Annotated in this window: 99 protein-coding genes and 2 tRNA genes (2 of these 101 only partly in view); 49 read left to right on the top strand and 52 right to left on the bottom strand. The window is 65.5% G+C overall.

The genetic code is table 11. The annotated features are described in order from the left end of the window. Positions 1-509, bottom strand: the 5' portion of a protein-coding gene (locus C8C96_RS09225; RefSeq protein WP_121942116.1) for a LysR family transcriptional regulator. Its footprint begins 385 nt before the window's first position; only the first 509 of its 894 coding nucleotides appear in the window; the start codon lies at positions 507-509; the stop codon falls past the left edge of the window. Between the two features lie 134 nt (positions 510-643). On the opposite strand from C8C96_RS09225, the gene C8C96_RS09220 reads away from it, so the two are divergent. Then, positions 644-1246 carry a short chain dehydrogenase gene (locus tag C8C96_RS09220; protein WP_121943946.1) on the top strand — a complete coding sequence of 201 codons (603 nt, stop codon included), beginning with the start codon at positions 644-646 and terminating at the stop codon, positions 1244-1246. Between the two features lie 98 nt (positions 1247-1344). Here the strand turns inward: C8C96_RS09220 and C8C96_RS09215 are convergent, their stop codons facing one another. From C8C96_RS09215 to C8C96_RS09195, 5 genes are all read right to left on the bottom strand, one after another. After that, positions 1345-2349 (bottom strand): tripartite tricarboxylate transporter substrate binding protein, encoded by a 1005-nt coding sequence (locus tag C8C96_RS09215; protein ID WP_121942115.1) that lies wholly within the window; start codon positions 2347-2349, stop codon positions 1345-1347. Positions 2350-2511: 162 nt separating this feature from the next. Next, complete coding sequence (locus tag C8C96_RS09210; protein WP_121942114.1) at positions 2512-3255, bottom strand: SDR family NAD(P)-dependent oxidoreductase; 744 nt, start codon at positions 3253-3255, stop codon at positions 2512-2514. After that, a complete protein-coding gene (pcaF, locus tag C8C96_RS09205) occupies positions 3252-4463 on the bottom strand; it encodes a 3-oxoadipyl-CoA thiolase (protein WP_121942113.1) in 1212 nt (403 codons plus the stop codon). The genes C8C96_RS09210 and pcaF overlap by 4 nt, the downstream gene beginning before the upstream one ends. A 36-nt stretch (positions 4464-4499) precedes the next feature. Next, complete coding sequence (locus C8C96_RS09200) at positions 4500-5150, bottom strand: 3-oxoacid CoA-transferase subunit B (RefSeq protein ID WP_056066067.1); 651 nt, start codon at positions 5148-5150, stop codon at positions 4500-4502. Between the two features lie 29 nt (positions 5151-5179). Beyond that, on the bottom strand, positions 5180-5881 hold the full coding sequence (locus C8C96_RS09195; protein WP_099729378.1) for a 3-oxoacid CoA-transferase subunit A: 702 nt from the start codon (positions 5879-5881) through the stop codon (positions 5180-5182). Positions 5882-5972: 91 nt separating this feature from the next. On the opposite strand from C8C96_RS09195, the gene C8C96_RS09190 reads away from it, so the two are divergent. Then, the gene (locus C8C96_RS09190) at positions 5973-6773 is read left to right on the top strand and encodes an IclR family transcriptional regulator (RefSeq protein ID WP_121942112.1); all 801 of its coding nucleotides are present in this window, start codon (positions 5973-5975) and stop codon (positions 6771-6773) included. A 139-nt stretch (positions 6774-6912) separates the two neighbouring features. Here C8C96_RS09190 and C8C96_RS09185 read toward each other — a convergent pair whose 3' ends face one another. Further along, on the bottom strand, positions 6913-7134 hold the full coding sequence (locus C8C96_RS09185; RefSeq protein ID WP_199170782.1) for a hypothetical protein: 222 nt from the start codon (positions 7132-7134) through the stop codon (positions 6913-6915). 207 nt (positions 7135-7341) lie between these two features. On the opposite strand from C8C96_RS09185, the gene C8C96_RS09180 reads away from it, so the two are divergent. Next, complete coding sequence (locus C8C96_RS09180; RefSeq protein WP_121942111.1) at positions 7342-7776, top strand: DUF1841 family protein; 435 nt, start codon at positions 7342-7344, stop codon at positions 7774-7776. Between the two features lie 61 nt (positions 7777-7837). Beyond that, positions 7838-8299 (top strand): hypothetical protein, encoded by a 462-nt coding sequence (locus C8C96_RS09175; protein ID WP_121942110.1) that lies wholly within the window; start codon positions 7838-7840, stop codon positions 8297-8299. Positions 8300-8450: 151 nt separating this feature from the next. Here the strand turns inward: C8C96_RS09175 and C8C96_RS09170 are convergent, their stop codons facing one another. Further along, positions 8451-9713 carry a putative Na+/H+ antiporter gene (locus C8C96_RS09170; RefSeq protein WP_233584201.1) on the bottom strand — a complete coding sequence of 421 codons (1263 nt, stop codon included), beginning with the start codon at positions 9711-9713 and terminating at the stop codon, positions 8451-8453. A 211-nt stretch (positions 9714-9924) separates the two neighbouring features. On the opposite strand from C8C96_RS09170, the gene C8C96_RS09165 reads away from it, so the two are divergent. Then, entirely contained in the window at positions 9925-10407 is a 483-nt protein-coding gene (locus tag C8C96_RS09165) for a DUF3429 domain-containing protein (RefSeq protein ID WP_121942108.1), read from the top strand. Between the two features lie 68 nt (positions 10408-10475). Here C8C96_RS09165 and C8C96_RS09160 read toward each other — a convergent pair whose 3' ends face one another. Then, positions 10476-11138 carry a cytochrome c gene (locus C8C96_RS09160; RefSeq protein WP_056746840.1) on the bottom strand — a complete coding sequence of 221 codons (663 nt, stop codon included), beginning with the start codon at positions 11136-11138 and terminating at the stop codon, positions 10476-10478. 106 nt (positions 11139-11244) lie between these two features. Between C8C96_RS09160 and C8C96_RS09155 the strand changes: the two genes are divergently transcribed. From C8C96_RS09155 to C8C96_RS09125, 7 genes are all read left to right on the top strand, one after another. Beyond that, positions 11245-12099 carry a MoxR family ATPase gene (locus C8C96_RS09155; RefSeq protein WP_055401588.1) on the top strand — a complete coding sequence of 285 codons (855 nt, stop codon included), beginning with the start codon at positions 11245-11247 and terminating at the stop codon, positions 12097-12099. Then, positions 12100-12351 (top strand): hypothetical protein, encoded by a 252-nt coding sequence (locus C8C96_RS09150; RefSeq protein ID WP_121942107.1) that lies wholly within the window; start codon positions 12100-12102, stop codon positions 12349-12351. It abuts the gene before it with no gap. Between the two features lie 20 nt (positions 12352-12371). After that, the gene (locus C8C96_RS09145) at positions 12372-12968 is read left to right on the top strand and encodes a GNAT family N-acetyltransferase (RefSeq protein WP_121942106.1); all 597 of its coding nucleotides are present in this window, start codon (positions 12372-12374) and stop codon (positions 12966-12968) included. 24 nt (positions 12969-12992) lie between these two features. Next, positions 12993-14180 carry a VWA domain-containing protein gene (locus C8C96_RS09140; RefSeq protein WP_108499868.1) on the top strand — a complete coding sequence of 396 codons (1188 nt, stop codon included), beginning with the start codon at positions 12993-12995 and terminating at the stop codon, positions 14178-14180. Positions 14181-14324: 144 nt separating this feature from the next. Next, positions 14325-16262 (top strand): autotransporter assembly complex family protein, encoded by a 1938-nt coding sequence (locus C8C96_RS09135; RefSeq protein WP_233584200.1) that lies wholly within the window; start codon positions 14325-14327, stop codon positions 16260-16262. Beyond that, positions 16262-20686: a translocation/assembly module TamB domain-containing protein gene (locus C8C96_RS09130; protein WP_121942104.1), complete on the top strand. Its 4425-nt coding sequence runs from the start codon at positions 16262-16264 to the stop codon at positions 20684-20686. The genes C8C96_RS09135 and C8C96_RS09130 overlap by 1 nt, the downstream gene beginning before the upstream one ends. Before the next feature lie 55 nt (positions 20687-20741). Next, positions 20742-20816: transfer RNA gene (locus C8C96_RS09125), tRNA-Arg, on the top strand. Between the two features lie 151 nt (positions 20817-20967). Here C8C96_RS09125 and C8C96_RS24610 read toward each other — a convergent pair. After that, positions 20968-21216, bottom strand: coding sequence for a hypothetical protein (locus tag C8C96_RS24610; RefSeq protein WP_147455658.1), 249 nt, complete (start codon positions 21214-21216; stop codon positions 20968-20970). A 273-nt stretch (positions 21217-21489) separates the two neighbouring features. Here C8C96_RS24610 and C8C96_RS24605 point away from each other — a divergent pair, with 273 nt between their 5' ends. The 3 genes from C8C96_RS24605 to C8C96_RS09115 all read left to right on the top strand — a co-directional run bounded on the left by C8C96_RS24605 (position 21490) and on the right by C8C96_RS09115 (position 24028). Then, positions 21490-22095 (top strand): hypothetical protein, encoded by a 606-nt coding sequence (locus C8C96_RS24605; protein WP_147455657.1) that lies wholly within the window; start codon positions 21490-21492, stop codon positions 22093-22095. Position 22096: 1 nt separating this feature from the next. Then, the gene (locus C8C96_RS24600) at positions 22097-23086 is read left to right on the top strand and encodes a hypothetical protein (RefSeq protein ID WP_147455656.1); all 990 of its coding nucleotides are present in this window, start codon (positions 22097-22099) and stop codon (positions 23084-23086) included. Positions 23087-23287: 201 nt separating this feature from the next. Continuing rightward, positions 23288-24028 (top strand): hypothetical protein, encoded by a 741-nt coding sequence (locus tag C8C96_RS09115; RefSeq protein WP_121942102.1) that lies wholly within the window; start codon positions 23288-23290, stop codon positions 24026-24028. Positions 24029-24293: 265 nt separating this feature from the next. Here C8C96_RS09115 and C8C96_RS09110 read toward each other — a convergent pair whose 3' ends face one another. Further along, positions 24294-24689 carry a hypothetical protein gene (locus tag C8C96_RS09110; RefSeq protein ID WP_121943945.1) on the bottom strand — a complete coding sequence of 132 codons (396 nt, stop codon included), beginning with the start codon at positions 24687-24689 and terminating at the stop codon, positions 24294-24296. 451 nt (positions 24690-25140) lie between these two features. On the opposite strand from C8C96_RS09110, the gene C8C96_RS09105 reads away from it, so the two are divergent. Next, the gene (locus C8C96_RS09105; protein ID WP_233584199.1) at positions 25141-25695 is read left to right on the top strand and encodes a hypothetical protein; all 555 of its coding nucleotides are present in this window, start codon (positions 25141-25143) and stop codon (positions 25693-25695) included. A 24-nt stretch (positions 25696-25719) separates the two neighbouring features. Here C8C96_RS09105 and C8C96_RS09100 read toward each other — a convergent pair whose 3' ends face one another. Continuing rightward, positions 25720-26622 (bottom strand): EamA family transporter, encoded by a 903-nt coding sequence (locus C8C96_RS09100; RefSeq protein ID WP_121942100.1) that lies wholly within the window; start codon positions 26620-26622, stop codon positions 25720-25722. Positions 26623-26722: 100 nt separating this feature from the next. Between C8C96_RS09100 and C8C96_RS09095 the strand changes: the two genes are divergently transcribed. Continuing rightward, the gene (locus C8C96_RS09095; protein WP_121942099.1) at positions 26723-27214 is read left to right on the top strand and encodes an Lrp/AsnC family transcriptional regulator; all 492 of its coding nucleotides are present in this window, start codon (positions 26723-26725) and stop codon (positions 27212-27214) included. A gap of 40 nt (positions 27215-27254) precedes the next feature. Here C8C96_RS09095 and C8C96_RS09090 read toward each other — a convergent pair whose 3' ends face one another. The 3 genes from C8C96_RS09090 to C8C96_RS09080 form a co-directional block, all read right to left on the bottom strand. Then, positions 27255-28247, bottom strand: coding sequence for a 2-dehydropantoate 2-reductase (locus tag C8C96_RS09090; RefSeq protein ID WP_121942098.1), 993 nt, complete (start codon positions 28245-28247; stop codon positions 27255-27257). A 238-nt stretch (positions 28248-28485) separates the two neighbouring features. After that, a complete protein-coding gene (locus C8C96_RS09085) occupies positions 28486-29850 on the bottom strand; it encodes an ATP-binding protein (RefSeq protein WP_121942097.1) in 1365 nt (454 codons plus the stop codon). Positions 29851-29974: 124 nt separating this feature from the next. Further along, positions 29975-30634 carry a response regulator transcription factor gene (locus C8C96_RS09080; RefSeq protein WP_056066148.1) on the bottom strand — a complete coding sequence of 220 codons (660 nt, stop codon included), beginning with the start codon at positions 30632-30634 and terminating at the stop codon, positions 29975-29977. A gap of 215 nt (positions 30635-30849) precedes the next feature. Between C8C96_RS09080 and C8C96_RS09075 the strand changes: the two genes are divergently transcribed. Beyond that, on the top strand, positions 30850-31881 hold the full coding sequence (locus C8C96_RS09075; RefSeq protein WP_167514365.1) for an ABC transporter substrate-binding protein: 1032 nt from the start codon (positions 30850-30852) through the stop codon (positions 31879-31881). 51 nt (positions 31882-31932) lie between these two features. On the opposite strand, the gene C8C96_RS09070 is transcribed toward C8C96_RS09075, so the two are convergent. From C8C96_RS09070 to C8C96_RS09025, 10 genes are all read right to left on the bottom strand, one after another. Further along, the gene (locus C8C96_RS09070; RefSeq protein WP_108496971.1) at positions 31933-33456 is read right to left on the bottom strand and encodes a DegQ family serine endoprotease; all 1524 of its coding nucleotides are present in this window, start codon (positions 33454-33456) and stop codon (positions 31933-31935) included. A gap of 266 nt (positions 33457-33722) precedes the next feature. Beyond that, complete coding sequence (locus tag C8C96_RS09065) at positions 33723-34706, bottom strand: catalase (protein WP_233584198.1); 984 nt, start codon at positions 34704-34706, stop codon at positions 33723-33725. Between the two features lie 76 nt (positions 34707-34782). Then, on the bottom strand, positions 34783-35895 hold the full coding sequence (locus C8C96_RS09060; RefSeq protein WP_121942094.1) for an aldose epimerase family protein: 1113 nt from the start codon (positions 35893-35895) through the stop codon (positions 34783-34785). Positions 35896-35904: 9 nt separating this feature from the next. Beyond that, the gene (locus C8C96_RS09055; RefSeq protein WP_121942093.1) at positions 35905-36834 is read right to left on the bottom strand and encodes a DMT family transporter; all 930 of its coding nucleotides are present in this window, start codon (positions 36832-36834) and stop codon (positions 35905-35907) included. Positions 36835-36917: 83 nt separating this feature from the next. Then, complete coding sequence (gene garD / locus C8C96_RS09050) at positions 36918-38492, bottom strand: galactarate dehydratase (RefSeq protein ID WP_233584197.1); 1575 nt, start codon at positions 38490-38492, stop codon at positions 36918-36920. Between the two features lie 69 nt (positions 38493-38561). After that, positions 38562-39854, bottom strand: a complete 1293-nt coding sequence (locus C8C96_RS09045) for a TRAP transporter large permease (protein ID WP_056066169.1) — start codon at positions 39852-39854, stop codon at positions 38562-38564. A 52-nt stretch (positions 39855-39906) separates the two neighbouring features. Next, complete coding sequence (locus C8C96_RS09040) at positions 39907-40395, bottom strand: TRAP transporter small permease (RefSeq protein ID WP_099729349.1); 489 nt, start codon at positions 40393-40395, stop codon at positions 39907-39909. Positions 40396-40487: 92 nt separating this feature from the next. Beyond that, positions 40488-41465 carry a TRAP transporter substrate-binding protein gene (locus C8C96_RS09035; protein WP_056066174.1) on the bottom strand — a complete coding sequence of 326 codons (978 nt, stop codon included), beginning with the start codon at positions 41463-41465 and terminating at the stop codon, positions 40488-40490. Between the two features lie 41 nt (positions 41466-41506). Next, positions 41507-42388: an SMP-30/gluconolactonase/LRE family protein gene (locus C8C96_RS09030; RefSeq protein WP_099729348.1), complete on the bottom strand. Its 882-nt coding sequence runs from the start codon at positions 42386-42388 to the stop codon at positions 41507-41509. 8 nt (positions 42389-42396) lie between these two features. After that, positions 42397-43215 carry an NAD(P)-dependent oxidoreductase gene (locus tag C8C96_RS09025; RefSeq protein WP_099729347.1) on the bottom strand — a complete coding sequence of 273 codons (819 nt, stop codon included), beginning with the start codon at positions 43213-43215 and terminating at the stop codon, positions 42397-42399. Between the two features lie 122 nt (positions 43216-43337). Here C8C96_RS09025 and C8C96_RS09020 point away from each other — a divergent pair, with 122 nt between their 5' ends. The 6 genes from C8C96_RS09020 (at position 43338) to C8C96_RS08995 (ending at position 52180) form a co-directional block, all read left to right on the top strand. Continuing rightward, entirely contained in the window at positions 43338-44066 is a 729-nt protein-coding gene (locus C8C96_RS09020; protein WP_056746871.1) for a FadR/GntR family transcriptional regulator, read from the top strand. 300 nt (positions 44067-44366) lie between these two features. Further along, a complete protein-coding gene (locus tag C8C96_RS09015) occupies positions 44367-45806 on the top strand; it encodes an aldehyde dehydrogenase family protein (RefSeq protein WP_121942091.1) in 1440 nt (479 codons plus the stop codon). 243 nt (positions 45807-46049) lie between these two features. Continuing rightward, positions 46050-46406: a DUF2946 family protein gene (locus C8C96_RS09010; protein ID WP_121942090.1), complete on the top strand. Its 357-nt coding sequence runs from the start codon at positions 46050-46052 to the stop codon at positions 46404-46406. A gap of 135 nt (positions 46407-46541) precedes the next feature. Then, complete coding sequence (locus C8C96_RS09005) at positions 46542-48755, top strand: TonB-dependent siderophore receptor (RefSeq protein WP_199737456.1); 2214 nt, start codon at positions 46542-46544, stop codon at positions 48753-48755. A gap of 18 nt (positions 48756-48773) precedes the next feature. Further along, on the top strand, positions 48774-50330 hold the full coding sequence (locus C8C96_RS09000; protein WP_121942088.1) for a PepSY domain-containing protein: 1557 nt from the start codon (positions 48774-48776) through the stop codon (positions 50328-50330). A 59-nt stretch (positions 50331-50389) separates the two neighbouring features. Then, on the top strand, positions 50390-52180 hold the full coding sequence (locus C8C96_RS08995) for an ATP-binding protein (RefSeq protein WP_233584196.1): 1791 nt from the start codon (positions 50390-50392) through the stop codon (positions 52178-52180). A gap of 37 nt (positions 52181-52217) precedes the next feature. Here the strand turns inward: C8C96_RS08995 and C8C96_RS08990 are convergent, their stop codons facing one another. Further along, the gene (locus C8C96_RS08990; protein WP_121943943.1) at positions 52218-53855 is read right to left on the bottom strand and encodes an iron ABC transporter permease; all 1638 of its coding nucleotides are present in this window, start codon (positions 53853-53855) and stop codon (positions 52218-52220) included. 121 nt (positions 53856-53976) lie between these two features. Here C8C96_RS08990 and C8C96_RS08985 point away from each other — a divergent pair, with 121 nt between their 5' ends. Further along, complete coding sequence (locus C8C96_RS08985; RefSeq protein ID WP_121942087.1) at positions 53977-55041, top strand: ABC transporter ATP-binding protein; 1065 nt, start codon at positions 53977-53979, stop codon at positions 55039-55041. An 84-nt stretch (positions 55042-55125) separates the two neighbouring features. Here C8C96_RS08985 and C8C96_RS08980 read toward each other — a convergent pair whose 3' ends face one another. From C8C96_RS08980 to C8C96_RS08950, 7 genes are all read right to left on the bottom strand, one after another. Further along, entirely contained in the window at positions 55126-56358 is a 1233-nt protein-coding gene (locus C8C96_RS08980; protein WP_121942086.1) for a Yip1 family protein, read from the bottom strand. Between the two features lie 186 nt (positions 56359-56544). After that, the gene (locus C8C96_RS08975) at positions 56545-57282 is read right to left on the bottom strand and encodes a 1-acyl-sn-glycerol-3-phosphate acyltransferase (RefSeq protein ID WP_121942085.1); all 738 of its coding nucleotides are present in this window, start codon (positions 57280-57282) and stop codon (positions 56545-56547) included. Positions 57283-57315: 33 nt separating this feature from the next. Further along, positions 57316-58611 carry a dihydroorotase gene (locus C8C96_RS08970; protein ID WP_121942084.1) on the bottom strand — a complete coding sequence of 432 codons (1296 nt, stop codon included), beginning with the start codon at positions 58609-58611 and terminating at the stop codon, positions 57316-57318. 79 nt (positions 58612-58690) lie between these two features. Continuing rightward, entirely contained in the window at positions 58691-59653 is a 963-nt protein-coding gene (locus tag C8C96_RS08965; protein ID WP_056066217.1) for an aspartate carbamoyltransferase catalytic subunit, read from the bottom strand. A gap of 12 nt (positions 59654-59665) precedes the next feature. Further along, a complete protein-coding gene (gene pyrR, locus C8C96_RS08960; RefSeq protein WP_108497563.1) occupies positions 59666-60190 on the bottom strand; it encodes a bifunctional pyr operon transcriptional regulator/uracil phosphoribosyltransferase PyrR in 525 nt (174 codons plus the stop codon). Continuing rightward, the gene (gene ruvX / locus C8C96_RS08955; protein ID WP_015015582.1) at positions 60187-60618 is read right to left on the bottom strand and encodes a Holliday junction resolvase RuvX; all 432 of its coding nucleotides are present in this window, start codon (positions 60616-60618) and stop codon (positions 60187-60189) included. The genes pyrR and ruvX overlap by 4 nt, the downstream gene beginning before the upstream one ends. Further along, a complete protein-coding gene (locus tag C8C96_RS08950; protein ID WP_015015583.1) occupies positions 60615-61214 on the bottom strand; it encodes a YqgE/AlgH family protein in 600 nt (199 codons plus the stop codon). Before C8C96_RS08950 ends, ruvX begins: the two co-directional genes overlap by 4 nt. 21 nt (positions 61215-61235) lie before the next feature. On the opposite strand from C8C96_RS08950, the gene C8C96_RS08945 reads away from it, so the two are divergent. Continuing rightward, positions 61236-62720 carry a deoxyribodipyrimidine photo-lyase gene (locus C8C96_RS08945; RefSeq protein WP_199737529.1) on the top strand — a complete coding sequence of 495 codons (1485 nt, stop codon included), beginning with the start codon at positions 61236-61238 and terminating at the stop codon, positions 62718-62720. A 39-nt stretch (positions 62721-62759) separates the two neighbouring features. On the opposite strand, the gene C8C96_RS08940 is transcribed toward C8C96_RS08945, so the two are convergent. From C8C96_RS08940 to C8C96_RS08910, 7 genes are all read right to left on the bottom strand, one after another. Then, entirely contained in the window at positions 62760-63932 is a 1173-nt protein-coding gene (locus tag C8C96_RS08940; protein WP_121942082.1) for a PilT/PilU family type 4a pilus ATPase, read from the bottom strand. A 111-nt stretch (positions 63933-64043) separates the two neighbouring features. After that, on the bottom strand, positions 64044-70280 hold the full coding sequence (locus C8C96_RS08935; protein ID WP_121942081.1) for an Hpt domain-containing protein: 6237 nt from the start codon (positions 70278-70280) through the stop codon (positions 64044-64046). Between the two features lie 51 nt (positions 70281-70331). Further along, a complete protein-coding gene (locus tag C8C96_RS08930) occupies positions 70332-72620 on the bottom strand; it encodes a methyl-accepting chemotaxis protein (protein WP_056746880.1) in 2289 nt (762 codons plus the stop codon). Between the two features lie 21 nt (positions 72621-72641). Continuing rightward, a complete protein-coding gene (locus C8C96_RS08925; RefSeq protein ID WP_056066233.1) occupies positions 72642-73169 on the bottom strand; it encodes a chemotaxis protein CheW in 528 nt (175 codons plus the stop codon). Between the two features lie 15 nt (positions 73170-73184). Beyond that, a complete protein-coding gene (locus tag C8C96_RS08920; protein ID WP_005796104.1) occupies positions 73185-73550 on the bottom strand; it encodes a PleD family two-component system response regulator in 366 nt (121 codons plus the stop codon). Next, a complete protein-coding gene (locus C8C96_RS08915) occupies positions 73550-73948 on the bottom strand; it encodes a PleD family two-component system response regulator (protein WP_005796099.1) in 399 nt (132 codons plus the stop codon). The genes C8C96_RS08920 and C8C96_RS08915 overlap by 1 nt, the downstream gene beginning before the upstream one ends. A 59-nt stretch (positions 73949-74007) precedes the next feature. Then, positions 74008-74160 (bottom strand): rubredoxin, encoded by a 153-nt coding sequence (locus C8C96_RS08910; protein WP_165836572.1) that lies wholly within the window; start codon positions 74158-74160, stop codon positions 74008-74010. Between the two features lie 115 nt (positions 74161-74275). On the opposite strand from C8C96_RS08910, the gene C8C96_RS08905 reads away from it, so the two are divergent. Further along, positions 74276-75235, top strand: coding sequence for a bifunctional hydroxymethylpyrimidine kinase/phosphomethylpyrimidine kinase (locus C8C96_RS08905; RefSeq protein ID WP_121942080.1), 960 nt, complete (start codon positions 74276-74278; stop codon positions 75233-75235). Continuing rightward, positions 75219-76529 (top strand): glutamate-1-semialdehyde 2,1-aminomutase, encoded by a 1311-nt coding sequence (gene hemL / locus C8C96_RS08900; RefSeq protein WP_121942079.1) that lies wholly within the window; start codon positions 75219-75221, stop codon positions 76527-76529. The genes C8C96_RS08905 and hemL overlap by 17 nt, the downstream gene beginning before the upstream one ends. 100 nt (positions 76530-76629) lie before the next feature. Here hemL and C8C96_RS08895 read toward each other — a convergent pair whose 3' ends face one another. Further along, positions 76630-77409, bottom strand: a complete 780-nt coding sequence (locus C8C96_RS08895) for an IclR family transcriptional regulator C-terminal domain-containing protein (RefSeq protein WP_056066242.1) — start codon at positions 77407-77409, stop codon at positions 76630-76632. Between the two features lie 258 nt (positions 77410-77667). On the opposite strand from C8C96_RS08895, the gene pobA reads away from it, so the two are divergent. After that, on the top strand, positions 77668-78852 hold the full coding sequence (gene pobA / locus C8C96_RS08890; RefSeq protein ID WP_121942078.1) for a 4-hydroxybenzoate 3-monooxygenase: 1185 nt from the start codon (positions 77668-77670) through the stop codon (positions 78850-78852). Between the two features lie 43 nt (positions 78853-78895). On the opposite strand, the gene C8C96_RS08885 is transcribed toward pobA, so the two are convergent. From C8C96_RS08885 to C8C96_RS08865, 5 genes are all read right to left on the bottom strand, one after another. Then, the gene (locus C8C96_RS08885) at positions 78896-79405 is read right to left on the bottom strand and encodes a c-type cytochrome (protein WP_121942077.1); all 510 of its coding nucleotides are present in this window, start codon (positions 79403-79405) and stop codon (positions 78896-78898) included. 41 nt (positions 79406-79446) lie between these two features. Beyond that, the gene (purH, locus tag C8C96_RS08880) at positions 79447-81048 is read right to left on the bottom strand and encodes a bifunctional phosphoribosylaminoimidazolecarboxamide formyltransferase/IMP cyclohydrolase (RefSeq protein ID WP_121942076.1); all 1602 of its coding nucleotides are present in this window, start codon (positions 81046-81048) and stop codon (positions 79447-79449) included. Positions 81049-81143: 95 nt separating this feature from the next. Next, entirely contained in the window at positions 81144-81377 is a 234-nt protein-coding gene (locus C8C96_RS08875; protein WP_015015597.1) for a Fis family transcriptional regulator, read from the bottom strand. Continuing rightward, complete coding sequence (gene dusB / locus C8C96_RS08870) at positions 81374-82420, bottom strand: tRNA dihydrouridine synthase DusB (RefSeq protein WP_121942075.1); 1047 nt, start codon at positions 82418-82420, stop codon at positions 81374-81376. The genes C8C96_RS08875 and dusB overlap by 4 nt, the downstream gene beginning before the upstream one ends. A gap of 211 nt (positions 82421-82631) precedes the next feature. Beyond that, entirely contained in the window at positions 82632-83216 is a 585-nt protein-coding gene (locus C8C96_RS08865; RefSeq protein ID WP_121942074.1) for a M15 family metallopeptidase, read from the bottom strand. A 151-nt stretch (positions 83217-83367) separates the two neighbouring features. Here C8C96_RS08865 and C8C96_RS08860 point away from each other — a divergent pair, with 151 nt between their 5' ends. After that, positions 83368-83850: a YqaA family protein gene (locus tag C8C96_RS08860; protein WP_121942073.1), complete on the top strand. Its 483-nt coding sequence runs from the start codon at positions 83368-83370 to the stop codon at positions 83848-83850. Positions 83851-83872: 22 nt separating this feature from the next. Here the strand turns inward: C8C96_RS08860 and C8C96_RS08855 are convergent, their stop codons facing one another. From C8C96_RS08855 to C8C96_RS08835, 5 genes are all read right to left on the bottom strand, one after another. Next, positions 83873-85513: a bifunctional aminoglycoside phosphotransferase/ATP-binding protein gene (locus tag C8C96_RS08855; protein WP_121943942.1), complete on the bottom strand. Its 1641-nt coding sequence runs from the start codon at positions 85511-85513 to the stop codon at positions 83873-83875. A gap of 167 nt (positions 85514-85680) precedes the next feature. After that, positions 85681-86922 (bottom strand): diguanylate cyclase, encoded by a 1242-nt coding sequence (locus C8C96_RS08850; protein WP_099729333.1) that lies wholly within the window; start codon positions 86920-86922, stop codon positions 85681-85683. Positions 86923-87073: 151 nt separating this feature from the next. After that, positions 87074-87952, bottom strand: a complete 879-nt coding sequence (rarD, locus tag C8C96_RS08845) for an EamA family transporter RarD (RefSeq protein ID WP_121942072.1) — start codon at positions 87950-87952, stop codon at positions 87074-87076. A gap of 153 nt (positions 87953-88105) precedes the next feature. Further along, positions 88106-89200 carry a redox-regulated ATPase YchF gene (gene ychF / locus C8C96_RS08840; RefSeq protein ID WP_116747898.1) on the bottom strand — a complete coding sequence of 365 codons (1095 nt, stop codon included), beginning with the start codon at positions 89198-89200 and terminating at the stop codon, positions 88106-88108. A gap of 85 nt (positions 89201-89285) precedes the next feature. Continuing rightward, positions 89286-90158 (bottom strand): MOSC domain-containing protein, encoded by an 873-nt coding sequence (locus tag C8C96_RS08835; RefSeq protein ID WP_121942071.1) that lies wholly within the window; start codon positions 90156-90158, stop codon positions 89286-89288. A gap of 92 nt (positions 90159-90250) precedes the next feature. Here C8C96_RS08835 and C8C96_RS08830 point away from each other — a divergent pair, with 92 nt between their 5' ends. The 12 genes from C8C96_RS08830 (at position 90251) to mdoH (ending at position 104461) form a co-directional block, all read left to right on the top strand. Next, a complete protein-coding gene (locus C8C96_RS08830) occupies positions 90251-91393 on the top strand; it encodes an FAD-dependent monooxygenase (RefSeq protein WP_121942070.1) in 1143 nt (380 codons plus the stop codon). 29 nt (positions 91394-91422) lie between these two features. Then, positions 91423-92151 carry a DsbC family protein gene (locus tag C8C96_RS08825; protein ID WP_121943941.1) on the top strand — a complete coding sequence of 243 codons (729 nt, stop codon included), beginning with the start codon at positions 91423-91425 and terminating at the stop codon, positions 92149-92151. A gap of 56 nt (positions 92152-92207) precedes the next feature. Then, positions 92208-94019: a M61 family metallopeptidase gene (locus tag C8C96_RS08820; protein WP_121942069.1), complete on the top strand. Its 1812-nt coding sequence runs from the start codon at positions 92208-92210 to the stop codon at positions 94017-94019. A gap of 73 nt (positions 94020-94092) precedes the next feature. Next, entirely contained in the window at positions 94093-94872 is a 780-nt protein-coding gene (locus C8C96_RS08815) for an enoyl-CoA hydratase (protein ID WP_121942068.1), read from the top strand. A gap of 25 nt (positions 94873-94897) precedes the next feature. Continuing rightward, positions 94898-94974: transfer RNA gene (locus C8C96_RS08810), tRNA-Met, on the top strand. 168 nt (positions 94975-95142) lie between these two features. Then, positions 95143-95598: a hypothetical protein gene (locus C8C96_RS08805; protein ID WP_056066296.1), complete on the top strand. Its 456-nt coding sequence runs from the start codon at positions 95143-95145 to the stop codon at positions 95596-95598. A gap of 101 nt (positions 95599-95699) precedes the next feature. Further along, positions 95700-97046 carry a tRNA (N6-isopentenyl adenosine(37)-C2)-methylthiotransferase MiaB gene (miaB, locus tag C8C96_RS08800; RefSeq protein ID WP_056066299.1) on the top strand — a complete coding sequence of 449 codons (1347 nt, stop codon included), beginning with the start codon at positions 95700-95702 and terminating at the stop codon, positions 97044-97046. A gap of 43 nt (positions 97047-97089) precedes the next feature. Continuing rightward, positions 97090-98553, top strand: coding sequence for an ATP-binding protein (locus tag C8C96_RS08795; protein WP_121942067.1), 1464 nt, complete (start codon positions 97090-97092; stop codon positions 98551-98553). After that, positions 98543-99214, top strand: a complete 672-nt coding sequence (locus C8C96_RS08790; protein ID WP_233584195.1) for a hypothetical protein — start codon at positions 98543-98545, stop codon at positions 99212-99214. Before C8C96_RS08795 ends, C8C96_RS08790 begins: the two co-directional genes overlap by 11 nt. Before the next feature lie 14 nt (positions 99215-99228). Beyond that, positions 99229-100641: a sigma 54-interacting transcriptional regulator gene (locus tag C8C96_RS08785; protein WP_121942066.1), complete on the top strand. Its 1413-nt coding sequence runs from the start codon at positions 99229-99231 to the stop codon at positions 100639-100641. 239 nt (positions 100642-100880) lie between these two features. After that, a complete protein-coding gene (locus C8C96_RS08780; protein ID WP_121943939.1) occupies positions 100881-102401 on the top strand; it encodes a glucan biosynthesis protein G in 1521 nt (506 codons plus the stop codon). Further along, positions 102374-104461, top strand: a complete 2088-nt coding sequence (gene mdoH, locus C8C96_RS08775; protein ID WP_233584194.1) for a glucans biosynthesis glucosyltransferase MdoH — start codon at positions 102374-102376, stop codon at positions 104459-104461. Before C8C96_RS08780 ends, mdoH begins: the two co-directional genes overlap by 28 nt. A 134-nt stretch (positions 104462-104595) precedes the next feature. Here the strand turns inward: mdoH and ffh are convergent, their stop codons facing one another. Next, complete coding sequence (gene ffh / locus C8C96_RS08770) at positions 104596-105975, bottom strand: signal recognition particle protein (protein WP_121942064.1); 1380 nt, start codon at positions 105973-105975, stop codon at positions 104596-104598. 98 nt (positions 105976-106073) lie between these two features. On the opposite strand from ffh, the gene C8C96_RS08765 reads away from it, so the two are divergent. From C8C96_RS08765 to C8C96_RS08735, 7 genes are all read left to right on the top strand, one after another. After that, a complete protein-coding gene (locus C8C96_RS08765) occupies positions 106074-106871 on the top strand; it encodes an inner membrane protein YpjD (RefSeq protein ID WP_121942063.1) in 798 nt (265 codons plus the stop codon). Continuing rightward, the gene (locus tag C8C96_RS08760) at positions 106868-107095 is read left to right on the top strand and encodes a PP0621 family protein (RefSeq protein WP_121942062.1); all 228 of its coding nucleotides are present in this window, start codon (positions 106868-106870) and stop codon (positions 107093-107095) included. The genes C8C96_RS08765 and C8C96_RS08760 overlap by 4 nt, the downstream gene beginning before the upstream one ends. Positions 107096-107117: 22 nt before the next feature. Next, positions 107118-108821, top strand: a complete 1704-nt coding sequence (locus tag C8C96_RS08755; RefSeq protein ID WP_121942061.1) for a nitrogen regulation protein NR(II) — start codon at positions 107118-107120, stop codon at positions 108819-108821. Positions 108822-108832: 11 nt separating this feature from the next. Further along, complete coding sequence (locus C8C96_RS08750) at positions 108833-110395, top strand: sigma-54 dependent transcriptional regulator (RefSeq protein WP_099729316.1); 1563 nt, start codon at positions 108833-108835, stop codon at positions 110393-110395. Beyond that, positions 110379-111008, top strand: coding sequence for a 1,6-anhydro-N-acetylmuramyl-L-alanine amidase AmpD (ampD, locus tag C8C96_RS08745; protein WP_056746905.1), 630 nt, complete (start codon positions 110379-110381; stop codon positions 111006-111008). The genes C8C96_RS08750 and ampD overlap by 17 nt, the downstream gene beginning before the upstream one ends. 376 nt (positions 111009-111384) lie before the next feature. After that, positions 111385-114324 (top strand): ribonucleoside-diphosphate reductase subunit alpha, encoded by a 2940-nt coding sequence (locus tag C8C96_RS08740; RefSeq protein ID WP_121942060.1) that lies wholly within the window; start codon positions 111385-111387, stop codon positions 114322-114324. 135 nt (positions 114325-114459) lie between these two features. Next, a protein-coding gene (locus tag C8C96_RS08735; protein ID WP_056066330.1) for a ribonucleotide-diphosphate reductase subunit beta crosses the window boundary here: on the top strand, positions 114460-114985 show its beginning. Its footprint extends 671 nt past the window's final position; 526 of the gene's 1197 nt are visible here — the first part of the coding sequence; it begins with the start codon at positions 114460-114462; its stop codon lies off the right edge, out of view.

Below are 114985 nucleotides of genomic sequence, written 5' to 3'. Positions count from 1 at the left end.
GCGGGTGCTGCGGCAATCACCATGCGGTAGGGGCGCAGCGGGCGCGCCACCAGGCCCTCGTTCACCACCTGGCCAATGCGCACGGCCACGTCAAAGCCCTCGCCTGCCAGGTCCACCACGCTGTCGGTGAGCTGCAGGTCCACACGCACCTGGTCGTGGCGCTGCAGAAAGTCGGCCACCAGCGGCGCGATCACGTGGTTGCCCAGCGTGAAGGGCGCGCTCACCCGCAGCAGGCCCTGCGGCACAGCGCGGCTGCGCTCCACGGCGGACTCGGCCCAACGCACCTGCTCCAGCACACGTTTGCTGTCGTCGTAGAACGCGGCGCCCACCTCGGTCAGGCTGTTCTGGCGCGTGCTGCGCTGGAACAGGCGCACGCCCAGGTGCGTCTCCAGCTGCTGGATGTGCTTGCCCACCATCACGGCGGAGATCTGCAGCTGGCGCGCGGCAGCGGCAAAGCTGCCAGCCTCCACCACGGCCACCATGACTTCCATATTGCGCAGCTTATCCATGGCAACTCCCTCAATTCCTAATCAATGGTTAGCACAAGCATAACTTGCAGGTACTTTATGTTCCGATTGATTAGCAAAAGAATCGGGTTGTCAGTTCCTCATCAACCCTTTTTTTGACACCCAAGGAAAACATCATGTCCAAGATTCTTCTCATCGGCGCGAGCGGCACCATCGGCCAGGCCGTGCTGGCCAACCTGGGCGCACGCCACGACGTGATCACCGTAGGCCGCAGCAGCGGCACGCATCGTGCGGACTTCTCGCAGCCAGGGGCGGTTGCCCGACTGTTCGAGGCGGTGGGCAAAGTCGATGCCATCGTGAGCACCGCAGGCAACCTGCACTTTGGCCCGCTGGCGGAAATGACGGCCGAGCAGTTCAACCTGGGCCTGCAGGACAAATTGCTGGGCCAGGTGCAACTGGCGCTGGTCGGCCAGAAATACTTGAACGATGGCGGCTCCATCACGCTGACGGCGGGCATCCTGTCGATCGAGCCCATCCGCAACGGCGCCAGCGCCACGGCCGTGAACGCGGCCATCGAAGGTTTTGTGGCTGCAGCCGCCATCGAGCTGCCGCGCGGCCTGCGCATCAACGCCATCAGCCCCACGGTGCTGGCCGAATCCATGGGCAGCTACGGGCCGTTCTTCCCGGGGTTCGAGCCGGTGCCTGCCGAGCGCGTGGCGCTGGCCTACCAGCGCAGCGTGGAAGGTGCGCAGACGGGGCGTGTGTACCGGGTGCAGTGAGCGCGTCGACTCACATATGAAGCAAAAATAGCTGCTACCGCCCCATGTATCAGCGGCAGCAGCTATCAATTTGGTAGCTGCAAAAATCTCGACTGCGCTTAATCCAGGCTTGCCCCAGACTCCTTCACGACCTTGCCCCACTTGACGGACTCTGCCTGGATGAAGGCAGCAAACTGCTCGGGCGTTTCGCTGTACGTCTCGGCGCCCTGCTCGTTGATCTTCTTCTTCACCTCGGCCTGGTTCAGCACCTTCACCAGTGCGGTGTTGAGCTTGGCCAGCACAGGCGCAGGCGTACCGGCGGGAGCAAACATGCCAAACCACGAGGTGGCTTCATAGCCGGGCACGCCGGCTTCGGCGATGGTCGGCACATTGGGCAGCTCCGGCGAGCGCTTGGCCGTGGTCACGGCAATGGGCACCAGCTTGCCACTGCGCACATGCTGGATGGCCGAGGGCATGTTGTCGAACATGATGCCGATCTGGTTGCCCAGCAGGTCGGTCACAGCGGGTGCGCTGCCCTTGTAGGGCACATGCACCATGTCCACCTTGGCCAGGCTCTTGAACAGCTCGCCCGACAGGTGGATGGAGCTGCCGTTGCCCGACGAACCGAAGTTGACCTTGCCCGGGTTGGCCTTGGCGTAGGCGATCAGCTCCTTCACGCTCTTGTAGGGCTGTGCCGGGTTGGCCACCAGCAGGTTCGGCACGTTGGCCACGCGGGTCAGCGGTGCAAAGTCCTTGATGGGGTCGAACGGCATCTTCTTGTACAGGCTGGCGTTGATGGCGTGCGTGCCCACCGTGCCCATGAAGAGTGTGTAGCCATCTGCCGGGGCCTTGGCCGCCATGGCGCCGCCGATGTTGCCGCCCGCGCCTGCGCGGTTGTCCACGATGACGGACTGGCCCAGCTCGGTGGTCAGCGCCTGGCCAATGATGCGGGCCAGGATGTCGGTGGTGCCACCTGCTGCAAAGGGCACGACGATGGTGACGGGCTTGCTCGGATAAGCCTGGGCGAGCGCAGCACTGCTGCCCAGCAGGCCGATACCAGCGAGGGCGGTGACTGCAGCGGCCGACAGCGCGAAGCGGCGGGTGGCGTGGATGGAACGGGTCATGGTTTGTCTCCTTCAAGAAGGTGGATGAATGAATGGATCGGTGCCACCAGCGCCGCGTGAGCCCGCGTCTGGCCGCGCCGTGGCCTCAACCGGGCGCCGAGGCCTCCGGACGAGAACGGGGGGTGCCCCTTGCGGGGCGGCAAGGAAGATCAGTTCAGGTTGCTAAACAGGCGCCACTCCCAGCGTGGTGCCTCCGCACACGTACAACACCTGCCCGGTCACGAAACCGTTGTCGGGCGAGAGGAAAAACAGCGCGGCACGGGCCACGTCTTCGGCGGTGCCCATGCGGCCTACCGCGATGCTTTTGAGGATGCGCTCGGTCTGCGGTGCGCCTTCGGGGTTGCTCTGGCGGAAAAGCTCAGTGGCGATGGGCCCTGGGCCGATGGCGTTGACGGTGATGCCGTCACGCCCTAGCTCCATGGCCAGCGTGCGTGTCATGCCGATCATTCCGGCCTTGGTGGCGGAGTAGACGATGCGCTCGCCCTTGCCCAAAGCGGCGCGCGACGACATGTTGACGATGCGGCCCTGCCCGCTGCCGCGCAGCGTGGGCAGAAAGGCTTGCACCAGCAGCATGGGCGCGCGCAGGTGCAGCCCTACCACGTCATCCAGTTGGGCTGTGGTCGCCGTGTCGATGGTGCCGGGGCGCGTGGCGCCCGCGTTGTTAACCAGTGCGGTGACGTTGTGCTTGGCCGCGATCTCGGCCGCGCGTTCGCGGGTCGAGGCTTCGTCGGTCAGGTCGCCCTGGTACGAGGTGAGTTGCGGGTGGCTCCAGGTGGGTAGCACGTAGTCCAGGTTGACCACGGCGTGGCCCTGGGACAGCACGGCTTCGGCAATCGCGCGGCCGATGCCGTTGCTGGCACCCGTGATGACAGTGACCGGTGTCGGGTTGCGCTCAATCACGGTCACACGCGCTCCAGGATCACGGCAATGCCCTGGCCCACGCCGATGCACATGGTGCACAGCGCGTACTTCCCGGCGTGCTCGTGCAGGCGGTTGACGGCAGTGGTGACCAGGCGCGCGCCGCTGGCGCCCAGCGGGTGGCCCAGCGCGATGGCGCCGCCCCAGGCGTTCACGCGGGCATCGTCGTCCTTGAGGCCCAGCGCGCGCAGCACGGCCAGGCCTTGCGCGGCAAAGGCTTCGTTCAGTTCGATCACGTCCACGTGGTCGATGGTCAGGCCCGTCTGCGCCAGCACCTTCAGGGTGGCAGGCGTGGGGCCAAAGCCCATGATGCGCGGCGCCACACCGGCCACGGCCATGCCCACCACGCGGGCGCGGGGCTTGAGGCCATATTTGGCAGCATTGGCTTCATCGGCCAGCAGCAGCGCGCAGGCGCCGTCATTCACGCCGCTGGCGTTGCCCGCCGTCACCGTGCCATCGGGCCGCACCACGCCCTTGAGCTTGGCCAGCGCTTCCAGGCTGGTCTCACGCGGGTGCTCGTCCTGGCTCACGATGATCGCGTCGCCCTTCTTTTGCGGGATGTGCACCGGCACGATCTCGCGCGCCAGATGGCCGGCCTTGATGGCGGCCACGGCGTTGAGCTGGCTGCGCAGGGCCATCTGGTCCTGGGCTTCGCGCTCAATCTTGAAGTCGGTGGCCACGTTCTCGGCGGTTTCGGGCATGGAGTCCACACCGTACTTTTCCTTCATCAGCTTGTTGACAAAGCGCCAGCCGATGGTCGTGTCATACACCGCGTTGTTGCGGCTGAAGGCCGACTCTGCCTTGGGCATGACGAAGGGGGCGCGGCTCATGCTCTCCACACCGCCCGCGATCATCAGACCTGCCTCGCCCGCTTTGATGGCGCGCGCTGCGGTGCCCACGGCATCGAGCCCCGAACCGCACAGGCGGTTGATGGTGGCGCCGGCCACGTCGATGGGCAGGCCCGCCAGCAGGCTGCTCATGTGGGCCACGTTGCGGTTGTCTTCACCGGCCTGGTTGGCGCAGCCATACAGCACGTCGGTCACGGCCGCCCAGTCCACGCCGGGGTTGCGCTCCATCAGCGCCTTGATGGGGATGGCACCCAGGTCGTCGGTGCGCACGCTGGAGAGCGCGCCGCCGTAGCGGCCAAAGGGGGTGCGGATGGCGTCGCAGATGAAGGCTTGGCGTTGTGTGCTCATGGTTTTGTCTCCTCGTTGCTTGGGGGGTGGATTCGTTCAGGCGGCAGGGCGGATGGGCAGGCCCACCAGTTGCTCCAGCTCAGCGTGCGACAGGCCGGGCACGGTGTCGATAAGCTGCAGCCCGGTGGGCGTGCAGGCCAGTGTGCACAGATCGGTGTAGATGCGCTTCACGCACGCGACACCGGTGAGCGGGTAGGTGCACTGCGTCACGATCTTGCTGGCGCCCTGCTTGGTCAGCAGATCCATCATCACCCAGGTCTGCTTGGCGCCGATGGCCAGGTCCATCGCGCCGCCCACGGCGGGGATGGCGCCGGGCTCGCCCGTGCTCCAGTTGGCCAGGTCGCCCGTGGCACTGACCTGGAAGGCACCCAGCACGCAGATGTCGAGGTGCCCGCCGCGCATCATCGCGAAGCTGTCGGCGTGGTGGAAGTACGCACCGCCGGGCAGCAGCGTGACGGGCTGCTTGCCCGCGTTGATCAGGTCATAGTCCTCCAGCCCCGCAGCGGGCGCAGGGCCCATGCCCAGGATGCCGTTTTCGCTTTGCAGGATGACTTCGCGGCCTGCCGGGATGTGGTTGGCCACCAGGGTCGGCTGGCCGATGCCCAGGTTGACGTAGGCGCCGTCGTGGATGTCTTGCGCCACGCGTTTCGCCAGCTCGTCTTTACTACGCTTTTGATAGCTACTCATGCTTATTCTTTCTGCGCTTGCGGGCGATATCACGCTGATTTCTTGAATCCGCCCGCCTGCGTGGCCGTGCGGTCGATCTTCACCACGTGCGTCACATAGATGCCCGGGGTGACGATGGCTTCCGGGTCCAGCGCGCCCAGCTCCACCACCTCGTGCACGGTGGCAATCGTGGTCTTGGCAGCCGTGGCCATCACGGGGCCAAAGTTGCGCGCCGACATGCGGTAGGTGAGGTTGCCCCAGCGGTCGCCCTTCTCGGCCTTGACCAGGGCCACATCGCCATGGATGGGGTATTCGAGCACGTAGTGTTTGCCATTGATCTCGCGTGTTTCCTTGCCCGCAGCCAGTTCGGTGCCATAGGCCGTGGGGCAGAAAAAGGCGCCGATGCCCGCGCCCGCAGCGCGCAGGCGCTCGGCCAGATTGCCCTGGGGCACCAGTTCCAGCTCCAGCTTGCCACTGCGATACAGGTCATCGAACACATAACTGTCCACCTGGCGCGGAAAGCTGCAGATGATCTTGCGCACCTGCCCGGCCTTGAGCAGGGCGGCCAGGCCCTGGTCCGCATTGCCTGCGTTGTTGTTGACCACCGTGAGGTCCCGCGCACCCTGGGCGATGAGGCCATCGATCAGCTCGCCCGGAATGCCGGCCGTGCCGAACCCACCTATCAACACCGTGGCACCATCCTTTACCCCCGCAAGGGCCTGGGCCACCGAGTCCGCCAGTTTGTTGATCATTGCAACGCTTTCTTGGTTTCTCTGTTGTCTCTTTGAAATTTGTTCGTATATAGAACAAATGTTCGCTTAAAGAATTATAGTTGGCATACGTATGAATTCCCAAACCCCTGAAGCCAAAGACCCCAAACCGAGCGACAGCTATGTGCAGTCGTTCGCGCGCGGGCTGGAGGTGATCCGCTCGTTCAGCGCTGCCACACCGCAGCAGACCTTGAGTGAAGTCGCCGCGCAGACAGGTCTCACGCGCGCCGGTGCGCGCCGCATCCTGCTCACGCTGCAGACGCTGGGTTATGTGGAGACGGACGGCAAGCTGTTTCGCCTGAGCCCGCGCATTCTGGATTTGGGGTTTGCGTACCTGTCCTCGCTGCCCATCTGGAACCTGGCCGAGCCTGTGATGGAGGACCTGGTGGAAGAGGTGCGCGAGTCGTCATCGGCCGCCGTGCTCGACGGCCTGGACATCGTCTATGTGCTGCGCGTGCCCACGCACAAGATCATGCGCACCACGCTGGGCGTGGGCTCGCGCCTGCCCGCGTGCTGGACGTCCATGGGCCGCATGCTACTGGCCGGGTTGCCGGACGACGAACTGCAGGCCCGGCTGCAAGGCCACCCCATGCAGCGTTTTACCGAACACACCACCACCGATGAGGATGCACTGCTGGCCCATATACGCCAGGCGCGGCAGCAGGGCTGGTGCCTGGTGAACCAGGAACTGGAAGAGGGTTTGATATCGATTGCTGCGCCGCTGACCAACCGCACGGGGCAGACGGTGGCGGCGCTCAACATCAGCGGTCAGGCCAATCGCACGAGTGCGGCGGTGATGCAGGAGAGCCTGCTGCCCGCACTGCTGAGCGCGGCCCGGACCATCTCGCGCATGATGGGGGCGCCGAGGGGGTGACAGATAACGGCTGTCGGCAACCGGCACCAGAGATCACCCACCGCAACGAGCGGCCGGTGCTAAAGCTCCGATTACCGTCTTACGTGGATAGGGCGAGAACCGGAGCCGCAACACCCGTCACTCGCCACGGTGGATGAAATCAGTTCTTGCGAAAGCCGAGCACCAGCACCACGCCGCCGAGAACCATCGCGCCCAGGCTCAACCATTGGGGGATATTCACGGATTCCTTTTCTTTCACGGTCAACTCCAACGGACCGATCTTGGCCTGGGTGGTGTCCTTGGTAAAGCTGAACCCTCCGGTCAGAAACCCGGCAAGGCCCACCACCAACAACAGCACACCAACGATTCGCATTGCATTCATGACACTTCTCCCGATGCCGGGTTTGGAGGAATGCAGCAAAGTGGACCCGGCTCCCGACCCTTGCGCCAGCCCAATGTAGGTGCGCCGGCGCGCAGCCCGCGTAGGACGCGGCCCCGGCGCGATGTAGCGGCCGGACGCAATCCGCATCACCTCCCCCGCCTCCCCTCTGACGCCAGGCCCTTGCCCTGCGTGCTACCCTCACGCCCCATGTTCAGCCCCTCCCAAGCCGATGTGCGCCGCTTTCTGTGTGGTGTGCACGCCAAGACCCAGAGCGGCGCCCCCATGGAAGCCATCGAGACGCTGGCCAGCCTGTGGATCGCCGAGCACCCCGAGTACCACGCCGACCTGTCCGACGCCGATGCGGCCGTGGCCCACAACTACGACGAAACACCGGGGCAGACCAATCCCTTCCTGCACCTGTCGATGCACCTGTCCATCAGCGAGCAATGCAGCATCGACCAGCCCCGTGGCATCCGCCAGGCGGTGGAGCTGCTGACGGCGCGGCTCGATTCGCTGCACGACGCCCACCACGCCGCCATGGACTGCCTGGGCGAAATGCTGTGGGAAAGCCAGCGCGCAGGCCGTCCGCCCGATGGCGATGCCTACATCGCCTGCGTGCAGCGGCGCGCGACGCGCGACTGAACTGCCGCAGTCCAAGCGCTAGAGGCAACCGACGCCCACGGGTCGCACCGACCGACTGTCCATGCTCCACTACCTGCTCCATGCATCCACGGTCCCATGGCAAGACCAATTGCTGTACGCAGGCCTCGTCCTTCTGGCCATAGCCTTGGTTTTTGCGGGCTTTTGGTGGCGCAGACGCGCGGCACGGCCCCGGCAAGGCGACTTTGCTGCCTTGGTGGCACAGCACAACATCGCGCAAGCGCTGGCCGCTCAGGCCGAGAGCCCACTCAAAGATGCCGCAGACGCCTGGCAGCAAACCCAACACACCATGGAGCACGTCAAGTCCGGCGTGGAACGGGCCCTTGCTTTGATCTTGGCGCTGCTTTCCGGCCTTCTGTGCGCGATCAGCGTGTCTGCGGTGATCAGCGATGTCTGGAACTTCCCAGCGGTGGATTGGAGCCTGTTTGCCTTCTACGCTGGGCTCGGTGGGTTGTGCGCGTGGTTCACCCGCGTGCAATGGCGGATTTTTCGCGGGCGGAGATAGATTGACACGCACCTGGGGCATCTGGCCATGCATTCCCGCCAGGAAGCGATGAACCCTGGAAACCCTGGCGCTGTCGGCCGCACGGCTGGATTCATTGCTCCACGCACTCCCTGCAGCACTGAGCCGCCCCGCACGGCGTTGTTCCTGCCGCCTACAGCACCTGGAATGCGATCACCGCCACCAGCGTGGGCGGCAAGGCACCCAGCAGCAGGCCCAGCGGGTTGATGACGCCGTCCGAGAATTTCTCCTTCAGGATGGAGGCCCCCGCCGGGTTGGGCGCATTGGCAATCACCGTCAGACCACCCCCTGTCACGGCACCCGCCACCAGAGCCACCTTGAACTCGTCGCTCAGGCCTTCAACCAGCGAGCCCAGGTAAGTCAGCGCTGCGTTGTCCGTGAAGGCCGTGAGCGCCGCAGCACCAAAGAACACGGCGTTGGCATCCATCTTCATGAGCACCGGCTGTAACCACCACTGCTGCACGCCACCCAGCACCACCAGACCGGCCAGGAAGAAAGCCACGAGCAAGGCCTCGCGCAAGATCAGCGGGTTTTGATGGCGCTGGTAGGCCGTGGTGAACCCCATGAAAAACAGGAACAGGCCCAGGAACACAGCTGGATGGTGCGCAAAAAGCACTACCAGCGCCAGGAACACCAAGTGCACCAGCATGACGGACACAGGCACGGGCGCCTCATCCGTCGCGACCTTGCGCCCCATGTGCCCCACCTGGCGGCGAAACAGCAGCGTGGCGATGCCAGCGTTGACTACCACCGCCACGGCCGCCTTCCAGCCAAAGTGGGACACCATGAACCACAGATCCCAGTTCCACTGCGCCACCACCATGAGCACCGGCGGCGCGGCGAACGGCGTGAGGGTGCCGCCAATGGAGATGTTGACGAACAGCACGCCAAGGGTCGAATACTTGAGTCGGTTCGACAAAGGCTGCGAAAACAGGATGTCACGCAGCATCAGTGCCGCCAGCGTCATCGCAGCAGGCTCGGTGATGAAGGAGCCCAGCAGCGGAACGGCCGACAACACTACAAAGTACATGGCCACACCGCGCTGAAAAGGCATGCACCGGGCCAACACCCGCACCGCAGAGCCTGACAGCTGGAGGATTGGCCGGGTGGCGGCAATCACCATGATCGCAAACACGAACAGTGGCTCGGTGAAATTGCGCGAGTCCAGGTAGGCGGTGGCCTCCTGCTTGCCGCCGAGGGAGAACATGAACAGCATGAGCACCAGGGCCCAGAAGCCGAAGACGACCTCTACCTCACCCAGCAGATGCCAGATGCCCGCATGCTTGGGCTGCACGTGCGCCAGACGTTCGAAATACTTGGTGGAGAAGGTATGGAGAATGGCCAGGCCGAACAGAACGGCACCAATCCCCTGGATCAGGGTGGGAGAGGAGTTCATGGGTCGCAGACAAACCGCGCGGCGGCCCGACCAGCGCATGAACCTGCCGGGCCACGATGGCGCCGACACCCATCTCCAATTTTACCGTGGCACTACGGCGACCCTGTGTAGGCGCAGCGCGCTTTGCACGCAGCGCACGGCGCACACAACCATGCAGCCCACTCGGGAGTCTCGCTTTCCAGACAATGCAGGCACCCCACCTGGAGGTCCCATGCACCATCATCCCACCGCACCACCCTTGTCTTCACCGCCCCCTGCGTCGATCCCATCGACCGTGGCCTGGCTGGGCTATGGGGGCCTGCTGCCGTTCCTGGCGCTGGCAGCCGTGGGCCTGTGGGCGCCCAGTACACCGTGGTGGAGCGAGGCGCTGCTGGCCTACGGCGCAGTGATTCTGAGTTTTGTGGGTGCGCTGCACTGGGGCTTTGCCATGGCACAAATCGGGCTGAGCGCCCCAGAGCGCACGCGCTGCTTTGTATGGAGCGTGGTGCCATCGTTGATGGCCTGGCCTGCCACGCTATTGCCTGCCGCCGCGGGGGCCGTGCTGCTGGTCGCGGGCTTTGCAGCCCACCTGGTGCAAGACCACCGACTGGCTGCGCGCACCTTGCTTCCCACGTGGTACTTGCCGCTGCGATGGCGCCTGACGGTCACGGCTTGTACATGTCTGGCGTTGGGGGCATGGGCCGCCAGCCGTTGACGATTCAACCATCCAGCAAAAAGCCCGCCGAAGCGGGCTTTTTTTGTTGTCGTCAGCCAGCCTGCTAATCAACGGAAGCGCGACTGGGGCACCGTGTGCAGGTCGCCGTCCAGGCCGCTCACGTAATTGGCCAAGGCCTTCAGTTCAGCGTTGGTGAACTGCTTGGCCACACCGCCCATGATGGCGTTGCCACGACCCACGTTGGCATTCTTCTCAACCTTATAGGCCTTGAGCGCCACAAACAGGTAGTCGGCATGCTGGCCGGCGATCTTGGGGTAAGAGGGGTCGATGGGCTTGGCGAAGTTGTCGCCGTGGCAGGAAACGCAAGCGCCCTTCTTCAGCAGCTCGGCCACTTGCACGCTGGGTTCACGCGAGGGCTTGGCGGGCAGTTCGGCACCGGTCTTGCCGTGTTGTTCGTAGTAGGCTGACACGTCAGCGATGTCCTTCTCGGACAACGACTCGGCGATGCCGCGCATGGTGGGGTGCTTGCGCTCGCCCTTTTGGTAGGCGACCAGCGCTGCCGCAATGTACTTGGCGCTCTGGCCCGAGATCATGGGCACCTTGTGGATCTCAGGAAAGCTGGCCTGGTAGCCAACGATGCCGTGGCAACCAATGCACATGGCAATCTTTTGCTTGCCGGCTTCCACGTCGCCCTTGGCTTCCTGGGCGTGGGACAAGGCGGTCACGGAAGCGACAGCCAGGGCAAATAGCGTGGTCAACGTTTTGTTCATTTTGCGCGCACAATCTCGTGGAAGTTCAGCTCTGGGCTCTGATCAGCCGTCGATTATAGCCAGCGCCCTGTCAAGCCCATTCATCAACGATCCGGTGTTTTCCCCCATGAAATTCCAAGGCTCCCAGAACTACGTCGCCACCCAAGACCTGATGCTCGCCGTGAATGCGGCCATCACGCTGCAACGGCCGCTGCTGATCAAGGGCGAGCCCGGCACGGGCAAGACGATGCTGGCCGAGGAAGTGGCGCAGGCGCTGGACATGCCCCTGCTGCAGTGGCACATCAAGTCCACCACCAAGGCCCAACAGGGCCTGTATGAATATGACGCGGTGAGTCGCTTGCGCGACAGCCAGCTCAACGACGGCGACAGCGCCGAGCGCGTGAAGAACATCCGCAACTACATCATCCAGGGCGTGCTGTGGCAGGCCTTCACGGCCGACCGCCCCGTGGCGCTGCTGATCGACGAGATCGACAAGGCCGACATCGAATTCCCGAACGACCTGCTGCGCGAAATCGACCGCATGGAGTTCTACTGCTACGAAACGCGCGAACTCATCAAGGCCAAGCACCGCCCGCTGGTGTTCATCACGTCGAACAACGAAAAGGAGCTGCCCGATGCGTTCCTGCGCCGCTGCTTCTTCCACTTCATCAAGTTCCCCGAGGCCGACACGATGCGGCAGATCATCAACGTGCACTTCCCCACGCTCAAGAGCGAGCTGCTCAGCGTGGCGATGAAGACGTTTTATGACGTGCGCAACCTGCCGGGCCTGAAAAAGAAGCCCTCGACCAGCGAACTGATCGACTGGCTCAAGCTGCTGGTGGCCGAAGACATTCCACTCACCGCCCTGCAAAGCGCCGACAACAAGGTGGCCGTGCCCCCGTTGGTGGGGGCACTGCTCAAGAACGAACAGGACGTGAGCCTGTTTGAAAAGCTGGTGTTCATGAATCAGAGGAACCGCTGAGTGAACAACGGCAACAGCAACGACGACACCCGCCAGCTGCTGGCCCACGGCGTCGCCGATGCCGTGGGCTTTGTGGGGGGCGCCCTGCTGGGCTTCTGGCTGGGCCAGCTGCTGGGGCTCGATATCTTCGCGCCCGGCTACGGCACCGACAGCCTGGTGGGCATCGCCCTGGTGGGCATCGGTGGCGGCCTGGGCCTGCATGCGGCGCGGCGCTGGCAGAACAGCCGCCGCAGCCAACCGTCCAAGGATTGATGATTAAGGGGTAGAGACCCATGGCTTTTGTAGAACCTGTCACGCTGCGCGATCGCGGAGTCCGCCTGGAACCGCTGGCGCTGGCCCATGAAGAAGGCCTGCGGGCCGCAGCCGCCGATGGCCAGCTGTGGAAGCTGCGCATCACCTCGGTGCCCGAGCCGCAGGACACCCGCGCGTACATCGAAGCCGCGCTCAAGATGCGCGAGGACGGCAACCGCTTTGCCTTTGCCGTGGTGGAAGACGCCACCGGCAAAGTGCTGGGCTCCACCAGTTACCACGACATCGTGCCGGCTGTGAAACGCGTGGAAATTGGCTACACCTGGTACTGCCAAAGCGTGCAGCGCACCCACGTCAACACCACCGCCAAGCTGCTGATGATGGGCCACGCCTTCGACACGCTGGGCTGCCATGTGGTGGGCTGGCGCACCGACAACTACAACTTTGCGTCACAACGCGCCATCGAGCGCCTGGGCGCCAAGAAGGACGGCGTGCTGCGCGGCCACGCGCTGCGCCGCGACGGCACCATCCGCGACACGGTGATGTACAGCATGCGTGCCGGCGAATGGCCTGAGGCCAGGGCGCAGTTGCTATATCTTTTAGAGCGTCATGCGCAATAAACACTAGCGCTAGAGGCCCAAATCATGCTCATCGACTTCTTCTACACCCTGCGCTCGGCCAAGTTGCCCGTGTCGGTCAAGGAATACCTCACCCTGCTCGAAGCGCTGCAGGCCGGTGTGGTGGGCCCCAAGTCGGATGACGCATGGAGCCTGGACGATTTCTACAACCTCTCGCGCCTCACGCTGGTCAAGGACGAGAAGCACTACGACAAGTTCGACCGGGCCTTCGGCGCCTACTTCAAGGGCGTGGAGATGGTGGCCGACTTCACCAAGCAGATCCCGGCCGACTGGCTGCGCAAGATCCTGGAGAACGAACTCACGCCCGAGCAGAAGGCCGCCATCGAGAAGATGGGCTGGGACGAGCTGATGGAGACGCTGAAGAAGCGCCTCGAAGAGCAGAAGGAACGCCACGAAGGCGGCAGCAAGTGGATCGGCACCGGCGGCACCAGCCCGTTTGGCCACGGCGGCTACAACCCCCAGGGCGTGCGCATTGGCGGCGCGGGCAAGAACAAGAGCGCGGTGAAGGTGTGGGAGCAGCGCGCCTACAAGGACTACGACGACCAGCAGGAGCTGGGCACACGCAACATCAAGGTGGCATTGCGCCGCCTGCGCAAGTTTGCGCGCGAAGGGCATGAGCTGGAGCTGGACCTGCCAGACACCATCCGCAGCACGGCGGCCAACGCGGGTTACCTGGACATCAAGATGGTGCCCGAGCGGCACAACAACGTGAAGGTGCTGCTGCTGATGGACGTGGGTGGCACGATGGACGAACACATCCAGCGCGTGGAAGAGCTGTTCAGTGCAGTCAAGAGCGAGTTCAAGCACCTGGAGTTCTACTACTTCCACAACTGCGTGTACGACTTCATGTGGAAGAACAACCGCCGCCGCTTTGCCGAGAAGTTCCCCACCTGGGACATCATCCGCAAGTACAACAAGGACTACAAGCTGATCTTTGTGGGCGACGCGACGATGAGCCCGTACGAGATCCTGCAGCCCGGCGGCAGTGTGGAATACAACAACGAGGAGCCGGGTGCCGAGTGGATCCAGCGCCTCACCCACGCCTTCCCCAAGTTTGCGTGGATCAACCCCGAGCCCCAGGGCGTTTGGCAGTACCGCCAGAGCATCAGCATCATCCAGCAGCTGGTGGGCAACCGCATGTACCCGCTGTCGCTCAAGGGGCTGGAAGAAACCATGCGGCTGCTGTCCAAATAGGCGCGGTACCGGGGTCAGATGCCTTGTGAGCATCTGTCCGACAGGGAGCGCTGCAGTTTCAGGGCATAGTCGGGGATGAATGGGACAGGCTGGCAGGCTTGTCCGCCACCCCCATACGACCTCCCTGACATATCCTTCCGCGCCGTGCCTCTCCGCGTTTTGCGCTCCGCCACCGCTACCACCCCAACGCCGGCCCTGTGGTCGGCGTTGCTGCTTTCCGGCGCACTGTGCCTGAGTGGCTGCAGCCTGCTGCCACGGGCCGACGAGCCCACGACCGGTGACACGCGCAGCGACATGGCCAGCACCGCCGCCAGCGATAGCGCGGCGTCGTTTGACGTGGTGGTGCGCGCCCCCGACACGGTGCGCGAGACGCTGGAGCGCCACCTGGAGCTGCAGCGCTTTCGCCAGCTGCCCGACCTGCAGGCCAACGAGCTGCAGCGCCTGCTGGGCGCCACTGATGCCAATGCGCGGGAACTGCTGGGCACCCTGGGCTACTTCGCGCCCACCATCACCGTGGAGCTGACGGAGGCCCAGGAAACCGCCGGTACCCGCAAGGGCGCGCCCCGCACCGTCACTGTCACCGTGGAGCCCGGCCCCCAAACCCGCATTGCCCGTGCCGACATCTCCGTGGCGGGCACCGACGATGCCGACAAAGACAACCTGGCGCGACGGCAGCAACGCCTGCAGCGCAACTGGTCCCTCGCCCCCGGCCAGCCCTTTACCCAGTCGGCCTGGGACAGCGCCAAGACCGACGGGCTGCGCCAGCTGCAGGCCCGGCGCTACCCCACGGCCCGCATCGCCAACAGCCGGGCCGAGATCGATGCCGACCGGCACGAAGCCCAGCTGGGCGTGAGCTACGACCCTGGCCCGGCCTACCGCTTCGGCCCCTTGCGCGTGCAAGGCAGCCAGCGCTACGACAGCGATGGTGCGCGGCGACTGGCACGACTGCCCACGGGCGCCGTGTATGACGAAGCCGACATGCTGGACGCCCAGTTGCGCCTGGCCAGCAGCGGCTACTACGACGCCGTGTTCCTCACCCTCGACACCGAAGGCACCGACCCGCAGGCCGCCCCCGTCGTGGCCCAGGTGCGTGAGGCCCCGATGCAAAAGCTGGTCTTTGGCCCGGGCTTCTCGACCGACAGCGGCGCGCGCCTGTCCCTGGAACACATCCACAACCAGATGCCCGTCCTTGGCTGGCGCGCGGTGACCAAACTCGCGCTCGACCGCGAAACCAAGCTCGCCAACACCGAATGGACGGACCTGCCCAGCGACAACGGCTGGCGCTGGTTTGCGGGCGGCCAGTTGCTGCGCGAGGCCACGGGCGACTACGACGTGAACAGCGGCCGCTTGCGCGCAGGCCGCAGCAAAAGCACCAAATCCATCGACCGCAATTACTTTCTGCAGTACGACTACGCCCACAGCCAGGGCCTGACTGACAACACGCGGTCGCCCTCCGACACCAGCACCGCCCTGAGCATCAACTACGGGTGGACAGGCCGCTACTTCAACAGCCTGACCGCCCCCACGCGCGGCCACGGCCTGGCGGTGGAGCTGGGTCTGGGCACCACGCTGCGACCCGAGCGCGACCCGTTTGTGCGCACCCTGGTGCGGTGGCAGTCCTTCATCCCCGCAGGGCGCGTGCAGGACGACTCAGGCATCGGCCGCAATGCCCGAGTGGCCCTGCGGGCCGAGGCCGGCGCGGTGCTGGCGCGCGAGGGCGCGCAGATCCCCGTCACGCAGCTGTTCGTGACGGGCGGCGACACCACGGTGCGCGGCTACGGCTACCGCAGCATCGGCGCGCGCACCGACAACGGCCAGCTGTACGGGGGCCGCTACCTGGCCGTGGGCAGCGTGGAATGGCAGCGCCCCATCGTCTACCAGGGTGCCATGACCGACTGGGAAAGCACGCTGTTTGTGGATGCCGGTGCCGTGGCCGACAAGGTGGGTGACCTGAGCCCGCGCGTGGGCGTGGGTGCCGGCGTGCGCTGGCGCAGCCCCGTGGGCCCGCTGCAGGCCGACCTGGCCTACGGCATCAAGACCAAAGAGGTGCGGCTGCACCTGCGCCTGGGGTTCAGCTTCTGATGACGATGAGCGACGCCCCCCACACTCCCAAGCCGCGCGGCCGCGCGTCGGACTTCAGCGCCGGGTCCTCGTCGGCACCCCGCCATCAGCCCCCTCGCACGCCGCGCTGGCTGCGGGCCGTGGGGTGGCTGCTGGCAACGCTACTGGTCTTGTTGCTGGCGGCCAGCGCGCTGCTGTGGTGGTGGGCGGGCAGCGGCACATCACTGGCCACCACGCTGGCCCGCGCGGCGCAATACCTGCCCGCCAACCAGCAGCTGGAGAGCCGCGATGTCAGCGGCTCGCTGCGCAGCGGCGGGCGCATTGGCTGGCTGCGCTGGAGCAGCCCCACCCTGGCGGTGGAAGTAACCGACATCCGCCTGGGCTGGCAGCTGGCCCCCTTGCTGCAGCGCCGCCTGGAGCTGGGCGAGGTGCATGCCGCCCGCGTGGCGATCACCCCCCAGCCCAAAACCACTGACACACCCGAGCCCCCCCCCACGCCCCCTACCAGCCTGGCGCTGCCGCTGCAGCTGGGCGTGCCGTTCCGGGTCGACCAGCTTGTGTGGGCCGGGTCACCCGCCGTGGAAGCCCAGGGCCTGGTGGGCGACTACCGGTTTGATGGCCGCCAGCACCGCCTGACCATCGGCGTGGTGGAGCTGGCCCAGGGCCAGTACAGCGCCCGCGCCACGCTGGACGCACAGGCCCCCATGGCGCTGGACGCCACAGTGGACGGCACCGTGCGCACCGCCGCGCCCGGGGGTGGTGCCGCGCTGCAGGTGGGCGCCCACGCCACGCTGCAGGGCACGCTGGCCACCGCCGCCGCCCAGCTGCAACTGCAGGCACGCCTGAAGCCCACGCCGACCAGTGAAGCCGCCACACCACCCACAGCCGCGCCCGCCAGCAAACCAGGCGCATCAAAACCTCCTACCCTACGCACAACCCCTGCGCCCGCCGCCGACCCCATGCAGGCCGATCTGGCCGCCACGCTGGCACCCTGGGCGCAGCAACCCCTGCAGTCCGCCAACGCCACGTTACGCGCCGTCAACTTGGCAGCCCTGTGGCCGCAGGCACCGGTCACGCAGCTGCACGGCACGCTGCAAGCCGGGCCCACATCCGGCGGCGCAGGCGCGGCAGGCGCAGCAGGCTGGAGCCTGCAAGCCGCGATGCGCAACGACCTGCCCGGCCCCTGGGACACCACCCGCCTGCCCCTGACCGCGTTGGACGCCAGCGCAAACTACGACGGCACCCGCTGGACCGTGCCCAGCGCCAGCCTGCAAGCGGGCACGGGCAGCATCACCGCGCAGGGCCACTACACCCCCGCCACCCACGCGCTGGAGGGCCAGGCCACCCTGCGCGCGCTGCGCCCCGACGCCCTGCACACGCTGCTGGCCGCCGCCCCGCTCTCCGGCCGCGTCACCGCGCAAACGCAAGGAGAGGCCGTGCGCTTCAGTGCCGATGTGCGGGCAGACACCGGCACGGCTGCGCGCGCGGCAACCACAAAGACCCCGGCGGCAGCGGGTGCACCGCTGCGTATCAACACTTTCAGCACCCAGGGCACCTGGCAGGCTACCGACGGCGGCACGGTGCGGCTGGACCGCCTGCTGCTGGACGCACTGCAGGCCCGAGTGGAAGCCACCGGGCTGCAGGTCGCACTGGGCACGCAGTCCGCACAAGGCAAGGTCACCCTGGCTGTGCCCGGCGCCACTGCACAGGCACAAGGCACGCTGGCCCCGCGCAGCGGCGCGGGCGACCTGCAGGTGCAGTGGGCCGACGCAGCGCTCACCCAGCGCTGGCTGGCGGGCCTGCCGGTGGTGGGCACCGCCATGCAGCGCGCACTGCAGGGGGCCAGCGCGCAGGGCACCGCACAGATCACCGCGCGCTGGAAGGGCGGCTGGCAGACGTTGACGGAGCAACTTCAGACTGCCACCGCCCACAGCGCAGCCGCCCGCAACCCCGACGGTTTTGATCTGCAAGCCACGCTGAACACCCCCCAGCTGGACCTGACGCTGCCGGCGGGCACCAACGCCAGCGGCGGCACCTCCGCCGGGCAAGCCCTGCAACTGCGCGCCTTCAAGGCCGAACTGGGCGGCAACCTGGCGCAGGCCTCTCTGGCGCTAACCGGCGAGGTCCGCACACCAGGCCCCCAGGCCGCGCAGGCGGCGGTACAGACCCGCCTTGCCAGCACGATGGTGGGTGCCGGGCAATGGCAGTTGCAGGTCAGCGAGCTGCGCCTGCAAGCCCAGGCCGCACAGCGCCCCGGGCCGTGGATGCTGCAACTGGCAGAGCCCCTGGGCCTGACCGTGCGCACCGGCGCCTCAACCCCCAGCGCCCCCCCGTCACCGGCCAGCGGGCGTACGGCACCACCACCCACCACCACATCCCTCAGCCTGCAGGCATCGGCCGGTCAGGCCCGCATCACCGGTCCCTTGCCGGGCACCGTCACCCTGCGCTGGTCGCCGGTGCAATGGTCTGCCGCCACGGCACCCAACACCCTCTCGCGCTTGCAAACGCAGGGCACGCTGCAGGGCCTGCCCATGGCCTGGGTGGATGCGCTGGGCCTGGGCGAGACGCCCGCCACCGCAGGCCGGCCCGCGCAGCCGTTGCTTGCGCGCATGGGCCTGGCCAGCAACATCGTGCTCGACGGGCAATGGAGTGTAGACACCACGGGCGACGCCCTGCGCGCCAGCGCCAGCCTGCGCCGTGCCAGTGGCGACCTGCGTATCCTGGCGGGCGATGCCACGGCCGTCACAGCGGTGCAAAGCAGCGGCCAGGGCACCGGTGCAGGCGCCACCACCGTGCTGGCGACCACGGCCACGCCGCCTGGAGGTACAGCAGGTGCAGCAAGCTCGGCAAGCGCATCGAGCGCCCCAGGCGCGCTCGCCGGTGTGCGCCAGGCAGAAATCACGCTCACCGCCGAAGGCGACACGCTGCGTGCGCGCCTGCTCTGGGCCAGCGACCGCGCGGGCGAGATCGACGCCACCGCCAGCACACGCCTGTCCGCTGCCAACACCGATGCCCCCATCACCTGGCCTGCCGACGCACCACTGGCCGGCACCTTGCGCGCCCGCCTGCCCGACGTGGGCGTGTGGTCTGCGCTGGCGCCGCCCGGCTGGCGTGTACGCGGCACGCTGGATGCCAGCGCCACCTTGTCGGGCACGCGCGATGCGCCGCGCTGGGCAGGCACCCTGGGCGCAGACGACATGGCAGTGAGATCGGTGGTGGACGGCGTGGACCTGCAAGGCGGCCGCCTGCGCGCCACGCTGCAGGGCAACCAGCTCAACATCACAGAGTTCCGCTTGCAAGGCGGGCGCGGCAGCAGCGCACGCATCGCAGGCTTCAGCGGCAACCGCACGGCCGCATCACAAGATGGCGGCACGCTGACCGCCACCGGCCGCGTGGCCTGGGGCGACAGCGCCACGGCAGCCACCGGCCTGTCGGGCATCACCATGTCCCTGCAGGCCGAGGCCAAGGCCCTGCAAGTGCTGGTGCGGGCCGACCGCCAGGTCAGCGTGTCGGGCCAGTTGCAGGCCCAGTTGCAGCAGGGCCAGATCAGCCTGCGCGGCAAGCTCACCACCGACCGCGCCACCATCATCCTGCCCGATGAATCCGCACCGCGACTGGGCTCGGACGTGGTCGTGCGCTCCGCCGCCAAGGACCGCGAAGACCAGGCCAAGGCCCAGGCCGCGGCCAAGGCCAACCAGGTGGCCGCGCAGGCAGAGACCGCCAAGCCGCCCGACATCGCCGTCACCCTCAACCTGGGGCGCGACTTTGCGCTGCAAGGCCAGGGCATCACCACCCGGCTGACGGGCGAGGTGGACATCCGCAGCAGCGCCGTGCCCGGCGCCCCGCCGCGCGTGACCGGCGAAGTACGCACCGACCAGGGCCGCTACCGCGCCTGGGGCCAGATGCTGGACGTGGAGACAGGCCTCATCCGCTTCAACGGCCCGTACAACAACCCCTCGCTCGACATCCTGGCGCTGCGCCCCAACATCAGCGTGCGCGCGGGCGTGCAGGTCACCGGCAGCGCGCAGGCGCCACGCGTCACGCTGTATTCCGACCCTGAACTGCCCGATGCCGAAAAGCTGTCCTGGGTGGTGCTGGGCCGCAATGCCTCGGCCGGAGGCGCCGAAGCGGCCGTGCTGCAACAGGCCGCTTTGGCGCTGCTGGGCCGCAACGGCGGCCAAAGCCCCACGGCCAACGCCGCCAGCCGCCTGGGCCTGGACGAAATCGGCTTTCGCGGCGCCACCACGGGTGAGGACGCCAGCGCCGCCGCCCTCACCTTCGGCAAGCGCCTGTCCAAAGACCTGTACGTGACGTATGAGCGCAGCCTGTCGGGCACGCTGGGCACGCTGTACATCTTCTACGACCTCTCGCGCCGCCTCACCCTGCGCGGGCAAACCGGCGAGAAAAGTGCGGTGGACATCATCTACACCGTGAAATACGACTGAGGTCCAGACGGCCAGAGAGGCAGCCGCACGCCACTACAATGCTCGGCTGCCTTGCCTCCTCGTAGTTCAATGGATAGAACGAGTGCCTCCTAAGCGCTAGATACAGGTTCGATTCCTGTCGAGGGGACCAGTAACCCATTGATTTCAAAGAGATTTGAAAAAAATCGGGACAAACACGGGACAAGCTAGGAGATCGGGAAGCGGTCTGTTAATCCGTAGGCCGAGTGTTCGGGTCCCTCAGAACCCACCAAATCAAAGCCTCAAGGCAAAAGAAGCCGCAGCTATTTAAACAATAGCAGCGGCCTTTTTCTTTGCAACGGATGGGTGACGTTTTGTGTGCCGTGTCCCATATACATGCAAGTGCTGATCGAAACCGGATGCTCCAGCAAGCTGAAAGAGTTCATGCTGCTGGCCAGCGGAATGCCTCCACCTTCGACGCCTCTCCCGGTCAAGTCACACAGTCCATGGACAAGGTGGCCAAGAACTTCAAAACTCCCCTGAGCAGCATTCGCGGCCTGTCGGATTGCCATGACAGAACTTCTGGAACTGTTGGCGCGAGTGGCGATAGGAATATGGATCATCCCGTTACAGCAGCATGTAGACATGTGGCCGAGCGAGACCTTCACGTGCTCCGGAATTTTGTCAACGTTGACTAGTACCGTCATCAAGGCAAACGCTGCACGTATAGCAAGCGCTTTGAACAACATCCCACCCGTTGGACTTCAAGATTAAAAGGGTAAACGGGGCCGCTCCCATTTGGCTCGCCGACATACCGATCAAACGAATTCATCTGCTATGTAGCAATGCTGCAAAACAACAACGGAGAAGTACATCAAGGTACGGTGGAACGAGAGCACCCAACCAAACGATGCCGCGATTTAGAAGGCTTTTGCCCCGTTTTCGCCCCACTTGCCGGCGACGGGGACATCTACAGCCAACTCCGCACACTCGATAAATGTAATAAATGGTTGCTCGCAAGGCACCACAGCCTCACAATCAGTTCAAAAAATTTCGCATGCCACGGAGGGGCAATGACGTATAGAGAACAGTTGCCGGAAAGTTGTCCACCACAGAACGCCCGCCATCCCACAGAATCGAAGCTTTGGCGTTTACTACAACAGCAGCGTGTAACTGACCGGGATTTCGATTCTCAGTATTTAAAATTCCCTGAGCGAAATTTTCCCGATATGTGTGGGGCAAAAGCGGTCTCGTTGATGACCAGTCTCACGATTTGTCGTGCCGCAGCTAAGTCACCAAGGCTCAAGCGAGCCGGATTTACCCATGCAGTCGAGGTTACTTGCTGCACAACTCTGGGAATTTGGGATCAAGACAAACCCGAGCACGTTAACTGGTGGCCTTTTAGCACTGTAAATATCCTCGGGCATATTGGCCCTGTGCAGGTGCTTTAGTATGGCAAAACGTCGAAAAACCCTTTGCGTGCAAAGGACGCTACTAACTTACGACGCTCCTCTCGTTATCTACGCTGAGGATTCAAAAGCGCAACCATATGTTGGCGTCAACTATGGAGATGGTGAACATGCGTACTTGTTCTATTTTGTGCGAGTAAGGGCTATTGACCTTGAACTACTTTATCAACAACGCATCGATGTGCGTTATTTGGTAACTAGGCTAAGACTTGGAAGTCCGCTTTTTAGCGAATGTTGGGCCAATATTGGTGAAGAGGCAACTGCAAGTCCCGAAGATGAAATTGCAGAGGAATTTCTACCCGATAGTGGAATGTTTATCCCACAACAATCTATTAATTCGCTAGCAATTAGAACCGTCAGTATCGATGGCCGCTGGGACATTGAGGACATGCGACGTTTTTCTGACTTAGTGCAGGATTCCTATGCATTTGTCTACGCGCTTGCAGGCAAGGGCCCCGCTTCCACAAAGCAAAAAATGGGCGCATTGTTTAGAAGGTACCCTTGGCGAGGGGGCTTTAGTGCAGTCAACTTTTTCGATGATCTGTACAAACTAATTCCAGCAAATGACAGAACTGAAATTAAGAGTATTAAATATGCATCGCCTGGTGATATTCAGCTACGTATGGATGGAGATGTTGCAACGCTGATTAGGTCATTTGTTGATGATCTTAACTCTCCGGAATCAGTCGCGCAGGATGCATACAAGGAAGCTAGGGCGTTTTTGAGAGTTAAAGGATGGCTTGGTAAAGCGAAAGATGACTTAGATTTACTTGCGCAGGATGAAACCCGCCTTATGGATTTCGTGCAGAGACTGTCGGTTGCATTCGGCTTAGGTGGACATGTGCAAGATATTGTCGCTTTTAGCAACTCCGACCCCCTCGGGGCGGTCAAAATTCTGCTTGCCTACTTCCGTCGATTGTCCAATCTTGCTGACTATTCGGCCACTGGCAAAGCTCAGCGACTGTTTGAGTAAAACTCTTTTGATTCTGAGCTTGGAGCGGGTGAAGGACATCTAAGGGTGGCCATGCAAATTGGCCACTCGCCCAAGATGTTTTTTCGCGTGTACAGCCGGTGGAATCAGGGCGCCGACTAAGGGGCAGAGCGCTGCAACCTGGACACCTTAGTGGAGCAGACATACAGCGACTAACATACGGTTGCAATTTGGAGGTCACCCGTGCCCACAGATAAGTACCTGCTCGCCGCCTTTATCACCGCACTGATCGGTTTCATAACTGCAGCGATGAGCGTCGTTCGTCTTGTAAATGACAAGGAGAGCAAAACGACCGACTACCGCCAAGCATGGACAGACTCGCTTCGCACCTCTTTTGCGACCCTGCTGGCGAAGATTGAGCTTTTGACGAGCACTCAGGTCCGATACACAGAGACTGCGAACCTGCTGCACAAGTTGGACCAACTAGGGACGGATAAGGAAAAGGATGCCAAAGACTACAACATCAAGGTACACACGGAACTGACCGGCTCGATAGCACGCTTAACCGAAGAACTACACACCGCATACGCGTTGACGCGGTTGCACTTCAAACCCAACGACTTGAGCTTTGCCCGCGTTGAGCACAAGCTCGATCACATCAGTGAACTTCTGGAGCGTTTGTCCAAGACTGATGCGCCTGATGGAAGAGCGGCAAGACAACAATTGGTAGGCGCAATTCGAGTAGCGATTTCCGAACTTACAGGCTTCGCACGGGACATTCTCAAAACGGAATGGGAGGCGGTTAAGCGAGGAGAAAAGGCCTACCAGACCACTAAGCGCTGGTCCTTGATTGCTGGGGGAATAACCCTGGTAATTCTTCTGCTATTTGGAGGCGTAGCACTGTGGTCAGCTGGTGCTTCCAGAGCAGAGCAAGCTCCACCCGTTCCGCACACCACTTTCGGATCCGCTCCAACCATCAGTTAGCGAAACGGTTCGGGACGAGTATCGGGATAGGGAAACAGAACGAAGCCGAAATTGGCTGCATGGTTTTTGGCCCCCAAAGGAAAAGATTCAGCCAAAGTCAGCCACGTCCGGGCGCTTTTGGGTTCGATTCCAGTCAATGGGACCAAATTCACAGCCAAAATGGCGGCAAGCGCTAGTGCAATATGCGCTGGCAGCTATCAAATTTGAAGCAGACTCACACACTACGTACGCTGCACCAGTCAGCCTGTAGTGAGCCCCGCACACCCTACTTCGGGTCTGTCCTGCCTTCCGGCCCTCGCGGGGGCAGCGCAAGGTGTTCTGTGGCCACAGCATCGGCCGAAGGATCATCCGGGCTGACCAGGGTGCCCGCTGCGGCACCACCCAGCGCACCGGCGATGCCGCCCAAAGTGCCCCCAACCACCACCCCCACCGGGCCCGCGACGGCCACGCCCACGGCGGCGCCGGCTGCGGCGCCAGCCATCATGCCGCCGCCCATCAAGGCGGAGTGGGCTTCGCGCTCTGCGTCTTCAGGCTCCAACGCGGTCTGTGCGCCGGTCCGGGGGTCTTGCGATGGGATGCCGTAGCCGGGGCGTGCTTGCTCGGCCAGGTCTTCGTCCACCGGTGTGGCGGTCGCAGCGGAATGGATGGTGGATGAAATCATGATCGGCTCCTTGGACATTGAGTGATGAAACACGAGCGGTCTCATCACTGTCTTTTGTATTCGCCGCTCCCCGCCACCGACGCCATCTTGTGGACCGTGAGACTGTCGGACAATGCCCAGTGCCCTGGAAGAGATGCAGATGTTCCAATGAACGCGGCGCTCCCCGCCTAAGATCGAGCCCATGCTGGCATCACTGAATCCCCCGTCCCTACCCTTTTCCCCCCAGCCATCCGCCACCGCACTGGCACAGGCGCTGGGGGTTCCTGTCTTTGCGCCCCAATGGCACATGCCACAGTACCCCGACGGTGCCGTGGGACCGTGGCAGATGAAGCGCATGGGGGTGGGGATGGACCGTGGTTATTACAGCGGCCCATGTGTCACATCCGGCTCGACGCTGCTCCTGCGCCAGAGCCCCGAGGGCAGATGGGAAACCTGGATGTCACTGTCACCAATGGAAGTTGAAAGCCAGGAGCTGGCCTGTCACCATGCACGAGGCCACACGGTAGTAATGGGCCTGGGCATGGGCTGGGTCGCTGCCAACATGGCGCTGCAACCCTCGGTGAACCGAGTGACCGTGGTGGAGCGGGATGGCGACGTGCTGGAGCTGTTTCGCCGCTGCCGGGTGCTGGAGGGACTGCCACAGTCCGCTGCAGCCAAGGTGGAGCTGGTGCAGGCCGATGCGCTGCAGTGGCAGCCCCCGGGCGCGCCCGTGGATTTTCTGTATGCCGACATCTGGCTGCACCTGGCCGAGCCGCAAGCGCTGGCCGAGGTGCAGCGCATGCAGGCCAATGTGCGCGCCGCGCAGGTCTACTTCTGGGGACAAGAACTGGTGCTGGGTGCCAAGGCCCGCGTGCAGGCGGAGCCCGGTACGCCCCCCTGGTCCGACGCAGTGGACCGTGCCGTGCACGACACAGGCCTGCCGTTGCTGACGCAGACCGAGGCGGGATATCCCCACCTCATCACACGCGTATTGGAATCGTGCAGCGCAAGGGCCGCCGTGCGGTAAGGCCTACCCCGCCATAGCCGCCGGTCAGGCCGCCTGCGGTGCCGCGCGGTCTGCAGCAGCGGGCCGGGCAGCAGTCATGGCACTGCCCATCGACGCGGCCATGATGCAGCCAATGGCCAGCCACTGCACCACGCTCAGGTGCTCGCCCAGCAGCGCCATGGCCACCAGTGCAGCCACCGCAGGCTCCATGCTGATCATGATGCCGAAGGCCTCCTTGGGCAGGCGCTTCAGGGCCATCATCTCCAGCGAGATCGGGATGGCGCTGGACACCGCAGCCACCGCCACGCCAATGAGCAGCACGGCGGGCGACAAGAGCGCCGCGCCCGCATGCACCACGCCCACCGGCACTACCACCAGCGCGGCCACCAGCAGGCCCAGCGATACCGAATGCCCCGCGTGCAGGTGCCCGGCGCGCTTGCCGAACACGATGTAAAGCCCCCAGAACACGGCCGCGCCCAGGGCGTAGAAGACGCCCACCGGGTCCAGCGTGCTGCCGTTAAGCCCCAGCGGCAGCAGCATGCCCAGGCCCGCGATGGCCAGCGCCACCCACACAAAATCCACCGCGCGGCGCGATGACCAGATCGCCACGGCCAGCGGCCCGGCGAACTCGATGGCCACCGCCAGGCCAAACGGCAGGGTGCGCAGCGACATGTAGAACATGAGGTTCATGCCGCCCAGCGCCGCGCCGTACAGCATGACGGCCCGCGCGTCGGCGCGCGACAGGTGCCAGCGCCAGGGCCGCCACAGCAGCAGCACCAGCAGCGCCGAAAAACCCACGCGCACAGCGGTGGTGCCCTGCGCCCCGACCACCGGAAACAGCCAGTGCTTGGCCCACGAGGTGCCAATGCCCAATGCGGTGACGGAACCCAGCACGGCCAGGAAGGGAAAGAACCGGTGCAGAAGAGAACGGAGAGGAGAAGCGCTCATGGGCTGAAAATATAGTGCGACCCCAGCGTGCTTTTGGCTCGAATTTAGGGGCTTGCGCGCAACTTTCGCTCACCCTGAGACCCCGTTCCAAGGAACCCCCATGTCCACCCCAGCAGCACTTGACCGCTTCGACCTCGCGATCCTCGACATCCTGCAGGCCGACAACACCACGCCCCAGCGCGCGATTGCGCAGGCGGTGAACCTGTCGGCGCCTGCGGTACAGCGGCGCATTCAGCGGCTCAAGGACAGCGGCGTGATCCGCGCCAACGTGGCCGTGCTGGACCCGGTGAAGGTGGGCAAGCCGCTGACCATCGTGCTGGAGGTGCACCTGGACAACGAGCGCCCCGACCGCACCGCCCCGCTGCGCGCGCGCATTGCGGCGGAAGACGCGGTGCAGCAGTGCTACAGCGTGACGGGCGAGGCAGACTACCTGCTGGTGGTGAACGTGGCGTCGATGGCGGACTACGAGGCGCTGACGCGGCGGCTGTTTGACGGGGACGACAACATCAAGCGCTTTCGGACCTCGGTGGCGCTGGCCAGCCTCAAGACCGGGCTGCGCGTGCCGCTGGACAGCGCAGCACCCGCTGCCTGATCACCGGTCACAACCCCAGTCCCGAATCCCAAATCCCAACTCACAGACCCAGCATCTGGCGCATCTGCCTGCCCGTGAGGCGCTGGCGCGGGCCACCCAGCAGCTCGCACATGCGCGCATTGAGCGGTGCCGCCATGCCCTGTTGCGCCGCCAGCCGCACCACGGCGCCGCACAGCGCGTCGATCTCCGTCACGCGCCCGGCTTCCAGGTCGTCCCACATCGACGAGCGCGCCGTGGCGTCGATCTGCAGCATGCGCTTTGCCAGTCGTGTGAACAGCCAGTTGGGCAGGCGCAGCACATGGGGCAGCAGTGTGGGCGACACGGCGGTGACCTGGGCGGGGGTGATGCCCGCGCGCGCCATCACGCGCAGCGCCTCGGTCTGCAGCGCAGCAAAAACACGGCGGCAGTCGCGGTCCAGCAGCTCTTGCCGCAGAGGCAGGTTGGACAGCGCATTGACCGGGTTGTTGAGGTTGAGCAGCAGCTTGCCCCACTGCACCGCGCGGATGTCTGGCGGCAGCGTGGTGGCCAGGCCGGCGGCATTGAACAGGGGCGCGATGCGCTCCGTGACCGCGTCGCGCTGAAGCTGCAGATGGCCCGCGGTGGCGCGGTGCACCTGCGCGCCGCGCAGCACCACGTTGTAGGGCACCATGCCAGCCAGCACGTTCAGGCCGGGCGCCAAGGCAGCGATGCGGGCCACGTTGTCCACGCCGTTTTGCAGCGAGATCACCGGGGTGCCGGGCGCACAGGTCGCCGCCAGCTCGCGCGCGGCAGACTCGGTGGCGCCGCTTTTGACGCACAGCAGGATGATGCTGTCGGCACCGGGCGCGGCGTCGGCCAGCGTGGCAGCCAGTTGCAGCGCGGACATGGGCACGGTGCGGTCAAAGCCGTCCAGGTCGGTGACCTTCAGGCCGTGCTGCGCGATGGGCTCCAGCGCATGCGGCCGCCCCACCAGGCACACCGGCTGGCCATGCGCGGCCAGGCGCCCACCCACATAACAACCAATGGCGCCTGCGCCCAAAACGATGAAGTTCATGCCGATGCGTGTGTACGGTGGTGGAAGTGGACGCAGGCGGACCAGGAACCGGCACAGCCTGCGCGCTACCCCCGCATTGTGCGGGGCAGGCCCCTGGCGGCGTGGCGCGCACGTGACGAGACGCTTTGAAGCACTCTGCGGGTGCTTTTGAGGGCTTTTGAGGGCTTTTGAGCCGATAGCGCTAGTGCAATATGCCTGAACAGCTATGCAATTAATAGCAAACAGGGCATCACACAGCTCAGGGCTTGGGAGCCGCAAACCGCACGGTCACCCGCAGGCCGCCCAGGCGCGCCGAGCTGTCCAGCGCCACGGTGGCGCCATGGCCTTGGGCGATGGCCTGCACGATGGCCAGACCCAGACCGCTGCCGGGCGCACCATCGGCAGTGACGCGCACAAACCGCTGCATGGCCCGCTCGCGGTGCTCGGGGGCGATGCCGGGGCCGCTGTCTTCCACGGTGAGCACGGCGTGGTCGCCCTCGCGGCGCACCTGCAGGTCCACCTGGCCGCCGGGCGGGCTGTATTTGATGGCGTTGTCCAGCAGATTGCGGGCCAGCATGCGCAGGGCCTCGGCATTGCCGGTGACGGTGGCGGCGTCCGATTCAAGCTGGCCCACATCCATGCCGCGCGCCTGGGCAGCGGGTGCCACGTCGGCCAGTGCCAGTTGCGCCGTGGCGCGCAGGTCCACCGGATCGTTGACGGCCGTGCTGGCCTCCTGCCGGGCCAGGGTCAGCAGCTGCTCGACCAGCCGCGTGGCGCGCTCGATGCCGGCCGACAGGCGTTCGATGGCGGCCGCCCGCGCAGCGTCGTCGCCAGCACGTTGCAGGCCCTGCAGTTGCAGGCGCAATGCGGCCAGGGGGGAGCGCAGCTCGTGCGCGGCGTCGGCCACAAAGTGCTGCTGCGCCTCGAACGCGTGCTGCACGCGCTCGAACAGCAGGTTGAGTTCGCTCACCAGCGGCTGCACCTCATCGGGCAGTTGTGCATCGCTCACGGGCGACAGGTCGTCGGCCTGGCGCTTTGCCAGCTGGCGGCGCACGCGCTCCACCGGGGCCAGCGACCGGCTCACGCCCCACCACACGGCCAGCACCAAGAGCGGCGCCATGATGGCCAGCGGCGCCAGCGTGCGCAACGCCAGGCTGCGGGCCATGTCGCGCCGCGCAGCCATGTTCTGCGCCACCTGGATGACTTGCGAGCGCGTCTGCATCGAGAACACCCGGTAGGTGCCGCCGCGCGCCTGCACGTTGGTGAAGCCCAGCACGGCAATCTGTGGCAGGGCGGCGCCCACGGCGGATTCAAAAATGCGCAGGCCCTCGTTGGTCCACACCTGCACGATGAACTCGTGGTTTTCGTCCTCGGGGTCCAGGCCCGGGCCCAGGCCTTGGGCATCCACCGGCAGGCCCGAGCGCAAGGCCAGCGCGGTTTGCTGCATGTGGTAGTCGAACAGCGCATCGGCCTCGTCCAGCGCGCCCCGGTAGGCCAGTGCGCCCTGCACTGCGCCTGCCAGCACGATGGCGGCCAGCAAAAACATCAGCAGCCGCATGCGCAGCGAGCGCGGGAGCATGGACTGCAGCGCGCTGCGCCAGGAGGTGGTTGGCACGTTCTTCATCTCTATCCATCCATCCCCGCCGCATGCTCAGGGCGGGAGATTGCGCGGGGGCAGCCAGCAAGGGCCGCCCCGCCGCAAAGGCTGTCGTCCCCTTGGAGGGAAGCGGCGAAGCCGCTCAGGGGGGTCATGCCTTCGGCACGAGGTAGCCCACCCCGCGCACGTTCAGCACCAGCTCGGGCCCCAGCTTCTTGCGCAGGCCGTGGATGTAGACCTCCACCGCGTTGCTGCTCACCTCGTCGCCCCAGCCGTAGAGTTTGTCCTCCAGCTGCTGGCGCGACAGCACCATGCCGGGGCGCGCAATGAGCGGCTCCAGCACCGCCCATTCGCGCCCCGACAGCACCACGGGCGTGCCGCGCACCGTCACCTCGCGCGTGGCGGGGTTGATGCTCACGCCCTGGTGCTCGTACACCGGCTCGGCACGGCCCGCTGCGCGGCGCAGCAGGGCACGGATGCGGGCCAGCAGCTCGTCCAGGTCATAGGGCTTGAGCACGTAGTCGTCGGCCCCGGCATCCAGCCCCTCGATGCGCTGCGCCACGGCATCGCGCGCGGTGGCCACCAGCACGGGGGTACGGTTCTTGCGGGCGCGCAGGTCGCGCAGCACGGTCAGACCATCGCGTTGGGGCAGGCCCAGGTCCAGCAGCACCAGGTCATACGCCTGGGTGCGCAGGGCCGTGTCGGCCGCGTCGCCATCGCGCGCCCAGTCCACCGCGTACTGCTCGGCGCGCAGCAGGTCCAGCACGGCTTCACCGATCATGGAATCGTCTTCAACAAGCAGCAGGCGCATGGCAAGGGGGCAGAAAGGTCGGTCGGTCAGGAGTGCAGGAAATGGGCTGGCTGCCAAGGATAGCGGCGGCATGGGCGCTGGCGCAGCACCGGGCTGCCAGAACGACTTAAATTTGACACATCACTGTCACAATGAAAGCGCCACGCGCACACCGTCCGCCCCAGGGGCCGGGCCACCACCACAAAACACAAGGAGCAAGACCGATGGCGATTCCGATGGCATTTCCCCCTCTCCACCACGTTGCTGCGGCCGTTGCGCTGGCCGCACTGGCTTCCACTAGCGCCCAGGCCCAGGGCGTGGTCAACGCGCTGTGCAGCACCGACGCGCCCTGGTGCGAAGCGGCCGCCAAGGAGTTCACCCGCAAGACGGGCATCAAGGTGAACCAGGCCCACAAGGGCACCGGCGAGATCGCCGCGCAGCTGCGCGCCGAAGCCAACAACCCCAAGACCGACATCTGGTGGGGCGGCACGGGCGACCCCTTCTTGCAGGCGGCGGAGCAAGGCCTGCTGGCCGAATACCGCCCCGCCTATCTGCATGACCTGCACGGCTGGAGCGTGCGCCAGTACGCCATGTCGGGCCACCAGGTGGGGGGCTTTTACAGCTCGGCTATCGGCTTTGGCTACAACACCGAAACGCTCAAGAAGAAAAAGCTGCCGGAGCCGCAGTGCTGGTCCGACGTGATCAAGCCTGCCTACAAGGGCGAGGTGGAAATCTCGCACCCTGCCTCCAGCGGCACGGCCTACACCGTGATTGCGGGGCTGGTGCAGCTGATGGGCGAAGACAAGGCGTTCGACTACCTCAAGGCCCTGCACAAGAACACCACCACCTACACCCGCAGCGGCCAGGCACAGGCGCCCAATGTGGCCAAGGGCGAGGTGGGTGTGGGCATCACCTTCATGTTCAACTTTGAAAAATGGAAGGCCGACAAGTACCCGGTGAAAACCCAGGCGCCTTGTGAAGGCACCAGCTACGAGGTGGGCGGCATTGCGCTGGTCAAGGGCGCGCGCAACATGGACAACGCCAAAAAGTACTACGACTGGCTGATGAGCCCCGAAGGCCAGGCCGTGGGCGCCCAGGTGGGCAGCTACCAGGTGCCCGCCAACAAGACCTTCAAGATGGACCCGCGCATCCCGACGCTGGACAACGTGAAGCTTATCAAATACGACTTCGAGAAATACGGCAAGGCCGCCGAGCGCCGGCGCCTGATCGACCGCTGGACCAAGGAAGTGGAGGCGCTGCCGCGCTGATGTGCAGCGCCTGCCGCAGGGACAGAGCCGACGGCAGGCGCAGGCCATGGATCAGCCCAGGCGCACGGGCACAAAGATCTTGTCGCCGTCGCGCTCAATCAGCAGCGCCACTGACTTGCCCGCCTTGGCCATGGCGGCACGCACCTGCGTGATGTCCTTGATGGGCGCGCCGTTGATGGCCAGCAGCACGTCGCCCGGCTGCACACCGGCCGCAGCGGCGGGGCCGCGCGCCTGCTCGATGACCAGGCCCTCATTGAGGCCTGCCGCGCGCCGCTCCTGCGGGTCCAGCGGACGCAATGACAGGCCCAGTTGGCCCTTGCCCACGGCATCGTCGTTGCGCGCCTGCTTGATCGCCTTGTCGCTGGCGTCGCCCAGGGTGGCCGTCAGCTCCAGCGGCTTGCCCTGGCGCCACACCGACAGCTTGGCCTGTTGGCCCGGCTGCGCCTGGCCCACCCAGGCGGGCAGGTCGCCCGAGGCGACGATGGGCTGGCCGTCCACCTGGCGGATCACGTCGCCCGCCTGCAGGCCGGCCTTCTCTGCGGGGCTGCCCTTGCTGACGCTGGCCACCAGCGCGCCTTCGGGCTTGTCGAGGTTGAACGACTCGGCAAACGCCTGGTTCACCTCTTGCACGGCCACGCCCAGCTGTGCGTGGCGCACCTTGCCGGTGGCAACAATCTGGTCTTTGATCTTGGCCGCCAGCTCGATCGGGATGGAGAACGACACCCCTTGGTAGCCACCCGAGCGGCTGTAGATCTGCGAGTTGATGCCGACCACTTCACCGCGCGCATTGAACAAAGGCCCGCCCGAATTGCCAGGGTTCACCGCCACATCGGTCTGGATGAAGGGCACCAGGCTGTCGTCGGGCAGCGAGCGGCCCTTGGCGCTGACCACACCCGCCGTCACGCTGTTTTCAAAGCCAAAGGGCGAGCCGATGGCCAGCACCCATTCACCCACCTGCAGGTCGCGTGTGCTGCCCAGGCGCACGGTGGGCAGGTTCTTGGCGTCGATCTTGAGCACGGCCACGTCGGTCTTGGGGTCAGAGCCCAGCACCTTGGCGCGGAACTCGCGGCGGTCGGTGAGCTTGACGATGACTTCGCTGGCACCCTTGACCACATGGGCGTTGGTCAGCACCAGGCCATCGGGGCTGACGATGAAGCCGGAGCCCTGGCCGTGCGTGGGTACGTTGGGCTGGGCCTGTGGCCCCATGCCGCCCGGAAAACCGAACTGGCGGAAGAACTGGTAGAACGGATCGTTCGGGTCCATCTGAGGCGCCCGGCCCTGGCGCGCGGCGGGCTGGCCTTCGTCTTCGCCGTCGTCATCGGCCATAGCGGCCTTGGTGCTGCCCGTCACGCTGATATTGACCACTGCAGGGCCGTTTTGCGCGGTGATCTGCGCGAAGCTGGGCAAGGCCCCGCCAGGGGCGGCGGGCGTCTGGGCCACGAGGGCGGGAGGCGGAGTCAATGCGCGGGCCTGGTGCCCGGTGATGAGGCCTGCGCCCGTCGCACCCACCGCACCGGCGGCCACCAGGGCCAGGATGAGGCGGCGGGGGGTGGAGGTGAGCGGTGTCGTGTTCATGGTGTGGTGCCTTTCCAATCGGAGTTGCGATGGAGGGCAGTGTGGGCACCAACACTTAGACGAAACTTAGAGCGGCTAACAAAACTCCCCTGGCGTCGTTGTCTCGCCTTGTCGTACTGCTTGTACTGCCTGCGGCGAAACGCCTAGCCAGGGCCGCTTCGCTGAGTTTTGTGAGCCGCTCTCAGACCGGGATTCAACACCCTCACTGTTTTTCTGAGTACCGTGGGGGCCTCCTCACGAAGCGCCCGGTCGCCGCACCCCGCAAGTCACACAGCGCCACGGCCTTTCTGGCTTTCGAAATACACCACCTTGCGGGCCCGCATCACGTCGCCCAGGGGCCGGTGCGCAGCCAGCGCCTGCCAGGGGTCGAACACGGCGGCCTCCACCTCGGCGGCCAGGGCTGCATCGGCGGCAGGGTCCTGCCGCGGCAGGGTGAGCCGGGCCACGGTGGTGTAGGGCGTGGGCCAGTCCACGCTGGCATCCTCAATCGGGGTGGTGGCCTCGTCCACGAACGGCTGCAGCTGCAGGTCCCACTGCAGGTCTTGCTGGCGCAGGCGGCCGGAGAATTCGGCATCCCAGTCGTGCTGTACCTGCCTGACGGGCGCGCCGTTGGATGCATGGGGCACGAGGCGCACACGCACGGCATAGGACCCGCAGGCAATGGGCGCAGCGCTGAACATGGCATGCGATGCAAAGCCCCCAAAGGGCCGCCCAAAGGTCTTGACCGTCTTGGCGATCTGCCGGGCCGCACCCAGCAAGCCATGGCGCTGCACCAGGAACTTGATCAGCGCGCCGCCGCCGTGCGACGCAGCGACCACAAAATCCACAAACTCTGCGCTCTGGGGGAAGGCGAACTTTTCCTGGTTGATGAGCAGGAAGTCCTGGCTTTTTGCGGGCCCGTTGCCCAAGGCAGAGTCGCCCTGCACTCCCCGCACACTGATCGCAAAGCCCCGGATGTCGGGCTTGTGGTCCGCCGCCTTGTCCATGCCGCCGTTGCTCAGCCGCACCCGCACGTCGTGCTGCGCCGGCTGCGCGAACAAGCCCTGGGCCGCAAACGCGGGCAGATCGCCCAGCACCTCCAGGCGGCCATACGCGGCGGTCAGCTGCTTGCGGTGCAGCCCCCGCCCGGCGCCGTATTTTTGCGACTTGCGCGCCTGCAGCTCGGCAAACTGGCGCGCATAGCCCGCAAAGCGCTGCGCTTCATCGGGTGCCACCACTTCTTTCCAGTCGGTGCTGGGGGCGTTGGACATGTGCATGAGCCACCTCGGTTAAAAGCCAGGCGGCATGGTAGCGCGGCACGGGCTTGCCAGGCCAGCCCACCGGCCATCAGCCCCCGATGAAGCGGTACACGATGGCGCCCCGCACCACTGCGCCCGGCAGCCACCAGCGCACCGGAAAGCCCGCGTGGTTGGGCGCATCCGGGTACTCCATGGGCTCCAGGCAGATACCGTCGCCCGGCTGCCACAGCCAGCCGCCCTGCCCCACTCCACGCCCACGGTCCCGCGCGGGGTCGGCCTTGAGGCCGTGGCCCGCATACACCTGCACGCCGGGCGCGGTGCTCCACACCTCCATCGCGCGGCCGCTTACGGGCTCACTCAGCAGCGCGGCCAGGCGCAGGCCCGGTGGCGTGATGGATGACGACGGAGGGGCAAGGGGTGCCGCCTGTTCGTCCAGCACCAGGTAGTGGTCCAGCCCGCCAGCCAGGGCCAGCTGCTCATGGGGTGTTGCGATGGCATCCGCCACAGCACGGGCTTGGCGGAAGTCGAAGGGCGTGCCCTGCACCGCAGCCAGCGCGCCCGTGGGGCACACATCGGCCGCCAGGGGCACATAGCGGCTGGCGGGCACCTGCAGGGTGTGGCCGTGGGTGCTGCCCTGGCCTGCCAGGTTGAAGAACGCATGCCCGGTGAGGTTGAGCACCGTGGGGGCATGGAGCACCTCGGCCGTCCAGGCCATGTGCAGCGCGTTGTCGGCTGTGACCTGCAGGTGGAGCTGCAGGCGTACCGTGCCGGGCACCCCGTCGTCCTCGGTGCGGAAGGTGTGGCTCAGGGTCAGTGCATCAGCCTGCACGTGTTCCACCGCAAACACCTGGAAGCGGCTCCCGCGCGGGCCGCCGTGGTGATGGTGGGGCCCGCTGTTGGTGGGCAGTTGCTGGCGCGATCCATCCGGCAGGGTCAGCATGCCCGCACGCAGACGCCCCGCCCAGCGGCCGATGAGCGCGCCCATGGAGAGCTGGCCGTCCAGGTAGCCCTGCAGGCTGTCGTAGCCCAGCGCCACATCGGCCAGACCGCCCTGCCCGTCGGGGACCGCCACCTGCACCAAGCGGGCGCCATAGTTGCTCACGGCCACCTGCAGCCCGCCGGGGCTGCGCAGGGTGAAAAGATCGGTGCGCTGGCCGTGCAGCGCGTGTTGAAACGCTTCGCGGGAAAGTATGAAAGCCATGGGCCGAGTCTATTTGGTGGCGCTGGCCGTATCGCGCGTGACCAGCCAGATGCCCACACACACCAGCACCAGGGCCAGCAGGTTCTTCCACTCCCACAGCGCCTCGCCCAAAAACAGTGCCGACAGCGCCGCGCCAAAGATCGGTACGGTGAAGTTGAACACCGTGATCTGGCTCACCCGGTTGTGCTTGAGCAGGATGCTCCACAGCGAAAACGCGGCCGACGACAGCAGCGCCAGGTACACCAGCAGCACCGCAGAGCCCCAGGTGAAGCCCGTGAGCGAACCACCCAGCGACCAGCCAATGGCCAACAACGCCACGCCGCCCAGGCCCAGCTGCCAGCCCGTCATCACGACGGAATCCATGCGCTGCGACACCTGCTTGCCGTAGATGCTGGCGGCGGCCAGCACAAAGGCGGCGATGACAACGAAGCCCTCGCCCAGCAGCGTGAAGTCCAGGTCCAGCGTGCCACGCCCCAGGTTGACGACCATCACGCCCGCAAAACCCACCAGGCAGCCCCAGAGCTTGGCATGGCTGAGGCGGTCGTTGTGATAGACCCAGTGCGCCAGCAGCACGCTGAAAAACGTGCCCGTAGCATTCATGATGGAGCCCTTGACGCCCGTGGTGTGTGCCAGGCCCACGTAGAAGAACACGTACTGCAGCGTGGTCTGCGCCAAGCCCAGCACCACCAACTGGCGCCCGGCCCCGGGCCCCAGGCCCCAGATGACCTTGCGCGTTGCTACAGCCCAGGCCAGCAGGATCAACCCGGCGCCCAGAAACCGCCAGCCTGCGAATACGAGCTGCGTAGGAATGTCATTGCGGGCGATGCCGAACCAGGCGTACCCGGTCTTGATGGCGGGGTACGAGCTGCCCCAGAGCAGGCAGCACAGCAGCGCCAGCGCCACCACGACCTTGCGGTCAGAAAATCGGGAATGCCCCATGAGATGCGGTCTTTCAAGGACAACAGCCCTTGCAGGCAAGGGCTGTTGAAGGGGGAACACAAGGGGCTGTGGCCCCGCAAATTTCAGGTTACCGGTGCGGGGTTGAATAACACCAGCGCGTTGTGCAGTTGCCACTGCTCGGCCCAGGTCTTCTTGCGACCGCTGGCCACGTCGAGCAGCAGGTGGAACATCTCCCAGCCCAGCTGTTCGATAGTGGCCTCGCCATCGGCGATCTTGCCGGCGTTGATGTCCATCAGGTCGTGCCAGCGGCGCGCCAGATCAGTGCGCGTGGCCACCTTGACCACAGGGCACTCGGCCAGACCGTAGGGTGTGCCCCGGCCGGTGGTGAACACGTGCAGGTTCATGCCGGCAGCCAGTTGCAACGTGCCGCAGATGAAGTCGCTGGCGGGCGTGGCGGCATACACCAGGCCGCGCTGGTCGCGGCGCAGCTTCTCGCCCGGGGCCAGCACATGCGCAATGGGCGCGGTGCCGCTCTTGATGATGGAGCCCATGGCCTTCTCGGCGATGTTCGATAAGCCGCCCGCCTTGTTGCCCGGCGTGGTGTTGGCCGCGCGGTCCACACGGCCCCGGTCCAGATAGCGGTCGTACCAGCCCAGCTCCCGCACGATAGCGTCAGCCACTTCGGGCGTGGCTGCGCGGCTGGTGAGCTGCTCAACGGCGTCGCGCACTTCTGTGTTCTCGCTGAACATCACCGTGGCGCCCGCGCGCACCAGCAGGTCGGCGCAGAAGCCCACGGCCGGGTTAGCGGTGACGCCCGAGAACGCATCGCTGCCACCGCACTGCACACCCAGCACCAGCTCGCTGGCGGGGATGGTCTCGCGGCGGCGGGCGTTCAGGCGTTCCAGGTGCGGGCGCGCGCTTTGCACGATGTGGTCGAGCATGGACATGAAGCCCACATGCTCGTCGGCCTGCAGGCACACCGTCTCGGGGCCCAGCGCCGCGTCGCGCTCGTCGGTGATGGGGAAGCTGCCCGGGGGCAGCAGCCGGTCGGGCTGCAGCTTTTCGCAGCCCAGACTGACCACCATGACCTCGCCCCCAAAGTTGGGGTTGAGGCTGATGTTGCGCAGCGTGCGGATGGGGATGATGGCGTCGGGCGCATCAATCGCCACGCCGCAGCCGTAGGTGTGCTCCAGGCCGATCACATCGTCCACATGGGGGTACAAAGGCAGCAGCTCGGCCTTGATGCGGCGCACGGCCTGCGCCACCACACCGGCCACACACTGCACGGTGGTGGTGATGGCCAGGATGTTGCGCGTGCCCACCGAGCCATCAGCGTTACGGTAGCCCTCGAAGGTGTAGCCCGTCAGGGGTTCAAGCACCGGGGGCTTCACGGTGGCCATGGGCAAGCCCTCCAGCGCACGGGCCGAGGGCATCTGCAGCAGGCGCTCATGCACCCAGCTGCCTGCGGGGATGTCTTTCAGCGCATAGCCGATGGGCACGTTGTAGCGGCGCACCACGCCGCCTTCGGGGATGTCCGCCAGCGCCACCTTGTGGCCCTGCGGCACCTTGTCGCGCAGCGTGATGCCCGCGCCCGGCACACCGTCTGGCAACAGGGTGCCCGCAGGCAGGCCACCGTCGTTGGCGACGATGGCGACGTTGTCCTGGGCATGCATGCGGATGGTGAGAGCTTGTCGCATAGGTCCGTTCAATTCACAAGGTACGCGGGTTTCAATCTGCCCGGTGGCCGAGCCATCACTCCAGCCAGGTCAGCCGCCGCCCTTGAGCACCAGGTCTGGCAGCCACATCGAGAACTGGGGCACATAGGTCACCAGCATCAGCGCCACGATGAGCGCACTGTAGAACGGCCAGATGGTCTTCATCACCTCGCCCACCGACACGCCCCCGATGGTGCAGCCGATGAACTGCGTGGTACCCACGGGAGGGGTGTTCAGGCCCAGCGCGCAGTTGATCAGCATGACGATACCGAACTGCTCCGTGCTCATGCCGAACTGCTGGCAGATCGGCAAAAAGATGGGCGTGCAGATAAGGATGGTGGCCGCCATGTCGAGAAAGGTGCCCAGCACGAACAGGATGATGTTCACCGACAGGAAGATCACCCAGGGCGAGGTGCTCATGGACTTGAGCGCATCACCCGTGAGCTCGGCCACACCGTAGAGGCCGATGAGGTAGCCGAACATGGACGAGATGCCGATGAGCAGCAGCACTGTGCCCGTGGTCTTGACGGCCTTGGACGCGGCCTTGAGGAACTGCTCCCGCGTGAGCTTCTTGTAGACGAAGACCGACAGAATCAGCGCCCACAGCACTGCGACCGACGCCGACTCCGTCGCGGTGAACGCCCCCGACAAAATGCCTGCAATGATGATGACCACCACGGCCAGGCCCGGGACCGAGGCGCGGAACGAGATCCACACAATCTCCCAGCCAGGGAAGGTGCCTGCGGGGTAGCCGCGCTTGACAGCCACGAAGTAGGCGGCAGCCAGGTTGCAGATGGTCAGCAACAGGGCCGGCACGATGCCTGCAAGGATCAGCGCGGCAATGCTTACCTTGCCCCCAGCCGCCAGCGTGAAGATGATGAGGTTGTGCGAGGTGGGCATGAGCGCGCCCACCAGCGAGGCGTGGGTGGTCACGTTCACCGCGTAGTCAGCGTGGTAGCCCTCCTTCTTCATCTGCGGAATGAGCACGGCGCCCATGGCCGACACGTCGGCCACCGGCGAGCCCGAGACACCGCCAAACAGCGTGCAGGCCAGCACATTGCTCATGCCCAGGCCGCCACGCACATGGCCCGCCACGCTCTTGGCAAAGTTGACGATGCGGTCGGCGATGCCGCCGTACATCATGATCTCGCCAGCAAAGATGAAGAACGGGATGGCCAGGAACGAGAACGGGTTCATGCCCGAAATCATTTGCTGGAAACCCACGGCCAAGGGCAGGCCTTCGTACAGGATGGTGGCCAGCGAGGACAGGCCGATCGAGAAGGCCACGGGCACGCCCAGCAGCAGCAATAGCGTGAAGCTCACGCACAGGATGGTCAACGCCATGATGGAGGAATCTTTGTAGGGACGTTAGGGGGCGGAGAGACAGTGAGGCCGCTCAATGCCAGGCGGGCTCTACTTCCGTGCCACGCAGGATGGCGATGATGTGTTCCAGCGAGAACATGGCCACCAGTACGCCAGCCATGGCGGGCGGCACGTACTTGAAGGCTTCGGAGATGCCCAGCGTAGGGATCTTGTACGGTGCCACCGATTCGGCCAGCACGCCACAGTTCCAGGCCATGACGATGCCGAACAGCAGCACCAGCGCGTGGATCAGCAGCTCGAGCTTGGTGCGCAACCAATCGGGCGCCAGCACCAGGAACGATTCGAGACCGATGTGGCCCGCATCACGCACGCCCACAGCCATGCCCAGCATGGTCACGTAAAGCACCAGCAGTACGGCGCCGCTCTCGGCCCAGGTGGGGGTGTCATTGAAGATATAGCGGCCTATGACCTGGTAGAGCACGGCACAGACCAGCAGGACCAGCCCCCCCACCCCGAGCTTCAGGCAGGCGCGCGCAATGAAAGCGCAGAGTCGCGTGTACATAGTGGACATTCAAAAACAACAACAACAACTGGAAACGGGCAGGCGGCGGGCTGTTCCCGGTCCCGCCTGCCCTGGAGACTCTGGCTTCTGGCTTATTGCACCGCGTCGATGCGCTTGACCATGTCCTGCAGCTTGGGGTCCTTGAGGAACTTGTCGTACACCGGCTTCATGGCAGCCTTGAAGGCCACCTTGTCGATATCCACCACCTGCGCGCCGCCAGCCTTCACCGTGGCCAGGGATTTCTCTTCGCGCTCGTCCCAGATCTTGCGCATGTAGCCCACCGACTCCTTGGCGGCGGCGCGGATGGCCTTCTGGTCGTCAGCGCTCAAGGTGTCCCAAACCCGCTTGCTGAACAAGAGGATCTCAGGCGCCATGGAATGCTCGGTCTTATTGAAGTATTTGGCGACTTCGAAGTGGCGCGAGCTTTCGTAGCTGGGGTAGTTGTTTTCTGCGGCGTCCACCAGGCCGGTCTTGAGCGCGGTGTAGACCTCGCCGAACGGCATGGGGGTGGCGTTGGCGCCCATGGCTTCGAGCAGGGACACCCACAGGTCGCTCTGCTGCACGCGCACCTTCAGGCCCTTGACGTCGGCCAGGGTCTTGATGGGCTTCTTGACGGTGTAGATCGAGCGTGCGCCGCTGTCATAGAACGCCAGCCCCACGAAGCCCTGGGATTCGCAGTCCTTCAGGATCTCGTCGCCAATGGCGCCGTCCAGCACCTTGCGCATGTGCTCCTTGTCGCGGAACAGGAAGGGCATGGTGGGCACCATGGTGGCGGGGCAGATGTTGTTCATGGGCGCGACGTTCACGCGCGTCATGGCAATCGCCCCCAGCTTGGTCTGCTCGATGGTGTCCTTCTCGATGCCAAGCGACCCCTTGGCGTAGACCTTGATGCTGTGCTTGCCACCGGTGGCCTTGGACAGCGTCTCGCCCATGTGGCGCACGGCCAGCACGGTGGGATAGTCCTCGGGGTGGATGTCCGACGAGCGGAACTCGGTGGCCTGCGCGGCCAGGCTGCCGAGCAAGATGCCAGCGGCGATGGCCACGCGGCCAAAGAGGTGTGGAACGTTCATGGTGCTTTGTCTCCGGGGTTGAATCGGTTGGGGTGCCGCGCTCAGGCGGGCGGGTATGGGGCCTCTGCGAGCCCTCGGGTGCCCGGGCGGGTCACGAAGACCGCGCCGCCATGGGCTACATCGTTGCCCTGCGGCTGGCCGGGGCGGATGGAGGTGATGAAAAGCAGGTCCATGTCGGGCCCGCCAAAACTGCACATCGAGGGCTTGCTGACTGGCACGGCCAGCGAGCGGTCCAGCACGCCCGATGGGGTGAAGCGATGCACCATGCCAGCGTCGTTGGCGCAGGTCCAGTAGCAGCCATCGGTGTCGATGGCCGCACCGTCCGGCCGGCCGGGCAGCGCGCGCATATCCACCAACAGACGGCGCGGCCCCAGGCTGCCGTCTTCGTGCAGGTCCAGCGACCAGATCTTTTGCACGCTGGGGTGGCTGTCGCTGAGGTACATGGTGGCGCCATCGGGGCTGAACGCCAGGCCGTTCTGGGTGACCAGGCCTTCGATCAGCGGCGCCGAGAGGCCGCGCGCGTCCTGCCGGTACAGGCCGCCAGCGGGTTGCGCCAGAGACATGTCGCGCACCATGGTGCCGGCCCAGAAGCGCCCCTGGCGGTCACAGCGCCCGTCGTTGAAGCGCATGCCAGCTTGCGGGTGCTGCACGGCAGAGATGAGGGTGCAGGCCAGGGTGCCGTCATCGGCAGGCTGCAGGTGAAAGATGCCCGTGTCCATGCCAGCGATGAGCCCGCCGCTGGCATGCAGCGCAATGCAGGCCAGCCGCTCCGGCGTCGTCCAGCTCATCAGTTGCCGGTCGGCCCAGCGCAGGCGGCGCAGCGCGTGGCCTTCTATGTCCACCCAGTACAGCGCCTGCTCGGCAGTGCTCCACAGGGGGCTTTCGCCCACCTGGTCCTGGTGGTGAGGCAACAGGAGTTCCATGGACCCACTCACTCGAACGGACCGGTGCGCACAAACGGCCCGCCCTGGTAGATCACGGCCGGGTCCGTCAGGTCGGGCTGCGGGTCAGCTGCCTCCACCTTGGCGCGGAAGGGCTCGGAGCTGTCCTGCGGGCGGTAGCCGATGTGGCGGGCGAGTGTGTTGTCCCACCAGGTGGTGGTGTTGTCGCCCATGCCATAGATGATGCTGTGGCCCACCACCGGCGCGGTGAGGCTGGCCATGACCAGGCGCTCCAGGTCGTCGTAGCTCATCCAGGTGGCCAGCATGCGGCGGTTGCGCGGCTCGGGGAAGGAGGAGCCGATGCGCAGGCACACGGTTTCGATGCCGTAGCGGTCAAAGTAGAAGCGCGAAAGGTCCTCGCCAAACGCCTTGGACAGGCCATACAGGCCATCGGGCCGCGCCGGGTCGCGCAGCCCCACCACTTCGTCCTGGCGGTAAAAGCCGGTCACATGGTTGGAGCTGGCAAACACCACGCGCTTGACGCCTTGCTTGCGAACGGCCTCATAGAGGTTGTATGCCCCCACGATGTTGGCCTGCAGGATGGGGTCCCAGGGCTGCTCGGTGGACACGCCGCCCAGGTGCACCACGGCGTCCACCCCCTCCAGCAGCGGCAACATGGCACTGGCGTCTTCCAGCCGCGCGGGGCGCAGTTCTTCGCCCGGCGCCTCGCTGCCCAGGTCGCCGATGTCGGACAGGCGCAAGGTGGTGCAGTACGCCTTCAGGCGCGTGCGCAATTCACGCCCCAGCCCCCCGGCGGCCCCGGTCAATAACAAGCGTTGAAAACGGATCGGCGTCGGGTGACAGGGCATGGCTTTTGCGGAGGTTCTTGGTACAGTGGCGTTACAAGCGGTTGAACGTCATCAGTTGTCATACAACGAGGAGGCAATGTACTCCTTTCAACCCGTCCAACACATAGGGATAACACCGAGACATGAGCACCGACATCGCCCCACGCCGCAAGCCCCGCACCCTGGCCCTGGAGCTGGTGGACTCCCTGGGTGACCGCATCCGCGACGGGCGCCTGGCACTGGGCGACAAGCTGCCCACAGAGGCCGCGATCATGGCCGAGTTCAACGTCAGCCGCACGGTGGTGCGCGAGGCCATTTCCAAGCTGCAGGCGTCGGGCCTGGTGGAGACACGGCATGGCATCGGCACGTTTGTGCTGGGCCTTGGGCAGGCCCCGGGCTTCAAGATCACGCCCGACCAGTTCAGCACCCTGCGTGACGTGATTGCGGTGCTGGAACTGCGCATCGGCGTAGAAACCGAGGCCGCCGCGCTGGCCGCGCAGCGCCGCACGCCCGCCAACCTCAAGACCATGCGCGAGGCGCTGGACACCGTGGCGGCGGCCGTGGACGCCGGGCGCGACGCGGTGGCGGCGGACTTCCAGTTCCATCTAGAGATCGCCCGCGCCACGCAGAACAGCCACTTCGCCGAGCTGATGGGCACACTGGGCAGCATGATCATTCCGCGCGCGCGGCTGGATTCGGTCGAAGCCCCCAACGACGAACGCAGACAGTACCTGCGCCGGGTCAATGGCGAGCACGAGAGCATCTACGACGCCATCGTGGGCCAGGACCCCGACGCAGCCCGTGCAGCCATGCGCACCCACCTGGCCAACAGCCGTGAACGCCGCCGGCGCGCACAGGCCGAGGCTGGCTGAAGGCCAGGGGTCGTGGCGATGCGCCCCACCCCGTGCGCCGACCTGTCGCCCTGCGGGTCCGAGACACTCGGCGGGCCCAGGCGGCAGGAGGTGATCCCATGAGTAGTTACCCGGGGTGCCCAAAAATGCACTTATGTTGTACGATGACATACAACAAATCCGCAGCGGCCATGCCATGGCGTACGGCCTTGCCTGAATGGGCAGCCCCTGTGGTGGCCAGCGCTCCTGGCCACGCCGTCCCGGCACCGGGGCTGTGATTCGAATTTCTTCAACCACCCACCCTTTCACACCACCACCGCCATGCACGCAAACCTGATCGCCGGCAACTGGACCGAAGGCGTCCGCACGTACCAGAACACCAACCCCTCCGACACGCGCGACGTGATCGGCGACTACGCCGTGGCCAGCCGCGAGCAGGCGCTGGAGGCTGTGGCCGCAGCGCACGCGGCCTTTCCTGCATGGAGCCTGTCCACGCCCCAGCAGCGCTTTGACATCCTGGACGCGGTGGGCAACGAGATCATCGCCCGCAAGGCCGAGCTGGGCGACCTGCTGGCCCGCGAAGAAGGCAAGACCCTGCCCGAAGCGATTGGCGAAGTGGGCCGCGCCGCCGCCATCTTCAAGTTCTTTGCCGGCGAGGCGCTGCGCCCCGGTGGCGAGATGATCCCGTCCGTGCGCCCTGGCGTGGGCATTGAGATCACACGCGAGCCGCTGGGCACCATCGGCATCATCACGCCGTGGAACTTCCCCATCGCCATCCCGGCCTGGAAGATCGCGCCCGCATTGGCCTACGGCAACACGGTGGTGTTCAAGCCCGCCGAGGTGGTGCCCGGCTCTGCCTGGGCGCTGGCTGACATCCTGCACCGTGCGGGCCTGCCCGCCGGTGTGTTCAACCTGGTGATGGGTCGCGGCTCGGACGTGGGCGCCGTGCTGCTCGAAGACGAGCGCATTGCGGGCGTGAGCTTTACCGGCTCGGTCGGCACCGGTCAGCGCGTGGCCGCCGCCTGCGTGCCGCGCGGCGCCAAGGTGCAGCTGGAGATGGGCGGCAAGAACCCGTTTGTGGTGCTGGACGACGCCGACCTGAACGTGGCCGTGGGCGCCGCCATCAACAGCGGGTTCTTCTCGACCGGCCAGCGCTGCACCGCCAGCAGCCGCGTGATCGTGACCGAAGGCATCCACGACCGCTTCGTGGCCGCCATGGTCGAGAAAATGAAGACCCTGAAGGTGGACGACGCCCGCAAGGCCGGCACCGACATCGGCCCCGTGGTGGACGACCGCCAGCTCGCGCAAGACCTGGAGTACATCGGCATCGGCCAGCAGGAAGGCGCCAAGCTGGCCTTTGGCGGCGAAGCACTGGAGAAGAACGCCGACGGAGCCCCGGGCTACTACCTGCGCCCCGCCCTGTTCACCGAGACCACGCCCGGCATGCGCATCAACCGCGAAGAAATCTTCGGCCCCGTGGTGAGCGTGTTGCGCGCCAAGAACTACGAAGAGGCGCTGGCCCTGGCCAATGACACGCCCTTCGGCCTGGCCAGCGGCATTGCCACCACCAGCCTCAAGCACGCCACGCACTTCAAGCGCCACGCCCAGGCCGGCATGGTGATGGTGAACCTGCCCACAGCGGGCGTGGACTACCACGTGCCGTTCGGCGGCCGCAAGAGCAGCAGCTACGGCCCGCGCGAGCAGGGGCGCTACGCGGCAGAGTTCTACACCACGGTGAAGACCGCGTACACGCAGGCCTGAGGCGGGCGCGACACGAGCCTGCGCCCGCGACGCCACTCCAGCCCCGGAGTGGCGGGGCCAGGCGCCTGCACCGCGCTGCGCGCACGGGCACCGCACAGGTCATTCTCAAGCGGTTTTTCAGCCGAATCGGCCGCAAGCGCCAGTGAACCATGTGCCGATAGCTATTATTTGTATAGCAACAACAATTCGGCTGCTCTGCGCCGCTGATTCCGGCCACGACGGCAGCCGCTATCATCGCGCCCCATGACCGCCCTCCGAACCTTCTCTGCGCTGCGCCTGTGGGTGCTCGCATGGTTCGTGGCGTCGATGGGGGTGGCCATTGCATCGCCGCTGGTGCACCCCCAGGCCTTTGAGGTGATCTGCTCGGGCACCGGCGCCATCAAGCTGCTGGTGCAGACCGACGACGGCACCGTCGAAATGGGCGCGATGGGCATGGACTGCCCCTTGTGCGCCACCCCCAGCGCCCCGCCCCCCACACCGGTCGCCGCCGTGCTGCCGCCCCACCCCCTGGCCCATGCGCTGCAGCCCGTCGAGGCCGCCCGCATTGCGGCCGTCACTGCAGCCCCCCTGCCCGCACGCGGGCCCCCATCGCGCTCTTGATCTGAAGCTTGTTGGCAGTGCCCGGTACCTGGTGGTCGGGTGCTGACTTGTTCCCGCTGGTTTCCAGATGGCGCAGCCCTGCGTGCACCCCACGCGGGCGTGGCTGCGCTGTCGCTTCAAGACAAGAGCGTTTTCATGTCCCGTATTTCCTTTGCTTCGCGCAGCGCTGCGGCCTTGCCGCGCCTGCCCCTTTCCCCTCTGTGCCTTGGCGTACTTGCCACCTGCGCACTGTCGTCTGTCGCAGCCCACGCACAGACCAACACCCCACCCACAATGCAGGCCGTGGATGTGGTCGATGCCGCCGCATCGCCCAACGGCAAACTCAACCTGGACACGCCCGTGGACACAGGCAGCCGCATGGGTCTGACGGTGCGCGAGAACCCCGCCTCCGTCACTGTGGTGGACCGCGCCACCATCGACGCACGCGGCGCGCAAGACACGCAGGAGATCCTGCGCGCCGTGCCGGGCGTGGTGGCGCACAACGCGCCGGGCTCCATGTCCGCGCACTACCGGGGCTTCACCAGCAACTCGGTCGCGCAGCTGTACAACGGCATCAACCCGCAATACGGCAGCGCCACACGCGCGGTCGACAGCTGGATCTACGACCGGGTCGAGGCCATCGGCGGCGCGTCGAGTTTTCTGTACGGATCGGGCGGCGTGGGCGGCTCCATCAACTACATCACCAAGGCGGCCGAGCGCAGCGACTTCACCGAGGGCCAGCTGCGCCTGGGCTCCTACGACATGAAGGAAGTGTCGGTGGGCCTGAACCGCCGCATCGCGGGCGGAGATGGCGGCGCAGGCCCCGCGCACTACGCGCGCATCGACTTCAACCAGCGCGACGCTGGCAGTTGGACGGAAGGCACCAAGACCCAGTCCACCCAGCTCGCGACCTCGCTGCTGTCGGACCTGGGCGGCGGCTTCAGCCACACGCTGGCCTACGAGTACCAGAAGGACCATGTGGACCGCCCCTACTGGGGCACCCCCGTTTTGAACCCTGCCGTGGGCGCGCTGACCATCGACCCCGCCACGCGCTTCAAGAACTACAACAGCGCCGACGGCATGTACGAACACCGCGTGCAGTGGCTGCGCTCGGTGGCGCAGTGGCGCGCTTCGGATGCATTGCAGCTCAAGAATACGTTCTATGTTTACGACGCCCTGCGCGACTACCGCAACGTGGAGATCTACACCTTCAACGCTGCCAACACGACGGTCACGCGCACATCCCCGCTGTTGCAACGCCACGATCAACAGCTGGTGGGCGACCGGCTGGAGGGCACCTACCAGGGCCAGCTCGCAGGCCGAAAGAGCGACTGGGCCTTTGGCCTCGATGTCAGCGTAAACAAGCAGACGCGCTTCCCCTTCGGCCCCTCGGTCACGGTGAGCACGGTCAATCCCTACCACTTTTCCACCGAGAACTTCTTCGACATTCCCGGCATGTCACCCGTCCTGAACCCTGACAAGGACAACAAGATCACCAACACCGCGCTGTACCTGGAAAACCGCACGGCCGTGGTGCCTGGCGTGAATCTGATCACCGCGCTGCGGCACGAGCGCATCGATCTCGACCTGGTGAACCGCCGCGCCGTCACAGCCACCGCGCCCGCCACCTTCAGCCGCAGCTACAGCCCCACCACTGGCCGCCTGGGCGTGGTATGGGACATTGCGCCCAGCGCCAACCTGTATGCGCAGGCCTCCAACGCGGCCGCCCCGCCATCGGGCTCGCTGGCCTCGGCCTCGTTTGCCGATGTGCGCAACAACAGCGAACTGACCACGGGCCGCCAGGTCGAGGTGGGCAGCAAGTTCGACTTCTGGGACGGCAAGGGCAGCGCCACGGTGGCGGCCTTTGAAATCCGCCGCAAGAACATCGCTTCGCAAGACCCCTCCAACCCCAACCTCACGGTGCTGGTGGGCGGGCAGTCGTCTAAGGGCATAGAGCTGTCGGCAGGCATCAGCCCCACGCCGCAGTGGCAGCTGCAGGGCAACCTGTCGCTGATCCACGCACGGTACGACAACTTTGTACAGGGCGGCGTTTCACGCGCAGGCAACGTGCCGCAGCTGGTGCCGCAGCAAGTGGCCAACCTGTGGGCGTCGTATGCGATCACACCCACCGTCACCGCCAGCGCGGGGGTGCGCCATGTGGGCAAGGTATATGGCAATGCGGCCAATACCAAGTTCTGGCCGTCATACACGCTGCTCGACCTGGGGCTTGCGTGGAAGGTCAACAAGACCACCACCCTCACTGGCCGCGTGCGCAATGCCACCGACCGCATCTACGCGGCCGAGACGCGTGACCAGGTCTACCTGGGCGCACCACGCACGCTGGACGTGACGCTGCACACCGCCTTCTGACGCAGGGAGCACACGCACATGCTGCATGCCAAACGCTGGCTGTACCTCGTCCACCGCTGGCTGGGCGTGCTGCTGTGCGCCTTCTTCGCCATGTGGTTCCTCTCGGGCGTGGTGATGATGTACGTGGGCTACCCCAAGCTCACGCAGGCCGAGCGCCTTGCCCATCTGCCGCCCTTGCGCAGCGCCACGCTGGGCGCGGAGCCTCTGCAGGAGCCCGCCGATGCCCTGCAGCGCGCAGGCTTGGCAGGCCCGCTGCAGGACCTGCGGCTGGCGGTGGCCGCCGGCGGACGCGCCGTGTACCTCGTGGTGCCCGCAGCCCCCACCGGCGACGCTGCGCCACGCCCGCGCAGGACACCGGCGCCTGTGGTCATCGACGCCATCACCGGCGAGCGGTTGCAGCGTGTGGACGCCACGCACGCCATCGCCTCGGCCCGCGCCTTTGCACAGGAAGCTAACCCGTCCATCGACTACCAGGGCACGATCGACGAAGACGCCTTCACCCACTCGCGCGCACTGGATGTGCACCGCCCGCTGCACCGCCTGCACCTGGGCGACAGCGCGGGCACCGTGGTCTACGTCTCCGGCACCACGGGCGAGGTGGTGCGCGATGCGCCGCTGCACGAGCGCGCCTGGAACTACGCGGGCGCCTGGATCCACTGGCTATACCCGTTCCGCGGCAATTTCTTCAACGACTACTGGACGGACATCGTGAACTGGCTGTCCATCGCAGGCATCGTGCTCACGGTGACAGGCACGGTGGTAGGCGTGCTGCGCTGGCGCTTCCAGGGCCGGTACAAGACGGGCACGCGCACGCCCTACCGGGGCTTCATAATGCGCTGGCACCATGTGTTCGGACTGGTATTTGCGCTGATCACATTCACCTGGATCTTCAGTGGCCTCATGTCGATGAACCCCTGGAAAATTTTCGACAGCGGCGCAATGCCACTGCGCCAGCAGGCCATGAATGGCGGGCCCCTGCAAGTGCCCGCGCAGGCAGCAGCGGTGCAAGCCTTGCTCTCTGCGGCGTCGCCCAACACCCGTGAACTGCGGTGGGTGCGCCATGCCGGCCACACGCTGGTGCTGGCCCACAGCCCCACAGGCGCCCCGACGGTGCTGGACGCCATCACCGCCGCCGCGCACGTGTGGGCCCCGGGTGCTGTGGCCGAAGCCGCCGCGCGCCTGTTGCCCCACGCGGTGGTGCGCACCGACACCCTGACCGCCTACGATCTGCACTACTACGACCGCGCTGCCCACACCATGACTGGCGGCGCCGAGAAGCCTTTGCCCGCGCTGCGCGTGGTGTTCGACGACCCGCACGCCACCTGGGTGCACATCGACCCGCACACAGGCGCCGTACTGGGCCGCACCGACAGCCACCGCCGCACGAGCCGCTGGCTGTTTGCCATGCTGCACAGCTGGGACTGGCTGCCGCTGCTGGAGCGCAGACCGCTCTGGGATGTGATGCTCATCGCGCTGAGCCTGGGTGGGGCGGTGATGAGCGTGACAGGCGTCATACTGGGGTGGCGCAGGCTGGGTATGAAACTGCAAGGACCGCAGTGGCGCAGCAGCCGCTAGTGACCAGGGCGCAGTGCGCGCCTATGATGGCTATCGTTGCGCTTGGAAAACTTTTGCCCATGACGGCCCCTAAACCGCCCTCCGCCACCGCCCCCGAGCGTTCTGCCACCAGCAGTGCGGCACCGCACCTCAAGCGGCCATCCAGCCTGCCTTTGCGTGCCATGGTGACATGGGGTACGGCCTTGGTCTTGATCATGGCCTGGGGTACGGTGGCTCTTCTTATGGATGTGTCACGGCGCGATGCCATGAACGCGCAGGTTCGCCAGAACAGCAATCTCGCGCTGAGCCTGGGCGAACAGACCGTACGGGTGATGGCGGCCGTAGACCAAGCGACCCTTCGCATGCGTGACACTGTGCTGGCCAACGACTTTGAAAAGGCAGACTTCACGCGGTTCGCCAACGAGACCGGGCTTGCCCCCTTGATCCTGACTCAGCTCTCACTGGTCGGCTCCGACGGCCGGTTCGTTGGAAGCAACATCGACCCCACCGGCGAGAAAACGGGTCACGTTGACCTGTCCGAGCGTGAGCATGTGCAAGTGCACCTCCATCCCTCCGCGTCGGAGGCGGTCCGTCTGCAGCAGACGCCTAGCGGACTGTTTGTGGGCAAGCCCGTGATTGGGAAGGTGTCCGGCAAGGCCACCATCCAGTTGTCGCGCAAGATTCAGGACGCTGGCGGTGGCGTAGCCAGCGTGATTGTTGCCTCCGTGAACCCCGGTTACTTTGAGGACGTCTATCGCGGAGTTCAATTGGGGCGAACTGGTGTCGTGACACTTATCGGAAACGACCGCACCATTCGAGCAAGAGTGATGGGAGGACAGAGCGTCGGAATGGGAAGCGTAGTGCCGCGCAGTCCGGACAACAATGCAGAAGAACGCGGCCCCAGCGGCCACTACGTGCGCTCCAGCGGCATCGACGGTATCGAACGCATTTATGCCTACAGCCGTGTTGGCACCTACCCTCTGATGGTGGTGGTGGCCACCAGCACCGACGAGGCCTTGCAGGAATGGCGCGCTAGCCGCAATGTGGCCCTGTTCACCATGGCGCTGTTCAGTGTGGCGCTGGTGGGTGCAGCGCTGATCTTTGTGCGCAGCGTGCGCCAGTTGGAGAGCACCAACGCCGCACTGCGCATCAGCGAGGCCGAGGCCCGCTCGGCCAGCCAGGCCAAGAGCGAGTTCCTGGCCGCCGTCTCGCACGAGTTGCGCACGCCCCTCACCAGCATCCGCGGCTTCGCAGAACTGATGGAGCTACGGCTGGAGCAGCCCCGCTTCAAGGAACAGGCCAGCCTGATCCGCAAGGCGGCAGACCACTTGAACGCCCTGCTCACCGAGATCCTGGACCTGGCCAAGGTGGAAGCAGGTGCCATGCCCCACATGCCCACCGAACAGAGCGTGACCGAGATTGTTCAGTCCACCGCCGACTTCTTTGCCGTCACGGCCGCCAACAAGAACCTGGCGCTCCATGTGCGCATCGCCCCGGACGCCCCGCACACATTGATGTGCGACGGACTGCGGCTCAAGCAGGTGCTCAACAACCTGCTGTCCAACGCCATGAAATTCACGACCGCAGGCTCGGTCACCATCGAAGTGGATGCCAGCAACGACGCCGTCCGCTTTCATGTGGTGGACACCGGCCCGGGCATTCCGGCGCACCTTCACGAAACGATCTTCGAAAAATTCCGCCAGGGCGACGACCAGGTGAGCTACCAGCACGGAGGCACCGGGTTGGGCCTGGCGCTGTCGCGGGCGTTGGCGGTGCTGATGGGGGGCACGCTCACGCTGTCATCCGCAGAAGGCCAAGGCGCGCGCTTTACGCTGACCCTGCCGCGCAACCCGGGCACTGAGCCTCAGTAAGCAGGTTCGTACTGGTGGGACCTACGGCGTTGCAGAGTCAGTGCCGGCTGCGCAACGTGCGGCTGAGCATAATCACCGGCACCAGCCCGACCGCCACCAGCGCCAGCGACGGCAATGCCGCCTCGCCCAGGCGCTCGTCGCGGGCCAGCTGATAGGCCACCACGGCCAGGGTGTCGCTGTTGAAGGGGCGCAGCACCATGGTGGCGGGCAGCTCCTTCATCACGTCCACAAACACCAGCAGCGCTGCGGCGGCGGTAGAGCGCTTGAGCAGCGGCCAGTGCACGCGTGCCAGCAGGCCTGCGCTGCCCATGCCCAGCATGCGGGCAGAGTCGTCCAGGCTGGGCGGAATCCGCGCGTAGCCGCTCTGCATGGATTGCAGGGCGACTGCACAAAACCGCACCAGGTAGGCCCACACAATGCCAAAGGCCGTGGCCGTGACCAGCGCGCCCACACCCCACTGCGGCATGGCCGCCTGCAACCAGCCCACGGGCAACAACAGCCCTACGACGATGACGGCGCCCGGCACGGCATAACCCACGCTGGCCAGCTGCACCACGCCACGCGTGATGGCGTCGGGCTGGCGGCGCACCGCAAAAGCCAGGGCGAGCGCGATGGCGACGGCCAGCGCCGCAGTGATGCATCCTAAGCGCACGCTGTGCCAGGCCCATTCCATGAACCGCTCCCACGGCAGCACCGACCAGTCGGCCGCCAGCGGCCGCAGCATGAAGACCACCGGGGCAACAAAACCCATGACCACCGGCACCGTACAGACCGCCCAGGCGGCCCACCGGCGCGCACCATGCAGCCGCTGCGGCTGCGCCTCGGCCGAGCCTGCGCGCCCACCGCCAGTGGCAAAACGCATGCGCTTTTGCGCGCGGTGCTCCAGGTGCAGTAGCGCCATCACCACCACCAGCAGCATGGTCGCCAGCTGCGCGGCGGCCAGGCGGTTGTCCATGGACAGCCAGGCCTTGTAGATGCCCGTGGTGAAGGTCTGGATGCCGAAGTAGCTGGCCACGCCAAAGTCGGCCAGGGTTTCCATCAGCACCAGCGCCACGCCAGCCGCCACGGCCGGGCGTGCCAGCGGCAAGGCCACGGCGCGGATGCGGCGCGGCAGCGGTGCGCCCAGCAGGCGTGCGGCCTCCATGAGGTGGGCAGCACGCTCACCCAGGGCCGTGCGCGCCAGGAGGTACACGTAGGGGTAGAGCGAGAAGATGAACACCCAGACCGCGCCGCCCAGGCTGCGCACCTCGGGCAGCAGGCGGCCTTCCAGGCCGAAGGTGTTGCGCAGGCCCACCTGCAGCGGCCCGCTGAACTGCAGAAAGTCGGTGTAGGCGTAGGCCGTCACGTAGGCGGGCATCGCCAGCGGCAACAGCAGCAGCCATTCAAAGGTGCGGCGGCCCGGAAAGTCGAACAGCGTCACAGCCGCCGCCGCCAGCGTGCCCACCACGGCCGCGCCCAACGCTACCAGCACGCTGAGCCACAGCGTAGTCCACACATAGCCGGGCAGCACCGTGGCTGCCATTTCGCGCAGGATGGCGCCCGTCCGCGCATCGCCCTGCCCGGTGGGCGAGAACGGCAGCCACGACGCCAGCACTGCCAGCACCGGCAAGGCCAGAAAGCCTGCAAACAGGATCAGCGGGATGCTGCGAAAGACAGAAGACGGCGTGCGGCGCAAGGCGATGGGCTCGGCAGAGGAAAGAAAGCGCACACCTGCCGAAAGGCATGGGCACCGCAGCACCCAGGAATGCAAATGCGAATTTTAAGCATTCACTCCACCCCGCCTAAAATGCACAGATATGTTTCTTGAGGTCTCCCAACTCGAAGTGCACTACGCAGGCCGCGCACAGGCCGCCGTGCAAGGCGTCACGCTCAGCCTGAAAGCGGGTGACATCGGCGTGCTGATCGGCCCCTCCGGCTGCGGCAAGACCACCCTGCTGCGCGCCGTGGCCGGGCTGGAGCCCGTGACGGGGGGCGAGATCCGCCTCACCAAAAGCGTGGTCAGCAGCGCCCGCCTGAGCGTGCCACCCGAGCTGCGCCGTATCGGCATGGTGTTCCAGGACTACGCGCTGTTCCCGCACCTGTCGGTGGGCCGCAATGTGGCCTTTGGCATCCACCAGTTGCCCAAGGTCGAGCAGGCCGCGCGGGTGGCCGAGGTGCTGCAGCTGGTGGGCCTGACGGGCAGCGAGCACCGCTACCCGCACGAACTCTCTGGCGGCCAGCAGCAGCGTGTGGCGCTGGCGCGTGCGCTGGCGCCGCGTCCCCAGCTCATGCTGCTGGACGAGCCGTTTTCCAACCTCGACGTGGACCTGCGCGAGCGCCTGGCACACGAGGTGCGCGGCATTCTCAAGGCCGCAGGCGCCACGGCGCTGTTTGTGACGCACGACCAGTTCGAGGCGTTTGCCATCGGCGATGTGATCGGCGTGATGAACGAAGGCCACCTGCACCAGTGGGACGATGCCTACACCCTGTACCACCGCCCCGCCACGCGGTTTGTGGCCGACTTCATCGGCCACGGCGTGTTTGCCCCCGCCACGCTGGTGCAGCGCGGCAACAACGTGGTGGCCCAAACACCCTTGGGCGACCTGACCGACCTGGATGAGTGCCCCCTGCCCAGCAGCTACCCTGCGGGTGAATGTGATGTGCTGCTGCGCGCCGACGACATCGTGCACGACGACCATGCGCCCGTGCAGGCGCAAATCGTGCGCAAGTCGTTCCGGGGGTCGGAGTTTCTGTACACCCTGCGCCTGGCCAGTGGCCACACGGTGCTGGCCCATGTGCCCAGCCACCACGACCACGCGCTGGGCGAGTGGATCGGCATCCGCGCCCAGGTGGACCATGTGGTGACGTTTCCGCGTGGCTGAGGCGGTGATGGAATCAAAGTTGGCCGGATGCGCTAGTCGAGCATGCCTGAATAGCTATTGAATCTATAGCAACCACCCTTCCGCTCAGGACTTGCCCTTGCGCTGCAGGCCCTCCAGGCCGTTCAGGTCCACCTGCGACATCAGGCCTCGCAGCTCTTTCACACCGATCTTGTCGCCCTCAATGCTGACCACAAGGCCGTTCTTCAGGATGGTCTTGAACTCTGCGTGGCTGCCATCCTTGTCGTAGCGCTGGTGCAGGGTGCGGCCCCCCTCTTGCCACGTCTTTTCGGCGCTGGTCTGGTCTTCTTTCTCGCCCTGCGCCATGCCCATGGCCATCACCGCCATCTGCCCCAGGCCGCCCACGTCCACGATCTCCAGGCGCAGCTGCTTGTCGTCGTTGCCGTATTGCGCGCTGGCCTGGCTGGTGGGTAAGCCCAGGGCGGCACCGTCCTGCACGTCAAAACCCGTGCGGGGCAGGCCCGCCAGCTTCTCGGGCAGGGCCGCCTTGAGCGACTGGGCCGCAATGGCCTGACCCCCACCCAGCACACCCGCAGCGGCCTTGGCGGCATCGCCCGTGGCGGCTGCGATGGCGGCCGGATCCTGGCTCTTCTGGGCCTCTTCCATCTTGCGGGCGGCTTCTTCCATCTTATTGCCGGCAGCTTCCAGACCGGCGGTGTCGATGGACACCTTGCCACCGGGCGTGTTCATGGTGATGGCAGGGGCATCGGCACCGCCAAACAGCGCACCGCTGCGCGGCATGAACAGCGCACTGACGGCACCGATGACCACACCCACCACGATGGCCGCAATGATGACCACCACCGTGTAGCCCACCGACTTTTCGGGCGCACTGCGCATGAGCACAGGCAGGCCGGTGTAGAGCAGGTAGATGGAGTACACCGCCGCCAGCAGGCCCAGCATGGCCAGCGATGGCAGCAGGCTGAACACTCCGCCCAGCAGGGCGGCCGTGCTGGCGTACACCGCCACCTTCTGTGCCTGGATGGCATTCTTTTGCCCGCCGAAGGTGGGCGCCAGCGCATCGATGATGAAACCGAGCACCAGCAAGCCCACCAGGCTCAACCCGTATGACACGACCATGTTCACCAGCCCGGAGAAAAAAGGCACGCGGATGGTGACCCCAAAACCGCCAAAGCCGATCAGCGACATGCCGATGAAACCGCAGACCGCCGGAATGGCGGCCAGGATCATGGCGTAGCGGGTGAACAGGGTGGCGGTGTCGGTGGCCTCCGCATCGATGGTGGCCCAAGCCTCTTTGGGTTGCAGAAGAATGCTTTTGGCGCGTTCAATCAGGTTCATGGTGCCCTCCCGGCAGTGTGCAAAGGCCTGCGATGAACCGCAGGCAAATGGAAAGCGCGGACGATACGGGACATTGCGCCGGGCAGACCACCTGGACGACCACCTGCAGGGCCCAAAGCGTGGAATATGCACGCTTTTGCCGCACAAAGACAGCTCGTTGGGAACCCAGGGAACCTGTGTGCGTTCTCAGGCCTTGCGCAGTTGATCGACGGTGTCGTGCAAGTGCTGTGTCCAGGTGCGGCGGTCGCGCTCGCCTGCCAGCTCGGGCGGGCCGTAGTGCACCACGGCCTCGATGGGCGGGGCGCTGAGCGTGCGCCAGATCGAGCCCACCAGGGTTTCGTCGCCGATGTAGCTGGGAGCAAAACTGGTGGCGCCCGTGGCCTTGTCGGCAAAGCGCAGGCCTACGGGCTGCACGGGCGCCTTTGCAGCCACGGCGGCCTGCAGCAGGTTGGCGTGGAAGGGCAGCATCTCGCGCCCGTCGCCCGTGGTGCCTTCGGGGAAAACGGCCAGCACCTCGCCGCGCTCCAGCGCCTCCTGCATCGAGCGCACCATGCGCAGCGCATCGCGGCGCGAGCTGCGTTCGATGTAGAGCGTGCCCGCCGCCGTGGCCAGGGTGCCGATCAGCGGCCAGGCCTGCACGTCGGACTTGGAGACAAAGCGGCAGTGCCGCGCCGCATGCATCACCGGGATGTCGAGCCACGAGATGTGGTTGGCCACCAGCATCACCGGGCCAGTCACCGGGGGCTGCCCCAGGATGCGCAGGCTGATGCCCGCATGGGCCAGCAGCTCCAGCGACCACACCTGCACGCGGGCATGCTGCTGGTCCGGCGACAGCGACGGAAACCGCAGCGCCACAATCCACAGGCCCTTGGCGATGTGACCCAGCAGCCGCAAGAGGCGCCAGCTGGCGCGCAGGAACTTCACGGCCGGGCCTTGCTATCGCAGCGTCGCGCCGTCTCAGCCGCGGTCAAAAGCGACCTGTCCGCCGACCAGGGTCATGCGCACGCGGCCGGGCAGCTCGTAGCCCGAGAACGGCGTGTGTTTGCCCTGGCTGGCGAGCGCGTCGTCCTGCACCGTCCACGCTGCCTGCGGGTCGAAGATGCAGAGGTCGCCCACGCCGCCTTCCACGATCTGGCCGACGCTGGCCTGCAAGGTGCCCAGCGCGTTGCCCAGCACGCGTGCGGGCTCTGCCGTGACCACTGCCAGCGCGCGCTGCAAAGGCACACCACTGTCTTGCGACCACTTGAGCGCCAGCGACAGCAGGAGCTCCAGACCCGTGGCGCCGGGCTCGGCTTCGGCAAACGGCAGGGTCTTGGCGTCTTCATCCACCGGGGTGTGGTCGGACACCAGCGCATCGATGGTCCCGTCGAGCAGCGCCGCGCTCAGGGCGTCGCGGTCACGTTGCTGGCGCAGGGGCGGCGTCAGGCGCGCGCGGCTGTCGAAGAAGCCGATGTCGTTTTCGGTGAGGTGCAGCGAGTTGATGCTGACATCGGCCGTGACCTTCAGGCCATCGGCCTTGGCGCGGCGTACCAGCTCCACGCCCGCAGCGCTGCTCAGGCGGCACAGGTGCACGCGCGCGCCGGTGGTCTTGAGCAGTTCAAAAATGGTGTGCAGCGCAATCGTCTCGGCCGCCACGGGCACGCCCGACAGGCCCAGCCGCGTGGCCAGCGCACCGCTGGCAGCCACGCCCTTGCCCAGGTGCATCTCTTGCGGGCGCAACCACACCGTGTAGCCAAAGGTCGCGGCGTACTGCAGCGCGCGCTGCAGCACCTGGGTGCTGGCCAGCGGCACCTCGGCCTGGCCAAAGCCCACGCAGCCGGATTCGGTCAGCTCGGCCATCTCGGTCAGCACCTCGCCAGCGAGGTTGCGCGTGAGCGCGCCCAGCGGGAACAGGCGCGACTGGTGCAGCTTCTCGGCGCGGAACTTGAGCATCTCCACCAGACCGGGCTCGTCAAGCACCGGGTCGGTGTCGGGTGGGCAGACCAGACTGGTCACGCCACCGGCCACGGCCGCAGCCATTTCGGATTCGAGCATGCCTTCGTGTTCGTGGCCGGGCTCGCGCAGGCGCGCGGCCAGGTCCACCAGGCCGGGCAACACGATGCAGCCAGCAGCGTTGATGGTGCGGTTGGGCGCAAAGTCGGGCGGCACGCGGTTGACCCCCACGATGCGGCCCGCCGCCAGCGCGATGTCGCAGGTCTGGTCAAGGCCCGAGGCGGGGTCGATCACACGGCCGTTCCGGATCAGTATCTTCATGATTTCAAGCCAAATTGGCTGCTAGCGCTTGATTGATAAGCACGAGCAGCTATGAAAACAGGAGTATTCATCCTCAAGGTCACGCCTCGTTCCCTGCGACGATGGACATGACAGCCATGCGTACCGCGATGCCGAAGGTCACCTGCGGCAGGATCACGCTCTGCTTGCCATCGACCACGGCGGAGTCGATCTCCACGCCACGGTTGATGGGGCCGGGGTGCATGACGATGGCGTCGGGCTTGGCCAGTTGCAGCTTTTCCTGCGTGAGGCCGAAGCTCTTGAAATACTCTTGGCTGGAAGGCAGCAGCGCACCGCTCATGCGCTCGTTCTGCAGGCGCAGCATGATGACCACGTCGGCATCCTTGATGCCTTCTTCAAGCGTGTGGCACACCCGCACGCCCATTTGCGCCATGTCCGACGGCACCAGGGTGCGCGGACCCACCACACGCACTTCGGCGCAGCCCAAGGTGGTCAGGCCGTGGATGTCCGAGCGCGCCACGCGCGAGTGCAGCACGTCGCCCACAATGGCCACGGTGAGGTTGCTGAAGTCCTTTTTGTAGTGACGGATGGTGTACATGTCCAGCAGCCCCTGCGTGGGGTGGGCATGCCGTCCGTCGCCGGCGTTGATCACGTGCACATGCGGCGCCACGTGCTGCGCGATGAGGTAAGGCGCGCCGGACTCGCTGTGCCGCACCACGAACAGGTCGGCGGCCATCGCGCTCAGGTTGGCGATGGTGTCGAGCAGCGACTCGCCCTTGCTGGCCGAGCTGCGCGCGATGTCCAGGTTGATCACGTCGGCCGACAGGCGCTTGGCCGCGATCTCGAACGTGGTGCGCGTACGCGTACTGTTCTCGAAGAACAGGTTGAACACACTCTTGCCGCGCAAGAGAGGCACCTTCTTGACTTCGCGGTCGTTGACGCTGACGAAGTTGGCGGCCGTGTCGAGGATGTGCGTGACGATGTCGCGCGGCAGGCCCTCGATGGACAGCAGGTGGATGAGTTCGCCGTTGCCGTTGAGTTGGGGATTGCGCTTGTGCAGCACGGTCAGGCCTCTTTAGTCTTTGTCTTGGACTTGGAATTGGAAGGTGCCGCTGTCGCCACGCGCCAGGGCCAGCGAATGGGCGACCGGCAGGGCCACCCGGGCAGCAGCAAAGTCGGCCTGCACGGGCAGCTCGCGCCCGCCACGGTCCACCAGCACAGCCAGGCGCACGCTGGCGGGGCGGCCATAGTCGAACAGCTCGTTGAGCACGGCGCGGATGGTGCGGCCGGTGTAGAGCACGTCGTCGAGCACCAGCACGTCGGCGCCGTTCACGTCAAACGGCAGCACGGTCTGCGCACTGGCCGACAGGCCACGCTGGGCGAAGTCGTCGCGGTGCATCACCGATGACAACACACCGGCCGGGCCTTCCAGGCCCAGGTCTTTTTGCAGGCGCTCGGCCAGCCAGGCGCCGCCGGAGGCGATGCCCGCCAGGCGCGTGGTGGGGGTCAACATGCTGCGCACGCCGCGCAGCAGTTCGCGGTACAGCGCCTCGGCATCAAGCACCAGGCTGCCGGACATTCCGGGGGATGGGGTGGTCATGGGAGATTCCTCAAAAACTGTTCCAGGATGATGCAGGCCGAGGCCGCGTCGGCATCCTTGGCACCACCTGCAATGGCTTCGGTGGTGCTGTAGCGCTCGTCCACCTCGAACACCTGCAAGCCAAAGCGCCCGCGCAACTGGCGCCCGAACTTGAGAGCACGCGCGGTGTTTTCGTGGGCCGCACCGTCGGGGTGGTAGGGCACGCCGATCACCAGCGCATCGGGCTGCCATTCCTTGATGCGCTCGGCCACCTGGGCAAAACGGGCGTCGCCCTCGGCCTGGATGGTGCGCTGGGGTGTGGCGCTCTTGAGCATGCGGTTGCCCGAGGCCACGCCCGTGCGCTTGAGCCCAAAGTCAAAAGCAAGAAAGGTCTGGAAATGCGCAGGAACGGCTGGCGGCTGGATGGACTGAGCGGGCGCGCCAGTCATGCGTGCCCCGCCTCCGGCGACAGCATCCAGGCCTGCAAGCCCAGAAGCGACAGGGCCCGGTCGTACCGCTCGGGCACGGGCGTGTCGAAGATCACCGACAGATCGGCGGCCACCGTGAGCCAGGCGTTCTCGGCAAGCTCAGACTCCAACTGACCCTCGCCCCAGGACGAATATCCCAGCGTGATGAGCACGCGGCGGGGACCTGCGCCAGTGGAAAGGGCTTCGAGCACGTCCTTGGAGGTGGTCATCTCCAGGCCACCGGGGATGGTCATGGTGGAGGCGTAGGCCGACTCGTCGGTTTCCCCCTTGTCCATGAGCATGGGTTCGTGCAGCACAAATCCGCGCTCGGTCTGCACCGGGCCGCCCTGAAAAACGGGCTCTTTGGTGAGGTCCTCGCGGCGCAGCGACAGGTCCACCTTGTCAAACAGGCCCTTGAGGGTGATATCGGTGGGCTTGTTGATGATGAGGCCAAGCGCACCGCGTTCGCTGTGCTCACACAGATAGACGACGCTGCGCGCAAAAGACTCATCTTCCAGGCCGGGCATCGCGATCAGGAAGTGATGCGTCAGGTTGATGGGCGCAGAATCGAAAGACATCCCGCAATTTTAACGGTGAACATGCCCCCCTCCCCCGAGCCCACTTACTCCCGTGGCCTGGTCTGGTTCCGCCGCGACCTGCGTGCCCACGACCAAGCGGCCCTGTACCACGCGCTGACGCGCTGCGAGCAGGTGTTCTGCGCTTTTGTCTTTGACAAGGACATTCTCGATGCCCTGCCCCGCGCCGACCGGCGGGTGGAGTTCATCCGCGAGTCGCTGGTGGAGCTGGACGACAGCTTGCGCGCGCTGTCGCCTCAGGGGCGGGGAGGCCTCATCGTGTGGCACGCGGTGGCCAGTGATGCCATTCCGGCACTGGCCAACGCCCTGGACGTGCAGGCGGTCTTTGCCAACCACGATGACGAACCCCAGGCGCTGGACCGCGACCGCCTGGTGCGCACGCGCCTGGCGGCTGCAGGCAAGGCCTTCCACACGTTCAAGGACCATACCCTGCTGGAGCGCAGCGAGGTGCTGACGCAGACCGGCAACCCGTACAGCGTGTTCACGCCGTACAAGAATGCCTGGCTCAAGAAGATCGATGAGTTCCAGCTCAAGAGCTATCCGGTGGAGCGCCACGCCCACCATTTGGCGGCGCGCCCAGAGGCTCATTGCCAGCCTGCGCCCACCTTGCAGGACCTCGGGTTTGAGCCCACAGCGCTGCCCCAGCTGCGCCTGCCCACCGGCGCCCAGGGCGCACAGCAGTTATTCGACGATTTTCTCGGCCGCATCGAGCGGTATGAGGACACGCGCAACTTTCCAGCGGTGAAAGGGCCCAGCTACCTGAGCGTGCACCTGCGTTTTGGCACCATCTCGCCGCGCTTGCTGGCGCGCACGGCGCACAGCCTGATGCTGGAGGGCAATCCGGGCGCCACGACCTGGCTCAGCGAACTGATCTGGCGGGACTTCTACTTCCAGATCCTGCACCACCACCCGCATGTGGTGGGCCAGAGTTTCAAACCGGCCTACGACGCCATCGCCTGGGAGACCGGCCCCGGGGCCGATGCCCTGTTTGCCGCCTGGTGCGAGGGCCGCACCGGCTACCCGCTGGTGGATGCCGCCATGGCGCAGATCAACCAGACGGGCTACATGCACAACCGCCTGCGCATGGTGGTGGCAAGCTTTCTGGTGAAGGACTTGGGGCTGGACTGGCGCCGCGGCGAGGCCTACTTTGCCACGCTCCTCAATGACTTCGACCTGGCCGCCAACAACGGTGGCTGGCAGTGGGCCAGCTCCAGCGGGTGTGATGCCCAGCCCTATTTCCGCATCTTCAACCCGGTGAGCCAGAGCGAGAAGTTCGACCCGGAGGGCAAGTTCATCCGCCGTTACCTACCCCAGCTCGCAGCGCTCCCCACCAAGGCACTCCACGCCCCCTGGCTGGCGCGCCCGCTGGAGTTGCAGGAAGCGGGCGTGCGCCTGGGAGACACCTACCCCTTGCCCGTGGTGGAGCACGATGCCGCAAGGCAACGCACGTTGGAGCGGTACGCCGTGGTGAAGACGGCTGCAGGGTGACAACACACGGACTCACAGACTCAAGCAGGTCGCCGAGGGCTAACGATGCGCCGTGGGCGGCGGGTCGTCCGGCGGGGGCTCCTCCGGCGCCATCTGCATGCTCTCACCGCCCAGCGAGGCACCGGCGGCCAGCCGCAGTCGCAAACGCACATCGGTGCGGTTGTCGGCGTTAGCGATGGCTTCTTCGGGCGATATCGTGCCCGCCTCCACCATGCCCAGCAGTGACTGATCAAAACTCCACATGCCCTGCTCGCCACTGCGGGTGATGGCGGTCTTGAGTTCGTCGATCTGCCCCTTCTGGATCAGTTCGGCCACATAGGGCGTGAGCAGCATGATCTCGGTGGCAGGCACCAAGTGGCCCGAAAGGCCCGGCACCAGGCGTTGCGCCACCACCGCCCGCAGGTTGAGGGACAGGTCCATGAGCAGCTGGCGGTGGGCGTCCTCGGGGAAAAAATTCACGATGCGCTGCACCGCCTGGTTGGCATTGTTGGCGTGCAGGGTGGACACACACAGATGGCCGGACTCAGCGTAGTGCAGTGCGTGCTGCATGGTGGCCCGGTCGCGGATCTCGCCGATCATGATCACGTTGGGCGCCTCGCGCATGGCACGGCGCAGCGCCTCGTCATACGACAGGGTGTCGAGACCCACCTCGCGCTGCGTCACCAGGGATTTTTTGTGGCTGTGCAGGTATTCGATGGGGTCTTCTACCGTGAGGATGTGCCCGCCAGTGTGCGTGTTGCGATGGTCCAGCAATGCGGCCAGCGTGGTGGTCTTGCCCGAACCTGCGGAGCCCACCGTCAAGACCAGCCCCCCTTTGAGAAACGCCAGCCGCTGGAGGACGGGCGGCAACCCCAGCTCTTCCAGCGTCGGGATCCGCGCTATCACATGGCGGATCACCATGCCGACCTGCCCCCGCTGCATGTGCACGTTCACGCGAAAGCGCTCCCCGTCAGCGGTCTGCAGCGAGAGGTCGCACTCCATCGTGGTCTCGAACTCCTTGCGCTGGGCCTCGCGCAATATGGAATAGGCCATATGCCGCACATCATCGGCCACCAGGACTTGCTGTGTGATGGGGACAAAGGCACCCTGCCGCTTGATCGTGGGCGCAGCACCCGCCAGCAAAAACAGGTCCGAAGCCCGCTCGCGCGCTACCAGGGCCAGGCAGGCCAGCAGCCGGGGATCGGGGGAAGGGGATGGTGCCAGCGGGTCCATCACGGTGACACGGTCCGCCCTATCGATGCACAGGGCACCACAAGGCAAGGCGATAAGAGAGCACTCCCGACCCAGGCTAACTCGCAGGGTCGGGAGTGGGCCAGCATCGTGTCAGGCCTCAGCCGCTGCAGCGATGCGGGCGTAGTGCTGGATCAGACTCAGCAGTTCTTCGTCCGAATATGGCTTGCCCAGGTAATGGTTCACACCCAGCTCCATCGCGTGCTCGCGGTGCTTTTCAGCAATCCGCGAGGTGATCATGATGATGGGCAGATCACGCAAGGCACCGTCTGCACGGATGTTGCGCGCCAGATCGAAGCCGTCCATGCGCGGCATTTCGATGTCGGACAGAACCACCGTCGGGCGCTCCTCCTGCAGACGCTCCAGCGCCTGCAGGCCATCGGCCGCCAGGGCCACACGGTAGCCTTCGCGCTGCAGCAGACGCTGCGTCACGCGGCGCACGGTGATGGAGTCGTCCACCACCAGCACCAGCGGCACCTGGCTCGGTCCCGACAACTGTTGAGACACCACGGCTTTGCCCGTACCGCCGGCAGCGGGGGTGTCGGGTGCTGGCGCCATGTCGGCACTGGCTGCGCGCACCTGGTCGCCATACACCGTGGCCAAGGCCACCGGGTTGTAGATCAGCACCACCGCACCCGATGCCAGCACGGACATGCCCGCCAGACCTGGCAGACGGGACAGCTGCGGCCCCAGGTTCTTCACCACGACTTCCTGGTTGCCCAGCACTTCGTCCACGTGCATGGCCACGCGCTGGGCAGCGCTTCGGAAGATCACCACCGGGCGGGTCTTGCCCGCTGGCTCGGTGCTGCGGGTGGACGACTGCAGCAGGGCTCCTGACCAGAAGAACGGAATTTTCTCCATGCCGTCGTCAAACACGCCGGTACGGTAAGCCTCTGCCAAGTCAGGGGCCGAGGTGCGGCGGACGATCTCGACCACGTTGGCCGGAACGCCGATCGCCAGGTCACCCGAGCGCAGCATCACCACCTGCGTCACTGCGGTGGTCAACGGCAGCACCATGCGGAATGCCGCGCCCTTGCCCGCCTCGGTGGAGGTTTCGATGCGGCCGCCCAGTGCATTGATCTCAGCACGCACCACGTCCATGCCGATGCCCCGCCCTGCCAGACCAGTCACTTCGGAGGCCGTCGAGAAGCCTGGCATGAAGATCAGGTTGGCCGCATCCGCATCGCTCAGCTCCACGCCGGGCTCCACGATGCCCTGAGACACGGCCTTTTCGCGAATGCGCGGCAGGTTCAGACCCGCTCCGTCATCGCGGAACTCGACCGATACGTCATTGCCTTCGTGGTGCAGATCCACCGTGATGGTGCCCGACGCCGGCTTGCCGGCCGCCGTGCGCACTTCAGGCTCTTCAATGCCGTGGGCCACGCAATTGCGCAACAAATGTTCGAAGGCGGGCGTCATGCGGTCCAGCACGCCACGGTCCATTTCGATGGAGCCGCCGGTGATGTCCAGCTTGATCTGCTTGCCGGTTTCCTTGGAGGCCTGGCGCACCACCGCGTATAAGCGCTCGGCAATCCCCTCGAACTCCACCATACGTGTGCGCAGCAGATCGCGTTGCAGCTCACGCGCCTGGCGACCTTGGGCAATCAAGTCATCTTCAGCGCCTTCCATGGCGCGTTGCAGATTGCGCTGCACCGTGGCCACGTCGTTGACCGACTCGGCCATCATGCGGGTCAACTCCTGCACCCGTGTGAAGCGGTCGAACTCCAGCGGATCGAAGCCCGCAGCAGAGTCCTTGGACAGCGCCAGGCGCGACTGCATCTGGGATTCGGCCTGCACCTCGATGTCGCGCAACTGCTGGCGCAAGCGGTCCAGATTGCCCGACAGATCGGTGAGTGAGCTGCGGAACTGGCCCAGGCGCGCGTCCAGACGCGAACGGCTGATCATCACCTCGCCCGCCTGGTTGACCAGGCGGTCCAGCAGCTGTGCACGCACGCGCACCGACTGGTTGGCTGCCACCCGCAGGGGCGCCAGCTGGGACGGTCCGGGCAGGCGTACGGCCGGAGCCGTTATCGCCAGCGGCTTGGCAGAAGATGCTGCCGCCGAGGGGACGGAGGCTTCGGCCGCATCCGCCACATTGGCACGCAAGGCCGGTGTGGCTTCGACCGGCAGAGTAACCACTGCGTCGGAAGGCCCCTGACCAATGGCACGCAGCGCCTCGAAGTTGGCTTGCAGTCCATCGAAACTGCCTTGCAACGGCTCGATCTGGTCGGCCGTGACGGTTTCTGCGTCCAGCTGCTCGATCGCAGATTCCAGCCGGTGGGCCATTTCGCCCAGGCGCATCGCCCCGGCCAGTCGCGAACTGCCCTTGAGTGTGTGCAGGGCTCGCAATACTTCGCTGCGGGCGCTGAGGTTGTCGGGGCGCGACGCCCATTGGCGCAACGCACCACCGAGCTGGGGCAGCAACTCGGCCGCCTCTTCCTCGAAGATGGGGAACAGGTCAGGGTCGATGACGTCGATCGCATCGATGTCGTCGTCCGCGTCCGGGATCGAGGCAATGGCGTGCGCGATGGCATCGTCAATGTGCTGATCGTGGTCGTGGATGACTGCAGACAGCGCGGGCGCCACATGGCCCACCACGGGGGCAGGCACAGCCGGTGTAACAGCCTCAGGCTCTGCATCCACCACAGGCACCTCCGCCACCGGCTCAGGTGCCAACTCGGTCGCAGCAACTTCTGACGCTTCCTGCTCTGCGGCGTCGAGGTAGGCCTGCGCATCTTCCTCGGGTGGAGACTGGGTGCTGACCACCTCGGTTTCCAGAATCTGGCGCAGCTGGGCCAGCACTTCCGGGCTGGGCTCTTTGAGGAACCCGGCAGCAAACTGGTGCAACAGGCGACGGATGTCTTCCGCTGCAGCCATGAACGCTGCCGCTTGCTCCTCGGTGCCACCCGACTGCAGCTGCACATGCTGCAGCGTGTGCTCCAGCACGCGGGCCATTTCGGACAGCGCGGTGAAGCCCACCGTGGCCGAACTGCCGGCGAGCGAGTGCGACAGGGCCACGGCCGTGTCAGGCAGCGGCTCATGCAGTTCCAGCGCCCATTCCTGCAAACAGGTCACCAAGCGGCGAGACCATTCATCGGCCTCATTCAGGTACACGTTGTACAGCGGGATACCGATGCGCAGCGTGTCGATGACCTTCACCGCATCGTCGCTGCCGCCTTCTTCCTGCGGCAGGGCATCGAGCAGATGCGCCACTTCTTGCGCGGGCTCCACTTCAGCGATCAGGTCGTCTGGCAACGCTTCGGAACCGGCCACAGCCACGTCCTCGGGGGCAGGTGCAAGCAGTTCGGCAGCCTCGGCCGACTCGGCCTCCAGCAGCTTCTCCAGCTCAGCCACGTCCAGGGCTTCCAGCCCATCCGAAGGAATGCGGGCCTCTGTATCCACCGCGTTTTGCGGTTCGGCGGCATCGAGCACCAGGTCTTCTGGTAGCAATAGTTCGTCGCCCAGGGCTCCTGCGGGCGCTTCCAGCGGCGCATCGACAGGTTCTGCATGATCCACTGCGGGCACAGGCGCTTCCGCAGTCACAGGCTCCAGGTCAGGCAGCTCCAGGTCGAGGACAAAGTCCACGCTGGACGGATCGACCACAGGTGCGGGTTCCTGGGCAGACTCGTTCAGTGCTGCGGTGAACACCGAGAAGTCGATCTCCTCGGCCACTTCCGGCGCACCGTTGGCGCTCTCGACGGGCTGTTCGGGCACATGCTCGGAAATCTCGGTGGCCTGGAAATCCGGCACTGTCAGTTCTTCGCTGAGCACATCGGCGGAGAGGGCATCCACCGGCTCTGCCGCGGCCTCGGAAAGCTCCGGCGCGGCCTGTGGTGCTTTAGGTTCGGGCGCCATACCGCCACCCGATGGCATCGCCAGCGGTACGAGCGTGCCATCCAGGCGCATGGCGTCTGCCGACCGGCGGAAGGACTCAGGGTCCCAGCCTGTCGCGCGGCCTGCGGCGATGTCGTCTGCCCAGCTGCTGAAAGCATGCAGTGCGTCGGTGGACAGCTGCAGCAAGCTCGGCTGCATGGGCTTTTGTTCGGCCAGCCAGACGTTGAGCACCTGCTCCATCGACCAGGCTGCTTCGCCAAAGTCGTTCAGCCCCACCATGCGCGAGCTGCCCTTGAGCGTATGGAACGCACGGCGCAGTGTGGTCTGCTCGCTCAGGTCACCAGGTTCACCCCGTAGCTGCTCAATGGCAGCCAGGCCGTTAACCACCACTTCGCGTGCCTCTTCGAGGAACACGTCGAGCAGTTCATCTTCGACATCGGGCGCTGGAGCAGGCGCAGGCGCCGGAGCGGCTGCTTCCAGCGGTACGGGCGCGGCAACGGCGGGAACGTCAAAGGAGATGTCCGGGGCCAGGCCTGCGGGCTCTGCCGCCACGCTGGCATCGGCTGCAGGGGCCGACTCAAAATCAGGGAACGGCGCAAAGTCCGTGGGCTCGCTGACAGGCTCCTGCACCGGAAAGCGAGGAATCACGTCTGGCACCAAGGTGGCAGAACGCTCTTCCAGCTTGGCAGGCGCTTCTTCCACAGCATCAGAGGCGCGCGCACGGGTTTTACCCATGAGGATGCGCAGCTCGCCCAGTTCTTCGTCGTACACAAAGAGCTTGCGCGCCATGGTGCGCTGATAGCTCAGCATGTCGATCAGGAAACCCAATGCGCCCAGGCTGTTACCCAGCTTTTCAAACGCGCTTTGGCGTTCTTCCTCGGGCACCTCGTTGATCAGCAGACGCTCCACCGTGTCGCGCATGCGGACCACAGCCAGTGATGCCTGGTCCAGCCCCAGCACCGACAGCACGCCGCGCATTTGCGCAAGATGCCCGGGCACGGTCGCCAGCACACCAGTGTCCTTCGGGTTGCGGAAAAACTGGTCCATGGCCTTTTCAGCCTCGCCCAGGGTCACCCGGAGCTCATCGACCACGCTGCCCATGGTCTGGTTGTCGCTGACCCTGCGGTACAGCTCTTCCATCCATTGTTCAAGGGGTTCGGGTTCGGCACCCGCCGTGACCGCATCCAGACGCTCTGCAAGACGGCTGGCGCGGGCTTCCATCTGTTCGTCTGCCGTGTCCAGTTCTTCAAAAGCTGCCTGCAGGTACAGCACGGAGGTAGCCACTTCCATCGCCAATGCGGGCGACGGGGGTTCGCCCGACCGGGTGGTTGAATCCAGGGCACGCGTCAGCGCCTGCGCCAGGTTCTCACTGCCCGGATGGAGCTTGCGCAGCGAATCGCACACCAGGCTGAACTGGTCTGCCGCTGGCTTGAGTTTGTTGCGGTCCCCACCCGCCAGGGCAGACCAGGTTTCCGTGGCCGAGGCAATGCGCTTGCGCGCCTGCGTCAACACCGCCGGGTCAAAACGTCCGAAGCGGGCAGTCTCGTAGTCCACCGGCTTGAAGCGGTCCAGCGCAAAGGCCTGACGGACAGCACGCAATGAGGGCGCTGCGTCCTCTGCCAGATCGGCCACCTTGGCCTGCGAGCAGAAGAACAGCAGGTCCTGCACCAGCCGGTCGGCGATCGTCGGATCGCCCTTGGCCAACGTGGCGTACTGCATGAGCACACGGGATGCCACGCGCTTGACGTACACATCTGGCGGCAAAAGGCCCGAGCCAAACGCATCGAAGAAACCCGCGCAAATTTTCCAGAACGCACGCGCCTGCCGATCTGTTTGTGCGGCCACAAAGCCCAGGCAGGTGTCGCGCAGGCTCAGGGCGGCCTTCAGGTCCCCCGACTTGACGATGCGCAGCACAGCTGCATCCAGCCGCGCCCGCGCCTCGGGACCGTAGGGCAGAGGTGGGCGCGACACCGCACCTTCGGGTTCACGGAAACGGCGCTCTACCGGCCACAAGTCAGCGGGATGAACACGGTCAGCGCCTGCCAATGCCTGAGCATCGCGGTACTGCGGAAACAGGGCCACGGGCGATACGGCTTTGCCCGCCAGCACGGTTTCCAGGTATTCGATCAGCGCAAAGCTGGCGCGCTCGATCACGGCGGCAGCGTCATCGCTGCAGGTCTCGGGGCGCTGAACAAACTTCTGCACCGCCGATTCCATGGACCGCAACACCAGCGCCGGAGGGCCCATGCCCACCATTTCCAGCGCACCACAGGCTTGGTGCAGTTGCTGGCGCGCAATGCGCAGGGGGCCAGCGTCCAGCGCCGCCAGATCGGACTCGCGTGCGACCTCGGCATCACGCACAAAGCGCCGCATCGCCTTGACAGCACCGTCCAGCGATTTGCGCAGCTCGTCAAGCACCCAAGCCAAAGGACCCAGGTCCTGATCTCCCTGGGTCCCGTCGGCGGCCGGTGCATTGTTGACATCAATAGATGACATGGATTCGTCCCCGGCTGCAATGAGCCAGCTGGTTGATGACTAACTGCTGCGTCAGGCGATCTTGAAACGTGCCACCGATTGGCGCAGTTCCTCGGCCATGTGCGAGAGCTCGCGCACCTGTTGCGCTGTGGTGCGGGTACCTTCACCCGTCTGCTCGGTCACGGCAAAAATGTGCTGGATGTTGTCGGCCACTTCGTTGGCCAGAACAGCTTCCCGGGAAGTCGAAGACGAAATCTGCTCAATCAGTTCGGCCAAACGGCGCGACACGCGGTCAATCTCGGTCAGCGCAGTACCAGCGCTGTCGGACAGGCGTGCCCCTTCCACCACACCCTGCGTGGAGCGCTCCATAGCGGCCACGGCATCCTGGGTATCGGTCTGAATGGCTTTCACCAGGGCAGAAATCTGGCGCGTCGCATCGGCCGAACGTTCAGCCAGACGCTGCACTTCTTCCGCCACCACCGAGAAGCCGCGACCGGCTTCACCGGCGGATGCAGCCTGGATGGCAGCGTTCAGGGCCAGCACGTTCGTCTGTTCGGTAATGTCAGAAATCAGCTCGGTAATTTCACCGATCTCCTGCGACGATTCACCCAGGCGCTTGATCCGCTTGGAGGTGTCCTGGATCTGGTCACGGATGGAGTTCATACCGCCGATGGCGTTCTGCACGGCCTGCAGACCCGAGTCCGCGGCTTGCAGCGACTGACGGGCCACCGTGGCGGACTCTTGCGCTTGTGTAGACACCTCGTTAATGCGGGTCGCCATGTCCAGAACGGAGCGGCCGGTTTCGCGGATTTCGCGCAGCTGCTCGGTCGATGCCGCCAGCAGTTCGGTCGAGGTGTTGTCCACCTGGGCAGTCGTCTGCGCCACGCGGGTCGCCGTGTTCTGCACGCTGCCCACCAGCTGGCGCAGCTCTTCCACCGTGTAGTTCACCGAGTCGGCAATGGCACCGGTGATGTCTTCCGTCACGGTGGCTTCTTGCGTCAGGTCACCTTCAGCGACCGACTGCAGTTCGTTCATCAAACGCAAAATGGCGGCCTGGTTGGCGTCGTTGACGCGCTTGGCTTCCTGCTCCTGGCGCTTGGCGTCGCGTTGCTGGTTTTCAGCCGCTGCCTGACGGCCACGGCTGTCCAGCAGCTGGACGCGCGAAATGCCGATACCGCACAGCAGCACGAACAAGCCTGCCAGCGCCAGAGCGGCGAACTGGCCAGCGCCCAGACCGGTCTGGGCGGACAGCTTGCTCTGCAGACCTTCCAGCTGGCGGCGCAGTGGCTCGCTGTCGGCAATGATGGCGGACTGTGCTTCGCGGGCAGACACCAGACCTTGCAGGTTGCCAAGAATCGCGCTGGCCTGGGTCCGGGTCTGTTCGTACAGCTTGATCAGCGCTTCCAGTTGTTCGCGGGTCTGCGCATCCTTGGTGGCCGACAGGCGCAACTCGGGGCTGCCTTCCAGCAGGCCCTGCGCGATTTCCTTGAAGGAGTTCAAGTCCTTGCCCAACAGGAACACGGCCTCAGGGCTCACGCCTTCCATCGTCTGGAACTCGTTGGCAGACTTGCCGATACGCTGGGTCAACATCACCAGCTGGCCTGCGGCGGAGATTTCGGCAGCGGGCGCATTTTGTTGCAGCTTGAGCGAGGAGACCGTTTCAGCGATTTCCAGCAGGTCGGACGACTGGCGGTTGATGGTGCGCAGAGCGTCACCCACCTGCGTCAGGATCTTTTGCTGACCCATCACCACGCTGGCGTTGCGCTCGGCGCGCTCCATCAGGGGATTGACGGCGTCCAGATCGGGCTTGAAGGGCTCACCCAGCGACTGCACACCCAGCTCGTTGTCACCGGCATTCAGGGCGCGCACGTTGCGGGCCAGCACGCCAGAGCTTTCCACCACGTCCGGGAAGGCCTGTGGGCTACCCACCAGCGCCTGCGACACCGACTTGGCAAGACGTTGCGACTGCATCAGCGACTGGCCGGTAGCAGCCAATTGCTGTGCGGAACGGTCGGCCTGCTGCAGCACCCAACCGGCGATCAGCGCCAGCACCACCACACCCACGGCCAGCAAGGCCAGCAGTCGGCGCTGATGGCCGGCAGCGGTCGAACGGCCCAGCAGGGGCAGGCTGATGAGGTCTTCTTCGGCCTCGGGTGCGGTCAACTCGGGCGTGTAGCCGTCGGGGTCGCCCTGGACGCTGTTCATGGCTTCGGCCTGGTAGGAGTCGCGCAGTTGCGAACCATCCAGAGCCCCCGTGGCCAGGAGATCCTGCCCATCGTCGGTCGCGCCGGTGGCTGCGCCGGTGTCAGGCGTGGCGGGTTTCCGGTTGAACAGTTTTCCAAATTGATTGACGACGGACATGGTGCAGCCTTACAGAAAAACTCAAGCACTGATGCTCAGGAAAGCGGGATGTTGGGACAGGATCTGCAAGTTCAGCTCCTGCCAGCGTGTGCCACTGGAATCGATATAGGTGGTGCCGAAGAAGCTGGGTGAATCCTCGGCGGGCGGCTCGGACGACACAAACGCATCCGTGCCGCGCAGACCGGCGAGGCGGTCCACCAGCAAGGCAGCGTTAACGTCGAGCGCCGCATTGAATGCCAGCAGGCTGGCCTCGGACAGGGCTTGCTCGGTGCGTGCTGCGGTGGACCCCAGCAACCCGGCCAGATCCACCACCCCCACCAGGCCGCCGCGCAGGTTGGCCACCCCCAGAAACCAGCTCTGGGTGTAAGGCACGGCCTGCACCGATACCCAGGGGAAGATTTCCCCAGACTGCCCCAGGGGCAGCAAATAGAAATTCCCGGCGGACTCTACAGCCAGCCAGGAGGACACAGACGTACCTTCGGACCTTGCAGCCTGCAAACGGCTGGCAAGTCGGGTCTGGAGCTCCCGTAGGGCTTCGCGGTTTGCCATGAGCGCGCCGCTGCCTCAGTTCAGAGCGTCAATTTTGGCCTGCAGCTCTGCGGGATCCACCGGCTTGGTGATGTAGCCGCGCGCACCCTGGCGCATGCCCCAGACACGGTCGGTTTCCTGGTTCTTGCTGGTGCACATGATGATGGGCACATCAGCGTAAAGGGGGTCGCGGGTAATGGCACGCGTGAGCTGAAACCCGTTTTGGCCCGGCATCACCACATCCATCAGGATGAGGTCAGGCTTTTCTTCGGCCAGACGACGAAACGCCTCTTCGGCATTTTCTGCGGTACGGACTTGCATGCCTTTTTTCTGAAGCAGGTCCGTCAAAAACATCAACTCGGTCTTCGAGTCGTCGACGACCAATACTTTCTGAATGGGCATTACATGGCTCCTTGTTGGGAATTGCCAAACTGCTGCACTGCCTGCAACAGCTGGTCTTTGGTAAACGGCTTGGTGAGATATTCCTGGCAGCCGACCATGCGCCCACGCGCCTTGTCGAACACGCCGTCCTTGGAGGACAGCATCACCACCGGGGTATCTGCGAAACGGGCGTTGCGCTTGATGATGGCGCAGGTCTGGTACCCGTCGAGCTTGGGCATGAGGATGTCGCAGAAAATCAGCTGAGGCTGGTAATCGTTGACTTTGGCCAAAGCATCAAAGCCGTCGTCGGCCAACAAGACTTCGTGCCCCCCCTGCTTGAGAAAAATCTCGGCGCTTCGACGGATGGTGTTGCTGTCATCCACCACGAGCACTTTGAAAGATGCGCCTGTTGTAGTCAATTGTCACTGCTCCCGATGGAGAAAATAAACAACGCAGCAGCGATTGGTGCTGGAGCGCCTCAGATCTGGACCATCTCGAAATCTTCCTTGCGGGCACCACATTCGGGGCAGGTCCAGTTCATCGGGACCTGATCCCATGGGGTGTTGGGTGGAATGCCGTGTTCGGGAGACCCCTCAGCCTCGTCATAAATCCAGCCGCAAATCAAACACATCCAAGTTTTAAAGTCGGTCACAGCTTAAAGGGCCTTCACATAGAATGCAACGATTGTATCTAGTGATCTCCGCGGCCTGCAGCTTCCGTGCCACCCCTCCAGCAGGATCTGGTCCATGACCATCAAAGCCTCCCTTCCCCCCCCAGAAATCCCAGATATTGACGACGATGACGCGGAGGAAGCGAGCCCGGCCTGTGTGCTGGTGTTCAATGCCAGCGACCCCAGCGGAGCCGGCGGACTGACCGCCGACATAACCACCATCGCCTCCGTCGGCGGACACCCGATTGCCGTGGTCACCGGGGCCTATGCCCGCGACACCGCTCAGATTTTTGACCACTTCAGCTTCGACGACGAGGCGGTGTCCGAGCAGGCGCGGGCAGTGCTGGAAGACCTGCCCGTGCAGGCGATCAAAGTCGGCTTTGTGGGCAGCCCCGAGAACATCAGCACCATTGCCGAGATCACGACCGACTATGACGAAGTCCCCGTGATCGCCTACATGCCCAACCTGTCCTGGTGGCGGGACGAGCTGATCGACGAGTACCTCGACGCCTTCCGCGAGCTGCTGCTGCCCCAGACCTCGGTGTTGGTTGGAAACCACAGCACCCTGTGGCGCTGGCTGCTGCCGGACTGGACGGGCGAGCGCAGCCCCACCGCCCGGGACATTGCCCGCGCAGCGTCCGAGATGGGCGTGCCCTACACATTGGTCACTGGCATCCCCTTGCCCGAGCAGTTCGTCGAGAACGTGCTGGCCTCGCCGCAGACCGTGCTGGGCAGTGGCAAGTTCGAGCTGTTTGACGCCACCTTCTCGGGCGCGGGCGATACGCTCTCGGCCGCACTCACTGCCCTGGTGGCCAGCGGCAACGACTTGGGAGAAGCCACCAGCGAAGCGCTGGGATACCTCGACCGCTGCCTGGACGCGGGCTTTCGCCCCGGCATGGGGCACATCGTGCCCGACCGCATGTTCTGGGCACAGCCTGAGGACGACGAGACCGACGGCGAAGAAGAAGAAACCACGATTGATGAAACACAGGCCCTGGAGGGTTTTGTGATGCCACCCCATGACACCAAGCACTGATCTCAATATTCCCCTGTTCGAACGCGCCAAGGCGCTGATCCCCGGAGGCGTGAATTCGCCCGTGCGGGCCTTCAAGGCCGTGGGCGGCACGCCGCGTTTTGTGAAGCGCGCCAAAGGCGCCTACTTCTGGGACGCCAACGACCAGCGTTTCATCGACTACATCGGCTCCTGGGGCCCGATGATCCTGGGCCACGGCCACCCCGCTGTGCTCGAAGCCGTGCAGAGCGCAGCGCTCGAAGGCTTCAGCTTTGGCGCACCGACCGAACGCGAGGTGGAGCTGGCCGAGGAAATTCTGAGCCTCGTGCCGTCGATGGAAATGATCCGCCTCGTCAGCTCGGGTACCGAAGCGGGCATGAGCGCCATCCGCCTGGCCCGTGGCGCCACAGGCCGCAGCAAGTTCATCAAGTTCGAAGGCTGCTACCACGGCCATGCCGATTCGCTGCTGGTCAAGGCCGGATCGGGCCTCGCCACGTTTGGCAACGCCACCAGCGCGGGCGTGCCGCCCGAGGTGGTGCAGCACACCCTGGTGCTCGAGTACAACAATGTCGCTCAGCTCGAAGAGGCCTTTGCCCTGCACGGCAAGGAACTGGCCTGCGTGATGATCGAGCCCATCGCGGGCAATATGAACCTGGTGCGCGCCAGTGTGCCCTTCATGCGCCGCTGCCGCGAGCTGTGCACCGAATACGGCGCGCTGCTGGTGCTGGATGAGGTGATGACGGGCTTCCGTGTGGCCCTGGGCAGCGCGCAGAGCGTGTACGCCAAGAGCATCCCCGGCTTCAAACCCGACATCACGGTGCTGGGCAAGGTCATTGGCGGTGGTATGCCGCTGGCAGCCTTTGGTGGCCCGCGCGCCATCATGGAAAACCTCGCACCGTTGGGCGCCGTGTACCAAGCAGGCACGCTGTCGGGCAACCCTGTGGCCACGGCCTGCGGGCTGGCCACGCTGCGCGAGATCCAAAAGCCCGGCTTCTTCGATGCGCTGTCGGCCCGCACCCGCTCGCTGGTCGATGGCCTGCAAGCCGCTGCCACGGCGGAAGGCGTGCCGTTCTGCGGTGACTGCGAGGGTGGCATGTTTGGCTTCTTCCTGCTGCCCGAACTGCCGCAGAACTATGCCCAGGTGCTGAAAACCGACAGCGCGCGCTTCAACCAGCTGTTCCACGGTCTGCTGGACCGGGGCATCTACATTGCACCGGCCTTGTATGAAGCAGGCTTCGTGAGCGCCGCCCACACCGCCGATGACGTGGCAGCCACCGTGGCTGCTGCGCGTGAAGTGTTCAAGACGCTCTCAAAATAATAGCTGGCAGCGCATATCGCACTAGCGCTTCCTGCCAATTTGGCACTGAATGGCCCTCCCGAGGGCCATTTTTCATGGCGACGAGGCTTGTGGCGGACAGTCACAGCAGTCCGCGCAGTTCGCGGGCGGCCTCCTGCAGCAGCGGCAGCATGTCGCGCTGCAGGCTGCCCTCGTCCATCTGCTTGGGCGACGCCACCACGTTGAGCGCCGCCACCGTATGGCCCTGCAGGTTGCGCAGCGGCACAGCCAGCGCGTGCACGCCCAGCTCGTGCTCCTCCACGGCCAGGCAATAGTCGTCCCGCCGCACCTTGGTGATCACCTGCCGCAGCGGGCCTACCTGCGTAATGGTTTGGGGCGTGAGGCGGTGCAAGGGCCGGTTCTTGAGCCAGGCGGTCAACTCCGCCGGGGGCAGCGCCGCCAGCAACACGCGGCCGGTGGACGTAGGGTGGGCCGGCAGCCGCGCGCCCAGGTGCAGGCCATAGGCCAGCACCCGCGACGGCGCGCCATACACGCCACTGCGCGCCACGATCACCACCTCATCCCCATCCAGCACCACCGCCGAGAATGACTGCTGGGTCTGGGCTGCCAGCCGGTTCAGCGTGGGTTGCAGCACGCGCGGCAGCCGGGCAGACGCGAGGTAGCTGCCCGAAAACCGAAGCACCTTGGGCGCCAGCCAGAAATAGCTGCCATCCGTCTCCAGGTACCCCAGGTGCGCCAGGGTCAACAGGTGCCGCCGCGCCGCCGCCCGCGTGAGGCCGGTGCGCTGCGCCGCCAGTGTGGCGTTCAGGCGCTGGCGCTCGGTGTCGAAACTCTCCAGCACGGCCATGCCTTTGGCCATGCCTTCGATGAAGTCTGCCTTGGCAATGGGGGTGGAAGCCATGGGGGTGACGGGTTAGGGACCGGGGAATTGAGCGGGGTTCGAACGCCGGGGCTACCGGGGCCCTGCAGCGACCCGGTGCACTCACCACCGGGCCTGACCACCCGCATCACCCCGGAGACTGCGCGATCATCGCACAAAGCATCGACTGATCGCACGCAATCGGCAGCGCCGGATATCGCTTGGATCTGGATCAACCTACGCTCAAGGCCACTGGTTTTCGGTATCCCCCATCTCCCCCCCCATTCCCAGAGGTTTCCCATGCGCACCCAGGTTGCCATCGTTGGTGCCGGCCCCGCCGGCCTGCTGCTCGGTCAGTTGCTTCACAAGTCCGGCGTTGACGCCGTCATCATCGAGCAGCGCAGCCCCGACTACGTGCTCGGCCGCATCCGCGCCGGGGTGCTGGAGAAGGTCTGCATGGACCTGCTGGACCAGGCGGGCGTGAGTGCCCGCGCCCATGCCGAGGGCCTGCCCCACGACGGCATCGAGCTGCTGTTCAAGGGCCAGCGCCACCGCATCGATTTGCACGAGCTGACCGGCGGCAGCCGCGTGACGGTGTACGGCCAGACCGAAGTCACGCGCGACCTGATGGATGCGCGCGCAGCGGCCGGCCTCACCACCGTGTACGACGCACAGAACGTACAAGTGCACGACTTTGACGGCCAGCACCCACGCGTGACGTACGAAAAAGACGGCCAGACCCACGAGCTGGCCTGCGACTTCATCGCGGGCTGCGACGGCTACCACGGCGTGTGCCGCGCCAGCGCGCCGGCCGACCTGCTCAAGACCTATGAGCGCGTGTACCCCTTTGGCTGGCTGGGTGTGCTGGCCGATGTGCCACCGGTGTCGCACGAACTCATCTATGCCAACACCGAACGCGGGTTTGCGCTGTGCAGCATGCGCAGCGCCACGCGCAGCCGCTACTACGTGCAGGTGCCTACGACTGACAAGGTCGAGAACTGGACCATCGACCAGTTCTGGACCGAGCTGGGCAACCGCCTGGACCCCGAGGCCCGCGCCAACCTGGTGACCGGCCCCGCTCTGGAGATGAGCATCGCCCCGCTGCGCAGCTTTGTGGCCGAGCCCATGCGCTTTGGCCGCATGTTCCTGGCCGGTGATGCTGCCCACATCGTGCCACCCACGGGCGCCAAGGGCCTGAACCTGGCCGCCAGCGACGTGGGTTATCTGTGGACCGCGCTGACCGAGTTCTACAAAGAAAAGTCAGCCGTTGGCATCGACACCTACTCCGACCGCTGTCTGCGCCGCGTGTGGCGTGCCGAGCGCTTCTCCTGGTGGTTCACTTCGCTGATGCACCGCTTTCCGGAAACTGGAGAGTTCGGCCAGAAGATCCAGGAGGCTGAGCTGGACTACCTGGTGCACTCCCGTGCGGCCTCGGTGTCGCTGGCGGAAAACTATGTGGGTCTGCCGATGAACTTTGGGGCCTGAGCCCTAACGGGCCTCCAGACCCGGCCGCCATCGCCATCGCCGTTCAGCGGGCGGCAGATGCGGGCTCTGCGGCCGACGCGCCCTGTGCCGCGGCGGACGGCACCGGCAGCGACACCAGCCACTGCGCCATCTCGCGCGCCTGGGCTTCCGTGACTTGCGGGTGGCGCGGCATCAAGGTGCGGCCCCACTCGCCCACACTCCCGTTGCGGATCTTGCCGGCCAGGTAATCGACTGCGTCGGCGCGGTCGCGGTACCGCGCTGCTATCTGCTGAAACGACGGGCCTACGTAGTAGCGCTCCATGCCATGGCAGCGCAGGCAATCGGATGCCTCCATCAGGCGAAGTCCGGCCGGTGCGGAGGGCGGTAAGGCAGCGCTGCCGTCTGGCCCGCCGGCACCCGACGCGCCCTGAGCGGCACTCACAGCGCCCGGCCCCGGCTGCAGCATGCGCCAGCCCAGGTTGAGCATGCCCAGCACCACCAGTGCCATGAACACCATCAGGGCCCACCCCAGCCAGCGGGGCCGGGGTGGCGGGGTCTCATCGTCGCGGTGCATGCGCGCGCACCGCCGCGAGCCCCGTCGCGATACCCATCATCTCAGTGGCGGAAGTGGCGCACACCGCTGAAGACCATGGCCACGCCACGCTCGTTGGCGGCGTCGATCACTTCGTTGTCGCGCATCGAACCACCGGGCTGGATCACGCAGGTAGCGCCCGCATCAACCACCACGTCCAGGCCGTCGCGGAAGGGGAAGAAGGCGTCGCTCGCTACAACCGTCCCTTGCAAGGTCAGGCCTGCGTGGCCTGCCTTGATGCTGGCGATGCGGGCCGAGTCCAGGCGGCTCATCTGGCCCGCACCCACGCCCATGGTCATGCCGCCCTTGCAGAAGACGATGGCGTTGCTCTTGACGTACTTGGCGACCTTCCAGGCGAACAGCAGGTCTTCCATTTCTTCCAGCGTGGGCTGCTTCTTCGTCACGACCTTGAGGTCGATCAGCGACAGCTCGTGGTTGTCAGCGGTCTGCAGCAGCAGGCCCGAGCCAATGCGCTTGGCGTCCATGGCGTTGCGGCCACGTTCCCAGTCGGTCTTGCCCCCGTGTGCGGGCAGCGCGATTTTGAGCAGACGCACATTGGCTTTGGCCTTGAAGATCTCCAGCGCCTCGGCGGTGAAGTCGGGGGCCATCAGCACCTCGACAAACTGTTTGCTCACCTGGGCCGCCGCCTGGCCGTCCACCACGCGGTTGAAGGCGATGATGCCGCCGAAGGCGCTGGTGGGGTCGGTCTGGAAGGCCTTGCTGTAGGCGCTCAGCGCGTCCAGGCCCACGGCCACGCCGCAGGGGTTGGCATGCTTGACGATCACGCAGGCGGCCGCTTCAAAGCTCTTTACGCACTCCCAGGCGGCATCGGCGTCGGCGATGTTGTTGTAGGAGAGTTCTTTGCCTTGCAGTTGCACGCCGGTGACCAGCGAGCCGGGCGCGGGGTGCAGGTCGCGGTACAGCGCAGCTTGCTGGTGGCTGTTTTCGCCGTAGCGCAGGTCTTGCACCTTGATGAAGGCGCCGTTGCTTTGGCCGGGGAACTGCGTGCGCTCGGGCACATAGGTTTCCGACAGCTTGGCTTCGTCGAAGGTGACGGAGGAGAGGTAGTCGCTGATGGCGCCGTCGTATTGCGCGATGCGGTTGAACGCGGCCACCGACAGGGCGAAGCGCAGTTTGTCGCTCAGCTTGCCGTTGGCCTTCAGCTCGGCCAGCACGGCCTCGTACTGGTCGGCCGAGGTGATCACGCCCACGTCCTTCCAGTTCTTGGCGGCGCTGCGCACCATGGCGGGGCCGCCGATGTCGATGTTTTCGATGGCGTCGGCAAGCGTGCAACCGGCCTTGGCCACGGTGGCTTCAAAGGGGTACAGGTTCACCACCAGCAGGTCGATGGTGTCGATGCCGTGCTCCTTCAATGCCGCCATGTGTTCGGGCAGCTCGCGGCGGGCCAGCAGGCCGCCGTGCACCTTGGGGTGCAGCGTCTTCACGCGGCCGTCCAGCATTTCGGGGAACTGAGTGACTTCGGCCACCTCGGTCACGGGCAGGCCCTTGTCGGCCAGCAGCTTGGCCGTGCCGCCGGTGGACAGCAGCTTGATGCCCAGCGCGTGCAGCGCTTGCGCGAATTCGACGATACCGGTCTTGTCAGAGACGGAGAGAAGTGCGTTCATGGTGGTGGTGCGGAGGTTTTGAATAAAAACGGGCTGTAGCGCTAGTGCATCATGCGCAAGCAGCTACAAAATAAATAGCAATCAGACGAACCCGGTCAGAGCAGCTTGTGCTCGACCAGCTTCTTGCGCAGGGTGTTGCGGTTCAGGCCCAGCCATTCGGCGGCGCGCGACTGGTTGTTGTCGGCCTGCTGCATCACGACTTCCAGCAGCGGCCTTTCGACCACACGCACCAGCATGTCGTACATGCCATCGGGCGTCTCGCCGCCCAGGTCGCGAAAGTAGCCCTGCAGGCTTTCGCGCACGCATTCTTCGATGTGTTTCTTGCTCATGCAACCAATCCCTCTTGTTCTTCTGTGTCGGCATCCACGTCGGTGGCGGCAGGCAGCCGGTCCATCTGTTGGCCCAGGGCGTCCAGGTAGTCAGCCACGGCCTGCCACTGCGTGGTGCAGTCTTCGATCGTATTGATATGTGCCCGCAAGGCCTCGCCGCCCGGCAGCGCGCGCAGGTACCAGGCAATGTGCTTGCGCGCACTACGCACGCCGGTCAGCTCGCCATACAGGCGGTAGTGGTCTTGCAGGTGGTCCAGCAGCAGGCGCCGCACCTCGGCCACCAGCGGTGGTGCCAGGTGTTCGCCCGTGGCCAGAAAGTGGCCGATCTCGCGAAAGATCCATGGCCGGCCCTGGGCTGCGCGGCCGATCATGATCGCGTCGGCCCCGGTGACGGCGAGCACGTCGCGCGCCTTCTCGGGCGAGGTGATGTCGCCGTTGGCCACCACGGGCACCTTCACCGCCGCCTTGACGGCGGCAATGGTGTCGTACTCCGCATGGCCCTTGTAGCCCTGCTCGCGCGTGCGGCCGTGCACGGTGAGCATCTGGATGCCCACGCTTTCAAACTGCCGCGCCAATGCCACGGCGTTCTTGTGCTCCTGGCACCAGCCGGTGCGCATCTTCAGCGTGACAGGCACGTTGAAGGGAGTGCAGGCCTCGACCACCGCAGCGGCGATCTCCACCGCCAGCGCCTCGTTCTGCATCAGGGCGGAGCCCGCCCATTTGTTGCAGACCTTCTTGGCCGGGCAGCCCATGTTGATATCGATGATCTGCGCGCCGCGTTCCACGTTGTAGACCGCAGCCTCGGCCATCATCGGCGCATCGGTGCCGGCGATCTGCACGGCAATGGGCCCTGGCTCCCCTTCATGGTTGGCCCGGCGCGAGGTCTTGAGGCTGTTCCACAAATCCTTGCGCGAGGTCACCATCTCGCTCACCGCATAGCCCGCACCCAGCGCCTTGCACAGTTGGCGGAACGGCCGGTCGGTGACGCCCGCCATCGGGGCGACGAACAACCGGTTCGCCAAAGGAATGTGGCCAATTTGCATGGGCGGGGATAGGGAGGGGGAGGCAGCAACAGATGCTGAAAAAGGAGGCGGGATTGTACCTGCTCAAAATTTCAGCAAATGAAATGGAGCACACACCGTATCTATCTGCCGGTCGGGCTCCATTGAGTCAGCCCACTAGACGCCTCCCTCGCCCCCTCACTCGGGCCCGGTGGCGCAAGCACCGCAGCGTCTCAACGCGCTGAGTGCAGGTTCACCGTGCGGCGAGATCGGTGTCTGCAGCCTGTGCGGGCGGCACACCCCGCTGCGCGAAATGCCACCAGGCATCCGGCAGGTTGTCGAACTGGTGGCGCGCCATCAGCGCCCGCAGCCACTGGCGGTTGTGCAGCACGTCCGGGGAGAAACCGCTGGCGCCCGCCGCCGCCTCCGAGCGCGCAGCGCCCGCCGGAGTGCCCATGTCCACGGCCTGCCCGTCGGCCAGCGGCCCGCGCACCACTTTATGGGCCTTGGTGCCGTCCACCACCTGTACCTGTACCACCCAGCCACCGCTGGCGGTGTTGCAGGTGGCCTGCAGCGCCATACCCTGGGACTGCAGCTCGCGGCCAATGCGCTCCAGCGCCGGCCGTGCGGTGGGCGCCCTGTCGCAAGGCGCTATCGCGGTGGGCTCCCACAGGGTTGGACCCCCTTGCAGGCCAGGGCTGGGTACCGCGGCCTGCGGGCTGTGCACGCAGGCCGCCAGCAACAGGGCCATGGCGGCCGAAGACCAGCGGGTCGCGGGCGGCAAAACCACCGAGGGGTTCAAGCGGCGTGGTTGGGACGTTGTGGGCAATACCGGCATGGGCGACCTCCTGGGGTTGTCATTCAGGGCCAATGTGTTTTCACGATACAAAAGACGCTGCAACCCAGCCATGCGCCGATGGCTCGCTCCCCTGTAGGACAGATCCCCCTGGGGCACATGGAGCCCCACCCGCCCCCTACACTCGGCGGCTATGGAAATCTGGATGCACCAGCTGCTCGAATGGCTGGCCCTGCCGCAATTCGGACTGAGCACAGTCTTTGTGGTGTCTTTTGTCTCGGCCACGCTGCTGCCGCTGGGCTCTGAGCCAGCTGTGTTCGGTCTCATCAAGCTCAACCCCGACCTGTTCTGGCCCGCCATCATCGTGGCCACCCTCGGCAACACCCTGGGCGGCGGCGTGAGCTGGTGGATGGGCCTGGGTGCGCACAAGGCGGTGGACAAGGCGCGCGGCAATGCCACCGAGGTGCGGGCACTGAGCTGGCTCAGGCGCTTTGGCGCGCGGGCCTGCCTCTTGAGCTGGCTGCCGGTGGTGGGCGACCCGCTGTGCGCGGTGGCCGGCTGGCTCAAGCTGCCGTTCTGGCAGTGTCTGGCCTATATGGCCGTGGGCAAGTTCCTGCGCTACCTCGTGATGACGAGCGTGCTGCTGTACTTCATGCCCGGCCACCTGGCCCCGTAGCGGCCCGCAGGTGCCACCGGGGTCAGGGCGGCAGCAGACGGTCCCAGTCCACGGGCACCGTGGTGTCCACGTGCAGCGTGATGGCCTCTTCGTGAGGCTGCAGGGGGTGGGCGCGGGCCCACTGGGCGTCCAGCACCGCCACGTCTGCCTCTGACGCACCGCCTCCGGCCAGCGCACGCTGGCGGACGCGCTCGCGCAGCACCGGAAGGGGGGCCTCGAACGACAGAATGTGGCAGGGCACTTGCGCAGCATCGGCCAACGCCAGGAAAAGTGCGCGGGCATCTCGGTCCAGCAAGGTGGCATCCACAATCACGGAGTAGCCTACCGCCAGCGCCTCGCGCGCCACTTGCGCCAGCCGCTGGTGCGTGCGCAGTGTGGCCTCTGCGGTGTAGATGCCGCCCGGTATTCCGTCGCTGGCAGCATCCGGCGCCAGGCCAAACAGACGCTTGCGCTCCACATCGGCCCGCACACGCACCATGCCACGCTGGCACGCCAAGGCCAGCGCATGGGTGCTCTTGCCCGCGCCCGAAAAGCCATGGGCCAGCCACAAGCTGGCAGAGCACGCCGTGGACCAGCGTGCAGGCCGTTGTCCGGCAAAGCCCGCCGCCAGCTCCAGATATCCCTCCACGGTTTGCGCAGCGTGCCCGCTGCCACTACCGCCACCGGTGGGGTCCATCCGCAGGGCTGCAACCCGCGCCCGCACCAGGGCACGGTAACAGCCGTAGTAACGCAACACCACCAGGCCTGCATAGTCCCCGGTGTGTTCGAGCCACCGGTTCAAGAACCTCCAGGCCAGATCTGCCCGACCATGGGCCGCGAGGTCCATCACCACAAAGGCGATGTCAGCCACGCAGTCGATCCAGCGCAAGGCGGGGCTGAACTCCAGGGCGTCGAACAGCTGGGCCTCGCCATCGATGAGCGCAATGTTGGCCAGGTGCAAATCGCCATGGCATTCGCGCACCCGTCCGGCTGCCCGGCGCGCCTCGAACGTGGGGGCCAGGGCTTGCCCCTCATGCTGGCACCAGCTGGTCACCTGCGCCAGCAATGGCCCCTGACCAGGCAGTGCGCCTGCCACGGAGGGGAGCAGAGCCGCCAGGCAGTCACCCACCGGCGCTTGCACCGCCGCTGCTGTGCCCCAGGTGGTGGCGCCTGCGGCGACGGCGGCCGTGGCATGAAACTGCGCCACATGGCGCGCCAGCTGGTCGATCTGCGCAGGTGACACACGATGTGCGTTCAATGCGGTGGCGAACAGTGACTCCTGGTCAAAACGCCGCATCCACACGGCGGGCTCGGCGCCTGGTGGAGCGCCTTGCCAGGGCACCAACCGCAGCGTGGCCGAAGCATCTTTTGCCGCATCGCTCACCAAGCCGACAACGCCCAGGTAAAGGCCCGGCGCCGTCCGGCGGTTGATGCGCAGCTCTTCCTCGCAGGCCGCATGCCGCAGCGCCCGCGTGCTGAAGTCCAGAAAATCCAGCCGCAGTGGCTTTTTGAACTTGTAGGCAAAATCACCGGCCAGCAGCACCCACGAGATGTGGGTTTCTATACATTCCACGGGCTCCATCGGGTCTACCGGATGCGGGAAAGCCTGTGGTTGCTGCTGCACCATGCGCACGCGCTGCTGGGCAGTGGCGAATTCGGCCGACAGGTCAACGGATGGGGACATGGAACGGACGCGGGGCATGGGCTTCTGCACCCACGCGCAGGCGCAGCACGGTGCGATGCCACCCAACGCGCAGGTGGGAACAGACCCTCAGTGTGGGCACCGCAAGCCGCTTGTCAACCCGACCAGCACAAACGATAGCCGGCACACCGCCAGCCGATGGCCAGAAACTACAAGAAAGCGTGGCCGCTGGGGATCGACAGGTCCGACAGCTGAGAGTCGCCTTTGGCGATGGGCTCCTCGACCACCACTTGGTTGCGCCCGCCCTCCTTGGCCATGTACATGGCAGTGTCCGCCCGCGAGAAGAACTCCAGCACCGACTCGCCCAGCACATACTGGGTCACACCGATGGACACCGTCACGCGGCCTTTGAGCAGGCCCGTCCAGGCGTGCGACTCGACCTGGGCCCGAATGCGTTCGCAGGTGTTGAGCGAGGGCAGCAACGAAGTCGCCGGGAAGATCAGCAAGAACTCCTCGCCACCGTAGCGCCCAAACACGTCGCCACCGCGCACGCCCTGCTGCGCAATGCGCGCAAAGGTGCGCAACACCTCGTCGCCCCCCAGGTGACCCAGCTCGTCGTTGATGCGTTTGAAATGGTCAATGTCCAGCACGGCCAGACAGAGCGGAATCCCGCTTTCGTCGGCCAGCTGCTTTTGCTCTTCAAGCGCCGCCAAGATGTAGCGGCGGTTAAAACAGCCCAGCAAAGTGTCGCGCTGCGCATCTTCCTGGATGTTCTTGATCTTGCGGCTGGCCTGGTAGAGGCTGCGGTACAGCCGCTGCACGCGGCCCATGAGCACGATGAACGCTGGCACGGAGACCGCCAGCGCCAGCAGGTGCATCAGCTCCAGCCGCAGCAGGGCATCGTTGCCCTGCTCTGCGTAGTGCGCGGCTGCCACTGCCGCATAAGCGCACAACACCCCGGCCGTCAGCACCAGCAACGTGCGCCGGGGTACGGTAAAGATGCCATAAGCCACTGCCACAAACATGAAGGGGGCCAACAGAATCTGCGTGACAGGCTCCAGGTAGAACAACCCCAGCATGCCGCTGATGGAAGCCACCACGATGCCCAGCTTGAGATGGCGCAGCCGCAGTTTGTGGTGCAGACCCAAACGGAACAAGGCACCAAACACCGCGAAGCCCGCCGCCGTCAGACCGGCCAGCACCCACAGCACCTGGACCCCCACCACGCCCAACGCATAGAACCCCAGCAGGGCCAGGGCGTACAGGCCAATGAGCCCCGCCACAGCCCACCACTTGGACTGCGCACTGCGCTCTCCCCGGGGGCCAAAGCCATCCAGCGCGCGCCGTCCAGGTCGCACGGCGACTGAAGACGAATCGTCGAACTCCAGCACGGCATCGGTCAACGGGAAGGCATCCGTCGCCGAAAACAGGTTTTTGCGTCCAAAAAGCATGTGGTGGCGGGCTCTGGCCTGGATATGTGGGTGGGCGGTGCAGCAACACACGCGCAGCACCCGTCAGACAAATCGCAGGATCTTACGCGTGGCTGACAGAATCGAACTGCGCGTTTTCCAGTAGCCCAGGCGACAGGGACCGCCCCGCGATTCAGGCCACCGCCATCCGCTGACGCGTCCACCAGCCCTCCACGCTGTACACCAGCAGCGCGGCCCAGATCAACACAAAACCCACCAGCCGCGCGGGCTGAAAGGCCTCGTGGTACACCCACACCCCCAGCGCAAACTGGAGGCTGGGCGAGATGTATTGCAGGATGCCCAGCGTGGACATGGGAATGCGCCGCGCGCCCGCCGCAAACAGCAGCAAAGGTACGGCCGTCATGGGCCCGGCCAACAGCAACCAACCCACAGTAGACGCATCGCCCTGCACCAGAGCGCCCTGTCCTTGCCAGCTCCACCAGGCCAGCACCACGGCCGCCACCGGCGCCAGCATCAGGGTCTCCAAGGTAAGCCCCTCCAGCGCGCCCAGCACTGCTACCTTGCGCAGCAGGCCATAGAAGCCAAAGGTCAGTGCCAGCACCAGCGCGATCCAGGGCAGGCGCCCTGCCTGCACGGCCAGCCACAGCACACCGGCCGCAGCCACCGCCACGGCCAGCCACTGCCCGGGCCGGGGGCGCTCGCGCAGGAACACGAAGCCCAGCGCCACATTCACCAGTGGCAAGATGAAATACCCCAGGCTGGCATCGACCACATGGTGGTTCTGCACCGCCCACACGTAGGTCAGCCAGTTGCCCGACAACAGCACGGCGGACAACGCAAATGCGCCGAGCACCCGCGGCTGGCGCACCACAGACGCCATCCACGCCCATTGCCTGCGCACGGCCAGCAGCCCCAGCACCACGGCCAGCGACCACAGCGTGCGGTGCATCACCACCTCCAGCGAGGGCACATCGGCCACCTGCTTGAAGTACAGCGGGAACAGCCCCCAGGCGACATAGGCGAGGGCAGCGTAGAGGATTCCTGTATTCATGCGTGAGAAACCATCAAAGAGTGAACGAAGGCATGGCCTTGCCCGGGTTGCTCTGGAGCGGGAAGCCGCCAGAAAAAATCCCTGCCCGCCCGGGGGCAGACAGGGATGACGGGCAACACAGCGCACGCAGGCCCCGAGGAGCCTGCAGCAGGGTCAGACGTTGAACAGGAAGTTCAGCACGTCGCCATCCTTGACCACGTACTCCTTGCCTTCGGCACGCATCTTGCCGGCATCCTTGGCGCCCTGCTCGCCCTTGTAGGCAATGAAGTCCTCGAAGGCGATCGTCTGCGCACGGATGAAGCCGCGCTCGAAGTCGCCGTGGATCACACCAGCAGCCTGGGGCGCGGTGTCGCCAATGTGGATGGTCCAGGCGCGCACTTCCTTCACGCCAGCGGTGAAGTAGGTCTGCAGGCCCAGCAGCTTGAAGGCGCCACGGATCAGGCGCGCCAGGCCTGGTTCTGTCTGCCCCATTTCAGCCAGGAACATGTCGCGGTCTTCGTCGCTCATCTCAGCCATCTCGGCCTCCATCTTGGCGCAGATGGCCACCACAGGCGCATTCTGGCTGGCAGCATAGTCCTTGAGGCGGTCCAGGAACGGGTTGTTCTCGAAGCCGTCTTCACTCACGTTGCCCACGAACATCGCGGGCTTGGCCGTGATCAGGCACAGGGACTTGAGCAGCGGCTGCTCTTCCTTGGTGATTTCGACCGAGCGGGCAGGCTTGCCTTCGTTGAGTGCGGCCTGGATGCGGGTGAGCAGCGCCACCAGCTTGGCGGCATCCTTGTCGTTGCCCGACTTGGCAGCCTTGGTGTATCGGTTCAGGGCTTTCTCGACCGTGCCCAGGTCAGCCAGGCACAGCTCGGTCTGGATCACTTCGATGTCGGAGATCGGGTCCACGCGGCCCGCCACGTGGATCACGTTGTCGTCTTCAAAGCAGCGCACGACGTTCACGATGGCGTCGGTTTCACGGATGTGGGCCAGGAACTGGTTGCCCAGGCCTTCACCCTGGCTGGCGCCAGCCACCAGGCCGGCAATGTCCACAAACTCGACGATGGCGGGAACGATGCGCTCGGGCGAGATGATCTGGGCCAGCTGCTGGAGGCGGGGGTCCGGCACCTCCACCACGCCCACGTTGGGCTCGATGGTGCAGAAGGGATAGTTCTCGGCGGCAATACCAGCCTTGGTCAGCGCGTTGAAAAGGGTGGACTTGCCGACGTTGGGCAGGCCCACGATGCCGCATTGGAGGCTCATGGCAGGGCTTTCTGGTGTTCTGGAGACAAACCGCCGATTTTACGGGCCCGCCCAGTGCCCAGTGCTGATGGCCCAAATCAGACGGTCATTCAAACCGCAAATCGGCAGCAATGCGTTGCCCCACACGCAGCCACTGCCCTGCGCCACTGCGCACGATGGCGTTCATGCCGAACGTGATGGCGCCGTCCAGCCGTTTGTCCTGGCGGTAGGTGCGCAGGGTGTCGCCCACCGACGGATGGCTCTCGGCCGTGGCCGGGTCAATGTCGGGGATGGGGCATCGCGCGCAGGGCTTCACCGGTTGCAGGTGGACGTCGGCGGTGCCATCGCCCTCCACATGGATCAGATCCACACGGTCCTCGTCGTGGGCATCCACCCCCGCCAACACCACGTTGGGCCGGAACCGCTCCATGCCCACCGCGCCGTGGCCGTCGGCCGTGAGCCGTGCGTTGAGATCGTTCAGGGATGCCTCACTGGTCACCAGCAGCGGAAACCCGTCAGCAAACTGATTGGGAGCCTCCACGCCACCCGTCCACTCCAGGCTGGACAGGCGCCGATGCTCTGGGTCAAACCGCACCAGGCGGCAAGGCTGCCCCAGAAAATCGCTGAACCACTGCGCCGCTACAGGCCCCATGTCCCAAGCAGGGACCGTGTCGCGCCAGACAGTCACCGTGGCTGGTGCCTCCACTGCGTCGATCGCCACATGCAATGCCAGCATGCCCGGAGCCCGCAGCACCATTTCGTCACTCTTGAGCTGGGGCCGGATCAGCGCCATGCGGGGCAGGCTGCGCTGGGTGAGGAACATGCCCTGTGCGTCCACCACCATCCAGGCGCGGTCCAGATCCAGCCCGGTCTCGGTAAGCAGCGCCTGCTGCACCTCGATGCCCGCACAGGATTTGACGGGATACACAAACAGCCGCGCAATGGTGCCGGACAGATCAGACTCGGAAGGGAAACTCACGCCGGGTGCTCCTGAAGAAGGGTGCCAGAAAGGCCAGACCGCAATTCTGCCCTGTCATTACAGGGGGTAAGACCCCTCCTACAATGCCTGTCATGGCCCCAACCTTTGATATCTGTATTCGTGGCACCGGCATCGTGGGCCGAACCCTGGCCTTGTTGCTGGCACGGGAACGACTGAGGGTGGCCCTGGTACCAGCCCCGGCTCCACGCAGCGCGGTGGCCACCGATGTACGGGCCTATGCCCTGAATGCAGCGTCCCATAGCCTGCTCGAATCGCTGCGCAGCTGGCCCGACGCCGAACACGCCACCGCCGTCAAGCACATGCAGGTGCAGGGCGATCAGGATGGCTGCGTGCATTTCGATGCCGCCCCCCAGGGGGTAGAAGCCCTCGCCTGGATCGTGGATGTGCCGGCCCTGGAAGAGCGACTGGCACAGGCTGTGCGGTTTCAGCCATTGGTAGAGGTGGTGGATATCCCGGTGGCTGCGCCCCTGACCGTCGTGTGCGAAGGACGCGCCAGCACCACCCGGTCCGAGTTTGGCGTGCACTTCGACGTGACGCCCTATGCCCAGCACGCCATTGCCACGCGGGTGCGCTGCGAACATCCGCATGCACAGGTCGCACGCCAGTGGTTTTTGCCACAAGGCATCCTGGCTTTTTTGCCGCTGGAGGGAGCCCAGGGGAACTCTGTGGCCGTGGTGTGGTCCGTCCCTGAGGAGCGGGTTTCCGCGCTGATGGCGTTGCCGGCCGACGCCTTTGCGCAGGAATTGCAGACGGCGAGCCAGCAGGCGCTCGGCAGCATTGCGCTCATTGCCGAGCGTGCCACTTGGCCGCTGCAGCTGGCCAAGGCAGACCGCTGGTGCGGTGCTGCATCGACCAATGCGACCAATGGCCCAGCTGCGCGCAGCTGGGTATTGGCAGGCGACGCGGCCCACAACGTGCATCCGCTGGCAGGGCAAGGGCTGAACCTGGGCTTGGCCGATGTGGCAGCCTTGGCCGATGTGCTGCGCACCCGCGACTACTGGCGCAGCGTCGCCGACCTGCGGCTGCTGCGGCGCTACGAACGCCAGCGAAAAGCGGCTCTGATAGCGATGGGCCTGGCCACCGATGGGTTGCAGCAACTGTTTGCACGTCCGGAGGCGCCCTGGCAGGCGCTGCGCAACTGGGGCATGAAGGGCTTTGAACACAGCGGCCTGCTGAAGGATTTTGTGGCCCGCCAGGCCATGGGGATGCGCTGAACGCGCGAGTTTGATTGAACGGGAACATGATGAAATTGACCACTGCTTTGCTGACCGTCGCGGCAGCCACTCTGAGCCTGAGCGCCACGGCGCAAGAGGACGTCATCCGCAAGGCATTGGCCCAGCGTATTCCTCAGATGGACAAGATCGACGAAGTGCGCCCCACTCCCATGAAGGGTCTGTACGAAGTGCGCATCGGTACCGACCTGTTCTACACAGACGCCAAGGGCGACTATGTGATCCAGGGCGAGCTCATCGACTCCAAGGCGCGCCGCAATCTGACCGAAGACCGCATCAGCAAACTCACAGCTGTCAACTTCTCGGCCCTGCCCCTGAAAGATGCCGTAACCATTGTGCGCGGCGACGGCAAGCGCAAGGTGGCCGTGTTCGAGGACCCCAACTGCGGCTACTGCAAGCGCTTTGAGCGCGACTTGCAGCAGATCAACAACGTGACGGTATACCTGTTCCTATACCCCATCCTGAGCCCGGATTCGGCCGAAAAGTCGCGCAACATCTGGTGTTCCAAGGACCAGGCCACGGCGTGGCAAGACCAGATGGTGCGTGACAAGCCCGCACCGGCGGCTAGCTGTGACACCAGCGCGCTGCAGCGCAACCTGGCCTTTGGCAAGAAGTACAAGATCACCGGCACCCCCACCTTGATTTTTGCCAACGGCACGCGTGTGCCAGGTGCGATCGGCGCCCAGGAGGTCGAAAAGCGTCTGGCCGAAGCCGCCAGCGAAACGCCCTCCGCCAATTGATAGCCGCTGAAAGCCCCTGACCGACGACCCCGCGCGGCCCTTGAGTCGCACACGCCATGCCCCTCTCACGCCAAGCCTCTGCTGCAGACATTCACTACCGCGTCGAACCCACAGACCTGCACGCACATCTGTTCACCGTGACGCTGACGGTGCAGCGGCCAGCGGCATCGCAAGAGCTGTCTCTGCCGGTCTGGATTCCAGGCAGCTACCTGGTGCGGGAGTTCTCCAAGAATCTGCAGGTTCTGGCGGCTCGGCAAGGCCAACGCGCTTTGCAACCGGCCCAGCTGGACAAGCACCGCTGGCAAGTGCAATGCACGGAGCGCAAGCCTCTGGTGCTGACCTATCAGGTGTGCGCCTACGACAGCTCCGTGCGCACCGCCTGGCTGGACACCTCGCGCGGCTTTTTCAACGGCACCAGTCTGTGCCTGCGCGTGCATGACCAGGAGAAACAGCCCCACACACTGGAACTGGCACGCACGGCGGCCACGGCGACCTGGGCTGCTGCCACCGGTCTACGGCCCCTGGATGCCGACAAGCAAGGGTTTGGTCTGTACGCAGCGGCCGACTACGATGAACTGGTCGATTGCCCGGTGGAATTGGGTAACTTCTGGGTGGGGCGCTTCAAGGCCTGCGGCATTGCCCACCAGTTTGTGGTGGCAGGTGCGGCTCCGTCGTTCGATGGCAAGCGCCTGCTGGCCGACACGCAGAAAATTTGTGAAACCGCCATCCGTTTCTGGCACGGCGAAGGCAAGGCGCCGTTCAAAAACTACGTCTTCATGCTCAACGCCGTGGGAGATGGTTATGGGGGACTGGAACACCGCAACTCCACGGCGCTGATCTGCGGGCGGCGTGATCTGCCCCGCCAGGGCGATGTGCGAGCCAGTGAGGGCTACACCACGCTGCTGGGCCTCATCAGCCACGAATACTTTCACACCTGGAACGTCAAGCGCCTGCGGCCTGCCGAGTTCACCCGCTACGACTATGCGCAAGAGAACTACACCGAGTTGCTGTGGTTCTTCGAGGGCTTCACGAGCTACTACGACGACCTGCTGCTGCGCCGCGCCGGGCTGCTGGACGACGCAACCTACCTCAAGCTCATCACCAAAACCATCAACCAGGTGCTGCAAACACCCGGCCGGTCGGTACAAACCGTGGCCCAGGCCAGTTTTGACGCGTGGGTGAAGTACTACCGACAGGACGAGAACACACCCAACACCACCGTCAGCTACTACACCAAGGGCTCTCTGGTGGCCCTGTGCCTGGACCTGGCCCTGCGGCGCGAGGGCAAAGCCACGCTGGACGATGTGATGCGCGCACTGTGGGTGCGCTGCGCGGGCGGCCCGATGACCGAAGCGGATCTGCGCGCCGTGCTCCACGACCTGGCCGGCCGCCCATTCGACAAGGAACTGGCGCACTGGGTGCACAGCACAGCCGATCTACCCCTGGAGGAGCTGCTGGCCGCCCACGGTGTGGCGCTCAAGGCCGACCGGCCGCAGCTGGCCCAGCGCCTGGGCCTGCGTGTGGCCGAGAACCACAGTGTGCAGATCAAGACCGTGCTGCGTGGCGGAGCCGCAGAGAAGGCAGGAATGTCTGCAGGCGACGAGTGGCTGGGCGTGGAAGTGCAGGGCCAGGGCTGGCGCATCAGCAAGCTCGACGACGTCACTTTCTACGCGGGCACCCACACCACCCTGCAGGCACTGGTGGCCCGCGACGGGCGACTCCTGCGCCTGTCCTTGGAGATGCCACCGCGCCAGGCAGCTGGAGCCCCTGCCAAGGGCCGGCGCAACGCAACCGCCACAGCCATGGCGCCAGACACCATCAGCCTGACGGTGACAGACGCCGCTGCAGTGGGACGCTGGCTGGCCTGACGGCAGCAAAGCCCTACTGCCTTGGGTATATTGCTGCAGCTTTCATAACCAACCGTAACCCCCAGGAGATTTCATGGCTTACGAAACCATCGAGGTGCGCATTGAAGCGGACAAGGTCGGCATCATCACCCTCAACCGGCCCAAACAGCTTAACGCGCTGAACGACCAACTCATGAATGAACTGGGCGCTGCCCTCAAGGCGTTCGACGCTGACGAGAAAATCGGCTGCATGATCGTCACCGGCAGCGAAAAGGCTTTTGCGGCGGGCGCGGACATTGGCGCCATGGCCAAATACAGCTTCGCTGACACCTACAAAGGCGACTACATCACCCGCAACTGGGAGACCATCCGCTCCGTTCGCAAGCCCGTCATCGCCGCCGTCAGCGGCTTTGCATTGGGCGGCGGCTGCGAACTGGCCATGATGTGCGACTTCATCATCGCCGCCGACAATGCCAAGTTCGGTCAGCCCGAGATCAAGCTGGGCGTGATCCCTGGTGCCGGTGGCACGCAGCGCCTGCCCCGCGCCGTGGGCAAGTCCAAGGCCATGGACATGGCGTTGACAGGCCGCATGATGGACGCGACCGAAGCCGAGCGCGCCGGACTGGTCAGCCGCGTGGTGGCTTACGACAAGCTCATGGACGAAGCACTGGGCGCCGCCATCATGATTGCCGGCTTCTCGCAGATCGCTGTCATGGCAGCCAAGGAATCGGTCAACCGCGCCTTCGAGGGCACGCTCGCCGATGGCGTGATGTTTGAGCGCCGCCTGTTCCACGCGCTGTTTGCGACGCAGGACCAAAAAGAAGGCATGGACGCGTTCATGAACAAACGCGCTGCCAACTTCACACACCAATAATTTTTGTTCTATAATTCTGGTTTTCGGTCGTATAGCTCAGTTGGTTAGAGCGCAGCATTCATAATGCTGATGTCGGTGGTTCAAGTCCACCTACGACCACCAAATACAAAAACCCACAGTGCGGCAACCCACTGTGGGTTTTTTCTTTCAGGCGAGCCTCAGAACCTGTTCCTGTGCCCATCGAAGCACAGAGCCGCTTGACTTGTCAGAGGGATATGCCACGCTGGCAACCCCTTCTAAAATTGTGCCTTCAGCCCCTGGATGTAAACCATGAACCGCTGCACCACACCCTCTTCCAGCCGCTACCCCGCCCAGCGGGGGCCCCGCTTTTTCCATGCCGCATGGATGGCCGTGGTGACCTGTGCGGCCCTCTGCGCCGTGGCACCGGCCTCGGCTCAAGTCCAGCCAGGCCTGGGCCTCTCACGCCCGTTCCCCGAAGCCGCACTGCGGGGCACGCTGAGCATCAACACCGCATCCGAAGCCACACTCAATGGCAAGACCATCCGCATGGCCCCCGGCATGCGGCTTTTCAGCCCCCAGAACACCTTGGTCATGGCACACACGGTGCTGGGCCAGACCTTCAAGGTCAACTACGTGCTGGAGAACAGCACCGGCATGCTGCATTCCGCATGGATCCTGACCGAAAGCGAGGCCGCACAGCCCCGCAAGGGCAGCGACGCCATCGTCACCAACATCACGACCGGCTCGGGCGCCGCCCTGAAGTAACTCCTTTCCGGTGCGGCCGCACAGCCACCGCACCGTTGTGACATTCACAGTTTCCGCACCATGCCGGGCGCGGTGTTTGCTTGCTCTCTTGCGAAATTGCCATGGCCAAAAAAGTCTTTATCAAAACCTTCGGCTGCCAGATGAACGAGTACGACTCGGACAAGATGGCCGACGTGCTGAATGCCGCCCAAGGCTACGAGCCCACCCAGAACGTGGACGAGGCCGACCTCATCCTCTTCAACACCTGCTCGGTACGCGAGAAGGCGCAAGAAAAGGTCTTCAGCGACCTGGGCCGCATCAAGCACCTGAAGGCACGCGGCGTGAAGATCGGTGTGGGCGGGTGCGTGGCCAGCCAGGAGGGCGCCGAGATCATCAAGCGCGCGCCCTACGTGGACGTGGTGTTCGGCCCCCAGACCCTGCACCGCCTGCCCGAGATGCTCAACCAGCGTGAACGGCTGGACAAGCCCCAGGTGGACATCAGCTTTCCCGAAATCGAGAAGTTCGACCACCTGCCGCCCGCGCGTGTGGAAGGCGCGTCGGCCTTTGTGTCGATCATGGAAGGCTGCAGCAAATATTGCAGCTACTGCGTGGTGCCCTACACCCGTGGCGAAGAGGTGAGCCGCCCATTCGACGACGTGCTGGTCGAAGTGGCGGGCCTGGCCGACCAGGGCGTGAAGGAAATCACCCTGCTGGGCCAGAACGTGAATGCCTACCTGGGCAAGATGGGTGGCACGGCAGAGATTGCCGACTTTGCGCTGCTGCTCGAATACGTGTCGGACATCCCTGGCATTGAGCGCATCCGCTACACCACCAGCCACCCCAACGAATTCACACCCCGGCTGATCGAGGCCTATGCCAAGCTGCCCAAGCTGGCCAGCCACCTGCACCTGCCCGTGCAGCACGGCAGCGACCGCATCCTGATGGCCATGAAGCGCGGCTACACCGCCATGGAATACAAGAGCACGGTGCGCAAGCTGCGCGCCATCCGCCCCGACCTGGCCATGAGCAGCGACTTCATCGTAGGCTTCCCCGGCGAGACGGAAGACGACTTCAACAAGATGATGAAGCTCATCGACGATATCCACTTTGACAACAGCTTCAGCTTCATCTTCAGCCCCCGCCCCGGCACCCCCGCGGCAGGCCTGCACGACGACACGCCGCACGACGTGAAGCTGCGCCGCCTGCAGCACCTGCAGGGCGTCATCAACGCCAACATCAAGTCCATCAGCGAAAGCCGCGTGGGCACGGTACAACGCATACTGGTGGAAGGTGCCTCCAAGCGCGACGCCACCGAACTGATGGGCCGCACCGAGTGCAACCGCGTGGTCAACTTTGTAGGCCAGCCCCGCCTGGTGGGTCAGATGGTGGATGTGACCATCACCGAGGCCAAGGCCTATACCTTGCGCGGCGAGGTGCTGACGCACGAAACCGCCGCACTGGCCGGCTGACGCGCAGGCACAGACGCCGCGCACGCCGACCCACCTGGCTGCAATGCCCACCCAGAGCCCCCCACCCACGGCACCGCCACCCGCCGAAGGCCTGCTGCATGGCCTCTCCTTCCAGCAACTGTTGCTGCTGGCATTCGTGCTGATTGCAGGCTTGCTGGGAGTCAGCTCACTGAGGGCCTTGCACACGTTGGAGCAGCTCATGGTGCTCAGCCGCCATGGCACGGCCGAGGCCACTGCACTGGCCACGGCCGCACAAGGCCTGAACCAGCGCGGGCAAGCCCTGGAACGTGCGGCGCGGCAGTCCCTGGTGCTGCGCGATGCGCCGCTGCGCCGCAGCTTCGACGACATGGCGGTCGATGCGCTCACCGTAGTGGACCACCTGCAGGCCGCAGGGTTGCCGACCGCGCAGACGCAAGCGTGGCGCACCCACCTGGAGGCCGTCAAAACCCTGCTGGACGCACCACCAGACCGTGCGCTCGACAATGAACGCCTGGTCGCCGAGGAATTTATGGCCCTGGAAACCCTGCACGGCACCATGGTGCAGTCGGTGCAGGACATCAACACCCAACGCAACCAGGCGCTGCAGGACCAGGTGGAGAGCAGCCGCCGCAACGTGACGCACCAGGTAGTGGGCGCCATTGTGCTGGCGTTGGTGTTGGCACTGTCTCTGGGCATCTGGCTGGCGCGACCGTTCAAGCGTCTCGAAGGCGTCATCCGGCAGCTGGGTGAAAACCAGCTGGACGAACCGGTGCTGATCTCCGGCCCGGACGACGTGCGCCGGCTGGGCCAGCGGCTGGAATGGCTGCGGCTGCGACTGCTGGAGCTGGATGCCGACAAGGCGCGGTTCCTGCGCCATGTCTCCCACGAACTCAAGACCCCTCTGGCCGCGCTGCGCGAGGGCGTGGCGCTGCTGCAGGACGGCGTGACGGGCGAACTCACCGCTGGCCAGCGCGAGGTCGCGCAGATCCTGCACCACAACACGCTGCAGCTGCAGGGCGAGATCGAGGCCCTGCTGCGCTTCAACGCCGCCGCCTTCGAGGCACGGCAACTGCAGCGGCGCGACACCGATCTGCTGGCCCTGCTGGAGGCCCAGGTCGAGGCACAGCGGCTGCAGTGGCAGGCCAAGGGCCTGACCGTGCGGATAGAGGGGTCGCCCGTGCGCATGCTGGTCGATGCCGACAAGATCACCTCCGCCGTCAGCAATCTGCTGTCCAACGCCATCCGCTTTTCACCTCCCCAGGGCACGGTGCGGTTGGTGCTCTCGCAACCTCCCGGCCAGGTGCGCCTGGACGTCTTCGACCAGGGGCCCGGCGTGGACCGGGTGGACCGCGACCGCGTGTTTGAACCCTTTTACCGGGGTGTTCGCCAACCGGACGATGCCGTGCGCGGCACCGGCATCGGGTTGTCCATCGTGCAGGAATATGTGCAGGCCCATGGCGGCAGCGTGCGCCTGGTGGACGAAGGCGCACACTCCTTCTTTCGCATCGAACTTCCCCATGCCGCCTAGCACTCCCCCTCTGTCCTCCCACGCGCTGCGATGGCCGCTGCTTGCCCTGGGCGCCGTGCTGGCAGGCTGCGCCACCACCGCGCCCCCACCTGCCCCCTCCAAACCAACTCCGGTGGCCATGATCATTGCCGTGCCTGTAGCTCCGGTGATCGAAGTCGGCGCCACCGAAGCACGCGGTACGGAGACCGATAACAACGCCCCTGTTGCCCTGCTCCTGGCCCAGACAGACCGTGTACTCAAGCTGCCCCCGGCAGAACTCGCCAGGGAAATTGCCCGACTGAGCGAAGCGGAGGACGCCACGGCCGACACGCCGTTGCTATTGGCCACGGCCCTGGCACAAACGCGCCAGGCCGTAGATACCGCCCGTGCGCTGGGCCTGGTGCAGCGCGTGCTGGGCAACACCGGCGCCGCAGCGCAACCCTTGCACCCGCTGGCCCGGCTGCTGGAGGCCCGGCTGCTGCAACAACGCCGGCTGGAGGATCAGCTCGACCGCCAGGCCCAGCAGCTGCGCGACAGCCAACGCCGCAATGACCAGCTCAGCGAACGCCTGGAGGCCGTCCGCGCCATCGAGCGCAGCCTGAGCACGCGCCCAGCACCGTCACCCTCCGCCCCCGCCGCGCCTGCAGCGAGCAATGGCGCGGCGCCACGGCCCGCCCCCTGACCGACCTACCCGCCATGCCCTCTTCCGCCCCCACCCGCGCCGCCCCACCTGCCCGCATCCTGGTGGTGGACGACGACGCCGACATGCTGCGGCTGCTGTCGCTGCGCCTGAAAGCCGCCGGGCACGACGTGGTGGCCGTGAGCTCGGCCGAAGCGGCACTGGCGCATCTGGACATTGCCCGCCCGCAGCTCGTGCTGAGCGATGTGCGCCTGCCTGGGCGCGACGGCCTGGCCCTGTTTGACGAAGTGCGCGCCCGCCACCCCTCACTGCCCGTGATCCTGCTGACCGCACACGGCACCATTCCCGATGCGGTGGAGGCCACGTCGCGCGGGGTGTTTACCTACCTCACCAAGCCCTACGACGGCAAGGAGCTGCTGGAGAAGATTGCGCAGGCGCTGGCGCTCAGCGCCCCTGCCGTTGCGCAGCCGCATGCCGACGAGGACTGGCGGGCAGAGATCGTGAGCCGGTCGCACCGCATGACGGACCTGCTGTCCGAGGCATACATGGTCGCCCAGTCCGACGCCAGCGTGCTGCTGCGCGGCGACAGCGGCTCGGGCAAGGAGCTGCTGGCGCGCGCCATCCACCGCGCCAGCCCGCGTGCGGCGCGTCCGTTTGTGGCCGTCAACTGTGGCGCCATCCCCGAGGCGCTGCTGGAGTCCGAGCTGTTCGGCCACGTCAAGGGCGCCTTCACCGATGCGGTGAGCAACCACAAGGGGCTGTTCCAGGCGGCGGATGGCGGCACCCTGCTGCTGGACGAGATTGGCGACATGCCCCCGGCCCTGCAGGTCAAGCTGCTGCGGGTGCTGCAGGAGCGCGCCGTGCGCCCCGTGGGTGCCAGCCAGGCCACGCCCATCGACGTGCGCATCATCTCGGCCACGCACCGGGACCTGGAGGCCGCCATGGCCAGCGCGCAGTTCCGCGAGGACCTGTATTACCGGCTGAACGTGGTGTCGCTGGTGCTGCCCACCCTGGCCGAGCGGCGCGAGGACATCGCGCTGCTGGCCAACCACTTTCTGGACCGCCTGTCCCGCAAATACGACAAGCGCCTGTCCGGCTTTGCGCCTGAGGCGCTCAAGGCACTGACCACCGCCGCCTGGCCAGGCAACGTGCGCCAGCTCTACAACGTGGTTGAGCAGGTGTGCGCCCTGTCCACCACCCCCCTGGTGCCGCTGACACTGGTGCAGCGCGCGCTGCGCACCCCGTCCACCCAGGTGCTGAGCTTTGCAGAGGCCCGCCAGCGTTTCGAGCGCGAGTACCTGGTGGGACTGCTCAAGATGACCGACGGCAATGTGGCCGATGCGGCGCGGCTGGCGCAACGCAACCGCACCGAGTTTTACCGCCTGCTGCAAAAGCACGCGCTGACGCCTGGACAGTTCAAGCAGGATGCAGGCGACATTGACGATGTCGTGGATGAGCGACACGAGTAAGTCATTGATTTACATGGTGTTTTTATCAAAGCACCCACCCCTTGTCGCCATCCGGCGACAAAAAACGGGGGCCGAGTGGCGCTTACATGCCATTGCACAACTGCTTACACGCAGAGCCCTCTCCAAACCATTGATTTCAAAGCTTTTTTTGCAGCTGGCACAGGGTTTGCCCTATGCCCGGCATGCACGCAGTTTTTCCCTCCTTTTTTCGCCAGATCGGCAGGCGCGCAGGGCCCGCAATGGCCCTGGCCACCGCCCTGCTCCTGCTGGCCGGCGGCGCGCACGCACAGGGCTTTGACTTCGAGAGCGTGACCCGCCTCGCCCGCGACCGCGCCAGCCAACCCTACCGACCCGTGAGCGACAAGCTCCCGGCCGACCTCGCACAGCTCAACTACGACCAGGTGCGCGACATCCGCTGGCGCCCCGATCGCGCCCTGTGGCGGGCCGACAAGCTGCCCTACGAGGCCATGTTCTTCCATCTGGGGCTGTACCAGAAAGAGCCGGTGCTGATCAACGAGGTGACGCCGCAGGGCGTGCGCCACATCCCCTACAGCCGCGCGGACTTTGACTACGGCAAGAACCAGCTGCGGCCCGAGGCCTGGGGCGACCTGGGCTTTGCAGGCTTTCGTCTGCACAACCACCTGAACTCCAGTGCCTACAAGGACGAGCTGGTGGTCTTCCAGGGCGCCAGCTACTTCCGCGCTCTGGGCAAAGGCCAGCAGTACGGCCTGTCGGCGCGCGGGCTGGCCATCGACACCATGGGCGGCCGGGGCGAGGAATTTCCCCGCTTCACCGAGTTCTGGCTGGTACGGCCCGACCCGCTGTCCACCCAGGTCACGGTGTATGCACTGCTCGACTCGCCACGCGCCACGGGCGCCTACCGTTTCGACATCCAGCCCGGCGCGCAGACCACCACCACGGTGCGCAGCCGCATTTTTGTGCGAGCCGCTTCTGGCAACCCACCCGTCGCCACACTGGGCGTTGCGCCGCTGACCAGCATGTTCTTCTTTGGCGAGAACCAGCCACGCAAGGAAGACTTCCGCCCCGAAGTGCATGACTCCGACGGCCTCATGGTCGCCACGGGCGAGGGCGAATGGCTGTGGCGCCCGCTGCAGAACCCCCGGCAGACGCTGGTCACCTCGTTCGCCACCAGGAACCCAAAAGGCTTTGGTCTGATGCAGCGCGACCGCCAGTGGAGCAGCTACGAGGATGTGGAAGCCCGCTACGAACGCCGCCCCAGCGCCTGGGTGCGCCCGCTGCATGACTGGGGGGCCGGCCGCGTGGAGCTGGTGCAGCTGAACACCCCGGATGAAACCCACGACAACGTCGTGGCGTATTGGGTGCCCGCCCAGATGCCAGCCCCCGGCCAGCCGCTGGAACTTGCCTATGAACTGAGCTGGCAGGGCGATGAGCAGCAGCGCCCACCCAGCGCCTGGGCCACCCAGTCGCGCCGCGGCATGGGCTACACCAAGTTGTCGGCCCAGGAACTGCGCCAGCAGGTGCAGTACGTGGTCGATTTCGAGGGCCCTGCCCTCAAGGCCCTGCCTGCCGAAGCCAGTGTGAAGGCCGTAGTGACCAGCGATGCCAACGGCAAGGTGCTGGAAAACATTGCCTACCGCAACCCCGCCACCGGCGGGTGGCGCATGACCTTTCGCATCCAGCGCCTGCAGGCCGACCGGCCAGTAGAGCTGCGCGCTTTTCTCCAACACGATAACCACGCTGTGAGTGAAACATGGACGCACATCAGTCTTCCCGAGTAAGCCCTCATGACCCCCACGGCACCCACGCATCCACAGGCCCGGCCGTGGTCGCGCGGCGCGGTGTGGCCTACCCCCGGCCAACCCCCAGCCGACGCAGCACGTTGCGCGAAGAGCGTCACCCCAATGCGGTGACGGCACCGCCCCTGCACCGCGGCTCCATGGTGCCCCTGCCCTGGCGCGGCTTCTGGAACAGCGTAGGCACCGCCGTGCTGCTGCGCCTGACAGGCCTTACATCTCCGCAACCCGCATCGACTACGGTGGCACAAGCTCCCGCTGAATCCACCGCCGCTTGGCAAGGCGCAGCGCAGCGCCGCCGCTGGACGTTTGCGCTGCTCACCGTGCTGACCACCGCACTGGCCAGCACCCTGTTTGCCAGCGTGCAGCCCGACTATGAAAACGCGTGGCTGGGCTACGGCCAGATTGCGTTGTTTGCGCTGCTGTCCGCCTGGGTGGTGACCGGCTTTTTGACCGGACTCATGGGCTTTTGGGTGATGTTGCGCGGCGACCGGCATGCGTTGTCGGCACGCAGCGTGGCAGATCACGCGCTGGCTTCCGACGCCCGCACTGCCATCATCATGCCGATCTGCAACGAAGACGTGGCCACCGTGTTTGCCGGGCTGCGCGCCACCTGCGAGTCGGTGGCCGCCACCGGCCACGGCACCACGTTCGATGTGTTTGTGCTCTCCGACAGCAACGACCCCGCCATTGCCCGCGCCGAGCGCGCCGCCTGGGAAGAGCTGCGCAGCGCCCTGGCGCAGCACAGCCAGCAACCCCAGGTGCAGGTGTACTACCGCCTGCGCACACGCCGCACCCACCGCAAGTCGGGCAACGTGGCCGACTTCTGCCGTCGCTGGGGCAAGGACTACCGCTACATGGTGGTGCTGGACGCCGACAGCGTGATGAGCGGCGACTGCATCGTCTCCATGGCCAAGCTGATGGAAGCCAACCCCACGGCTGGCATCATCCAGACCGCTACGCAGGCCATCGGCCATGTGACGCTGCACGCCCGCGCGCAGCAGTTTGCCTCGCGCGTTACGGGTCGCCTGTTCACTTTGGGCATGCAGTACTGGCAGCTGGGCGAATCGCACTACTGGGGCCACAACGCCATCATCCGCGTGGCACCGTTCATGCAGCACTGCGCGCTGGCGCCCATCCCCGGCAAGGGGGGCCTGGCCGGCGGCATCATGTCGCACGACTTTGTGGAAGCCGCCCTCATGCGCCGCGCGGGCTACCACGTGTGGCTGGTAGGCGACCTGATCGGCAGCTATGAGCAACAGCCGCCCGACCTGCTGGCCGAGCTGCAGCGCGACCGCCGCTGGTGCCAGGGCAACCTGCAAAACGCGCGCCTGATGGCCGAGCCCGGCATCCACGCGGTGCACCGGTCCATGTTCGTCACCGGTGCCATGGCCTATCTGTCGGCGCCGCTGTGGCTGGCCTTCATGACTCTCGGTACAGCGCTGTGGCTATCGGGCGCCAAGCTGGTAGCGGACTGGCACATCCTGCCTGCCGAGCTGCTCGCCCTGTGGGTCTGGACCTTGTGCCTGCTGTTCTTGCCGCGCATCCTGGGCGTGGCCGCAGTGTTCATGCGCCGCGAGCAAAAGCAGTACGGCGGCGCTTTCAGCCTGCTCAAGAGCGCCGTGCTGGAGAGCGTGATGGCCATCCTGCAGGCGCCGGTGCGCATGCTGGCGCATTCGTTGTTTGTGTTGATCGCGTTGACCGGCCTGAAGCTGGAGTGGAAGTCGCCCCCGCGCGAAGCCCATGCCGTGCCCTGGCGCCACGCCGTGCGCCAGCTCGCTCCCATGAGCGCGGTGATCGCCCTGCTGGCTGCGGGCGTAGCGCTGATCGACAGCAGCGCGCTGTTGTGGCTGATGCCCGTGGGCCTGCCGCTGGCGCTGGCGATTCCGCTGGCGGTGTGGACCAGCCAGATCGCACTGGGCCGGGCGCTGCGTGCCCAGCGACTGCTGCTGATTCCCGAGGAGTCGTGGTCCCCTCCAGTACTGCGCCGTGCCTGGTTGCACGCCAGCCGGCTGGCACGGCCCGTGGCGTTGCAAGCAGCCTGAGGCACCGCGCAGAGCCACCATCCACCGACCCACAAAAAAAGCCGACGCATGTCGGCTTTTTTATTCACTCATATTTTCATAGCACTCCAGGCATATGGTTGTAGCGCCTGGTGCCAAAAAGGCTTGAAAACCCTTCAGAAAGGCATCTTGGGCATGCCTCCGCCGCCCATGCCCTTCATGCCGCCCATCTTCTTCATCATCTTCATCAGGCCGCCGCCCTTCATCTTTTTCATCATGCCCTGCATCTGCTCGAACTCCTTGAGCAGGCGGTTGACTTCCTGCACATGCACACCCGCCCCGTTGGCGATGCGCTTCTTGCGCGTGGCCTTGATGAGTTCGGGCTTGCGGCGCTCCAGGGGCGTCATGCTCTGGATGATGCCTTCCTTGCGCTTGATGTCTTTTTCGGCCTTGTCCATGTCCAGCGAACCCGCCTTGGCGGTGAGTTGGGAGGGCAGCTTGTCCATCAAGCTGGAGAGCCCTCCCATCTGCTTCATCTGCTGGATCTGCGAGAGAAAGTCGTTCAGGTCGAACCCGTCACCGCTCTTGACCTTGGCCGCCAGCTTTTGTGCGGCCTCCATGTCCACCCCGGCCGTCACCTGCTCCACCAGCGCCACGATGTCGCCCATGCCCAGGATGCGGCCCGCATGGCGCTCTGCGTCGAACACTTCCAGGCCTTCGATCTTCTCCGAGACACCGGCAAACTTGATCGGAGCCCCCGTGATCTGGCGCACGGACAGCGCGGCACCGCCGCGCGAGTCGCCGTCCAGCTTGGTGAGCACGATGCCGGTGAGGGGCAGCGCCTCCTTGAAGGCCTTGGCGGTGTTGATGGCGTCCTGGCCCTGCATGGCATCGACCACGAACAAGGTTTCGACCGGATTCAGCGCGGCGTGCAGGTCCTTGATTTCCTTCATCAAGGCTTCGTCGATGGCCAGGCGACCGGCCGTATCGACCAGCAGCACGTCAAAGTAGTGCTTCTTGGCGTAGTCCAGCGCGGCGTGGGCAATGTCAAGCGGCTTCTGGTCGGGCGTGCTGGGAAACCATTCGGCACCGGCCTGCTTGGTCACGGTCTTGAGCTGCTCGATGGCGGCCGGGCGGTACACGTCGCCCGACACAGTCAGCACCTTCTTCTTGCGCTTTTCAATCAGGTGCTTGGCCAGCTTGGCCGTGGTGGTGGTCTTGCCCGCACCTTGCAGGCCGGCCATCAGGATGACGGCGGGCGGCTGGGCGGCCAGGTTGATGTCGGCCACGCCCTCGCCCATGGTGGCGGCCAGTTCGCGGTTGACGATGCTGACCAGCGTCTGCCCGGGCTTGAGCGAACCCAGCACCTCCTGGCCCAGGGCCTTTTCCTTGACGCGGGCGATGAAGTCGCGCACCACGGGCAGGGCCACGTCGGCTTCGAGCAGCGCCATGCGCACTTCGCGCAGCATGTCCGTGACATTGGACTCGGTGATGCGGGCCTGGCCACGCATCTCCTTGACGAGGCGCGTGAGTTTGTCGGTAAGGGCGGAGGCCATAGGGGTGTTTCCGGTATTGGCTGCGCGCCGTCAACAACGGCGTTGTGCGCGCGGCCCCGCCAGGGCGCTGGCGGTGGGCGAAAGGCTAAACTGTGCCCATGATTTTAACGAGTAGCTCTCCGGTCAGTTGGCTGCTGGCCCTGGCCGCTGCCGTGGCTTATGCCGTGCCTGCCGCCGCAGCCTCCCGCCTGGGGGCCGCAGCGGCGCGCAATGCACTGCTGGTGGCGTGGTTGCTGCATGGCGCCGTGCTGGTGTGGGGCCTGTGGGGCGAAGCGCCCCGGTTCGGTTTTGCGCCCGCGCTGTCGATGACTGCATGGCTGGTGCTCACGGTGTATGCCGTGGAGCGGCAGTTGTTTCCGCAAATGCAGTCGCGCTGGGTGCTGGCAGGCCTGGGCGCGGCAGCCATTGTGCTGGCCATGTTGTTCCCGGGGCAGCCCCTGCACGTGGCTGCATCGGCCTGGCTGCCCTTGCACCTGGCCTTGGGCATTGCGTGCTATGGGCTGTTTGCAGCCGCCGTCGTGCACGCCTGGCTCATGACACGCGCCGAACGCCACATCCGACAGGCCGAAGACCCGCACAGCGGCATCCCGCTGCTCACCCTGGAGCGACTGACCTTCCGGTTCGTGACGGCAGGGTTTGTCCTGCTCACCGCCACCTTGATGGCCGGGTGGCTGTTTGGCGAGACGCTGTATGGCCGGGCCTGGCGGTGGGACCACAAGGCCGTGTTCTCGATGCTCTCGTGGCTGACCTTCGCCACCCTGCTGCTGGGCCGCGCGCGGTTTGGCTGGCGGGGCCGCAATGCGGTGCGTGTGTTGTATGCGGGCTCGGCCCTGTTGCTGCTGGCCTATGTGGGCTCGCGTTTTGTATTGGAAGTTGTTCTGGGCCGCAGCACATGAAATACCTGGTCTTGTTGGTCGTCATCGCGGTGGCGGTGGGTATCTGGCGCAGTCGCCGTGCTCCTGATGCCGCAGTGCCCAAGGCGCGCCCCACACCGCCGGCCCTGCCGCAAGACATGCTGGCCTGCGCGCACTGCGGCGTGCACGTCCCGCAGGCCGAAGCCCTGATGCTGGGCAGCCAGGCCTATTGCAGCGCCGAGCACCGGCGCCTGGGCCCGGCCTGAGCGGCGCGGCCCCGTTGTGACCATGCAAGCCGTGTCCGCAGGTTCCCTGCCGCCTTCGGCAGACGCGCCCTTCGCGCGGCTGTGGCTGGGTTTCCTCACCGGCCGCGTCATGGTGGCCCTGGCGCTCCTGGTGCTGCAAGGTGCCGGGCAGCTCATCAATCAAGCGGTGGGGCCCACCCTGCTGGCGGTCTGCGTGGCCTACCTGGTGGCTACGGTGGTCGTGCGTGTGCTCTCGCGCCGGGGCCCACCCTCGCCGAGCGCAGGGGCGCAGTGGCTACCCTCCATCGGGGTGGACCTGGCCGCGATCACCGCGCTGCAGCTCTTGCATGCGGGCACCATGAACTACACGCCGCTGTTCGGCCTGCCCATCTTGATCGCTGCGGTGATGGGCACGCTGACGCTGGCCCTGGGCACCACTGCCGCGGTCACCCTGCTGCTGTTGGGCTGGGCCTGGTGGGTGGGACAGTACAGCACGGGAGACGAAGGGCAGCGCTACCTGCAAAGCGCACTGACCGGCACGGGCTACTTCATCGTGAGCTACCTGGTGCACCAGCTGGCGACCCGCCTGGCGCGCGAACAGGAAGTGGCACAACAAAGCCAGGTGGCGGCGCGCGTTCAGACCCAGGTCAGTGCATTGGTCATCCAGAATCTGACCGATGGTGTGCTGGTGGTGGACGAAAGCGATGTGGTGCGCATTGCCAACCCGGCAGGGCTGCAGCTGCTGGGCGGCATGGCGCTGACCGAGTTGCCGTTTGCCCTCACATCCACGGCTCCTTGGCACCCCTTGGTGATCCTGGCGCGGCGCACCTTCCGGCACGAACAACCGCAGACGGCCGACGTCGATCTGCTGCACGAAGGCCAGAGCCCCACCGGTCTGCATGTGCGCACCTGGCTCACATCCACCCGCAACGCGGCCTTGCAAACGCGCTCCGAGCGGCTGTGCGTGATGTTCCTGCACGACCTGCGGGAAATGGAAGCGCGGCTGCGCACCGAAAAACTCGCGGCCATGGGCCGCATGTCCGCCGCAGTGGCCCATGAGATCCGCAACCCGCTGGCGGCCATCGTGCAGGCCAATGCCCTGCTGGAAGAAGACCTGCACGACCCCGCACAAAAACGGCTGGCGCACATGGTGCAGCAAAACGCCGACCGCCTGGCCCGCATCGCCGAAGAGGTGCTGGACATTGCCCGCGTACAGCACCAGATCAGCCATGCCCCTGCCTCGACCGTGGCGCTGGACGAGACGGTCGCCCAGATCTGGAACGACTGGCAGGCCCAGGACCCCGCCCGGCGGCGCGCCCTGGTGTCGCTGGACACGGGCGCCACCCAGGTGGAGTTTGACGCCGAGCACCTGCGTCGGGTGCTCGTCAACCTGCTGGACAACGCCCTGCGCTACATGGGACCGGAGCCCGACTCGTTGTCGGTGACCACGCGCAACACGCCCGCTGGCCAGGTCAGCCTGCAGGTGTGGAGCGACGGTGCCCCGATGGACAAATCCGTGGAGCGGCATTTGTTCGAGCCCTTCTTCTCGTCGGAGAGCCGCTCCAGCGGCTTGGGTCTCTATATTTGCCGGGAGCTGTGCCAGCGCCATGGCGCCTCAATCAGCTACCAGCGCCTGAACCGCCACACCGCACGCGGTGACATCGGAGGCAACGCCTTTACTGTGGGCTTCCGCCGCACGACCCGCCCCGCCGACAATGCCTCCTTGTTTGACACCATCGTGGTCTGACTGCCGCCTCCATGAACGCCCCTGCCGCCTCCATCCTTGTCGTTGACGACGAACCCGATCTGCGCACCCTGTACGAGCTCACCCTGCTGCGCGAGGGGTACCGGGTCGAGACCGCGTCGAGCGTCCAGGAGGCGCGTGATCAACTCAAGGCCCACCGCTTTGACGCCGTGATTACCGATATGCGGCTGCCCGACGGGTTTGGCATGGAGCTGCTGCAGGACCTGCGCGACCAGCAACGGCGCGAACGCTGCGTGGTCATGACCGCCTACGGCTCGGCAGAGAACGCGGTCGAGGCGCTGCGCGCCGGGGCCTTCGACTACCTCACCAAACCCGTGGATCTCAAGCAGTTCCGCTCGGTGGTGGCATCGGCCATCCAGGGTACCGGCGGCGTTCCGCCTCCGCGTGCAGCGCGCACCAGCGGGTCGAGCCGCTCGGCCAACGCGGCGGTAGGTAACGAATTCGGTGGCGCCAACGCCGCCCTGGACCGCCTGGTGGGCGAGTCTGATGCCATCCGCAACGTCAAGCAGCGCGTGGCCAAGGTATCGCGTGGCATGGCGCCGGTGCTGATCCATGGCGAGTCGGGCACGGGCAAGGAGCTGGTGGCCCAAGCCCTGCACGCCAGCAGCCAGCGTGCTGACGGGCCCCTGGTCGCGGTGAACTGCGGGGCCATCCCCGAGAACCTGCTGGAAGCTGAATTTTTTGGCGCCCGCAAGGGCTCCTACACCGGCGCGTCGCAAGACCGTGACGGCTACTTCCAGGCCGCACGCGGGGGCACATTGTTCCTCGACGAAATCGGCGACCTGCCGCTGGCCATGCAGTCCAAGCTGCTGCGCGCCATCCAGGAGCGCAGCGTGCGGCCACTCGGCTCCACCCAGGAAGAGACGGTGGATGTGCGCATTGTGAGCGCCACCCACCGCGATCTGGCGGCCGATGTGCAGGCCGGCCGGTTCCGCCAGGACCTGTACTACCGGCTCAATGTGATCGAGATCGTCATCCCGCCGCTGCGCGAGCGCCGCGAGGACCTGCCCGCACTGTGCGCAGCGCTGCTCACCCGCATTGCCCACGAGTCGGGCATGCCGGTGCCCCAACTCACCGACCGGGCACTGAACGCCATTGCCGCCCACCCGCTGACCGGAAATGTCCGCGAGCTGGAAAATCTGCTGCACCGCGCAGTGGCATTGAGCGACGGGGACGAGTTGCAGGTGGATGCGCCAAGCGGCGCGTCAGATGTGCAGATGGCACGCCTAGCACCGCCCACGCTTGTGCCCGCGCCAGAGGGATCGGCGGTGTCCGCCGCCTTCTCTGCCGGGCCCCACGCTTCGACGTCTGCAGACACAGGCCAGGGCCCTCAGCCCCTGGCCAACGGCTGCACGGTGCCACTGCCCAGCGACCTGCAGGCCTGGTTGGACCAGCAGGAGCGGGAGATCCTGATCCGCGCGCTGAAAGAAGCCGGGTTCAACCGTACCGCCACAGCCGCACGCCTGGGCATCAGCCTGCGCCAGATTCGCTACCGCATCGCCCGTCTGAACATCGCCGTGCCCAATGACCAGGACCCGCATGACGAACTGGGCTGACAGTGCACCAGCGGCAGACATGGCGCCCTGGGAGGGCGGCTGGTACAGGACCGCTCAGCGGCTAGCATCTCCGAACCACGGGCCGCGCCCGGTACAGACCTCGCAAGTCGATCTGATCGTGGTGCATTCCATCAGCCTGCCGCCGGGCGAATACGGCGGCGGTGCCGTGCAACAGCTGTTCACCAACACCCTGGACTGGGATGCGCACCCCTACTACCAGGGCATCCGCGGATTGCAGGTCTCCGCGCATTTTTTCATCGAGCGCACCGGGGTGCTGTGGCAGTTTGTGGATTGCGACCTGCGCGCCTGGCATGCCGGGCAATCGTTCTACCGGGGGAGGAGCCAGTGCAACGACGATTCCATCGGCATTGAACTGGAAGGCCTGGAGGGCCTGCACTTCGAGTCGGCACAGTACGAAACCCTGGCCAGGGTCTGCCAGGACATTGCGCTGCGCTATCCCATCGAGCACATCGCAGGGCATGAACACATTGCCCCGGGACGTAAGTTGGACCCAGGCCCGGGCTTTGACTGGCCACGACTGCAAGGGGCGTTGGACTGGCCCGCGCAGCGATTCCCGCTGAACACGCGGGCGGACCCCTTGCAGCTTCGCTGACGCCGCACTTTCACTGTCGTACGGGCGCATCAAGACATTTTTTCTTTGTGCGCTTGCACATATTTTTGCAGCCAAGCGCTGCGCGGCCTGGCGCAGGAAATCCGCCGCCAAGGTACGCCACTGCACGGTTTTGCATCGCCCACATCGCATTCACAAGGGCTCGCCACAGGCACCGGTTGCGTACGCAACGGGGTTGAGAACATGCTGTTTCGGTTTTGGGGACTCATTCCGGCGGTACACTACCGGTAGTGTCTTGAACCGCCTCGACACACCATATATAGTGTGCACCAGACTGAAGTCCGGTGCAGCACCCACACACTGCGGCGGCACTCCAGGCCGCACGCCCACTCCAGACAGCCCACAGAAGAGGACCCCCATGCAAGCTGCTTTGAACACGCCTTCCCCATCGCCCACCGCTTCTGCGGATGCCGCCACGCACGCTGCAGCGGCCGCAGCTTCCGGGCACCCGCTCACGCATTACCAGATCATTCGCCGCAACGGCGCGGTGGTGCCGTTCGAGCCCCAAAAAATTGCGGTGGCGATGATGAAGGCGTTTCTGGCAGTGCACGGCACGCAGGGCGCTGCCTCTGCCAGCGTGCGTGAGGTAGTGGACACGCTCACCCAGAACGTGGTCCGCGCCCTCATGCGCTCGCGTCCTGGCGGCGGCACCTTCCACATTGAAGATGTGCAGGACCAAGTCGAGCTGGGCCTGATGCGCGGCGAGCACCATGAAGTCGCCCGTGCCTACGTGCTGTACCGCGAGCGCCGCACGCAGGAGCGCGCTCACCACCTGGAACAGCTAGCACCCGCCACCCCGGTGCTGCACGTGATCGACAACGGCCAACGCGTGCAGCTGGACATCCTGCGCCTGCACGCCTTGATCGAGTCGGCCTGCGCCAACCTGGGCGCCGACATCCAGGCAGCCCCCATCGTCGCAGAGACCATGCGCAACCTGTATGACGGCGTTCCCATGGACGAGGTCTACAAGGCTTCCATTCTGGCGGCCCGCACCCTGATCGAAAAAGATCCTGACTACACCTACGCCACGGCCCGCCTGCTGCTGCACACCATCGTGCGCGAGGTGCTGGGGCGTGACGTAGCCCAGAGCAACATGGGCCAGGCCTACAAGGACTATTTCCCCACCTTCATTCAGAAGGGGGTGGACAACGAGCTGCTGGACGAGCGCCTGCTCAAGCAATACGACCTGAACCGCCTGGGCGCCGCGCTCAAGGCCGAGCGCGACCTGCAGTTCGACTACCTGGGCCTGCAGACGCTGTACGACCGCTACTTCCTGCACGTCAAGAAGACCCGCATCGAGCTGCCCCAAGCCTTCTTCATGCGCGTGGCCATGGGCCTGGCGCTCAACGAAACCGACCGCGAAGTCCGGGCCATCGAGTTCTATGAAGTGCTCTCGTCGTTCGATTTCATGTCGTCCACCCCCACGCTGTTCAACAGCGGCACGCTGCGCTCGCAGCTGTCGAGCTGCTACCTGACCACGGTGCCCGACGACCTCGATGGCATTTACGAGTCGATCAAGGAAAACGCCTTGTTGTCCAAGTTTGCTGGTGGCCTGGGCAACGACTGGACCCGCGTGCGCGCCCTGGGCTCGCACATCAAGGGCACCAACGGCGAATCGCAGGGCGTGGTGCCCTTCCTCAAGGTGGTCAACGACACGGCCGTGGCCGTGAACCAGGGCGGCAAGCGCAAGGGCGCCGTCTGCACCTACCTGGAAACCTGGCACCTGGACATCGAAGAGTTCCTGGAACTGCGCAAGAACACCGGCGACGATCGCCGCCGCACGCACGACATGAACACGGCCAACTGGATCCCTGACCTGTTCATGCGCCGCGTGATGGAAAAGGGCACCTGGACGCTGTTCTCCCCTTCTAACGTGCCCGACCTGCACGATCTGTTTGGCGCCGACTTTGAAAAGGCCTATGTGGCCTACGAAGAAAAGGCTGCACGCGGCGAGATCAAGCCCGCCAAGACCATCCAGGCCACGGACCTCTGGCGCAAGATTCTCACCATGCTGTTCGAGACCGGCCATCCCTGGATCACGTTCAAGGATGCCTGCAATGTGCGCTCGCCCCAACAGCACGCCGGTGTGGTGCATTCCTCTAATCTGTGCACCGAGATCACGCTCAACACCAGCGACACCGAAACTGCCGTGTGCAACCTCGGCTCGGTGAACCTGCTGCAGCACATCAAGAACGGCCAGATCGACCACGACAAGCTCAAGAAGACCATCACCGTGGCCATGCGCATGCTGGACAACGTGATCGACATCAACTACTACGCAGTCAACAAGGCCCGCGACTCCAACCTGCGCCACCGCCCCGTGGGTCTGGGCGTGATGGCTTTCCAGGACAGCCTGTATGCGCTGCGCATTCCTTACGCCTCGCAAGAGGCGGTGGAATTTGCCGACAAGTCGATGGAAGCCATCTGCTACTACGCCTATTGGGCGTCCACCGAGCTAGCCAAAGAGCGCGGCAAGTACTCGAGCTATAAGGGCTCGCTGTGGGATCGCGGTATCCTGCCTTTCGACACGCTGGACATGCTCTCGCAGGCCCGTGGCGGGTATGTGGAAGTGGACCGCTCGTCCACGCTGGACTGGGATGCCCTGCGCAAGAAGATTGCACTGGACGGCATGCGCAACTCCAACTGCGTCGCCATTGCCCCCACGGCCACCATCTCGAACATCATTGGCGTTGATGCCTCGATCGAGCCTTCGTTCGGCAACCTGTCGGTCAAGTCCAACCTGTCGGGCGAGTTCACGGTGATCAACGGCGGCCTGGTGCGTGACCTCAAGCGCCTGGGCCTGTGGGATGACGTGATGATCATGGACCTCAAGCACTTCAAGGGTTCGCTGCACCCCATCGACCGCGTGCCCCAGGACATCAAGGCGCTCTACTCCACAGCCTTCGAAGTCGAACCCCAGTGGCTGGTGGAAGCCGCATCACGCCGCCAGAAGTGGATCGATCAGGCGCAAAGCCTCAACATCTACATGGCCGGCGCGTCGGGCAAGAAGCTCGACGACACCTACAAACTGGCGTGGGTGCGCGGCCTCAAGACCACCTACTACCTGCGCACCCAAAGCGCTACGCACGTCGAAATGAGCACCGTGAACACACGCCAGCTCAATGCAGTGTCATCGGGCAATGACAGCGGCGCATCGGCAGCTTCAGCCACCGCAGCGGCCAAGCAAAACCCGCTAGAAGCCGCTGCCGCGACGGCCTCTCAGCAGGCTGCAGCTGTGCCAGCCACGGACGTCAAGTTCTGCGCCATCGACGATCCTGGCTGCGAGGCCTGCCAGTAAGCACATTGCCAGCAACGCATCGGGCTCGCCCGAGGCGTTGCTCCGGTGCTGTGAAGCAACAAAACCTTGCTGCACAACGCTTCAGTGCTTTCCTTTTCGCAGCACTGCTTTCATAATCCGAACACTGGAAAATCTATGTTGACCTGGGACGAAGAAGTCAAGCCCTCATCGCAAAATCAACTGGACGGCGGTCTGCCCAACAACCGCCAGGTGGGACAACCGCCTCTCGCTTTCCAGACGCCTTCGCTGCAGCCTTTGAGCACCTCGGCCCCAGCAGCAAGCGCCACCACCACACCCGTCGCCGCAGCAGCACACCGCCGTGTGAACGCTGCCGACAAGCGCATCATCAACGGCCAGACCGACGTCAACCAGCTGGTGCCTTTCAAGTACAAGTGGGCGTGGGAAAAATACCTCGCCACCTGCGCCAATCACTGGATGCCCCAAGAGGTGAACATGACGCGTGACATCGCGTTGTGGAAGGACCCCAACGGCCTGACCGAAGACGAGCGCCGCATCATCAAGCGCAACCTGGGCTTCTTCGTCACCGCCGATTCGCTGGCCGCCAACAACATCGTGCTGGGCACGTACCGCCACATCACGGCCCCTGAGTGCCGCCAGTTCCTGCTGCGCCAGGCGTTCGAAGAAGCGATTCACACCCACG

The sequence above is a fragment of the Acidovorax sp. 100 genome, assembly GCF_003688355.1.
Taxonomy (GTDB): Bacteria; Pseudomonadota; Gammaproteobacteria; order Burkholderiales; family Burkholderiaceae_C; genus Acidovorax; species Acidovorax delafieldii.
Note: the sequence above shows the minus strand (reverse complement) of the source record. Positions and strands in the feature narration are given on the sequence as shown.

Excerpts from the sequence above, each read along its gene's own strand:
- C8C96_RS08790 (WP_233584195.1), top strand. The coding sequence starts at position 98,543 with ATGCCGCCTAGCACTCCCCCTCTGTCCTCCCACGCGCTGCGATGGCCG.
- C8C96_RS09170 (WP_233584201.1), bottom strand. The coding sequence starts at position 9,713 with ATGAACTCCTCTCCCACCCTGATCCAGGGGATTGGTGCCGTTCTGTTC.
- C8C96_RS08920 (WP_005796104.1), bottom strand. The coding sequence starts at position 73,550 with ATGCCCATTCAGAAAGTATTGGTCGTCGACGACTCGAAGACCGAGTTG.
- ychF (WP_116747898.1), bottom strand. The coding sequence starts at position 89,200 with ATGAGCCTCCAATGCGGCATCGTGGGCCTGCCCAACGTCGGCAAGTCC.
- C8C96_RS08805 (WP_056066296.1), top strand. The coding sequence starts at position 95,143 with ATGAACCGCTGCACCACACCCTCTTCCAGCCGCTACCCCGCCCAGCGG.
- C8C96_RS09215 (WP_121942115.1), bottom strand. The coding sequence starts at position 2,349 with ATGACCCGTTCCATCCACGCCACCCGCCGCTTCGCGCTGTCGGCCGCT.
- C8C96_RS08875 (WP_015015597.1), bottom strand. The coding sequence starts at position 81,377 with ATGAGCAAGAAACACATCGAAGAATGCGTGCGCGAAAGCCTGCAGGGC.
- C8C96_RS09105 (WP_233584199.1), top strand. The coding sequence starts at position 25,141 with ATGGAAGTTGAAAGCCAGGAGCTGGCCTGTCACCATGCACGAGGCCAC.
- C8C96_RS09100 (WP_121942100.1), bottom strand. The coding sequence starts at position 26,622 with ATGAGCGCTTCTCCTCTCCGTTCTCTTCTGCACCGGTTCTTTCCCTTC.
- C8C96_RS09065 (WP_233584198.1), bottom strand. The coding sequence starts at position 34,706 with ATGTCCAACGCCCCCAGCACCGACTGGAAAGAAGTGGTGGCACCCGAT.
- C8C96_RS08935 (WP_121942081.1), bottom strand. The coding sequence starts at position 70,280 with ATGTCATCTATTGATGTCAACAATGCACCGGCCGCCGACGGGACCCAG.
- C8C96_RS08905 (WP_121942080.1), top strand. The coding sequence starts at position 74,276 with ATGACCATCAAAGCCTCCCTTCCCCCCCCAGAAATCCCAGATATTGAC.
- ruvX (WP_015015582.1), bottom strand. The coding sequence starts at position 60,618 with ATGACTGGCGCGCCCGCTCAGTCCATCCAGCCGCCAGCCGTTCCTGCG.
- C8C96_RS08940 (WP_121942082.1), bottom strand. The coding sequence starts at position 63,932 with ATGGACCCGCTGGCACCATCCCCTTCCCCCGATCCCCGGCTGCTGGCC.
- C8C96_RS08995 (WP_233584196.1), top strand. The coding sequence starts at position 50,390 with ATGACGGCCCCTAAACCGCCCTCCGCCACCGCCCCCGAGCGTTCTGCC.
- C8C96_RS09175 (WP_121942110.1), top strand. The coding sequence starts at position 7,838 with ATGCTCCACTACCTGCTCCATGCATCCACGGTCCCATGGCAAGACCAA.
- C8C96_RS08855 (WP_121943942.1), bottom strand. The coding sequence starts at position 85,513 with ATGTCCCCATCCGTTGACCTGTCGGCCGAATTCGCCACTGCCCAGCAG.
- C8C96_RS08945 (WP_199737529.1), top strand. The coding sequence starts at position 61,236 with ATGCCCCCCTCCCCCGAGCCCACTTACTCCCGTGGCCTGGTCTGGTTC.
- C8C96_RS09000 (WP_121942088.1), top strand. The coding sequence starts at position 48,774 with ATGCTGCATGCCAAACGCTGGCTGTACCTCGTCCACCGCTGGCTGGGC.
- C8C96_RS09030 (WP_099729348.1), bottom strand. The coding sequence starts at position 42,388 with ATGGAACTCCTGTTGCCTCACCACCAGGACCAGGTGGGCGAAAGCCCC.
- C8C96_RS08740 (WP_121942060.1), top strand. The coding sequence starts at position 111,385 with ATGCAAGCTGCTTTGAACACGCCTTCCCCATCGCCCACCGCTTCTGCG.
- C8C96_RS09140 (WP_108499868.1), top strand. The coding sequence starts at position 12,993 with ATGCTCATCGACTTCTTCTACACCCTGCGCTCGGCCAAGTTGCCCGTG.
- C8C96_RS09005 (WP_199737456.1), top strand. The coding sequence starts at position 46,542 with ATGTCCCGTATTTCCTTTGCTTCGCGCAGCGCTGCGGCCTTGCCGCGC.
- purH (WP_121942076.1), bottom strand. The coding sequence starts at position 81,048 with ATGAACGCACTTCTCTCCGTCTCTGACAAGACCGGTATCGTCGAATTC.
- C8C96_RS08985 (WP_121942087.1), top strand. The coding sequence starts at position 53,977 with ATGTTTCTTGAGGTCTCCCAACTCGAAGTGCACTACGCAGGCCGCGCA.
- C8C96_RS09085 (WP_121942097.1), bottom strand. The coding sequence starts at position 29,850 with ATGAAGAACGTGCCAACCACCTCCTGGCGCAGCGCGCTGCAGTCCATG.
- C8C96_RS08815 (WP_121942068.1), top strand. The coding sequence starts at position 94,093 with ATGGCTTACGAAACCATCGAGGTGCGCATTGAAGCGGACAAGGTCGGC.
- C8C96_RS08980 (WP_121942086.1), bottom strand. The coding sequence starts at position 56,358 with ATGAACCTGATTGAACGCGCCAAAAGCATTCTTCTGCAACCCAAAGAG.
- C8C96_RS09070 (WP_108496971.1), bottom strand. The coding sequence starts at position 33,456 with ATGAACACGACACCGCTCACCTCCACCCCCCGCCGCCTCATCCTGGCC.
- pyrR (WP_108497563.1), bottom strand. The coding sequence starts at position 60,190 with ATGACCACCCCATCCCCCGGAATGTCCGGCAGCCTGGTGCTTGATGCC.
- C8C96_RS08925 (WP_056066233.1), bottom strand. The coding sequence starts at position 73,169 with ATGGCAAACCGCGAAGCCCTACGGGAGCTCCAGACCCGACTTGCCAGC.
- C8C96_RS09095 (WP_121942099.1), top strand. The coding sequence starts at position 26,723 with ATGTCCACCCCAGCAGCACTTGACCGCTTCGACCTCGCGATCCTCGAC.
- rarD (WP_121942072.1), bottom strand. The coding sequence starts at position 87,952 with ATGAATACAGGAATCCTCTACGCTGCCCTCGCCTATGTCGCCTGGGGG.
- C8C96_RS08895 (WP_056066242.1), bottom strand. The coding sequence starts at position 77,409 with ATGGCTTCCACCCCCATTGCCAAGGCAGACTTCATCGAAGGCATGGCC.
- C8C96_RS08825 (WP_121943941.1), top strand. The coding sequence starts at position 91,423 with ATGAAATTGACCACTGCTTTGCTGACCGTCGCGGCAGCCACTCTGAGC.
- mdoH (WP_233584194.1), top strand. The coding sequence starts at position 102,374 with ATGGACGCACATCAGTCTTCCCGAGTAAGCCCTCATGACCCCCACGGC.
- C8C96_RS09195 (WP_099729378.1), bottom strand. The coding sequence starts at position 5,881 with ATGATCAACAAACTGGCGGACTCGGTGGCCCAGGCCCTTGCGGGGGTA.
- C8C96_RS24610 (WP_147455658.1), bottom strand. The coding sequence starts at position 21,216 with ATGGCAATCCGACAGGCCGCGAATGCTGCTCAGGGGAGTTTTGAAGTT.
- C8C96_RS09220 (WP_121943946.1), top strand. The coding sequence starts at position 644 with ATGTCCAAGATTCTTCTCATCGGCGCGAGCGGCACCATCGGCCAGGCC.
- C8C96_RS09020 (WP_056746871.1), top strand. The coding sequence starts at position 43,338 with ATGAGCACCGACATCGCCCCACGCCGCAAGCCCCGCACCCTGGCCCTG.
- C8C96_RS08765 (WP_121942063.1), top strand. The coding sequence starts at position 106,074 with ATGATTTTAACGAGTAGCTCTCCGGTCAGTTGGCTGCTGGCCCTGGCC.
- C8C96_RS08795 (WP_121942067.1), top strand. The coding sequence starts at position 97,090 with ATGCCCACCCAGAGCCCCCCACCCACGGCACCGCCACCCGCCGAAGGC.
- C8C96_RS24605 (WP_147455657.1), top strand. The coding sequence starts at position 21,490 with ATGCTGCAAAACAACAACGGAGAAGTACATCAAGGTACGGTGGAACGA.
- C8C96_RS09190 (WP_121942112.1), top strand. The coding sequence starts at position 5,973 with ATGAATTCCCAAACCCCTGAAGCCAAAGACCCCAAACCGAGCGACAGC.
- C8C96_RS09165 (WP_121942108.1), top strand. The coding sequence starts at position 9,925 with ATGCACCATCATCCCACCGCACCACCCTTGTCTTCACCGCCCCCTGCG.
- hemL (WP_121942079.1), top strand. The coding sequence starts at position 75,219 with ATGACACCAAGCACTGATCTCAATATTCCCCTGTTCGAACGCGCCAAG.
- C8C96_RS09080 (WP_056066148.1), bottom strand. The coding sequence starts at position 30,634 with ATGCGCCTGCTGCTTGTTGAAGACGATTCCATGATCGGTGAAGCCGTG.
- C8C96_RS09155 (WP_055401588.1), top strand. The coding sequence starts at position 11,245 with ATGAAATTCCAAGGCTCCCAGAACTACGTCGCCACCCAAGACCTGATG.
- ffh (WP_121942064.1), bottom strand. The coding sequence starts at position 105,975 with ATGGCCTCCGCCCTTACCGACAAACTCACGCGCCTCGTCAAGGAGATG.
- C8C96_RS09015 (WP_121942091.1), top strand. The coding sequence starts at position 44,367 with ATGCACGCAAACCTGATCGCCGGCAACTGGACCGAAGGCGTCCGCACG.
- C8C96_RS09035 (WP_056066174.1), bottom strand. The coding sequence starts at position 41,465 with ATGAACGTTCCACACCTCTTTGGCCGCGTGGCCATCGCCGCTGGCATC.
- C8C96_RS09130 (WP_121942104.1), top strand. The coding sequence starts at position 16,262 with ATGACGATGAGCGACGCCCCCCACACTCCCAAGCCGCGCGGCCGCGCG.
- C8C96_RS09090 (WP_121942098.1), bottom strand. The coding sequence starts at position 28,247 with ATGAACTTCATCGTTTTGGGCGCAGGCGCCATTGGTTGTTATGTGGGT.
- C8C96_RS09185 (WP_199170782.1), bottom strand. The coding sequence starts at position 7,134 with ATGAATGCAATGCGAATCGTTGGTGTGCTGTTGTTGGTGGTGGGCCTT.
- C8C96_RS09160 (WP_056746840.1), bottom strand. The coding sequence starts at position 11,138 with ATGAACAAAACGTTGACCACGCTATTTGCCCTGGCTGTCGCTTCCGTG.
- C8C96_RS09180 (WP_121942111.1), top strand. The coding sequence starts at position 7,342 with ATGTTCAGCCCCTCCCAAGCCGATGTGCGCCGCTTTCTGTGTGGTGTG.
- C8C96_RS09045 (WP_056066169.1), bottom strand. The coding sequence starts at position 39,854 with ATGGCGTTGACCATCCTGTGCGTGAGCTTCACGCTATTGCTGCTGCTG.
- pcaF (WP_121942113.1), bottom strand. The coding sequence starts at position 4,463 with ATGAGCACACAACGCCAAGCCTTCATCTGCGACGCCATCCGCACCCCC.
- C8C96_RS09060 (WP_121942094.1), bottom strand. The coding sequence starts at position 35,895 with ATGGCTTTCATACTTTCCCGCGAAGCGTTTCAACACGCGCTGCACGGC.
- C8C96_RS08885 (WP_121942077.1), bottom strand. The coding sequence starts at position 79,405 with ATGCACCGCGACGATGAGACCCCGCCACCCCGGCCCCGCTGGCTGGGG.
- C8C96_RS08755 (WP_121942061.1), top strand. The coding sequence starts at position 107,118 with ATGCAAGCCGTGTCCGCAGGTTCCCTGCCGCCTTCGGCAGACGCGCCC.
- C8C96_RS09025 (WP_099729347.1), bottom strand. The coding sequence starts at position 43,215 with ATGCCCTGTCACCCGACGCCGATCCGTTTTCAACGCTTGTTATTGACC.
- pobA (WP_121942078.1), top strand. The coding sequence starts at position 77,668 with ATGCGCACCCAGGTTGCCATCGTTGGTGCCGGCCCCGCCGGCCTGCTG.
- dusB (WP_121942075.1), bottom strand. The coding sequence starts at position 82,420 with ATGCAAATTGGCCACATTCCTTTGGCGAACCGGTTGTTCGTCGCCCCG.
- C8C96_RS09145 (WP_121942106.1), top strand. The coding sequence starts at position 12,372 with ATGGCTTTTGTAGAACCTGTCACGCTGCGCGATCGCGGAGTCCGCCTG.
- C8C96_RS09075 (WP_167514365.1), top strand. The coding sequence starts at position 30,850 with ATGGCATTTCCCCCTCTCCACCACGTTGCTGCGGCCGTTGCGCTGGCC.
- C8C96_RS08785 (WP_121942066.1), top strand. The coding sequence starts at position 99,229 with ATGCCCTCTTCCGCCCCCACCCGCGCCGCCCCACCTGCCCGCATCCTG.
- C8C96_RS09200 (WP_056066067.1), bottom strand. The coding sequence starts at position 5,150 with ATGAGTAGCTATCAAAAGCGTAGTAAAGACGAGCTGGCGAAACGCGTG.
- miaB (WP_056066299.1), top strand. The coding sequence starts at position 95,700 with ATGGCCAAAAAAGTCTTTATCAAAACCTTCGGCTGCCAGATGAACGAG.
- C8C96_RS09040 (WP_099729349.1), bottom strand. The coding sequence starts at position 40,395 with ATGTACACGCGACTCTGCGCTTTCATTGCGCGCGCCTGCCTGAAGCTC.
- C8C96_RS08820 (WP_121942069.1), top strand. The coding sequence starts at position 92,208 with ATGCCCCTCTCACGCCAAGCCTCTGCTGCAGACATTCACTACCGCGTC.
- C8C96_RS09110 (WP_121943945.1), bottom strand. The coding sequence starts at position 24,689 with ATGATTTCATCCACCATCCATTCCGCTGCGACCGCCACACCGGTGGAC.
- C8C96_RS24600 (WP_147455656.1), top strand. The coding sequence starts at position 22,097 with ATGGCAAAACGTCGAAAAACCCTTTGCGTGCAAAGGACGCTACTAACT.
- C8C96_RS08760 (WP_121942062.1), top strand. The coding sequence starts at position 106,868 with ATGAAATACCTGGTCTTGTTGGTCGTCATCGCGGTGGCGGTGGGTATC.
- C8C96_RS08865 (WP_121942074.1), bottom strand. The coding sequence starts at position 83,216 with ATGCCGGTATTGCCCACAACGTCCCAACCACGCCGCTTGAACCCCTCG.
- C8C96_RS08860 (WP_121942073.1), top strand. The coding sequence starts at position 83,368 with ATGGAAATCTGGATGCACCAGCTGCTCGAATGGCTGGCCCTGCCGCAA.
- ampD (WP_056746905.1), top strand. The coding sequence starts at position 110,379 with ATGACGAACTGGGCTGACAGTGCACCAGCGGCAGACATGGCGCCCTGG.
- C8C96_RS08970 (WP_121942084.1), bottom strand. The coding sequence starts at position 58,611 with ATGAAGATACTGATCCGGAACGGCCGTGTGATCGACCCCGCCTCGGGC.
- C8C96_RS08930 (WP_056746880.1), bottom strand. The coding sequence starts at position 72,620 with ATGTCCGTCGTCAATCAATTTGGAAAACTGTTCAACCGGAAACCCGCC.
- C8C96_RS09010 (WP_121942090.1), top strand. The coding sequence starts at position 46,050 with ATGACCGCCCTCCGAACCTTCTCTGCGCTGCGCCTGTGGGTGCTCGCA.
- C8C96_RS08750 (WP_099729316.1), top strand. The coding sequence starts at position 108,833 with ATGAACGCCCCTGCCGCCTCCATCCTTGTCGTTGACGACGAACCCGAT.
- C8C96_RS08850 (WP_099729333.1), bottom strand. The coding sequence starts at position 86,922 with ATGCTTTTTGGACGCAAAAACCTGTTTTCGGCGACGGATGCCTTCCCG.
- C8C96_RS08910 (WP_165836572.1), bottom strand. The coding sequence starts at position 74,160 with ATGTGTTTGATTTGCGGCTGGATTTATGACGAGGCTGAGGGGTCTCCC.
- garD (WP_233584197.1), bottom strand. The coding sequence starts at position 38,492 with ATGCGACAAGCTCTCACCATCCGCATGCATGCCCAGGACAACGTCGCC.
- C8C96_RS08830 (WP_121942070.1), top strand. The coding sequence starts at position 90,251 with ATGGCCCCAACCTTTGATATCTGTATTCGTGGCACCGGCATCGTGGGC.
- C8C96_RS09055 (WP_121942093.1), bottom strand. The coding sequence starts at position 36,834 with ATGGGGCATTCCCGATTTTCTGACCGCAAGGTCGTGGTGGCGCTGGCG.
- C8C96_RS08950 (WP_015015583.1), bottom strand. The coding sequence starts at position 61,214 with ATGTCTTTCGATTCTGCGCCCATCAACCTGACGCATCACTTCCTGATC.
- C8C96_RS08780 (WP_121943939.1), top strand. The coding sequence starts at position 100,881 with ATGGCCCTGGCCACCGCCCTGCTCCTGCTGGCCGGCGGCGCGCACGCA.